The organism is Tsukamurella sp. NPDC003166 (assembly GCF_040611135.1).
Taxonomy (GTDB): Bacteria; Actinomycetota; Actinomycetes; order Mycobacteriales; family Mycobacteriaceae; genus Tsukamurella.
On the sequence record NZ_JBEXNL010000004.1, the window covers coordinates 228,307 to 336,522 of the forward strand.

Annotated in this window: 102 protein-coding genes and 6 pseudogenes (1 of these 108 only partly in view); 62 read left to right on the plus strand and 46 right to left on the minus strand. The window is 70.3% G+C overall.

Annotated features, from left to right (window positions below):
• The 5 genes and pseudogenes from ABZX10_RS07050 to ABZX10_RS07070 form a co-directional block, all read right to left on the minus strand.
• A protein-coding gene (locus ABZX10_RS07050; RefSeq protein ID WP_355536367.1) for a TauD/TfdA family dioxygenase crosses the window boundary here: on the minus strand, positions 1-89 show its 5' end (the start). 829 nt of this gene lie to the left of the window's left edge; the window shows 89 of its 918 coding nt (coding positions 1-89); the start codon lies at positions 87-89; its stop codon lies beyond the left edge, outside the window.
• A gap of 96 nt (positions 90-185) precedes the next feature.
• A pseudogene (locus tag ABZX10_RS07055) lies at positions 186-2,503 on the minus strand (arylsulfatase).
• Positions 2,500-3,276: an ABC transporter ATP-binding protein gene (locus ABZX10_RS07060; protein ID WP_355536370.1), complete on the minus strand. Its 777-nt coding sequence runs from the start codon at positions 3,274-3,276 to the stop codon at positions 2,500-2,502. The pseudogene ABZX10_RS07055 and the gene ABZX10_RS07060 overlap by 4 nt, the downstream one beginning before the upstream one ends.
• Positions 3,252-3,539, minus strand: coding sequence for an ABC transporter permease subunit (locus ABZX10_RS07065; RefSeq protein ID WP_355536373.1), 288 nt, complete (start codon positions 3,537-3,539; stop codon positions 3,252-3,254). The genes ABZX10_RS07060 and ABZX10_RS07065 overlap by 25 nt, the downstream gene beginning before the upstream one ends.
• Positions 3,540-3,836: 297 nt before the next feature.
• On the minus strand, positions 3,837-4,865 hold the full coding sequence (locus ABZX10_RS07070; protein WP_355536376.1) for an ABC transporter substrate-binding protein: 1,029 nt from the start codon (positions 4,863-4,865) through the stop codon (positions 3,837-3,839).
• An 88-nt stretch (positions 4,866-4,953) separates the two neighbouring features.
• Between ABZX10_RS07070 and ABZX10_RS07075 the strand changes: the two genes are divergently transcribed.
• The 4 genes from ABZX10_RS07075 (at position 4,954) to ABZX10_RS07090 (ending at position 9,371) form a co-directional block, all read left to right on the plus strand.
• Positions 4,954-5,790, plus strand: coding sequence for a rhodanese-related sulfurtransferase (locus tag ABZX10_RS07075; protein ID WP_355536379.1), 837 nt, complete (start codon positions 4,954-4,956; stop codon positions 5,788-5,790).
• Positions 5,787-6,860 carry a CobW family GTP-binding protein gene (locus tag ABZX10_RS07080; RefSeq protein ID WP_355536382.1) on the plus strand — a complete coding sequence of 358 codons (1,074 nt, stop codon included), beginning with the start codon at positions 5,787-5,789 and terminating at the stop codon, positions 6,858-6,860. The genes ABZX10_RS07075 and ABZX10_RS07080 overlap by 4 nt, the downstream gene beginning before the upstream one ends.
• A gap of 162 nt (positions 6,861-7,022) precedes the next feature.
• Complete coding sequence (locus ABZX10_RS07085) at positions 7,023-8,399, plus strand: N-acetylmuramoyl-L-alanine amidase (protein ID WP_355536385.1); 1,377 nt, start codon at positions 7,023-7,025, stop codon at positions 8,397-8,399.
• A gap of 78 nt (positions 8,400-8,477) precedes the next feature.
• Positions 8,478-9,371 carry an SDR family oxidoreductase gene (locus ABZX10_RS07090; RefSeq protein ID WP_355536388.1) on the plus strand — a complete coding sequence of 298 codons (894 nt, stop codon included), beginning with the start codon at positions 8,478-8,480 and terminating at the stop codon, positions 9,369-9,371.
• Here the strand turns inward: ABZX10_RS07090 and ABZX10_RS07095 are convergent.
• A complete protein-coding gene (locus ABZX10_RS07095) occupies positions 9,354-9,950 on the minus strand; it encodes a helix-turn-helix domain-containing protein (protein ID WP_355536391.1) in 597 nt (198 codons plus the stop codon). The genes ABZX10_RS07090 and ABZX10_RS07095 overlap by 18 nt on opposite strands.
• A gap of 130 nt (positions 9,951-10,080) precedes the next feature.
• Here ABZX10_RS07095 and ABZX10_RS07100 point away from each other — a divergent pair, with 130 nt between their 5' ends.
• The 9 genes and pseudogenes from ABZX10_RS07100 (at position 10,081) to ABZX10_RS07140 (ending at position 19,801) form a co-directional block, all read left to right on the plus strand.
• Complete coding sequence (locus tag ABZX10_RS07100; protein WP_355536394.1) at positions 10,081-10,614, plus strand: NAD(P)H-dependent oxidoreductase; 534 nt, start codon at positions 10,081-10,083, stop codon at positions 10,612-10,614.
• A 397-nt stretch (positions 10,615-11,011) separates the two neighbouring features.
• Positions 11,012-11,260 (plus strand): glutaredoxin-like protein NrdH, encoded by a 249-nt coding sequence (nrdH, locus tag ABZX10_RS07105; protein WP_068571997.1) that lies wholly within the window; start codon positions 11,012-11,014, stop codon positions 11,258-11,260.
• A 2-nt stretch (positions 11,261-11,262) separates the two neighbouring features.
• Positions 11,263-11,706: a class Ib ribonucleoside-diphosphate reductase assembly flavoprotein NrdI gene (gene nrdI / locus ABZX10_RS07110; RefSeq protein WP_355536398.1), complete on the plus strand. Its 444-nt coding sequence runs from the start codon at positions 11,263-11,265 to the stop codon at positions 11,704-11,706.
• Positions 11,703-12,275 (plus strand): annotated as a pseudogene (locus ABZX10_RS07115) (ribonucleotide reductase N-terminal alpha domain-containing protein); the annotation flags it as partial. The gene nrdI and the pseudogene ABZX10_RS07115, both read left to right, overlap by 4 nt.
• A gap of 6 nt (positions 12,276-12,281) precedes the next feature.
• Positions 12,282-13,232, plus strand: a pseudogene (locus ABZX10_RS07120) (LAGLIDADG family homing endonuclease); the annotation flags it as partial.
• Positions 13,233-13,490: 258 nt separating this feature from the next.
• A pseudogene (gene nrdE, locus ABZX10_RS07125) lies at positions 13,491-15,107 on the plus strand (class 1b ribonucleoside-diphosphate reductase subunit alpha); the annotation flags it as partial.
• A 211-nt stretch (positions 15,108-15,318) separates the two neighbouring features.
• Complete coding sequence (locus tag ABZX10_RS07130; RefSeq protein ID WP_355536401.1) at positions 15,319-17,739, plus strand: cytochrome P450/oxidoreductase; 2,421 nt, start codon at positions 15,319-15,321, stop codon at positions 17,737-17,739.
• Positions 17,736-18,785, plus strand: a complete 1,050-nt coding sequence (locus tag ABZX10_RS07135) for an aromatic ring-hydroxylating dioxygenase subunit alpha (protein WP_355536404.1) — start codon at positions 17,736-17,738, stop codon at positions 18,783-18,785. The genes ABZX10_RS07130 and ABZX10_RS07135 overlap by 4 nt, the downstream gene beginning before the upstream one ends.
• Before the next feature lie 59 nt (positions 18,786-18,844).
• Positions 18,845-19,801, plus strand: a complete 957-nt coding sequence (locus tag ABZX10_RS07140) for an iron-siderophore ABC transporter substrate-binding protein (protein WP_355536407.1) — start codon at positions 18,845-18,847, stop codon at positions 19,799-19,801.
• A 5-nt stretch (positions 19,802-19,806) separates the two neighbouring features.
• On the opposite strand, the gene ABZX10_RS07145 is transcribed toward ABZX10_RS07140, so the two are convergent.
• Complete coding sequence (locus tag ABZX10_RS07145; protein WP_355536676.1) at positions 19,807-20,409, minus strand: LON peptidase substrate-binding domain-containing protein; 603 nt, start codon at positions 20,407-20,409, stop codon at positions 19,807-19,809.
• A 52-nt stretch (positions 20,410-20,461) separates the two neighbouring features.
• Here ABZX10_RS07145 and ABZX10_RS07150 point away from each other — a divergent pair, with 52 nt between their 5' ends.
• From ABZX10_RS07150 to ABZX10_RS07170, 5 genes are all read left to right on the plus strand, one after another.
• On the plus strand, positions 20,462-21,211 hold the full coding sequence (locus tag ABZX10_RS07150) for a maleylpyruvate isomerase family mycothiol-dependent enzyme (protein WP_355536410.1): 750 nt from the start codon (positions 20,462-20,464) through the stop codon (positions 21,209-21,211).
• 4 nt (positions 21,212-21,215) lie between these two features.
• Entirely contained in the window at positions 21,216-21,596 is a 381-nt protein-coding gene (locus ABZX10_RS07155) for a TrmH family RNA methyltransferase (RefSeq protein WP_355536413.1), read from the plus strand.
• On the plus strand, positions 21,593-22,333 hold the full coding sequence (locus tag ABZX10_RS07160; RefSeq protein ID WP_355536416.1) for a maleylpyruvate isomerase family mycothiol-dependent enzyme: 741 nt from the start codon (positions 21,593-21,595) through the stop codon (positions 22,331-22,333). Before ABZX10_RS07155 ends, ABZX10_RS07160 begins: the two co-directional genes overlap by 4 nt.
• Before the next feature lie 112 nt (positions 22,334-22,445).
• Positions 22,446-23,450: a class 1b ribonucleoside-diphosphate reductase subunit beta gene (gene nrdF / locus ABZX10_RS07165; protein ID WP_355536419.1), complete on the plus strand. Its 1,005-nt coding sequence runs from the start codon at positions 22,446-22,448 to the stop codon at positions 23,448-23,450.
• A gap of 101 nt (positions 23,451-23,551) precedes the next feature.
• Positions 23,552-24,133, plus strand: coding sequence for a hypothetical protein (locus ABZX10_RS07170; protein WP_355536422.1), 582 nt, complete (start codon positions 23,552-23,554; stop codon positions 24,131-24,133).
• 83 nt (positions 24,134-24,216) lie between these two features.
• Here ABZX10_RS07170 and ligD read toward each other — a convergent pair whose 3' ends face one another.
• The 4 genes from ligD to ABZX10_RS07190 all read right to left on the minus strand — a co-directional run bounded on the left by ligD (position 24,217) and on the right by ABZX10_RS07190 (position 29,034).
• Positions 24,217-25,164 carry a non-homologous end-joining DNA ligase gene (gene ligD / locus ABZX10_RS07175; RefSeq protein ID WP_355536425.1) on the minus strand — a complete coding sequence of 316 codons (948 nt, stop codon included), beginning with the start codon at positions 25,162-25,164 and terminating at the stop codon, positions 24,217-24,219.
• A gap of 11 nt (positions 25,165-25,175) precedes the next feature.
• A complete protein-coding gene (locus tag ABZX10_RS07180) occupies positions 25,176-26,699 on the minus strand; it encodes an FAD-dependent oxidoreductase (protein ID WP_355536428.1) in 1,524 nt (507 codons plus the stop codon).
• Between the two features lie 97 nt (positions 26,700-26,796).
• A complete protein-coding gene (locus ABZX10_RS07185; protein ID WP_355536679.1) occupies positions 26,797-27,801 on the minus strand; it encodes a diiron oxygenase in 1,005 nt (334 codons plus the stop codon).
• Positions 27,802-28,125: 324 nt separating this feature from the next.
• Positions 28,126-29,034, minus strand: a complete 909-nt coding sequence (locus tag ABZX10_RS07190; RefSeq protein ID WP_355536431.1) for a hypothetical protein — start codon at positions 29,032-29,034, stop codon at positions 28,126-28,128.
• A 281-nt stretch (positions 29,035-29,315) separates the two neighbouring features.
• On the opposite strand from ABZX10_RS07190, the gene ctaD reads away from it, so the two are divergent.
• Positions 29,316-31,019, plus strand: coding sequence for a cytochrome c oxidase subunit I (gene ctaD, locus ABZX10_RS07195; RefSeq protein ID WP_355536434.1), 1,704 nt, complete (start codon positions 29,316-29,318; stop codon positions 31,017-31,019).
• An 81-nt stretch (positions 31,020-31,100) separates the two neighbouring features.
• A complete protein-coding gene (gene serB, locus ABZX10_RS07200) occupies positions 31,101-32,330 on the plus strand; it encodes a phosphoserine phosphatase SerB (RefSeq protein WP_355536437.1) in 1,230 nt (409 codons plus the stop codon).
• A gap of 34 nt (positions 32,331-32,364) precedes the next feature.
• On the opposite strand, the gene glgX is transcribed toward serB, so the two are convergent.
• Positions 32,365-34,524, minus strand: coding sequence for a glycogen debranching protein GlgX (gene glgX, locus ABZX10_RS07205; protein ID WP_355536440.1), 2,160 nt, complete (start codon positions 34,522-34,524; stop codon positions 32,365-32,367).
• Between the two features lie 40 nt (positions 34,525-34,564).
• On the opposite strand from glgX, the gene ABZX10_RS07210 reads away from it, so the two are divergent.
• From ABZX10_RS07210 to ABZX10_RS07230, 5 genes are all read left to right on the plus strand, one after another.
• Entirely contained in the window at positions 34,565-35,443 is an 879-nt protein-coding gene (locus ABZX10_RS07210; protein ID WP_355536443.1) for an ABC transporter ATP-binding protein, read from the plus strand.
• Complete coding sequence (locus ABZX10_RS07215) at positions 35,440-36,150, plus strand: NUDIX domain-containing protein (protein ID WP_355536446.1); 711 nt, start codon at positions 35,440-35,442, stop codon at positions 36,148-36,150. The genes ABZX10_RS07210 and ABZX10_RS07215 overlap by 4 nt, the downstream gene beginning before the upstream one ends.
• Positions 36,151-36,218: 68 nt before the next feature.
• Positions 36,219-37,007: an enoyl-CoA hydratase-related protein gene (locus tag ABZX10_RS07220; RefSeq protein WP_355536449.1), complete on the plus strand. Its 789-nt coding sequence runs from the start codon at positions 36,219-36,221 to the stop codon at positions 37,005-37,007.
• Between the two features lie 151 nt (positions 37,008-37,158).
• On the plus strand, positions 37,159-38,121 hold the full coding sequence (locus ABZX10_RS07225; RefSeq protein ID WP_355536452.1) for a class I SAM-dependent methyltransferase: 963 nt from the start codon (positions 37,159-37,161) through the stop codon (positions 38,119-38,121).
• 15 nt (positions 38,122-38,136) lie between these two features.
• Positions 38,137-39,297 (plus strand): class I SAM-dependent methyltransferase, encoded by a 1,161-nt coding sequence (locus tag ABZX10_RS07230; RefSeq protein ID WP_355536455.1) that lies wholly within the window; start codon positions 38,137-38,139, stop codon positions 39,295-39,297.
• Here the strand turns inward: ABZX10_RS07230 and ABZX10_RS07235 are convergent, their stop codons facing one another.
• Together ABZX10_RS07235 and ABZX10_RS07240 are read right to left on the minus strand one after the other, a co-directional pair.
• Entirely contained in the window at positions 39,298-39,477 is a 180-nt protein-coding gene (locus ABZX10_RS07235; protein WP_355536458.1) for a hypothetical protein, read from the minus strand.
• Positions 39,474-39,776: a hypothetical protein gene (locus tag ABZX10_RS07240; RefSeq protein WP_355536461.1), complete on the minus strand. Its 303-nt coding sequence runs from the start codon at positions 39,774-39,776 to the stop codon at positions 39,474-39,476. The genes ABZX10_RS07235 and ABZX10_RS07240 overlap by 4 nt, the downstream gene beginning before the upstream one ends.
• A 73-nt stretch (positions 39,777-39,849) precedes the next feature.
• Between ABZX10_RS07240 and ABZX10_RS07245 the strand changes: the two genes are divergently transcribed.
• Positions 39,850-41,010, plus strand: coding sequence for a pyridoxal phosphate-dependent aminotransferase (locus ABZX10_RS07245; protein WP_355536464.1), 1,161 nt, complete (start codon positions 39,850-39,852; stop codon positions 41,008-41,010).
• Between the two features lie 12 nt (positions 41,011-41,022).
• Here the strand turns inward: ABZX10_RS07245 and ABZX10_RS07250 are convergent, their stop codons facing one another.
• On the minus strand, positions 41,023-41,976 hold the full coding sequence (locus tag ABZX10_RS07250) for an alpha/beta hydrolase (RefSeq protein ID WP_355536467.1): 954 nt from the start codon (positions 41,974-41,976) through the stop codon (positions 41,023-41,025).
• Positions 41,977-42,073: 97 nt separating this feature from the next.
• Here ABZX10_RS07250 and ABZX10_RS07255 point away from each other — a divergent pair, with 97 nt between their 5' ends.
• Positions 42,074-42,628 (plus strand): TetR/AcrR family transcriptional regulator, encoded by a 555-nt coding sequence (locus ABZX10_RS07255; protein ID WP_355536470.1) that lies wholly within the window; start codon positions 42,074-42,076, stop codon positions 42,626-42,628.
• Between the two features lie 37 nt (positions 42,629-42,665).
• On the opposite strand, the gene ABZX10_RS07260 is transcribed toward ABZX10_RS07255, so the two are convergent.
• The 6 genes from ABZX10_RS07260 to ABZX10_RS07285 all read right to left on the minus strand — a co-directional run bounded on the left by ABZX10_RS07260 (position 42,666) and on the right by ABZX10_RS07285 (position 47,072).
• Positions 42,666-43,076 carry a hypothetical protein gene (locus ABZX10_RS07260; protein ID WP_355536473.1) on the minus strand — a complete coding sequence of 137 codons (411 nt, stop codon included), beginning with the start codon at positions 43,074-43,076 and terminating at the stop codon, positions 42,666-42,668.
• Between the two features lie 125 nt (positions 43,077-43,201).
• Complete coding sequence (locus tag ABZX10_RS07265; protein WP_355536476.1) at positions 43,202-43,861, minus strand: HXXEE domain-containing protein; 660 nt, start codon at positions 43,859-43,861, stop codon at positions 43,202-43,204.
• Positions 43,858-44,493 carry a TetR family transcriptional regulator gene (locus tag ABZX10_RS07270; protein ID WP_355536479.1) on the minus strand — a complete coding sequence of 212 codons (636 nt, stop codon included), beginning with the start codon at positions 44,491-44,493 and terminating at the stop codon, positions 43,858-43,860. Before ABZX10_RS07270 ends, ABZX10_RS07265 begins: the two co-directional genes overlap by 4 nt.
• 164 nt (positions 44,494-44,657) lie before the next feature.
• Positions 44,658-45,425 carry a type I methionyl aminopeptidase gene (gene map, locus ABZX10_RS07275; RefSeq protein ID WP_355536482.1) on the minus strand — a complete coding sequence of 256 codons (768 nt, stop codon included), beginning with the start codon at positions 45,423-45,425 and terminating at the stop codon, positions 44,658-44,660.
• A 19-nt stretch (positions 45,426-45,444) separates the two neighbouring features.
• Positions 45,445-45,711 (minus strand): helix-turn-helix transcriptional regulator, encoded by a 267-nt coding sequence (locus tag ABZX10_RS07280; RefSeq protein ID WP_355536485.1) that lies wholly within the window; start codon positions 45,709-45,711, stop codon positions 45,445-45,447.
• Positions 45,712-45,740: 29 nt separating this feature from the next.
• On the minus strand, positions 45,741-47,072 hold the full coding sequence (locus tag ABZX10_RS07285) for a PQQ-binding-like beta-propeller repeat protein (RefSeq protein ID WP_355536488.1): 1,332 nt from the start codon (positions 47,070-47,072) through the stop codon (positions 45,741-45,743).
• A 106-nt stretch (positions 47,073-47,178) separates the two neighbouring features.
• Between ABZX10_RS07285 and ABZX10_RS07290 the strand changes: the two genes are divergently transcribed.
• The gene (locus ABZX10_RS07290) at positions 47,179-47,931 is read left to right on the plus strand and encodes an acyltransferase (RefSeq protein WP_355536491.1); all 753 of its coding nucleotides are present in this window, start codon (positions 47,179-47,181) and stop codon (positions 47,929-47,931) included.
• Positions 47,932-48,015: 84 nt separating this feature from the next.
• Positions 48,016-48,309 (plus strand): hypothetical protein, encoded by a 294-nt coding sequence (locus tag ABZX10_RS07295; protein ID WP_355536494.1) that lies wholly within the window; start codon positions 48,016-48,018, stop codon positions 48,307-48,309.
• Positions 48,310-48,346: 37 nt separating this feature from the next.
• Here the strand turns inward: ABZX10_RS07295 and ABZX10_RS07300 are convergent, their stop codons facing one another.
• The 4 genes from ABZX10_RS07300 to ABZX10_RS07315 form a co-directional block, all read right to left on the minus strand.
• On the minus strand, positions 48,347-50,584 hold the full coding sequence (locus ABZX10_RS07300; protein ID WP_355536497.1) for a DUF222 domain-containing protein: 2,238 nt from the start codon (positions 50,582-50,584) through the stop codon (positions 48,347-48,349).
• Positions 50,585-50,879: 295 nt separating this feature from the next.
• Positions 50,880-52,196 (minus strand): glycosyltransferase family 4 protein, encoded by a 1,317-nt coding sequence (locus ABZX10_RS07305; protein WP_355536500.1) that lies wholly within the window; start codon positions 52,194-52,196, stop codon positions 50,880-50,882.
• 1 nt (position 52,197) lies between these two features.
• Positions 52,198-53,700, minus strand: a complete 1,503-nt coding sequence (locus ABZX10_RS07310; RefSeq protein ID WP_355536682.1) for a glycoside hydrolase family 57 protein — start codon at positions 53,698-53,700, stop codon at positions 52,198-52,200.
• 44 nt (positions 53,701-53,744) lie between these two features.
• Positions 53,745-54,491 (minus strand): class I SAM-dependent methyltransferase, encoded by a 747-nt coding sequence (locus tag ABZX10_RS07315; RefSeq protein ID WP_355536503.1) that lies wholly within the window; start codon positions 54,489-54,491, stop codon positions 53,745-53,747.
• Positions 54,492-54,697: 206 nt separating this feature from the next.
• On the opposite strand from ABZX10_RS07315, the gene ABZX10_RS07320 reads away from it, so the two are divergent.
• From ABZX10_RS07320 to ABZX10_RS07335, 4 genes are all read left to right on the plus strand, one after another.
• On the plus strand, positions 54,698-55,477 hold the full coding sequence (locus tag ABZX10_RS07320) for an electron transfer flavoprotein subunit beta/FixA family protein (RefSeq protein ID WP_355536506.1): 780 nt from the start codon (positions 54,698-54,700) through the stop codon (positions 55,475-55,477).
• Positions 55,478-55,513: 36 nt separating this feature from the next.
• On the plus strand, positions 55,514-56,470 hold the full coding sequence (locus ABZX10_RS07325; protein WP_355536509.1) for an electron transfer flavoprotein subunit alpha/FixB family protein: 957 nt from the start codon (positions 55,514-55,516) through the stop codon (positions 56,468-56,470).
• 159 nt (positions 56,471-56,629) lie between these two features.
• Complete coding sequence (locus ABZX10_RS07330) at positions 56,630-58,084, plus strand: catalase (protein ID WP_355536512.1); 1,455 nt, start codon at positions 56,630-56,632, stop codon at positions 58,082-58,084.
• Positions 58,085-58,122: 38 nt separating this feature from the next.
• Entirely contained in the window at positions 58,123-58,764 is a 642-nt protein-coding gene (locus ABZX10_RS07335) for a response regulator transcription factor (RefSeq protein ID WP_355536515.1), read from the plus strand.
• A 79-nt stretch (positions 58,765-58,843) separates the two neighbouring features.
• On the opposite strand, the gene ABZX10_RS07340 is transcribed toward ABZX10_RS07335, so the two are convergent.
• Together ABZX10_RS07340 and ABZX10_RS07345 are read right to left on the minus strand one after the other, a co-directional pair.
• Positions 58,844-59,830 (minus strand): Abi family protein, encoded by a 987-nt coding sequence (locus ABZX10_RS07340; protein ID WP_355536518.1) that lies wholly within the window; start codon positions 59,828-59,830, stop codon positions 58,844-58,846.
• A gap of 347 nt (positions 59,831-60,177) precedes the next feature.
• Positions 60,178-61,293, minus strand: a complete 1,116-nt coding sequence (locus ABZX10_RS07345) for a histidine kinase (RefSeq protein ID WP_355536522.1) — start codon at positions 61,291-61,293, stop codon at positions 60,178-60,180.
• Positions 61,294-61,454: 161 nt separating this feature from the next.
• Between ABZX10_RS07345 and ABZX10_RS07350 the strand changes: the two genes are divergently transcribed.
• Complete coding sequence (locus ABZX10_RS07350) at positions 61,455-63,074, plus strand: multicopper oxidase domain-containing protein (RefSeq protein WP_355536525.1); 1,620 nt, start codon at positions 61,455-61,457, stop codon at positions 63,072-63,074.
• Between the two features lie 114 nt (positions 63,075-63,188).
• On the opposite strand, the gene ABZX10_RS07355 is transcribed toward ABZX10_RS07350, so the two are convergent.
• Positions 63,189-64,502, minus strand: coding sequence for an oxygenase MpaB family protein (locus ABZX10_RS07355; protein ID WP_355536528.1), 1,314 nt, complete (start codon positions 64,500-64,502; stop codon positions 63,189-63,191).
• A gap of 67 nt (positions 64,503-64,569) precedes the next feature.
• Between ABZX10_RS07355 and ABZX10_RS07360 the strand changes: the two genes are divergently transcribed.
• Positions 64,570-65,154 (plus strand): TetR/AcrR family transcriptional regulator, encoded by a 585-nt coding sequence (locus tag ABZX10_RS07360; protein ID WP_355536531.1) that lies wholly within the window; start codon positions 64,570-64,572, stop codon positions 65,152-65,154.
• A 10-nt stretch (positions 65,155-65,164) separates the two neighbouring features.
• On the opposite strand, the gene ABZX10_RS07365 is transcribed toward ABZX10_RS07360, so the two are convergent.
• Positions 65,165-65,587: a MarR family transcriptional regulator gene (locus ABZX10_RS07365; RefSeq protein WP_355536534.1), complete on the minus strand. Its 423-nt coding sequence runs from the start codon at positions 65,585-65,587 to the stop codon at positions 65,165-65,167.
• 93 nt (positions 65,588-65,680) lie between these two features.
• On the opposite strand from ABZX10_RS07365, the gene ABZX10_RS07370 reads away from it, so the two are divergent.
• From ABZX10_RS07370 to ABZX10_RS07410, 9 genes are all read left to right on the plus strand, one after another.
• Positions 65,681-66,022: a hypothetical protein gene (locus ABZX10_RS07370; RefSeq protein WP_355536537.1), complete on the plus strand. Its 342-nt coding sequence runs from the start codon at positions 65,681-65,683 to the stop codon at positions 66,020-66,022.
• A 39-nt stretch (positions 66,023-66,061) separates the two neighbouring features.
• Positions 66,062-66,877 (plus strand): NUDIX hydrolase, encoded by an 816-nt coding sequence (locus tag ABZX10_RS07375; protein WP_355536540.1) that lies wholly within the window; start codon positions 66,062-66,064, stop codon positions 66,875-66,877.
• Between the two features lie 102 nt (positions 66,878-66,979).
• Positions 66,980-67,771 carry a GNAT family N-acyltransferase gene (locus tag ABZX10_RS07380; RefSeq protein WP_355536543.1) on the plus strand — a complete coding sequence of 264 codons (792 nt, stop codon included), beginning with the start codon at positions 66,980-66,982 and terminating at the stop codon, positions 67,769-67,771.
• Between the two features lie 3 nt (positions 67,772-67,774).
• Positions 67,775-68,656 carry a lysophospholipid acyltransferase family protein gene (locus ABZX10_RS07385; protein ID WP_355536546.1) on the plus strand — a complete coding sequence of 294 codons (882 nt, stop codon included), beginning with the start codon at positions 67,775-67,777 and terminating at the stop codon, positions 68,654-68,656.
• 66 nt (positions 68,657-68,722) lie between these two features.
• On the plus strand, positions 68,723-69,928 hold the full coding sequence (locus tag ABZX10_RS07390) for a cysteine desulfurase family protein (RefSeq protein ID WP_355536549.1): 1,206 nt from the start codon (positions 68,723-68,725) through the stop codon (positions 69,926-69,928).
• Complete coding sequence (gene mnmA, locus ABZX10_RS07395) at positions 69,928-71,025, plus strand: tRNA 2-thiouridine(34) synthase MnmA (protein ID WP_355536552.1); 1,098 nt, start codon at positions 69,928-69,930, stop codon at positions 71,023-71,025. The genes ABZX10_RS07390 and mnmA overlap by 1 nt, the downstream gene beginning before the upstream one ends.
• Entirely contained in the window at positions 71,018-72,025 is a 1,008-nt protein-coding gene (locus tag ABZX10_RS07400) for a hypothetical protein (protein ID WP_355536555.1), read from the plus strand. The genes mnmA and ABZX10_RS07400 overlap by 8 nt, the downstream gene beginning before the upstream one ends.
• Positions 72,026-72,042: 17 nt before the next feature.
• The gene (locus ABZX10_RS07405; RefSeq protein WP_355536558.1) at positions 72,043-73,371 is read left to right on the plus strand and encodes an ammonium transporter; all 1,329 of its coding nucleotides are present in this window, start codon (positions 72,043-72,045) and stop codon (positions 73,369-73,371) included.
• Between the two features lie 108 nt (positions 73,372-73,479).
• Entirely contained in the window at positions 73,480-74,001 is a 522-nt protein-coding gene (locus tag ABZX10_RS07410) for a hypothetical protein (RefSeq protein ID WP_355536561.1), read from the plus strand.
• Between the two features lie 6 nt (positions 74,002-74,007).
• Here ABZX10_RS07410 and ABZX10_RS07415 read toward each other — a convergent pair whose 3' ends face one another.
• Complete coding sequence (locus tag ABZX10_RS07415) at positions 74,008-74,418, minus strand: MmcQ/YjbR family DNA-binding protein (protein ID WP_355536564.1); 411 nt, start codon at positions 74,416-74,418, stop codon at positions 74,008-74,010.
• Between the two features lie 57 nt (positions 74,419-74,475).
• Between ABZX10_RS07415 and ABZX10_RS07420 the strand changes: the two genes are divergently transcribed.
• The gene (locus ABZX10_RS07420; protein ID WP_355536567.1) at positions 74,476-75,339 is read left to right on the plus strand and encodes a TIGR03619 family F420-dependent LLM class oxidoreductase; all 864 of its coding nucleotides are present in this window, start codon (positions 74,476-74,478) and stop codon (positions 75,337-75,339) included.
• Here ABZX10_RS07420 and ABZX10_RS07425 read toward each other — a convergent pair.
• A pseudogene (locus ABZX10_RS07425) lies at positions 75,311-76,680 on the minus strand (FAD-dependent oxidoreductase). The gene ABZX10_RS07420 and the pseudogene ABZX10_RS07425 overlap by 29 nt on opposite strands.
• Between ABZX10_RS07425 and ABZX10_RS07430 the strand changes: the two are divergent.
• Both ABZX10_RS07430 and ligA read left to right on the plus strand, forming a co-directional pair.
• Positions 76,679-77,062: a glyoxalase superfamily protein gene (locus tag ABZX10_RS07430; RefSeq protein WP_355536570.1), complete on the plus strand. Its 384-nt coding sequence runs from the start codon at positions 76,679-76,681 to the stop codon at positions 77,060-77,062. The pseudogene ABZX10_RS07425 and the gene ABZX10_RS07430 sit on opposite strands and share 2 nt — an antisense overlap.
• A 45-nt stretch (positions 77,063-77,107) precedes the next feature.
• Entirely contained in the window at positions 77,108-79,180 is a 2,073-nt protein-coding gene (ligA, locus tag ABZX10_RS07435; RefSeq protein ID WP_355536573.1) for an NAD-dependent DNA ligase LigA, read from the plus strand.
• A gap of 13 nt (positions 79,181-79,193) precedes the next feature.
• Here the strand turns inward: ligA and ABZX10_RS07440 are convergent, their stop codons facing one another.
• The 3 genes from ABZX10_RS07440 to ABZX10_RS07450 all read right to left on the minus strand — a co-directional run bounded on the left by ABZX10_RS07440 (position 79,194) and on the right by ABZX10_RS07450 (position 81,042).
• Positions 79,194-79,937, minus strand: a complete 744-nt coding sequence (locus ABZX10_RS07440) for a hypothetical protein (RefSeq protein WP_355536576.1) — start codon at positions 79,935-79,937, stop codon at positions 79,194-79,196.
• A 65-nt stretch (positions 79,938-80,002) separates the two neighbouring features.
• Positions 80,003-80,299 carry a hypothetical protein gene (locus ABZX10_RS07445; protein WP_355536579.1) on the minus strand — a complete coding sequence of 99 codons (297 nt, stop codon included), beginning with the start codon at positions 80,297-80,299 and terminating at the stop codon, positions 80,003-80,005.
• An 89-nt stretch (positions 80,300-80,388) separates the two neighbouring features.
• Positions 80,389-81,042, minus strand: coding sequence for an amino acid-binding protein (locus ABZX10_RS07450; protein ID WP_355536582.1), 654 nt, complete (start codon positions 81,040-81,042; stop codon positions 80,389-80,391).
• 110 nt (positions 81,043-81,152) lie between these two features.
• On the opposite strand from ABZX10_RS07450, the pseudogene ABZX10_RS07455 reads away from it, so the two are divergent.
• Positions 81,153-81,751 (plus strand): annotated as a pseudogene (locus ABZX10_RS07455) (antibiotic biosynthesis monooxygenase).
• On the opposite strand, the gene ABZX10_RS07460 reads toward ABZX10_RS07455, so the two are convergent.
• The 8 genes from ABZX10_RS07460 to ABZX10_RS07495 form a co-directional block, all read right to left on the minus strand.
• A complete protein-coding gene (locus ABZX10_RS07460) occupies positions 81,729-83,096 on the minus strand; it encodes an NAD(P)/FAD-dependent oxidoreductase (protein WP_355536585.1) in 1,368 nt (455 codons plus the stop codon). The pseudogene ABZX10_RS07455 and the gene ABZX10_RS07460 sit on opposite strands and share 23 nt — an antisense overlap.
• Positions 83,093-83,788 (minus strand): transporter, encoded by a 696-nt coding sequence (locus tag ABZX10_RS07465; RefSeq protein ID WP_355536588.1) that lies wholly within the window; start codon positions 83,786-83,788, stop codon positions 83,093-83,095. The genes ABZX10_RS07460 and ABZX10_RS07465 overlap by 4 nt, the downstream gene beginning before the upstream one ends.
• Before the next feature lie 16 nt (positions 83,789-83,804).
• Positions 83,805-85,103 (minus strand): FAD-binding oxidoreductase, encoded by a 1,299-nt coding sequence (locus ABZX10_RS07470; protein WP_355536591.1) that lies wholly within the window; start codon positions 85,101-85,103, stop codon positions 83,805-83,807.
• On the minus strand, positions 85,100-85,498 hold the full coding sequence (locus tag ABZX10_RS07475; protein ID WP_355536594.1) for an acyl-CoA hydrolase: 399 nt from the start codon (positions 85,496-85,498) through the stop codon (positions 85,100-85,102). Before ABZX10_RS07475 ends, ABZX10_RS07470 begins: the two co-directional genes overlap by 4 nt.
• Before the next feature lie 122 nt (positions 85,499-85,620).
• Positions 85,621-87,078, minus strand: a complete 1,458-nt coding sequence (locus ABZX10_RS07480; protein WP_355536597.1) for an aldehyde dehydrogenase — start codon at positions 87,076-87,078, stop codon at positions 85,621-85,623.
• A gap of 26 nt (positions 87,079-87,104) precedes the next feature.
• On the minus strand, positions 87,105-88,199 hold the full coding sequence (locus tag ABZX10_RS07485; RefSeq protein WP_355536600.1) for a Zn-dependent alcohol dehydrogenase: 1,095 nt from the start codon (positions 88,197-88,199) through the stop codon (positions 87,105-87,107).
• A gap of 27 nt (positions 88,200-88,226) precedes the next feature.
• On the minus strand, positions 88,227-88,994 hold the full coding sequence (locus tag ABZX10_RS07490; protein ID WP_355536603.1) for an enoyl-CoA hydratase/isomerase family protein: 768 nt from the start codon (positions 88,992-88,994) through the stop codon (positions 88,227-88,229).
• Between the two features lie 10 nt (positions 88,995-89,004).
• Positions 89,005-90,564 (minus strand): AMP-binding protein, encoded by a 1,560-nt coding sequence (locus ABZX10_RS07495; protein ID WP_355536606.1) that lies wholly within the window; start codon positions 90,562-90,564, stop codon positions 89,005-89,007.
• 164 nt (positions 90,565-90,728) lie between these two features.
• Between ABZX10_RS07495 and ABZX10_RS07500 the strand changes: the two genes are divergently transcribed.
• Positions 90,729-91,424 carry a TetR/AcrR family transcriptional regulator gene (locus tag ABZX10_RS07500; RefSeq protein ID WP_355536609.1) on the plus strand — a complete coding sequence of 232 codons (696 nt, stop codon included), beginning with the start codon at positions 90,729-90,731 and terminating at the stop codon, positions 91,422-91,424.
• Here the strand turns inward: ABZX10_RS07500 and ABZX10_RS07505 are convergent.
• Positions 91,377-92,186, minus strand: a complete 810-nt coding sequence (locus tag ABZX10_RS07505; protein WP_355536612.1) for a gamma-glutamyl-gamma-aminobutyrate hydrolase family protein — start codon at positions 92,184-92,186, stop codon at positions 91,377-91,379. The genes ABZX10_RS07500 and ABZX10_RS07505 overlap by 48 nt on opposite strands.
• A 233-nt stretch (positions 92,187-92,419) precedes the next feature.
• On the opposite strand from ABZX10_RS07505, the gene ABZX10_RS07510 reads away from it, so the two are divergent.
• From ABZX10_RS07510 to ABZX10_RS07530, 5 genes are read left to right on the plus strand one after another with little or no spacing between them, the layout of a single operon-like run.
• Positions 92,420-93,937 (plus strand): NAD(P)/FAD-dependent oxidoreductase, encoded by a 1,518-nt coding sequence (locus ABZX10_RS07510; RefSeq protein WP_355536615.1) that lies wholly within the window; start codon positions 92,420-92,422, stop codon positions 93,935-93,937.
• Positions 93,930-94,829, plus strand: a complete 900-nt coding sequence (locus tag ABZX10_RS07515; protein WP_355536618.1) for an alpha/beta hydrolase — start codon at positions 93,930-93,932, stop codon at positions 94,827-94,829. The genes ABZX10_RS07510 and ABZX10_RS07515 overlap by 8 nt, the downstream gene beginning before the upstream one ends.
• Positions 94,826-96,241, plus strand: coding sequence for an APC family permease (locus ABZX10_RS07520; RefSeq protein ID WP_355536621.1), 1,416 nt, complete (start codon positions 94,826-94,828; stop codon positions 96,239-96,241). Before ABZX10_RS07515 ends, ABZX10_RS07520 begins: the two co-directional genes overlap by 4 nt.
• A gap of 38 nt (positions 96,242-96,279) precedes the next feature.
• A complete protein-coding gene (locus ABZX10_RS07525; RefSeq protein WP_355536624.1) occupies positions 96,280-96,927 on the plus strand; it encodes a hypothetical protein in 648 nt (215 codons plus the stop codon).
• Entirely contained in the window at positions 96,920-98,284 is a 1,365-nt protein-coding gene (locus tag ABZX10_RS07530; protein WP_355536631.1) for a glutamine synthetase, read from the plus strand. The genes ABZX10_RS07525 and ABZX10_RS07530 overlap by 8 nt, the downstream gene beginning before the upstream one ends.
• Positions 98,285-98,324: 40 nt before the next feature.
• Here ABZX10_RS07530 and ABZX10_RS07535 read toward each other — a convergent pair whose 3' ends face one another.
• The gene (locus ABZX10_RS07535) at positions 98,325-99,545 is read right to left on the minus strand and encodes a helix-turn-helix domain-containing protein (protein WP_355536634.1); all 1,221 of its coding nucleotides are present in this window, start codon (positions 99,543-99,545) and stop codon (positions 98,325-98,327) included.
• 98 nt (positions 99,546-99,643) lie between these two features.
• Between ABZX10_RS07535 and ABZX10_RS07540 the strand changes: the two genes are divergently transcribed.
• The 5 genes from ABZX10_RS07540 (at position 99,644) to ABZX10_RS07560 (ending at position 104,038) form a co-directional block, all read left to right on the plus strand.
• Positions 99,644-100,579, plus strand: coding sequence for an AraC family transcriptional regulator (locus ABZX10_RS07540; protein WP_355536637.1), 936 nt, complete (start codon positions 99,644-99,646; stop codon positions 100,577-100,579).
• Entirely contained in the window at positions 100,576-101,133 is a 558-nt protein-coding gene (locus tag ABZX10_RS07545; RefSeq protein ID WP_355536640.1) for a dihydrofolate reductase family protein, read from the plus strand. The genes ABZX10_RS07540 and ABZX10_RS07545 overlap by 4 nt, the downstream gene beginning before the upstream one ends.
• A 21-nt stretch (positions 101,134-101,154) precedes the next feature.
• A complete protein-coding gene (gene gatC / locus ABZX10_RS07550) occupies positions 101,155-101,463 on the plus strand; it encodes an Asp-tRNA(Asn)/Glu-tRNA(Gln) amidotransferase subunit GatC (protein WP_068744598.1) in 309 nt (102 codons plus the stop codon).
• Positions 101,464-101,465: 2 nt separating this feature from the next.
• A complete protein-coding gene (gene gatA, locus ABZX10_RS07555) occupies positions 101,466-102,956 on the plus strand; it encodes an Asp-tRNA(Asn)/Glu-tRNA(Gln) amidotransferase subunit GatA (RefSeq protein ID WP_355536644.1) in 1,491 nt (496 codons plus the stop codon).
• A gap of 179 nt (positions 102,957-103,135) precedes the next feature.
• Positions 103,136-104,038, plus strand: a complete 903-nt coding sequence (locus ABZX10_RS07560; protein ID WP_355536685.1) for a DUF559 domain-containing protein — start codon at positions 103,136-103,138, stop codon at positions 104,036-104,038.
• A gap of 91 nt (positions 104,039-104,129) precedes the next feature.
• Here the strand turns inward: ABZX10_RS07560 and ABZX10_RS07565 are convergent, their stop codons facing one another.
• On the minus strand, positions 104,130-105,323 hold the full coding sequence (locus ABZX10_RS07565; RefSeq protein ID WP_355536647.1) for an alpha/beta-hydrolase family protein: 1,194 nt from the start codon (positions 105,321-105,323) through the stop codon (positions 104,130-104,132).
• Positions 105,320-105,883, minus strand: coding sequence for a hypothetical protein (locus ABZX10_RS07570; protein WP_355536650.1), 564 nt, complete (start codon positions 105,881-105,883; stop codon positions 105,320-105,322). Before ABZX10_RS07570 ends, ABZX10_RS07565 begins: the two co-directional genes overlap by 4 nt.
• 112 nt (positions 105,884-105,995) lie before the next feature.
• On the opposite strand from ABZX10_RS07570, the gene ABZX10_RS07575 reads away from it, so the two are divergent.
• From ABZX10_RS07575 to ABZX10_RS07585, 3 genes are all read left to right on the plus strand, one after another.
• Positions 105,996-107,264, plus strand: coding sequence for a histidine kinase (locus ABZX10_RS07575; RefSeq protein ID WP_355536653.1), 1,269 nt, complete (start codon positions 105,996-105,998; stop codon positions 107,262-107,264).
• Positions 107,265-107,274: 10 nt separating this feature from the next.
• Positions 107,275-107,931 (plus strand): response regulator transcription factor, encoded by a 657-nt coding sequence (locus tag ABZX10_RS07580; protein ID WP_355536656.1) that lies wholly within the window; start codon positions 107,275-107,277, stop codon positions 107,929-107,931.
• A 49-nt stretch (positions 107,932-107,980) separates the two neighbouring features.
• The coding region (locus tag ABZX10_RS07585) for a 6-phosphofructokinase (RefSeq protein ID WP_355536688.1) at positions 107,981-108,216 on the plus strand (236 nt) is incomplete at its 3' end.

Consider the following 108,216-nt stretch of genomic DNA (forward strand, 5'->3'; position numbering starts at 1 on the left):
ACCCCGTGCACGATCGCCCCGATGTGCTCACTCAGCTTGGTCACGGTGATGTCGGGTGCGGTGGTGGTGGGCTCGAGCGTTGCGGTCATGGCTGCCTCCGTCGGTGCGTTGCGTGCGTGGTGCACCCAGCTCACCCGATTCGGGCCGACGGGGCCAGGGTTGCGTTCAGCGCGGGCGCAATCCGCTCAGTCCGCCTCCTCCTCGGCCTCCTGCTGCAGGCGGTCGATGTCGTCCGACGGGACGCCCACGGGGCCCGGCGTGTACGTGACCGCGTGCAGCGCACCGGAGTACGGGAACGTGCCCCGCCGCTCGCGCAGCTCCCACGCGACCGGCCCGCGGGCGTCGAGGCCGACGGAGATCCCGGTCCACGGCGCCATGCCGATGAGCTGGACGCGGTCCGGGAGCACGGTGGACTCGGTGCCGTCGACCGCGAGCGCGAGGTCCCAGCGGAGGTTCGGGCGCACCGTCGCCGTGAGCGTGACGGTGCGCCGGCCCGGCTCGACGGGGCCCGAGCGGGCCTCCGCGTACCGGCCGTAGGCGTTGTAGCCGAGCACGACTGCGCCGTCTTCGACGTAGACGAGGTAGCCGCCCAGCGCGTCGCCGTGCGCGACGAGGACGCCCTCGGCGCCGCCACCGGTACCACTGCCGATCTCCACGTCGATGTCGACGCGGAAGTCCCGGTACTGCACGAGTTTCGCCGAGCGGTACCGCTCGAGCACGGGCGTGCCGGGCAGCAGTCGCACGGGATCGGCGAGGCGCCGCTCCGCGGGGTTGCGGGTGGACCCGTCGATCACGATGGGGAACACCGTGTTCCGCCAGGCCTCGTGCTCCCACTCGGCGGCCAACTCGGCGACGAGGTCGGGGTGCTGCGCGGCGAGGTCGGTGGTCTCGGCGGGGTCCGCGCGGTTGTCGAAGAGCTGCCAGCGCGGCGCGAGCGGATCGTCGCCCCGGCCGTGCAGGCTCAGCAACTTCCAGCCGTCGCGGTAGTAGCCGCGATGCCCGCGGAACTCCGAGTACTGGCGCGTGCGGGCCGACGGTGCGCCGGCGTCGGCCCAGGCGGCGCGCTGCGAGAGGCCGTCGCGTTCCTGCGCGGGGAGCCCGTGCCGCGCGGCGGGCGTCGGGACGTCCGCCAGGTCCAGCAGCGTGGGTGCCACGTCGGTGACGAAGGAGAACTGCTCGCGGACGCCGCGCGCCTCCGGCAGGCCCGCGGGCCAGGACAGGACGAGGGGCACGCGCACGCCGCCCGCGAAGGTCTGGCCCTTGTAGAACCGGAAGGGCGTGTTGGACACCTGCCCCCAGCCGCGCGGGTAGTGCACGCCGAGCCGAGCGGTGCCGATCAGCTCCTCCGGGTGATCGACGTCGCCCTCCCACCCGTCGGGTCCGATGCCGTCGGCGAACTTCACGAACTCGGCGAAGTAGCTGCGCGTGCCCTCCGGGCCGACCTCGGCGGTGCCACCGTTATCGGAGGTGAAGACCACGATCGTGTTCTCCCGCTCGCCCAATCGCTCGACCGTCTCCAGCAGCCGACCCAGGCTGTCGTCGACGGTGCGCACCATCGCCGCGTACACCTGCATGTACTTCGCGAACCGCCGCTGCCGTTCGGGATCGAGCTCATCCCACGGCGGCACGTCGTAGCCGGGCTCGCTGTTGCGCCGCGCCGGCCGCACGTCCGGGCCGAACAGGCCGAGCTCCTGCTGCCACGCGAACCGCTGCGCGCGCACCGCGTCCCAGCCGCGGGCGTAGTCGAGGTCGCCGCGCGGCAGATCCTCTTCCTTCACCTGCAGCGGACCGTGCATCGCGATGTGCGCGAAGTAGAGGAAGAAGGGCTTCTCCGCGTCGTGCGCCCGCAGGTCCTTGATCCACGAGACCGCGGTATCGGTGAGCGCGTCGGTGACGTAGAAGTCCTCCGGGTACTCGGCCACGGGGTCGACGGTGTTGTCCCGGACCAGCTGGTTCGGGTGGAAGAACGAGTTCAGCCCCTCCAGGGAGCCGTAGTAGTGGTCGAAGCCGCGCTGCAACGGCCACGACGAGCGGTCCGCGTCCGGCCCGAGCCGCGAGTCCTTCGCCAGGTGCCACTTGCCGACCGCGTAGGTGGCGTAGCCGGATTCGCGGAGGATCTCCGGCAGGGTGAGCACGTCGTCGGCGAGGCTCAGGCGCGGTTCGGGAAGCCCGGATCGGAGTTCGCGACCGAACCGTAGCCCGCCCGGTGGGGATTGAGCCCCGTGAGCAGCGCAGCGCGGGCGGGCGAGCACACCGGTGTGGTGTGGTGGTTGGTGGAGACGATGCCGCGGGCGGCGAGAGCGTCCAGGTGCGGGGTGGGGATCTCCGACCCGTACGGACCGATGTCCGAGAAGCCCATGTCGTCGACGAGGACCACGATGATGTTCGGCGCCCCGGGTCGCGCCCGTGTCTCCGCGGGCCAGGCCGGTTCCGATTCGGTCTCGGAGCGGCCGATCCGCCCGGTGAAACCGTCGTACCCGCGGGCGTGATCGGGGATCGTCATGCGGTGGTGGCCACCCTCCGTCCCCGCTCGACGCCCAGGGCGTCGAGCAGCGAACCGCGCAGCTCCGCGAACCCCGGCTCGCCGGGCCCACGCCCGGCACCGTCGGCGAGGGTGACGTCCACGGACAGGATGCCGTGGTCCAGCACGAGGATCCGGTCGGCGAGCGCAATGGCCTCGTCGACGTCGTGCGTGATGAGCAGGACGCCGGGCCGGTGCCGTGCCACGAGGCGCCGGAGCAGGTCGTGCATCTTGCGTTTGGTGAGTGCGTCGAGCGCGCCGAAGGGCTCGTCGGCGAGGAGGACGGCGGGTTCGCGGACCAGGCTGCGGGCCAACGCGACCCGCTGCTGCTGTCCGCCGGAGAGCTCCCTGGGCCAGGCCCTCTCGCGTCCGTCCAGTTCGACCTCCCGCAAGAGTTCGCGGCCCACGTCCTCGGCATCGGCGCCGCCCAGGCCGAGGATGACGTTGTCGAGCACGCGCGACCAGGGGAGCAGCCGGGAGTCCTGGAAGACCACGGCGCGCCGCGGATCGACCTCGAGCACACCGGATCCGGGGACCCCGTCGTCGAGGCCCGCGATGGCGCGGAGCAGCGTCGACTTGCCGGAGCCGGACCGGCCGAGCAGCGCCACGAACTCGCCGCGCCGGATGGTCAGGTCGATACCGCGGAGGACCGCGCGGCCGTCGAAGCCGCGCACCAGGTTCCGGGCCTCGATCACCGGACCGTCCTTGTCTCCGTTCGCGGTCGGCGTGGTCAGTGGGCCAGGGTGCTCTGCCATGACAGGGCCTTTCGTGCGGAGAAACGGACGAGGAGGTCGGTGCTGAAGCCGAGGATCGCGTAGACGGCGAGGCCCACGACGATGACGTCGGTCAGGCCGTAGAGCCGGGCCTTGTACATGAGGTAGCCGATGCCGTCGGAGGCGCCGACCTGCTCGACGACGACCAGGGCGAGCCACGCCACCGTCGCCCCGAGGCGCAGGCCCGTGAAGAAGCCGGGCAGGGCATGATCGCGCGCTGCGCGGAGGCCCAGATGTTGGACCACAGTGAGCCGTCGACCGCGAGGTTCCAGGCGGTGTTCGCCACGGTCCACGGCGCGGACAGGACGGTGTCCGGGATGATCCCGGTCGCGGAGCCCGCGGCCCACAGGGCGACGACGAGCGCGGGGCCGGCGAGGATCCACGCGCCGATGGGTCGGGAGTCGACGAGGGCGCGGCGCGTGGACGTGCGGGGCAGCAGCTCGTGGTCGGGATCGAGAGCACCCGGTCGCTGCTCGGGCGCCGAATCGTGGGCGAGGCCGCTGCCGAGGCGGCCGGTCGGGGGAGAGGTCACGGGAGGGCCCTTACGTTGCGGGATGGGTGTCGAACCGGAAGTCGACGGAGCCGTCGGCGGAGACGCGGCCGCCGGGGATCTCGCCGAAGTCGGCGAGGACGTCGATGGTGCTCTGCTGGCGCGCGACGAGGGCGCGGTCGAGCGGCACGGACCGCCAGCTGCCCTGGCCCTCGTAGGCGACGCGGCCGACGGCGGCGGGGATCTTCAGCGCCCCCGCGTAGTAGGTCTGGATCCAGCGGCCGGAGTCGGCGTCCACCCACGCGCGGGCGCGGTCGACCGCCGCCGAGAGTCGCTTCAGGGCCGCGGCCCGGGCGGGATCGGCCAGCGCGGCCTGCGGTGAGTAGAGGAACATCAGGCCGGACTGCGCGGCCTGGTTGAGCTGGTCCGGAAGCACCTGCGCGTCCGGGTGGGCGAGCCGGTACTTGGTGCTGATCGGCTCCATCAGCGGGGCGATGTCGATCTGGCCGGCGCCCAGGGCCTCGCCCACCTCGGTGAGCTGCAGCGGTACGAGCTGGACGTCGTGCTTGGACAGGCCCGCGGCGCGGAGCAGACGCAGCACCATCGCCTGGTGGGCGGTGCCCTCCGCGTAGCCGATCTTGCGGCCGCGCAGGTCGGCGGGAGTGCGCAGCGGGACGCCCGGTCGCGCGACGGTGGAGACGCCGCCGCGGTCGAGCTGCCAGGCCTTGATGATCGGGCTGGGGAACCGGGCGATCCGCGCGTGGATCGGGGGCACGTCGGCGACGATCGCGACCTGCGTCGCATCGGCGCGGAAGGACTCGAGGATCGCGGGGCCGCCCGCGAAGTCGGCGAACTTCACGCCGAACCCCAGCTTCGCGGCCTCCCCGGATGCGGCGAGCATCGTCTTGAGGATGGACTGCTGGTCGGCGACGGTGATGACGGTGCCGGCCGGGACCTGGTCGGCGATCGGCGCCGACGGATCGTACGCGGGCCCCGTCGACGACGCGCACGCGGAGACGCCGAGCACCGCGACGAGGGCGGTCGCGAGCGCCGCGGCGCGGCGGGGGAGGCGAAATGGCATGGGGGCCATTGAAGGGGAGTGGGGGCACCGTCGGAACCCTTGGACGCAGGCTGAGCCCAAGGCGTTCGGAGATAGAATGGTGCGCGTCATGGGCAAGATCGTGCTGTTCTACGTGTTCGCCCCGCTGGCCGATCCGGACGCGATCCGGTTGTGGCAGCGGGCGCTGTGTGAGGCGAACGGTCTCCGCGGCCGGATCATCGTCTCCCGGCACGGGATCAACGCCACCGTCGGCGGAGAGATCCGTGCGGTCAAGCGGTACGTGCGCGCCACCCGCGAGTACCCGGCCTTCAAGGGGGCCGACGTGAAGTGGTCCGACGGCTCCGCCGCGGACTTCCCGAAGCTCTCAGTGAAGGTGCGCGACGAGATCGTCACCTTCGGCGTCCCCGACGAGATCGAGGTCGACGGTGCCGGCGTCCACGGCGGGGGAGTGCACCTGACGCCCGATGAGGTGCACGCGTTGCTCGCCGAGAAGCCCGACGCCGTGTTCTTCGACGGCCGCAACGCCATCGAGGCCGAGATCGGCCGGTTCGCCGGCGCGGTGGTGACGCCCGCGAAGACGACCCGCGACTTCGTCGCGCTCCTGGACTCGGGGGACTACGACCACCTCAAGGACCGCCCGGTGATCACCTACTGCACCGGCGGCGTGCGGTGCGAGGTGCTCAGCGCGGTGATGCGCACGCGCGGCTTCGGCGAGGTCTACCAGCTCGACGGTGGGATCGCCCGCTACGGTGAGCGATTCGGCGACGGCGGGCTCTGGGAGGGCTCGATGTACGTCTTCGACCGGCGGATGAGCGTGGACTTCTCCGACGGCGCGAAGCGGATCGGGCGATGCGCGGAGTGCGGCGCACCCACCTCGAAGGTCGCGAACCTCGCGCCGCCGCAGGACCGGGAACTCGCCGTCCTGTGCGAGGACTGCGCACCGTGAGCCCCCGCGCCGTCCCGGTCGTCGTGGTCGCCGGCTACCTCGGGGCCGGCAAGTCGACGCTGCTCAACCACCTGCTCGCCGGCGCGGGTGAGGCGCGGATCGGCGTCGTCGTCAACGACTTCGGCGCGGTGAACATCGACGCGATGCTGGTCTCGAGCGCGGCCGGCGGCGGGTCGGTGCGGACGGTGTCGCTGAGCAACGGCTGCGTGTGCTGCACCGTCGACGACGACGAACTCGAGGACGTGCTCGGCACTCTCGCCGGCCGCGGCCTCGACCTCATCGTGGTCGAGGCGTCGGGCCTCGCCGAGCCCGCGGCCATGGTGCGGCGCGTGGTGCTCGCGCCCGATCCCCGGATCGACTACGGCGGCCTGGTCTACGTGGCCGACGCGGCGCATCTGCCGGACACGATGGAGCGGCACCCGTCGCTGCGTCACCATCTTGCGCTCGCCGACCTGGTGGTACTCAACAAGATCGACCTCGCCGACGACCCCGACGCGGCACGTGCGCTGGTCCGGGCACACGCACCGTCGGCGCCCGTGGTCCGCACCGTCGACGCGGTGGTTCCCGTCGAACTGCTCATCGATCCGGACGTGCTCGCGCGCCGCGCCGCCGAGCGCGTCGGCACCCCGCGTCAGCTCACGCTCGACGAAGCACTGCGGGAGCACGAACACGATCACGACCATGCCGGGGAGCACACGCACCTGCACGACGAATACTCCGCGGTCGACGTGTCCGCCGGGCGTCTCGATGCACGCGCGGTGGCCGAGTTTCTGGCCGATCCGCCGCGCGGGGTGTTCCGGACGAAGGGCTTCGTCACCGTCGCCGACGGGACGCGGCTCGAGGTGCACTCCGTGGGCCGGCACGTGCGCACGGCGCCGGAGCGCGGGCGCCGGGGTGGGCCGGAGTCGGTGCTCGTCTTCCTCGGGATCGGGCTCGACGGTGCGGCCGTCCGGGCGCGGGTGGAGGGTTGCGCCGCCGACCCGATGGCGGCGCCCGACGCCCAGGCCGTGCTGTCCCTGCTGCGCTACTCGGATGCGGCGCAGGCGGATTCGGCGTTCATCGAGGACTGACGCCGCCCGCTTCGGGTAACGGTTCGGTAACGATGCCCTTCGCAGATTTTCCTAAAGTCTCAATTGATGGTTGACTGTTTCTCGTGTGACTGATGTGACGAAAGTTGCACAAGAGACTTGGAAGGAGAGCGGCGCCACTTCCCCGGCGCCCAGCTGCCCATGATGAAGACCCGTGTTCTCGCCGGTTCCTTGGCGACCGCGGCCGTCGCGCTGTTCGGCGCGCCCGGCTTCGCGTCCGCCGACCCCGCGCCCGCCGCCCCCGCACAGCCGCTGAGCGGCAAGACCGTGTTCCTCGACGCCGGATCGTCCCTGTCCTCGGCGGCCGAACAGGCCCGACAGGTGGTGGACGGCCGCGGCGGCAAGGTGCCCTGCGTCAACCCCACGGCGATCGCCTCGAACGGCACCGCCGACCACACCGTCAACTACGCCGTGGCCAAGATGGTCGAGGCGGCGCTCAAGACCCAGGGCGCCAAGGTGATCATGTCCCGCGCGGACGACGCCGGCTTCGGCGGCTGCGTCGACCAGCGCGCCACCGCTGCCAACGCCTCCGGTGCGGACCTCGCCGTGAGCATCAACAGCGCGGTCCAGGACGCGGCCCAGCGTGGATTCCTGCTCGAGACGGCCGCTCCCGGCGCCTCCGATCCGAAGGTGACCGCTCAGCAGGCCGTGAGCGATCCCGCCACGACGGTCGTCCGTAACGCGACGGCCGCGGGCGGCTTCGTCCCCGCGCAGTACCTCGGCGGCAAGGACGGTATCGCCAAGACCACCAACGCCTTCGCGTCGCTGGTGAACATCCCGCTCGTCTACGCCAACCTGGGCAACCTCGCGAACGCGGACGACGCCGCGCTGCTCACCTCCGCTGCGGGCCAGACCCAGTACGCCTCCGTGCTGACCAACGGCGTGATCCAGCAGCTGACCGGCAAGGTGGTGCCCGCGGGTGCCGTCGCCGAGCCGATCGTGCAGCAGCCCGTCGCACCGCAGGTCGATCCCGCGGTCCCGGTCACCCCGGCCGCTCCGGCGACCCCGGCCGCTCCTGCCGCCACCGCGGTCACCCCCGTCGCGCCGACCGCGGCCGCAGTGCCGACCGCGCCCGCACAGACTCCCATCGTTCCGGCGGTGCCGGGCGCGGCCGCACCGGCCACGCCCACCACGGGCACCGGTGTCTCGCCGATCGTCTCGGGCGTCCCGATGCTGACCGGTGGGGCGACCCCGTCGGGCGGCACCCCCGCGGTCACGGCGCCGAGCGCCACCGCCCCGGCGGGCACGTCGGTCAACATCCCCGGTCTCGGACAGCTCGCGCTGCCCCAGCTGCCGCAGATCACGATCCCCGGCCAGAGCCAGGCCCTCGGCGTGAACACGCTGTTCGAGATGGGGCCCAAGGCCACCGAGTTCCTGACCAGCTCGCAGGGCCAGCAGCTCGTGACCACCCTGCTGTCCAGTCCGCAGGCCTTCAACTCGCTGCAGTCCGCGCAGGGTCCGGCCGCCGCCCAGGAGATCCTCAAGGCGATCCTGAGCGCCGGCGCGATCCTGCCGAAGTAGTACCGCACCGACTTCCGCCGGGGACGTCACGCCCCGGCGGGAAGCGGTAGCGCGGACCGATCTGGCAAGCTGGCTGATATGGCACTCCGCAATGTCGTCCGGCTCGTCCACATGGCCACGCCGATCAAGGACCTGAAGGGGAAGAAGGTCCTCGTCACCGGCGCGGCCAGCGGGATCGGCCGCGCTACCGCGAATCTTCTCGCGGCGCACGGTGCCGAGCTGGTGTTGACCGACATCAACGCCGAACAGCTCGACGCCGCCACCCGCCACGTCACGGCCCTGGGCGCGAAGGTCATCGCGTCCAGGGCCTTCGACGTGTCCGACTACGACGCCGTGCGGGCGTTCGCCGAGGAGGTGCACGCGTCCGTCGGCTCGCTGGACATCGTCATGAACGTGGCCGGAATCGCGGTGTGGGGCACCGTCGAGAACCTCACCCACGAGCAGTGGCGCAGGACCGTGGACATCAATCTCATGGGGCCGATCCACATCATCGAGGAGTTCGTCCCACCGATGATCGCGGCGGGGCGCGGCGGCCAGCTGGTCAACGTCTCGTCCACGGCGGGCTTGATCGCGCTGCCCTGGCACGCGGCCTACTCGGCCGCGAAGTTCGGCCTCGTCGGCGTCTCCGAGGTGCTGCGCTACGACCTGCGCCGGCACGGCATCGGGGTCTCGGTGGTGGTTCCTGGGGCCGTGGAGACCGGGCTGGTGAAGTCCGTCCAGATCAACGGCGTCGATCGCAGCAACCCGAAGGTGGACAAGGGGATCGACGCGTTCCCGAAGGTGACGGCGGAGAAGGCGGCGCAGGCGATCATCGACGGGGTGTTGAAGAACCGGTTCCTGGTCTACACGTCCTTCGACACCCGCTTCGGGTACTTCTGGAAGCGGAAGTTCGCGCTGCCCTACGAGATCGCCATGCGCGTGGCGAACGACCGCTTCGCCTACTTCGCGAAGATCTCAGCCCGCGGCCAGTAGCCGGACGTGCTGGGCCCAGACCACCTCGAGCTCGTCCTGTGAGACGCCCGACGCGAGTTGGTGCAGCACCCAGGCGGGGCTGAGCGTGGCCATCAGTGCCGCCGACCACACGTCGGCGTGCGTCGTACGCCCGGCCTCGGTGAGCATCGCGCGCACCGTCATCGCCGAGACGCGCCACGGCGGCTCGTCGTACGGGTCGCGGGCGGCCTGTTCGGCGCCGCGCAGGAGGTCGCCGTGGCGTGCGATGAGCTGCATCCGTGCCTTGCCGTACTCGGTGAGGCGGTGCACGGGATCGCCGCCCGGCCCCAGCGGGGGCGGGCCGAACATGAACCGCTGCTGCAGCTCGATCTCGTCGTGGTCGAGGAGCGCCTGCAGCAGCCCCGCCCGGGAACCGAACCGGCGGAAGACGGTGCCCTTGCCGACGCCCGCTGCCTGCGCCACGGCGTCCATGCTCACCGCGTCGACCCCGCGCTCGGCGAACAGGCGCTGCGCGGCCTCGATGAGCAGCTCGCGATTGCGCGCGGCATCGCGGCGCGGTTCGGTCTGCGGCTGCGCGAGGGGCAGGAGTGGTCCGGTCATCGGAGTGAGCCTACCGTGCGCGTTTTCGAGTCACCATGATCCTGGGGAAGAAATCCGGACCGAAGTCCGTTAACTTGTGCGGATGCGGCCCGGTGGGGCCGCGCACAGAACGTCAGGAGAACTGAGGATCATGTCGGACATCATCGTGCTCGCCGTCGTCGGATCGCTGCGCAGCAGCTCGCTCAACCGGGAACTGGCGGAGGTCGCCGTCGCCAACGCGCCCGAGGGGGTGCGCGTCGAGATCGCGGAGGGCATCGCGGAGGTGCCCTTCTACAACGAGGACATCGACGGTGAGGCCGCGCCCGCCGCCGCGGCCGCGCTGCGCGAGCGGATCGCGGCGGCGGACGCTCTGCTGCTGCTCGCGCCGCCGAACAACGGCACCGTCAGCGCCGTGCTGAAGAACGTCATCGACTGGGGCTCGCGGCCCTACGGTGCGAGCGCCCTGTCGGGTAAGCGCGTCGCTCTGGCGGGCGTCGGGCACCGGCTGGACACCACGCTGGCCGACGCCGAGCGTGCCGTCACCATCGCCGGCGGCGAGGTTCCCGAGGGGCTCGTCGAGGAGTTCCCGATCTCGGGTCTGGAGGGGCGATCGCCCCGCGAGCACGACGCCGTCGCGCAGCGCGCCGGCGACCTCCTCGAGCGGCTCGTCGCCCCCGTTCGCTAGGGGCCGTCGCTTCGGTCCGGAGGGGTGCGCCGGGCCGATTCCGACGGTGCCGGGCGTGTCGGACCGGCGTGTCGCGGAACCTCGGCGTGTCCTGGGGATTCACGATGAAAAACGGCCGAAAGAGCGTCTTGCGAGCTGGTAATTTCACGAATGTTGTTCGCAAGTGGTTGTGTCGCTTCCGGAGGGCCACCACTAGGTGTAGTGTTCTGTCCACTGCGCGATCGGAGATCCGAAACGGGGATCCGGGGGGCTTGAGGACGAGCTGGAGTGTCCGCTGGGCTGCCCGAGTTCACGCAGGCAAACGTGGCGAAGAACTTGTCAGTCGTCAGGTCCATACTGGGATTCCGAGGCAGCCGTGACGGCTGTCGGGCACTCAGTCGAACGAACGGGAGCCGCTATGAGCCAGGTCGAGATCACCGTCTACACCAAGCCCGCGTGCGTGCAGTGCAACGCCACCTACAAGGCCCTCGACAAGGCCGGCCTCGAGTACCGCGTGGTGGACATCACGGAGGATTCGGATGCCCGGGACTACGTGATGGCGCTCGGCTACCTGCAGGCCCCCGTCGTCGTCGCGGGCGATGCGCACTGGTCGGGCTTCCGACCGGACCGGGTGAAGGCACTCGCGAGCGTCGCCGCCACGGCGTAGTCATGGTCTCGCCGCTCGTCGTCTACTTCTCGTCGGTATCGGAGAACACACACCGATTCGTGACGAAGCTGGGCCTGCGCGCCGTGCGCATCCCGGTGACGCGGGCGGAGGATCCGATCACCGTCGACGAGCCCTTCGTTCTGATCACTCCCACCTACGGCGGGGGGAAGCAGGCCACGGCGGTCTCCGGCGGGGGATACGTCCCCAAGCAGGTGATCCGGTTCCTCAACGATCAGCACAACCGCTCCCTCCTCCGGGCCGTGATCGCGGCCGGCAACACGAATTTCGGCGAAGAGTTCTGCTATGCGGGCGATGTGATCGCCCGCAAATGCCGGGTTCCGTACCTGTACCGCTTCGAACTGATGGGCACCGTGGACGACGTGCAGCGCGTCCGCACGGGGCTCGTCGATTTCTTCTCCCGCACCAACAGCAAGGAAATCGCGTGACCGCAACTCAGGAAGACCTCGTACCGTCGGCGAGCCAGTCGGGTGTCCACACGGGCCCCGGCCACAGTGAGCTGGACTTCCATGCGCTCAACGCGATGCTCAACCTGTACGACAAGGACGGGCGCATCCAGTTCGAGAAGGACCGCGAGGCCGCGCGGCAGTACTTCCTGCAGCACGTGAACCAGAACACGGTGTTCTTCCACAACCTGGACGAGAAGCTCGACTACCTCGTCGAGGAGAACTACTACGAGCCCGAGGTGCTGGCGAAGTACAGCCGCGACTTCGTCAAGGGCCTGTTCGACGCCGCGTACGCCAAGAAGTTCCGGTTCCCCACGTTCCTCGGTGCGTTCAAGTACTACACGAGCTACACGCTCAAGACCTTCGACGGCAAGCGCTACCTCGAGCGCTTCGAGGACCGGGTCTGCATGGTCGCGCTGACGCTGGCCGACGGTGACGAGAAGCTCGCCGTTTCGCTCGTGGACGAGATCATCGCCGGCCGGTTCCAGCCGGCCACCCCCACCTTCCTCAACTCGGGTAAGAAGCAGCGCGGCGAGCCCGTCTCGTGCTTCCCGGCCGGGACGCCGATCGACACGGATCGGGGACCGCGGGCGATCGAGAGTCTCGCACCCGGTGACCGCGTGCTCTCCCACGACGGCAGCTACGCCCGGGTCGAGCGGTTGATCGAGAATCCGAACTCCGAGAAGCTCATCTCGCTATCGCATTTCGGGCACAAGGAGCCCATCCGATGCACACCGGAGCATCCGGTGCTGGTGTGGACGAGCCGGGACGTCGATAGCTTGATCGAGGGCGACGGTGCGGACTCCGCTCGCGGCTTCGTGTGGCTCGCGGCGCGCGACATCCATCCGTCGGACTTCATCGTGACGACGGCGCCCGCCGAGACGCATCCCGTCGCGCGTTTCGATCTGATGGATCACGTGGGCACCGGATCGTATGAGGATGTCGACGGCCAGATCCGGAAGGTCAACGCTGACGCTAAGCACCGGAACAAGTTCCGTCACTCCCAGCGGTTCGTCGGTGTCAACAGGTACGTCGACGAATCCTACGATCTGGGCCTCATCCTGGGCTGGTACGTCGCCGAAGGGCACGTCTCGAAGCGGTCGACTGATCGAACTGTCCCGAACGGAGTGCACTTCACGCTCGGTGCGCACGAGACGCGGCGTCATGAAGAACTCGCAGGAGCCTTCAAGCGCGTGTTCGGAGCCGATCTCACGCTGTACGTCAGCGGTGCGGACCAGTCTGTTCGGATGGTCTGCAACAGCAAGGTGGTCGCTTCCTTCTTGTTGTCGATGGCTGGTACGGGCTACAGCACGAAGCTGCTGGGCCCCGAGGTGCTGACTTTCGGCGACGAGTTCCAGCGCGGAATGCTCGCGGGGATTTTCCAGGGTGATGGGTGCACCACAACCGGTGGCATGGTCCTCGACCTCGTGAATCCCGCTCTGGTCGATCAGGTTCAACTCGTGCTGCGGCGGCAGGGGATCATGTCCACCGTGCGCCGGTACGTCAACCAGGCTGGGAACGTCACGGGGCAGGTCATGGTTCCCGGTCTGCCGGGGGCCAACGAAGAGTTCATCTTCGACGTCGACAAGAATCTGCAGAACTACGTCGGCCGTAAGGGGACTCGGCGCGCCACCTACCAGGTCGTGCACGGGCGCCACGTCTATGGGGTGCGCGAGATCACGGTGATCGAAGACGCTCCCGACACCGTGTACAACCTCCACGTCGAGGGCACGCACACCTACTCGATTCATGGCACTGTCGTCCACAACTGCTTCCTGCTCCGCATCGAGGACAACATGGAGTCGATCGGCCGGTCCATCAATTCGGCGCTGCAGCTGTCCAAGCGCGGCGGCGGAGTCGCACTGCTGCTCAGCAACATCCGGGAGCACGGCGCACCGATCAAGAAGATCGAGAACCAGAGCTCGGGCGTCATTCCGATCATGAAGCTGCTCGAGGACTCGTTCAGCTACGCCAACCAGCTGGGCGCCCGGCAGGGCGCGGGCGCCGTGTACCTGCACGCGCACCACCCGGACATCTACCGCTTCCTCGACACCAAGCGGGAGAACGCGGACGAGAAGATCCGGATCAAGACCCTGTCGCTGGGCGTCGTGATCCCGGACATCACCTTCGAGCTCGCCAAGAACAACGACGACATGTACCTGTTCTCGCCGTACGACGTGGAGCGCGTGTACGGCGTGCCCTTCGCGGACGTCAACGTCTCGGAGAAGTACCACGAGATGGTCGACGACTCGCGGATCCGCAAGACCAAGATCAACGCCCGGGAGTTCTTCCAGACCCTCGCCGAGCTGCAGTTCGAGTCTGGCTACCCGTACATCATGTACGAGGACACCGTGAACCGCGCGAACCCGATCGCCGGCAAGATCACCCACTCCAACCTGTGCAGCGAGATCCTGCAGGTGAGCACCCCGTCGACCTACAACGACGACCTGTCCTACGCCGAGGTGGGCAAGGACATCTCCTGCAACCTGGGCTCGCTGAACATCGCGAAGACCATGGACAGCCCCGATTTCGGCGCCACCATCGAGACCGCCATCCGCGGACTCACCGCCGTCTCGGACCAGACCGACATCAGCTCCGTGCCGTCGATCGAGAAGGGCAACAACCTCTCCCACGCGATCGGCCTCGGGCAGATGAACCTGCACGGCTACCTGGCGCGCGAGCGGGTCTTCTACGGCTCCGACGAGGGCGTCGACTTCACGAACATCTACTTCTACACGGTGCTCTTCCACGCGATCCGCGCGTCGAACCGCATCGCGCGCGAGCGCGGTCAGTCGTTCGGCGGCTTTGAGAACAGCAAGTACGCCTCGGGCGAGTTCTTCGACAAGTACACCGAGCAGGAGTGGAAGCCGGCCACCGAGAAGGTGTCGACGCTGTTCGCGGACGCCGAGATCCACATCCCGACGCAGGACGACTGGCGTGCGCTCAAGGCCGACGTGCAGCAGTACGGCCTGTACAACCAGAACCTGCAGGCGGTGCCGCCCACCGGCTCGATCAGCTACATCAACCACTCCACGAGCTCGATCCACCCCGTCGCGGCGAAGGTCGAGATCCGCAAGGAGGGCAAGATCGGCCGCGTGTACTACCCGGCGCCGTACATGGACAACGACAACCTGGAGTACTACCAGGACGCGTACGAGATCGGCTACGAGAAGATCATCGACACTTATGCCGCCGCCACGCAGCACGTGGACCAGGGGCTGTCGCTGACGCTGTTCTTCAAGGACACCGCCACCACGCGCGACGTCAACCGCGCGCAGATCTACGCGTGGCGCAAGGGAATCAAGACGCTCTACTACATCCGCCTGCGCCAGATGGCGCTCGAGGGTACAGAGGTGGAGGGCTGCGTCAGCTGTATGTTGTGAGCGTTGCTAATTAGATGCCCCGTTCTCCTCCCGAAGGAGAGCGGGGCATCTTGCGCTCGACGATCGTAGTGAGATCGGCTGTTTCCGTGGATGCCAGAATCCGACCCGTCCTCAGCCCGGTGGCCGATCGAAAACAAGAAACTCGGCCGCGCGATGCGGTGGACGGCATAGTTTGGTCACGTCCACGTATCTTCGTCCGCAAGGCGGTTGGATGAGCTTTCTCGAGCGGGTCATCAACAAGGCCCAGGCAACCATTCCGATGGAATTGCAAGTCCAGGGCCTGCACCTCTTCCAGAAGGCCAAGACGCTGGCTCTTGGCAATCGGCAGCCCGAGTTCGTCGAGGACGAGATCCCCGACGTCGACACGGTGACGCTGACCGAGATCGACATGAGCAACCCGTTCATGTGGCGGCAGGGCCAGTGGCTCCCGTACTTCGAGCGCCTGCGCAACGAGGCGCCGGTGCACTTCCGGGCGTCGAGCGAATTCGGGCCGTACTGGTCGGTCACGCGGTACGACGACATCGTCACGGTCGACCGTGACTTCGAGACCTACTCGGCCGAGCCGCAGATCGTCATCGGCGTACCGCCGGACGGCCTGGACATCGAGATGTTCATCGCGATGGACCCGCCACGGCATGACCAGCAGCGCGCAGCCGTTCAGGGAGTCGTAGCACCGCAGAACCTCGAGGAGATGCAGGGCCTGATCCGGTCGCGCGTCCAGGAGGTCCTCGACGACCTGCCCGTGAACGAACCGTTCGATTGGGTGGACAGGGTCAGCGTCGAGCTGACGTCCCGCATGCTCGCCACCCTGCTCGACTTCCCCTACGAGGATCGGCGCAAGCTCGTGCACTGGACCGAGTTGGCAGGTGCGAGCGCCGCGGCCACCGGCGGCGACGTCGACATGGACGAGATGTACCAGGGCGCCGCCGAGATGGCGAAGAGCTTCAGCGCCCTGTGGCACGACAAGGCCGCGCGCCTGCGGGCCGGCGAGAAGCCGGGATACGACCTGATCACCCTGATGCAGATGTCCGAGGACACCAAGGACCTGATCAACCGGCCGATGGAGTTCCTCGGCAACCTGATCCTGCTCGTCGTGGGCGGCAACGACACCACCCGCAACTCGATGTCGGGCGGCGTGTACGCACTCAACCTGTTCCCCGACCAGTTCGACCGCCTCAAAGCCGATCACAGCCTGATCCCGAAGTTCGTCCACGAGAACATCCGCTGGCAGACACCGCTGGCCTACATGCGGCGCATCGCCAAGAAGGACACCGTCCTGAACGGTCAGTTCATCCGCAAGGGGGACAAGGTCGTCATGTGGTACGCCTCGGCGAACCGGGACGAGCGCACCTTCGAGAATCCGGACGACTTCATCATCGACCGGCACAACGCCCGCCACCATCTCTCGTTCGGCATCGGCGTGCACCGCTGTATGGGCAGCCGCGTCGCGGAACTGCAGCTGCGGATCCTCTGGGAGGAACTGCTCGCGCGGTTCGAGGACATCGAAGTGGTGGAGGAGCCGGAATACCTCCAATCGAACTTCGTCCGGGGCTACACGAAGATGATGGTCACGCTGACGCCGATCGGGCAGCGGCCCCGCCCCCGCGACCAACGGACGCTGCAGCCCGCCGCGGTACAGGCCGCCGCTCGGCCGCGGATCCGGCGCTCCCGCGAAACGACCACCACCACCGAGACGGAGGTCGACGTTCGGGTGGCGGGCCGGCGCGAGGTGGCGGACGGGGTCGTCGAGCTGACCCTCAGTGACCCGGCGGGAGGACAGCTCCCGTCGTGGACCGCCGGGGCCCACATCGACCTGCTCCTGGAGCCGTCGCTGACGCGGCAGTACTCGCTGTGCGGGAGCGCCTCGGACGAGTCGTCGTGGAAGATCGGCGTCCTCCGCGACCCGGCCGGCCGCGGTGGCTCGGCGTACGTCCACGAGAAACTGACGGAGGGTGCGACCGTCCGCGTGCGCGGTCCGCGCAACCATTTCCCTTTGGTCGCCTCCGCGAACTACCGATTCGTCGCGGGCGGCATCGGGATCACCCCGATCCTCCCGATGATCGAGGCCGCCGAGGCACGCGGGGCGAACTGGAGCCTGCTCTACTGCGGCCGTTCCCGTGAGTCGATGGCGTTCCTGGACCGATTCGAGGACGCCGAGCAGGTCACGATCTGGCCGAGCCGCGAGAACGGCCGGATCGACCTGGCGGCCACGCTCGGCACGCCCGAGCCGGACACGCTGGTCTACTGTTGCGGCCCCGGCGCTTTCCTCGACGCCGTGGAGGAGGCGTGTGCGCCGTGGCCCGACGGCAGCCTGCACATCGAGCGTTTCGCGGCCAAGGAGGTCGCGGCGTCCGAGAACGCGCTCGACTCGTTCGAGGTCGTGTGCTCGCGCTCCGGAGTGAGCGTGACCGTTCCTGAGGGCACCACGATCTTCGAGGCGGTCGAGAGGGCCGGCGTCGACGTCCTCGGATCCTGCATGGAGGGCATCTGCGGCACCTGTGAGGCCGACGTGCTCGAGGGCACGCCCGAGCACCGCGACTCGATCCTGTCCAAGGCGGAGAAGGAGCGCGGCGAGACGATCATGCTCTGCGTTTCCCGCTCCCTGTCGAAGAAGCTGGTGCTGGACGTATGAACGACACCGCCCGGAATCATCCCGCCGTCGACTACCCGAGGGACTGCTGGTACGTCGTTGCCACCGTTGCCGAGATCGGATACGGATTCACCGCGCGGCGCGTCCTCGACACACCGGTCGTGCTGTTCCGCCTCTCCGACGGCGCGATCGCCGCGCTGGAGGACCGCTGCGCGCATCGGCCCTACCCCCTGTCGGCGGGACACCGAGAAGACGACCTCATCGTCTGCGGCTACCACGGCTGTACCTACGACGCGACGGGACGCTGGGTGAGCGTCCCGTCTCAGGAGCACCCGCCCTCGTCCGCGCGGGTGCGCGCCTTCCCGGTCGTCGAGCGCGGACCATTCGTCTGGATCTGGGCGGGGACGCCCGGAGGCGAACGATTGCGGCCACCGCCGGCGACACCGTGGTTGCACGGTGACGGCTGGGCGAGCGTCGGGGAACGGCGCGAGGTGGCCGCCAACCTGCAACTGCTACACGAGCACTACCTCGACCTCTCCAACGTCGTCGCGATGCACCCGGAGATGCTGCCGCCCGGCATCGAGGTGCTGCCGCCGCTGGAGGACGTCGAGGTCTCCGAGGTGTCCGTCGCCTACAGGCGAGAACTGCCCACGGCGCCGCTGGCTCCGTGGGAAGCCGCGGTCACCGGGCTGGGCGGTGCGTCCGCGTCGGCGTCCTTCGGCCGGACGGAGACGGGCACGTTCGTGTCGCCGGGCCTGCACAAGCAGACGTACACCATCGTCGGCGCGACCGGTCCGGAGTTGGAGCTCGTGCGGACGCACGGTTTCACCCCCCGATCCTCCGGCGTCACCCATGTCTTCCTGCAGATCTCGTGGCGGGGCGCCGCGGTGTCACCCGACGTCGGCGAGCAGTTGATCGGGGTCTTCCACGCGATGGCCGACCGGGACGTCGCCGTCCTCGAGACCATGCAGCGCTGCCTCGATGAGGATCCGGTCCCACGGCGGTACGTCAACGTCAAGGCGGACCGGGCTGCGGTGCGCGCACGTCGGATCCTGACGGCGATGGTCGAGGACGAACAGGGGATCTAGGTGTGTGGGAGGCGCGTGCATTCATTGAAATGTAGGTGAGGATCACCTAAGCTTCGCGTATGTTCACACCTGCGCCGAACAATGCGTCGTCCGGCTTCAGTCGTCAGCGGTTCCTGGGCGGCGCGCTGGCATTGGGCGGTGCGACGGTGCTCTCGGCCTGCGGAACGTCGACGGCACCGTCGACCTCCGGTAGCGCGAGCCGGAGTGCGAGCGCGAGCGGTGGCCCGCAGCGCGTGGTGGCGCTGTCCACCGGCCACCTCGACTACTGTCTGGCTCTCGGGATCGTGCCGGTGGGGTTGGCCGTCGCGGTCTCCGAGGCCACCGACAGCCGTGGCATCCCCGACTACATCAAGCAGCGGTTCGGCGACAGGCACGACCTCGACTCGATCCAGGTCGTGGGACAACGCATGAGTCCCGACCTGGAGAAGGTGGCGGGCCTCAAGCCCGACCTCATCCTCTCGAACAAGCGGGCCGACAAGGGGCTCACGGAGAAGCTCACCGGGATCGCCCGGACCGTTCAGACGAACGGAGGGTCGGAGCAGTTCAAGGCGGACCTGAAGATCGTCGCGGAGGCGTTCGGGAAGGCGGCGGACGGCGAGAGGCTGCTCGCCGACTACGAGGGCCGTGCCCACGCGTGGGGGCAGAAGAGGGGCACCTCGGACACCATCTCCTTGGTCCGGGGAAAGGGCGATCAGTATCTCTACTTCGGGACGCTCGCGCTCGCCAGTATCGTCGGCGCCGACGCCGGCCTGACCCGTCCGCCCGCACAGCAGTTCAGCGACACCGCGAGTCGGCCCCTGTCCCTGGAGCAGGTCGGTCTCCTCGAGGCGGACTGGCTCTTCTACTCGTTCCCGGGCGGCTCGGGCGATTTCGCCGAGGCGCCGCTGTGGAAGAAACTGCCCGCGGTCGTCGAGGGGCGTGCCTTCCCGGTCGACGTCGACCCCTGGTTCCTGAACGCCTCCACCGTCGCCGCCGACCGGGTGCTCGCCGACATGCAGCGATTCATGTCCGCCTAGTGCTGCTACTGCAGCCGAAAGCGGAGTGTCGCGATCACATCGTCCAGCGCTTCGGTGAGCGCGTGGACCCGGTCGGCCGGGCCGGGCGCGACGAGCGCGCGATGGCGGTCCGCGTCGGACAGCGGCAGCGCGCGGGCCAGGTAGTAGCTCCGCTCGACGGGGTTCTCGGGCAGCTTCAGCTTCGGCCAGCGCCGGGGGCGCACGCCCTCCGCGCGGGTGAGCCTCGCTGCGAGCCGCTCGATCTCGTCGCGCTTGGACAGGAGCGGGATCAGGTCGACCGCGGGCTGCACCTCGTCCGGCCAGAGCTCCGCCTCGGCGAGCGGGTAGGGATCGTCGGGCAGCCATCGCCCGACCCGGACGCGGTCCGTACCGCGGCAGATCAGGGTGAACTCCCCGCCCATCTTCCGGACGTAGCGGTCGATGACGGCGACGGTGCCCACATCCGTGCGGACATCGCCGCCGCCGACCTCGCTCCCGCGTTCGATGAGCACGACGCCGAACCGGCCGTCGGTGGCCAGGCAGTGCTCGATCATCCGGCGGTAGCGGGGCTCGAAGACGCGCAGCGGGAGTTCCTCGCCGGGCAGGAGCACGGCGCCGAGCGGGAACATGGGCAGTTCGGTCACCGCTACAGCATGCACCGCAGGCGGTATCGTCGCGGCTATGACGGCACCGAACGACTGGTTGGCGGCGCTCGAGCGCGACGGCGACGCGGTCGCCGCCATCGCGGCGGAGCGTCTCGACCTCGACGTCCCGAGCTGCCCCGGGTGGACCGTGCGGGACCTGATCGTTCACCTCGGAGCGGTGCACCGCTGGGCCGCGACCTTTCTCGAGCTCGGCCCCGACGCGCAGGCGATGTTCGCGCCCGTCGAGGACGACGCCCCGGCCGATGCCGCCGTGCTGGGCTGGTACCGGGACCGCCTCGACGGCCTCCTCACTGAGCTGCGCCGGCACGGAGCGGACGAACCCGCGCGCGCCTTCACCGGCCGCGCCACCGCGGGATTCTGGATGCGCCGCCAGGCCCACGAGACCGCCGTGCACCGCTGGGACGCCGAGAACTCCTGGAGCGCAGCGGAACCCGTAGAATCCCGCCTCGCCGGCGACGGCGTCGAGGAATGGGCCGAGGTCTTCGCCGGGCGCTTCCTCGCCCGCGGTCCCGGCCTGCCGGACGGGCTCGTCGGGCGGACCGTCCACCTGCACGGCACCGACCGCGACGATGCGGAATGGACCCTGAAGTTTGCGCGGGACTCCGTCGCCGTCGAGCGCGGACACGCCAAGGGCGACGCCGCGCTCCGGGGCACGACGTCGGACCTGTACCTCGCGCTCTGGCGCCGCGTGCCGCTCGCCGACCTCGAGACCTTCGGCGACGCCACCGTCGCGCCGGCATTGCTGGACGCGGTGCAGGTCACGTAGCCGCGTGCATGGCGGTCCCGTCCCACGACTGGGTGAAGGGTGCTCTCCGCAAAGGCAACACCCTGCCGGGGCCGAGCTGCATACACCGCGTGGGCAACCCGGAGAACTGGCTCGCCAGGCAGCGCGAACGCGGCTCGCACATCATCGGGGTGGAGTTCGCCCAGGGGGCCACCCGGCTGGGGACCTCCCGCCCGCCAAGGGGCGCACGGTCATCCTGCTGGGCCACGAGTTCTCCGGCATCCCCAGCGATGCCCTGCACCTGCTCGATGAGGCCGTGGAGATACCGATGATCGGGCGGGGCGCGAGCCTCAACGTCGCGGTCGCGGGGTCGCTCGTGCTGTATCGCCTCGCGGGCCCGGCCTGGGTTCGTAAGGTCGGGGTATGACGAAGCAGCTCTGGCTCGACTCCATCGCCGCCGACGGCGAACGCATCGCCGCGATCGCCCCCGCTCACCTCACGCTTCCCGTCCCCAGCTGTCCGGGATGGACGGTGCGCGACGGCATCGTCCACACCGCCGGGGCGCACCGCTGGGCGACCGCCTTCCTGCACGGCGGCCCGGACTCGAAGGAACGCTTCATCCCCGACGTCTCCGACGCGCCCCACGGCGACGCCGTGATCGCCTGGTACGCGGGGGTCAACGCCGCATTGCGCGACGAACTCGAGCGGCACGAGCCCGACGAGCCCGCCCGTGCCTTCATCGGCCGCACCGTCGCCGCGTTCTGGATGCGACGGATGACGCAGGAGGTGTCCATTCACCGCTGGGACCTGCAGAACGCGCTTCCCGACGGTGCCGAGCCTCTGCCGGCGTGGACCGCCGCCGACGGCATCACCGAGCTGACGCAGATGCAGATCCCGCTCATCGTCGGCAAGAAGGGACTGCCCGAGGCCCTGGTCGGGAAGGTCATCGACATCGAGGCGACCGACACCGGCGACCGGTGGACGCTGCGCCTGCGCGCCGACGGTGTCGACGTGCTCGATGAGCCCGCTCCCGGCGACGTAACGCTCCGCGGCACCGCGTCGGACCTGGATCTGGTGCTGTGGCGCCGGAGCGAGCCGGGCACCGTCGACCTGCAGGGCGATCGGGCCGTGCTGGACGGCCTGCTGGACGTGGTCATCATCTGATTCGACACGCCGAACTGGCCCGATGAACTAAATCTTGCGCCTCACGGACTTGTCGGCCCCAAGGGGTAGTGTCATGGACGTTGAAATCCAGCTCCGCGAAAACCGAGGTGTCATGTCTGAAACCGCCGCTCACAGCCCCGCCGACGGAGCCCCGCTCAAGCTGGTCAGCCGGGTCTCGGCGATCAACTGGAACCGGGTGCAGGACGAGAAGGACGCCGAGGTCTGGGACCGGCTGACGGGCAATTTCTGGCTGCCCGAGAAGGTGCCGGTCAGCAACGACATCCCGTCGTGGGGCACGCTCACCGAGCACGAGAAGCAGCTGACGATGCGGGTGTTCACCGGCCTGACGCTGCTCGACACGATCCAGGGCACCGTCGGCGCGGTGTCGCTGATCCCGGACGCGATCACCCCGCACGAGGAGGCGGTGTACACCAACATCGCGTTCATGGAGTCGGTGCACGCGAAGAGCTACAGCTCCATCTTCTCCACGCTCTGCAGCACGCGTGAGATCGACGACGCCTTCCGCTGGTCGGAGGAGAACGAGCATCTGCAGTCCAAGGCGCGGATCGTCATGGACTACTACCGTGGCGACGATCCGCTCAAGCGCAAGGTCGCCTCGACACTGCTCGAGTCGTTCCTGTTCTACAGCGGCTTCTACCTGCCGATGTACTGGTCCTCGCGGGCCAAGCTCACCAACACGGCCGACATGATCCGCCTGATCATCCGCGACGAGGCCGTGCACGGCTACTACATCGGCTACAAGTACCAGCGCGGCCTCGAGACCCAGACCCCGGAGCGTCGCGAGGAGCTCAAGGACTACACGTTCGACCTGCTCATGGAGCTGTACTCGAACGAGGAGGACTACACCGAGTCGCTGTACGACGAGGTCGGCCTCACCGAGGACGTCAAGAAGTTCCTGCGGTACAACGCCAACAAGGCCCTGATGAACCTGGGCTACGAGGCGCTGTTCCCCAAGGACGCCACCGACGTGAACCCGGCGATCCTCTCCGCGCTGTCGCCCAACGCCGACGAGAACCACGACTTCTTCTCCGGTTCCGGGTCGTCGTACGTGATCGGCAAGGCCGTCAACACCGAGGACGAGGACTGGGACTTCTGAGTCCGGACGACGCCGGCGAGACCCGCCCGCGTACCAGATTCTGGTGGTATTTCGGGGCGGGTCTTCTGGTCTTCGGCTTCCTCGTCGCGCCGCGGCAGATCGTGGGGGCGGGCTTCGACGCGCGGGCCGGGTCGGCGTTCCCGTCGTGGCTGGTGGCCGGGCGCGCTGAGTACACGCCGGTGTTGCGGTCGCTGGTCGACGACTGGCAGCGGTACCACCTGGTCAAGGCGATCTTCGCTGCGCTGCTCCTGGTGCTGGCCCTGTACCTGGGGCACCGCGCGCTCGCGCTGATCCCGGCGGTGCTGCTCATCGCCAACGTGCAGGGCAGCGTTGCGCCGCTGTCGTCGGCGTTCTCCCTGCTCGGCGATCGAGTGTCGGAATCGGACGGCCCGGTGGCGCAGGCACTGTCGCTGATACGGAGACAGCTGCACGACGGCCGATCGCCCGCCGTGCAGGAGCTCGTCGACGACTTCGCGCGCTACCACCTGGCCGTCGCGGTCATGGCAGGTGTGCTGACCGCGGTGCTGGTCGTCTTCGCGGTCCGCGACTGGCGGCAGGATCGTCGACGGTGGGCGATCGCGACCCTCGTGGCGGCCGTCATCGCCGGGGTGGTGACCGCCGCGAACGTGACGAACACGCTCGATCCCGTCCGCGGTCTGCTCGACTTCATCGGCGGTTCCTAGCGGTTTCGGCGGCGACACGCCGAGATTTCGCCGCCGAAACCGCAGGGAACCGCGTCCGGCCGGCGACGTCGTGGGTGCTGATCTCAGTCGGGGAGGGGGAGGTCGTCGCGGTCGGCCCACTCGACCAGTGTGTCCAACGAGAACGCCTCGTCGTCGATCTCTGCGTGCAGATCGCCGAGCTCGGCGAAGCGCGCCGGCAGGGTGCGGATGGTGAAGTCGTCGGGGTGCACGTCGGGGATCTCGTCCCACGTGATCGGGGCGGACGCGGTGGCGATCGGTGTGCCGCGCAGCGAGTACGCGCACGCGATGGTGTGATCGCGGGCGTTCTGGTTGTAGTCCAGGAACACCGCCGCGGGGTCCCGGTCCTTGCGCCACCACACCGTCGTCACGTCCGACGGTGCCCGGCGCTCGACCTCCCGGGCGAAGGCGAGGGCGCACCGTCGCACCTCCGAGAACGTCCAGCGGGGCTCGATCCGTACGTACACGTGCAGGCCGGACCCGCCGGAGGTCTTGGGGAAACCGCGAATCCCCAACTCGTCCAGCACCTCCCGGACGACACCCGCCACCGTTTGCACGCGGGACCAGGAGCAGTCGGGCATCGGATCGAGGTCGATGCGCCACTCGTCGGGGTGCTCGAGATCGCCGGCGCGGCAGTTCCACGGGTGGAACTCGACCGTGGACATCTGGGCGGCCCAGATCACCGAACCGAGCTCGGTCACGACCACCTCGTCAGCGGTCCGGCCGAACCGGGGGAAGTAGATCTCCACGGTCTCGAGCCAGTCGGGAGCGCCGGCGGGGATCCGCTTCTGGTGGACCTTGGGCCCGTCGACACCCTTCGGGTAGCGGTGCAGCATCGTCGGCCGATCACGCAGCGCGCGAACGATGCCCGGGCCCACGGCCTCGTAGTACCGGACCACGTCGAGCTTCGTCGCGCCGACGCCTGGGAAGTAGACCCGGTCCGGGCTGGACACGCGCACCACCCGGTCGCCGACCGTCAGTTCGATCGGCTCACCGTTCCTCGAGGACGCCACGACGTCAGACGTTACGCGCCCAGGAACCGTCCCAGCGGGCGCTTGCGCTTCCCCGACGGCCGGCCCTGCACGACGCCCGCCACCACGTCCTCGGCGAACTTCTCGACCGTCTCCTGCGAGTCGGTCTTGTTCGTGCCGATGAAACCGTTGGGGCCGCGCTTGATCCAGCCCGTGACGTACACGCCGGGGAGCGGCGCACCGTCGTCCCCGAGGACCCGGCCGGCCTCGTTCGGCAGCACCGCGCGCCGGTCGTCGAAGGGTAGGCCCGGCACCGGCACGCCCCGGTAGCCGACGGAGGTGAACACCATGCCGACGGGCAGGTCGATCGCCTCGCCGGTGACGGTGTGCTTCGCGTGCAGCACCAGGCCGTCGTCGGTGGCCTCGATGGACTCGGGCGTGGTGAGGAAGCGCAGGCGGATGCGGCGCGGCGCGTCGGACTGGGTCTCCATCGATTCGAGCAGCTCCAGCTTGTGCGCCACGAGCTCCGAGTCGCTGCCCGCGACGAGGGTCTCGGCCACGTCGGGGTCCGGGTGGACGATGACGGTGCGCTCGTCGGCGAGGCCCAGCGCCTCGGGCAGGGTGAACGCGGCGTGCTCGGGCCCGCGGCGGGCCACGATCACGACCTCTTCGACCTTCGACGCGCGCAGCGCCGCGAGGGCGGCGGGGGAGATGGTGGTGCCCTCGAGTTCCTCCGGGTCGGCCGTCAGGATCCGGGCCGCGTCCAGCGCGACATTGCCGTTGCCGATGACGACGATGCGGTCGTGCGTCAGGTCGACCGGGTCGCCCTTGTGCTCGGGATGGCCGTTGTACCAGGCCACGAAATCGGTAGCACTGCGGACGTTCGGCAGATCCTCGCCCGCGATGCCCAGCTTCTTGTCGGTGCTGGCGCCCACGGCCACGACGATCGCGTCGTGTCGTTTCCGCAGCTCCTCCAGAGAGATGTCGGCGCCGATCTCGGTATTGAGGTGGATCTGGAAATCCGAGTCGGCGGCGACCTTGTCGAACAGGCCCGAGACCTTGCGGGTGCGGATGTGGTCGGGCGCGACGCCGAACCGGGCCAGGCCGTAGGGCGTGGACAGCTTCTCGTAGACGTCGACGGTGACGCCCGGGTAGCGGAGCAGTTCGTCGGCGGCGTACATCGCCGCGGGGCCGCTGCCGATCACGCCCACGCTGATGACGGTGCCCGACGGGATCGGAAGGATCTTCGGCGGCACGGTGTGCGCCATCGGCGGGCGGCTGCGGTCCTGCGGGTTCGGGCCGCCGAGCCGGGAGTTCGCCGGATCGGCGGCCGCGAGCGAGCGGTTGAGCTCGATGTAGACCTTGTGCTCCTCCGGCAGCCGGTGCGCGGGACCGATGGCGTCGACGGGGCACGCCGTCACACAGGCACCGCAGTCGACGCAGGTCGTGGGGTCGACGTACAGCATCTCGGCGGTCGCGAAGCCCGGCTCGTCGGGAGTCGGGTGGATGCAGTTGACGGGGCACGCGAACGTACACGAGGCGTCGCTGCAGCAGGACTGGGTGATGACGTGAGGCACCTGGGAATCTCCTCGGAGAGGGGGTCCCGCATCCGGGCCGGGATACGGGTCCGGCTCGGCGGGTGACCGCCGAGCCGGATATCGGGGTGGTTGGAGACTACTGCGCGGTGTACGAGGGCTCGCTGCGGAACCGCGAGGTCCGGCCGTGGATGCCGAGCACGCGCCACAGGACGCGGGAGATCGGGTTCATCAGATCGGTGCGCTCGGCCAGCAGCCGGACGTCGCCGAAGATCTCCTGGCGCATGGCCTTGGACTCGGGCGACCGCCAGAAGATGTCCTTCTTGACCGACCGCGGGATGTCGAAGGTGTCCCAGAACTGCTTCGGCGGGACCATGATCGCGCCGAGCAGGATGCGCATCACGAGCGGCATGGCCAGCGACAGCAGGAACCGCGGGACCGGGCCACGGGTGGGGATCTTGTGCTCGAGCAGCTGGTGCGCGAAGGAGATGTGGCGGGCTTCCTCGGCCACGTGGATCTGCATGACCGAGGTCATCGCCGGGTGCTGCGTGTCGGCCGAGCGCAGGAACTGCTTCTGCAGGTGATCGATCGGCTCCTCGCCGGCGAGCACGCCCATGTAGAAGATGTTCGGGAAGGTGGTGGCCGCGAGCGGGATGATCGGCGAGAGCCGGCGGAACCACCACGCGCCGCCGGGGACGTCCATGCCCACGCGGTTGACGAACTCCTGGAACATCAGCGTGTGCTGGCACTCCTCCTTCGCCTCGTGCGTGGCGTAACGGAACTCGGGGGAGTTGTTCGGCTGCACGGCCGTGTACTGCATGATGCCGCGGATCAGGATCGACTCGAACTGCAGGCCCACCTTGGCCACGTTCGCCTGGCGCCACATGCCGATCTCGATCTGCTTCGCCAGCGGCTGCGCCTGGTACCAGGGGTGGCGGCCGATCGGATCGAAACGCGGGTTGCACACCCAGCGCGGATCGTCGGGCACGATGGCGAGCTCGGGGGAGTCCCAGTCGATGTCGACGTACGGATCGAAGTTCCGATTCACCGAGGCGACCGACAGGTCGTTGAGGGTCTGCTCGTACTCGGCCTGACCGGGGAACGAGCGACCGCGCATCCGCGCCATGTGCGTCACCCGGGGCATGTTCAGCAGGGCCATGATGGATCCTTTCCTGGCACCCTCGTTGCGGCTCGTACCTGGTTCTTCCTCAGCGTCCTGTGGGAAATCCCACAGGCATCTCTGCTGGTAGAAGCCGCGTATGAGATTGAATCGCCTTCAGGCTATCACTTAAAACAAGCATGAATGAAGGGTCTTCGGCCACGAATCCGTGAACACTTGTGCACCGAGCTTCGGGCCTGCGGTTTTGCGAGGCGAATGTGAGGCGCGTCACGGAGGGTCGACGCCTTCGCGGACGGGCGAACCGCTCGATCCGGGCGGGTGACGGGCGCGCCGACGGGGCGCGGAGGACTACGACGAGGCCCTGATCGTGTTGCTCACGTCGTGCAGGACGATCCCGGCGGCGACCGGACCGCCGGCGGAGAACCACGACGAGTCCTCGACCAGGAGCTGCCGCTTCGCGGTCACGACGCGCAGCTTCTTCCACGCGTCCGAGGTCATCACCGCCGTGCCGTGCTCGCGGCCCTTGTCGCCCTCGTAGCCGACGTAGACCAGGTCGCCCTCCGCGGCGGAGTAGTCGCCCGCGGACATCTCGACCGGCTCCGGTTTGCGCTGCGGTTCCGGCCGGACCACCTTGAGGTCGGCGAGGACCTGCGCCGCCAGCGGTGCGGTGCCCTCGGCCAGGGAGTTCCCGTCGGCGGTGAAGCGCACCAGGGAGACGGTGTTGTGCACCGCGTCGATCTTGGCCGACGCGTCGGCCGCGTCGCGCTGGTACCGGTCGATGATCGCGCGCGCCTCGGCCGGCATCCGCACGGCGTCGGCCAGTGCGAGGAAGCTGCGGCGCCAGTCCGCCGACGGTGCCGGCACGATCACCGTGCGGCCCGCGCGCCGGTTCGCGTCGGCGGACCGGTCGGTGCCGACCGCCAGGTCGGCCCGGGCACCGTCGGACAGCCTGGGCGCGCGGCCGAGGACCGGTCCCAGGTACGACGGTGCGGTGCCCCCGACCGCCTTGACCCGGTCCTGCAGGCCGAGCGCGCACAGTCCGTCCAAGAGGTCGGGGTCGGCGACGACGATGGTCGCCGGTGCCGCGGTGCTCGTTGCGGGTGCCGCGCACGCCTGGTCGGGCTTGCGGTCGAGGCCGATGATGTTGGCGGAAGCCAGACGGGTCGTCGTGGTGGCGATCGAGGCGAAGGGCCGCTCGATCGGCTCCTGCCCGCCGCAGGCGGACAGAACGGTGCCGGCGACGACGGCGAGTGCCATCGCGGCGCCCGCTCTGGTTGTACCGACCCTGTTCACGGCAACCGTCCTCACTGTCGTTCCGGCCGAGCGCAACGGTAGCAGTCGCGGCCCGCGCGGCCGGTTCGGCGACGCGAGTACGACGCGGAGTAGGACCCCCAGGACACGGGTGGGGGAGAGGGGCTACTCTTACCTCACGAGGGTGGCGTCCGCCGTGAGCGAACACCGCCCGATAGACCTGAATGAAGAGGCCAGTACCGGTTCCGACAGCCGCGGATCCGGTGGGCCACAGGGCAGGAGGATTTGTGACCGCGCAAGCGCATCGTCCGGCAGTCGAGGTGACCGCCGCACGTCCGTACCCGCAGCGGACCGGGCCCAAGGGGTCGTTCATCTACAAGCTGGTGACGACGACCGATCACAAGACGCTGGGCATCATGTACATCGTCACGTGTTTCGCGTTCTTCCTCATCGGCGGCCTGATGGCGCTGCTGATGCGAGCCGAGCTCGCGAACCCGGGCCTGCAGTTCCTGTCCACCGAGCAGTTCAACCAGCTGTTCACCATGCACGGCACCGTCATGCTGCTGCTGTACGCGACCCCGATCGTCATCGGCTTCGCCAACTTCGTGCTGCCGCTGCAGATCGGCGCGCCCGACGTCGCGTTCCCGCGCCTCAACGCGTTCGGGTACTGGCTGTTCGTGTTCGGCGCGATCATGGTGATCTCGGGCTTCATCACCCCCGGCGGCGCGGCGGACTTCGGCTGGACCGCGTACACCCCGCTGACCGACGCGCTGCACTCGCCCGGCGCCGGCGCCGACCTGTGGATCATGGGCCTCGGCGTGGGTGGTCTCGGCACCATCCTCGGCGCCGTCAACATGGTCACCACCGTGATCTGCATGCGCGCCCCCGGCATGACGATGTTCCGCATGCCGATCTTCACCTGGAACATCCTGGTGACCTCGCTGCTGATCCTGCTCGCCTTCCCGCTGCTGACCGCGGCTCTGATGGGCCTCGAGGTCGACCGACAGTTCGGTGCGCACATCTACGACCCGGCCAACGGCGGCGTCATCCTCTGGCAGCACCTGTTCTGGTTCTTCGGGCACCCCGAGGTGTACATCATCGCGCTGCCCTTCTTCGGCATCGTCTCGGAGATCTTCCCCGTCTTCAGCCGCAAGCCGATCTTCGGCTACAGCGGCCTGGTCCTGGCCACGCTGGCCATCGCGGCGCTGTCCGTCGCGGTGTGGGCGCACCACATGTACGCCACCGGCGCGGTGCTGCTGCCCTTCTTCAGCTTCATGACCTTCCTGATCGCGGTCCCCACGGGCGTGAAGTTCTTCAACTGGATCTTGACGATGTGGCGAGGTCACATAACCTTCGAGTCGCCGATGCTGTTCTCGATCGGCTTCATCGTGACCTTCCTCTTCGGCGGCCTGACCGGCGTGCTCCTCGCGTCGCCCCCGCTCGACTTCGCGGTGTCCGACACCTACTTCGTGGTCGCGCACTTCCACTACGTGCTCTTCGGCACCATCGTGTTCGCCACCTACGCGGGCATCTACTTCTGGTTCCCGAAGATGACGGGCCGCATGCTCGACGAGGGCCTCGGCCGCTGGCACTTCTGGCTCACCTTCATCGGCTTCCACATGACCTTCCTGGTGCAGCACTGGGTCGGCGCCGAGGGCATGCCGCGTCGGTACGCCGACTACCTCGACACCGACGGTTTCACCACGCTGAACCAGATCTCGACGCTCGGCGCGTTCATCCTGGGCGCCTCGACGCTGCCGTTCGTGTGGAACGTCTTCAAGAGCTACCGGTACGGCGAGGTCGTCACGGTCGACGACCCGTGGGGCTTCGGCAACAGCCTCGAGTGGGCCACCAGCTGCCCGCCGCCGCGGCACAACTTCACCGAGCTGCCCCGGATCCGTTCGGAGCGTCCGGCGTTCGAGCTGCACTACCCGCACATGGTCGAGCGCATCCGCGCCGAGGCCCACTCGGGTCCCGGCAACGGCCACTGATCCCGAAGCCCATCCGCGAACGGCGTCTCCCGCACGGGAGGCGCCGTTCGTCGTTGCACCTGGTGCCACTACGATCTCACCGTGCACGATGCGACCTCGGACCCCACGATCCTCATCACCGTGACCGGTGGCGACAAGCCCGGCGTCAGCTCCGTCCTGTTCGGCGTCCTGGCGCGCGGCGAGGTCAGCGTCCTCGACGTCGAGCAGACCGTCATCCGGGGGCGGCTCACGCTCGGTGTGCTCGCCGCGGTCCACGGCGACCCCGAGCACGTGCAGGAGCTCGTCGAGCAGGCCATGGCCACCGTCGGGATGGACGTGGCCGTCGAGATCACCGGTGAGCAGCCGCCCCGTCCGCCCGTCCCGACGCACGCGGTAGTCCTGATGGGTGCGCCGGTCAGCGCGCGGGCGCTCTCAGCGGTCGCCACCGCCCTCGCGGCCGGCGCGGTCAACATCGAGTCGATCGCCGGCGTCGCCGACTACCCCGTCACCGCCCTCGAGCTGATGGTGACCGTTCCCGACGGTGCAGACGAGACCGCCTTCCGCGCGTCGCTGGCCGTTGTCGCGAAGGAGCAGGGCGTCGACATCGCCACCTCGCGTGCGGGCATCGCCCGCAGGTCGAAGCGGCTGATCTGTTTCGACGTCGACTCCACTCTGGTCCAGGGGGAGGTCATCGAGATGCTGGCCGCGCGGGCCGGCAAGGAGGCCGAGGTCGCGGCCGTCACCGAGGCCGCCATGCGCGGCGAGCTCGACTTCGAGCAGTCGCTGCACGCCCGGGTCCGTAATCTCGCGGGCCTGCCCGCGTCGGTCATCGACGACGTGGCCGCGGGCCTGCAGCTCACGCCCGGCGCCCGCACCACGATCCGCACGCTCAAGCGCCTGGGGTACCGCTGCGGCGTGGTCTCCGGCGGCTTCACCGCCGTCATCGAGCCGCTGGCGCAGGACCTCGAGCTGGACTTCGTGCGCGCCAACACCCTCGAGGTCCGCGACGGTGTGCTGACCGGTCGCGTGGTCGGCGAGGTCGTCGACCGCCCCGGCAAGGCCCGCGCGCTGCGCGAGTTCGCCGACGCCTTCGGGGTGCCGGTGGAGGAGACGGTGGCGGTCGGCGACGGCGCCAACGACATCGACATGCTCTCCGCCGCCGGCCTGGGCGTCGCGTTCAACGCCAAGCCGGCGCTGCGCGAGGTCGCCGACGCGGCGCTGTCGCATCCGTACCTCGACGCGGTGCTGTTCGTGCTCGGCGTCACCCGCGACGAGATCGAGGCCGCCGACGCCGTCGACGGCGAGGTCCGCCGCGTGCCGATCGACGGCTGAGTCCGGCGCCCGGCCCGATCGCCGGGCCGCTCGGTCATACCTGCTGAAAGGCCAGCACCGTCGGCCCCGAGACGGTGACCTCCGCACGGGGGCCGAACACCGCCGGATCGCCGTCCGCGCGGTCGGCGGGCGCGCCCCCCGGCTGCGAGGTGTCGACGATGAGCTCCCAGCCGTGCGTGCACGTCTCCGGCCCGCCGAGGACCACGACGGCGTCGCCGCCGGAGTGCCAGATGATGAGCGCGTCCTTCTCGGGGACGGCCCGGTCGTGGCCCGGGGCGCGCACGTCGGCGCCGTCGACCCAGGCCTGCAGCGTCCGGACCTCGGGCGACTGCCAGGCGTCGCCGGGCATCTCGGCACCGTCGGCGGCGAACCAGGCGAGGTCGGGCTCGCCGTCCTGCGTCGCACGGCCGTCGAAGAACTCGTGCTGCCGCAGCACCGGGGTCGCCCGCCGCACCGTCGTGACCCGCGCGACGAAGGCGGTGAGGTCGGCGTCGGCGGCGTCCCAGTCCACGGCGAAGGCGTCGGCCGCAGGGGTGTCGAGGGGCACGCAGTAGGCGTTGTTGTTGCCGTACTGCGTGTGCCCCAGCTCGTCGCCGCCGAGGAGCATCGGCGTGCCCGTGGACAGCAGCAGCGTGGCGAGCAGGGCCCGGACGTGGGCCGCGCGGGCGGCGAGGATCGCGGGATCGGTGGTGCCGCCCTCGAATCCGTGGTTGACGGAGTGGTTGTTGTCCGTGCCGTCGCGGTTGCGCTCGCCGTTGGCCTCGTTGTGCTTGCGCTCGTAGCTCACCAGGTCGCGGACGGTGAAGCCGTCGTGGGCCGTGACGAAGTTGATCGACGAGAAGGGCGAGCGACCCTGTGCGCCGAACAGGTCCTGGCTGCCGGACACGCGCGAGGCGAGGTCGCCCACGGTGCTGCCGCCCGCGAAGAAGGACCGCACGGTGTCGCGGTAGCGGTCGTTCCACTCCGCCCACACCGCCGGGAAACCGCCCACCTGGTAGCCCTCGCCCGTGGCGTCCCAGGGCTCGGCGATGAGCTTGCGGGAGGCCAGCAGCGGGTCGGCGGCGATGGCCGACAGCAGGGGAGCGCGGCGGTCGAACGGGATGACCGGGCCCTGGGGGCCGGTGGCGGTGCGGCCGCGGCCGAGCACGCTCGCGAGGTCGAATCGGAATCCGTCGACGCCGTACTCGCCGGCGAACAGGCGCAGGCTGTCGAGCACCATCCGCAGCGCCGCGGGCGACGCGCAGTCGACGGTGTTGCCGCACCCGGTGTAGTCCAGGTCGTCGCCGTTCTCCAGCAGGTAGTAGCCGGGGGCGTCGAGACCGCGCCAGGCCAGCGACGGCCCGGCGACGGACTCCTCCGCCGTGTGGTTGTAGACCACGTCCATGAGGACCTCCAGCCCGGCCGCGTGCAGCGCGGAGACCATCGCGGTGAACTCCTCGACCTCCTGGCCCGGCCGCGCCGCGTACCGGGGATCCGGGGCGAAGTAGGCCCCCGTCGAGTAGCCCCAGTGGTTGCGCATGCCCCGCGAGCGCACGCCGGGTTCCGTGAGGCACGCCTGTACCGGTAGCAGTTCCACGGCCGTGACGCCGATCCGGCGCAGATGCTCGAGCACCGCGGGCTGTGCCAGGCCGAGATACGTGCCGCGCAGCTCCTCGGGCACGCCGGGATGCCGCGCCGTGTACGAGCCCACGTGCACCTCGCAGATCACCGTCCGGTCCCACGGCACGCCCGGGCCGGGCTCGGGCGCCGGCGGCGTCCCGGTGACCACGGACAGGGGGATGTCGGCGAGCGAATCGATGTCCGACGGTCCGCCGTCCTCCCCGTAGGGCAGTAATGAGGCCCCGTCGCCGAGCGCACCGTCGATCCTGCGGGCGTACGGGTCGACGAGGGCCTTGTGCTCGTTGAACCGCAGTCCGATCTCCGGCTCCCAGGGGCCCGCGGCGCGCAGGCAGTACCGCGCGCCCTCGCCGATCCCGGCGACGAAGCCGTGGTGCACGCCGGCGGTCTGGGTGGGGAGCCGTAGCCGTTGCTCGTGCCGGGCCCCCGCCTCGTCGACATCGACGAGGCACACCCACACGTCGGTGGCGCGGGGCGCGTGCACGGCGAAGTTCACGCCGCCGGGCAGTGGAAGGGCGCCGAGCGGGGTGGCGGCGCCGGGAGAAGGGGAGCGGTGGTCTGTGGACACGGGGACCATCCTGCCAACCGCGACCGACCCCGTGCGGCAGGATGGTGATGTGTCCGATCCCGCTGCTGTTTCCACCGCCCCCGCCGTCGCACCCGCCGAGGCCGACGAACCCGACCAGGACCTGCTCGTCGACTTCCGTGGGGTGAGTCTGCGGCGCGACGGGCGCACCCTCGTCGGCCCGATCGATTGGCGCGTGGAGCTCGACGAGCGGTGGGTCGTCATCGGCCCCAACGGCGCGGGCAAGACCTCTCTGATGCGCCTCGCGTCCGCGCAGGTCTTCCCGACGGCGGGCACCGCCCACATCCTCGGGGAGGTGTTGGGAAAGACCGTGGTGCAGGACCTGACGGCCCGGATCGGCGTCAGCACGGCGGCGCTCGCTGCGCGCGTGCCCGACGACGAGCTGGTGACCGACGTGGTGGTCTCGGCCGGCTACGCGGTGCTGGGCCGGTGGCGCGAGCGGTACGACGCCGTGGACATCAGCCGCGCGGTGGACGTGCTCGAGTCCATGGGCGCCGAGCACCTCGCGAACCGTCGCTTCGGCACGCTGTCGGAGGGCGAGCGCAAGCGCGTGCTCATCTCCCGGGCCCTCATGACCGATCCGGAGCTCATGCTGCTCGACGAGCCGGCCGCAGGCCTGGACCTCGGGGGACGCGAGGAACTGGTCGCCCGGCTCGATACGCTCGCGCAGGATCCGGATGCGCCCGCCACGGTACTCGTGACGCACCACGTCGAGGAGATCCCGCCGGGGTTCACCCACGCCCTGCTGCTCAAAGAGGGCGGCGTCGTCGCGCAGGGGCTCATCGGTGACGTGCTCACGGCCGAGGTGCTCTCGGAGACCTTCAGCCAGCGGATCCTGCTCGACGAGGTGGACGGCCGCTACTTCGCACGCAGAGCGTCGCGTCCCGGCCGGAGGAGGCTGCAGGCATGAGTGGCGACGAGGCGGCGGAGGCCCGCCGCACGGAGGGCGCGGTGTCTGCGCAGGGCCATGACGACGGTGCCGCATCGTCGACGGGCGGCCGTGGTGAAGGTGCCCACCACCCTCGCTCTCTCCCGGACGTCCCCATCCGCCCCGCGGCCACGGTCCTGCTGCTGCGGACGGCACCGTCGGGCCTGGAGGTCTTCGTGCAGACCCGGGCGAGCGGGATGGAGTTCGCGCCCGACGTGACGGTGTTCCCGGGCGGCGGCATCGAGCCGTCGGACGACGGGGATCTGACGGTGACCGCGGCGCGGGAGACGCAGGAGGAGTGCGGCGTCCGCGTCGACCCGGACGCGCTGGTGCCGCTGTCGCGGTGGGTGACCCCGCCCGGGCGGTCCCGCCGCTACGACACGATGTTCTACCTCGCGGCCCTGCCCGCCGGGCAGGAGGCGCGGTGCGTGACCACGGAGGCGGTGTCGGCGGGCTGGCACGCGCCGCAGGCCGTGATCGACGCGTGGCTCGCGGGACGCAACAAGCTCATGGCGCCCACCTACTCCCAGCTGTTCCAGTTGCTGCCGTTCGACACCGTGGAGGACGTGCTGGGCTGGGCCGCCGAGGCGGCGGACCTGACGCCCGTCGCCATCGTCGACGGGATGACGCGCGAGGAGCGACGATTCCCGGGCTGGGCGGAGTACGCCGCGGGCTCGACGATCGACTGACCGTCGCGCCCGCCGGATTTACGTGGACGTCCAACTAAATTTTCCGGCACCCGGTAACCTCTTGGGTCATGACTGAATTCGTGACCCTGGAGACCTCCGACGAGCACCCCGGCATCGGCACCATCCGCCTGAATCGGCCGCCGATGAACGCGATCAACTCGCAGGTCCAGACCGAGCTCCTGGCGCTCGCCGCCGAGGTGAACCGCCGCGACGACATCAAGGCCGTCGTCGTGTACGGCGGCCCGAAGGTGTTCGCCGCCGGCGCGGACATCAAGGAGATGCAGGCGATGGGCTACACGGACATGAGCGAGGCCATCGCGCTGCTGCAGAGCGGTCTGTCGGCGATCGCGTCGATCACCAAGCCGACCGTCGCCGCCATCACCGGGTACGCGCTGGGCGGCGGCCTCGAGGTGGCGCTGGGCGCCGACCGCCGGATCGTCGGCGACAACGCCAAGGTGGGCGTGCCGGAGATCCTGCTCGGCGTGATCCCCGGTGGCGGCGGCACGCAGCGGCTCGCCCGCCTGGTGGGTCCGGCGAAGGCCAAGGACATGGTCTTCACGGGCCGGTTCGTCGGCGCCGACGAGGCGCTGCAGATCGGTCTCGTCGACGAGGTCGTCGCGCCCGATGAGGTCTACAACGCCGCGCTGACCTGGGCGAAGCAGTTCTCGGGCGCCGCCTCGCAGGCGCTGCGGGCCGCGAAGCAGGCCATCGACCAGGGCCTCGACACCGACCTGAACACGGGCCTGGCGATCGAGCGGCACCTGTTCGCCGGCCTGTTCGCCACCGAGGACCGGACCATCGGCATGACCTCGTTCATCGAGAACGGTCCGGGCAAGGCGGAGTTCGTGGGTAGGTAGCCACGAGAGCGGCCCTGCCGGGCGCGAGCGGCGGCGTGGCCGCGGGAGCACGGCACGGAGGGCAGCGGGGAGAACCTGTTCTCATCACGCGGGTTGGCGGTGAACTGACCGGGCGGTAACCTGACGGGAACAATCTTCGCGAAAGGCCTCCATGACCGACCAGCAGCCGGCCCCCAACCCGCACGCCACCGCGGACGAGGTTGCGGCCGCGTTCTCCGATACGAAGCTCGCCCAGGTGCTCTACCACGACTGGGAAGCCGAGACGTACGACGAGAAGTGGCACATCAGCTTCGACGAGCGGTGCATCGACTACGCCCGCGACCGCTTCGAGGCCGCCACCGGCGGGAACAACGAGAAGCCCTACGGCCGGGCCCTGGAACTGGGCTGCGGCACCGGCTTCTTCCTGCTCAACCTCCTGTCGGCGGGCGTCGCGGAGACCGGCTCGGTCACCGACCTCTCGCCCGGGATGGTGAAGGTGGCCCTCCGCAACGGTGAGGCCCTCGGCCACACCGTCGACGGTCGCGTCGCCGACGCCGAGACCATCCCGTACGAGGACAACACCTTCGACCTGGTCGTCGGCCACGCGGTGCTGCACCACATCCCCGACGTGGAGCAGTCGCTGCGCGAGGTGCTGCGCGTGCTCAAGCCGGGCGGCCGGTTCGTCTTCGCGGGCGAGCCCACGACGATCGGTGACTTCTACGCGCGCTGGCTCGGCCGCATCACCTGGGGCATCACCACCAACGCGACGAAGCTGCCCTTCCTCGCGGACTGGCGCCGCCCGCAGGCCGAGCTCGACGAGTCCTCGCGCGCCGCGGCGCTCGAGGCCGTGGTCGACATCCACACCTTCGATCCCGACGACATGGAGGCCATGGCGGCCCGCGCCGGCGCCGTCGAGGTCAAGGCCACCACCGACGAGTTCACCGCAGCCTTCCTGGGGTGGCCGGTGCGTACCTTCGAGGCGGCGGTGCCCCCGGAGAAGCTCGGCTTCGGCTGGGCGGGGTTCGCGTTCGGCGGCTGGAAGAAGCTGTCCGCGCTCGACGAGAACGTGCTGCGCCGCGTGGTGCCGCGCAAGTTCTTCTACAACCTGGCCATCACCGGCACCAAGCCCGAGTAGCCCGGTCGCGTCGAGTTGGACGGGGCCGATCTCGCCTATCTCCGCACGGCCGACGGTGCCGCGGCCGTGGCCGCGGCGGACCGTCTCGCCCTGACGGACGCGTCCCTGCTGTCGGATGTGGCGACGGTGCGCGGCCTCGCGGGGCCGCACGCCCCGGCGGTCATCGAGCAGGTGCGAGCCCGCCGCCGTGCGGCTGGCAAATTCGGCGACGTCAGTGAGATCGGGACCTGGCTGCTCACCGACGAAGCGGTGCAGCAGGCCACCCCGTCGGCGGTCGCGGAGCACCGCGCCCGCCGCCTGGCGTGGCTGTCGGTGCACGACGTGACCTGCTCGATCGGCGCGGAACTGCGTGCGCTGGTGCAGGTGTGCCCGCGCGTGGTGGGCAGCGACCTGGACCCACTGCGTGCGCGGATGGCCGCGCACAACGTGCCGCGCGCCCTGGTGTTCGTCGCCGACGCGCTCACGCCGACCTCGACGGCCGATGTCGTCATCGCCGACCCCGCGCGCCGGGCCGGCGGGCGGCGCATCGTCGACCCGGAACAGATGTCGCCCGCGCTCTCGGCCCTGCGCGCCGCCTACGCCGGCCGGTCCCTGGCGGTGAAGACGGCGCCCGGCATCGACTACGACGCCCTGCGCCGGGACGGTTTCGACGGCGAGGTCGAGGTCGTCTCCCTCGACGGCGGAGTCCGCGAGGCCTGCCTCTGGTCCGGGCCCGTCGCCGTCCCCGGGCTGACCAGGGCGACGGTGCTCCGCGCCGGCGGGGGCGGCTACGAGGTGTTCTCGTCCGACGCGCACGACGTGCCCGCGGAGCCTGCGGGGAAGTATCTGATCGAGCCCGACGGTGCCGTCATCCGCGCCGGGCTGGTCCGGCATTACGCTGCGCGGCACGGGCTCTGGCAGCTGGACCCGCACATCGCCTATCTGACGGGCGATGCGGTGCCGGAGGGGGAGCGCGGCTTCGAGATCCTCGATGTCGCGAAGTTCACGGACAAGACACTGCGCGCGGAGCTGCGCCGCCGCGATGTGGGCTCGGTGGAGATCCTCACCCGCGGGGCCGGCGTGGATCCCGACGTGCTGCGCAAACGTCTCAAGCTGCAGGGCTCGCAGCCGATGACGGTGGTGATCACGCGGATCGGCCGCGAGGTGACTGCGTTCCTGACGCGGCCGACGCGCTGATCAGGCGGTCTTCGCGTTCTCGAGGGCCTCTTCGTCGAGAACGCGCTGCACAGCCGCGCTGATGGGGACGCCGGTCTCCTTGCTCAGGTCCTGGGCGAGGTGTGCTGCCGTTCGTCGCGCCACCGTCCGCCAGTAGGCGTCACGCGCGCGCTGCCGCGCCACCTCGGTCGGCTCGTTCACAGCGTCCCTCCGTCTACGGTCGTGCCCACATCATCGCCGACGATCCAGCGGTCGGCAAGGGACTGGAACATCACCTTGTCCTCCGGTGTCGCCAGTTTCGAGTCTCTGAGACGCACGAGAACCTCCCAGCCGAATGATTCGCGATTACTGTCGCCGCTGAGCACCTGCTCGAACGCCCAGCTGACCCGTCGCCACCACTCGGCCCGGCGATCGGCGTCGACCTTCTGCCGCCACGAGATCAGCACACCGATCGCGGCGAACATCCCGACCGCCAACGTGACCCACGCCTGCGCAGGCATCGCTCCACCTCCTCATCAATTGGACGCACGGGGGCGGCGATCGGTTCCGGCCGTGCTCGTCCGGGGTGACACCATGGACCGCATGCAGGAATCGCAGCGCTCCGATGTCGAGATGTTCCACGTCATGGACGTGCTCGCCGCTGCGGCGCGGCGCCGGGAGACGCACGGCAACGTGATCTCGCTGGCGGCGGGCCAGCCGAGCGCGGGGGCGCCGAAGCCGGTGCTCGCCGCGGCGCACGCGGCGCTCGATGCCGGGCCGCTCGGCTACACCGAGTCGCTGGGGATCGCGCCCCTGCGGGAGACCATCGCCGCGCACTACGGCCGCGCCTACGGGCTGGCCGTCCCGCCGGAGGCGGTGGCCGTCACCACCGGCTCGTCGGGCGCGTTCACGCTGATCTTCCTCGCCGCCTTCGACGCGGGGGACACCGTCGTCATGGCGCGACCCGGCTACCCCGCGTACCGGAACACGTTGAAGGCGTTGGGCTGTGAGATCGTCGAGCTGGACTGCGGGGCGGACACCCGCTACCAGCCGACGGTGGCGATGCTCGAAGCGCTCCCCGAGCCACCGAAGGGGCTCATCGTCGCGAGCCCGGCGAACCCGACCGGGACGATCCTGGCACCGTCGGAGCTCGCGGGCCTGGCGCGCTGGTGCGAGGCGCACGGCACGCTGCTCATCTCCGACGAGATCTATCACGGCGTCAGCTACGGGCGACCCACCTCGTGCGCGTGGGAGTTCTCCCGCGAACAGGTGGTGATGGGCTCGGTGTCGAAGTACTTCGCGATGACGGGTTGGCGCTTGGGCTGGATGTTGCTGCCCGAGTACCTGCGGCGGCCCGTCGAGCGGCTCACCGCGAACATGACGATCTGCCCGCCCGCGATCAGCCAGTACGCCGCCATCGCGGCGTTCTCCGACGAGGCACGCGAGGAGCTCGACGGGCACGTGGCCGGGTACGCGCGGAACCGTGAGATCGTGCTCGCCGGGCTGCGGGAGCTGGGGGTGACCGAGGTCGCGCCGCCCGACGGTGCCTTCTACGTGTACGCCGACATCGGTCACCTCACCGACGACTCGCTGGCCTGGTGTGCAAGGGTTCTGGACGAGACCGGGGTCGCGATCACCCCGGGCCTGGACTTCGACACGGCCCGGGGTGATCGGTTCATCCGCCTCAGCTTCGCCGGCGCGACCGCCGAGATCGAGGAGGCGCTGACTCGGCTGGAGCCGGTGTTCCGGCGGTGACTCAGGCGAGGCTCACGCGATGAGAGCGCGGCGCAGCGCGCTGATCGCGAGGTCGAATCCGGCCTGCGCACCGTGGGTCTCGCGCAGGGCGTTGAGCATCATGAAGTCGTGGATGACCCCGCCGATGCGCACGGCGGTCACCTGGTTGCCCGCCTCGCGCAGCTTGGTGACGTAGGCCTCGCCGCCGTCCCGCAGGACGTCCGCTTCGGCGGTGATGACGGTGGCGGGCGGCAGATCCTGCAGTTGCTCGACGGTCGCGTTCAGCGGCGAGGCGAAGATCTCGGCGCGCTGCGCCTCGTCGGTCGTGTACTGGTCCCAGAACCACTGCATCGCGTCGCGGCGCAGGAAGTAGCCCTCGGCGAACTCGTGGTACGAGCCGGTCTCGAAGTCCGCGTCCACGACCGGGTACAGCAGGACCTGCGCGGCCAGCTTCACATCCCCGCGGGCCTTGGCCTGCAGGGCGAGGACGGCCGCCATGTCGCCGCCGACGGAGTCGCCCGAGACGGCGATCCGGGTGCCGTCGAGCTTCTTCTCGGCGCCGGAGTTCACGACCCACTGCGCGACGGCGTAGTTCTGCTCGATGGCGATCGGGTACCGCGCCTCGGGGGAGAGGTCGTACTCGGGGAAGACGACGGCCGCGCCGGTGCCGACGGCCAGCTCGCGGACGAGGCGATCGTGGGTGTGCGCGTTGCCGAACACCCAGCCGGCGCCGTGGATGTAGAAGATGACGGGCAGCACGCCGGTGGCGCCCTTGGGGCGGACGATGCGGGTGCGCACCTCGCCGGTCGGGCCGCCGGCCACGGTGATCCACTCCTCGTCGACCTCGGGGAGCGCGACTCCCTCGTCGGACTGCACGTCGTCGACGGTCTTGCGCCCCTCGGCCGGGCCGAGGTCGAACAGGTAGGGCGGGTTGGCGGTGGCGTCGGCGAAGGCCTGGGCGGCGGGCTCGAGGACGGTCCTACTCATGATCTGCTCCTTCTCGACTCTTGCGGAGAACGTTCGTTCTCGCGCTGAGTGCTACCGTAGGGGAACGATCGTTCTCGTGTCAAGGGGTGGTGGAAAGATGGATGCGGACCAGCAGCGGGCGACGGTTCTGGAGGCTGCGGAGAAGCTCTTCTACGGTAAGGGGATCCAGGCCGTCGGGATGGACGAGATCCGCACCGCCGCGGGGGTGTCGCTCAAGGCGATCTACAAGCTCTTCCCCTCGAAGGATGCACTCGTCGCCGAGGTGCTGAGCATTCGCGACCGGCGCTGGACCGACGGACTGCACAAGTACGTCGACCGGGCGGTCGCCCCGGAGGAGCGGGTGCTCGCCGTCTTCGACTGGCTGGACGAGATGTTCGCGGAGAACGACTTCCGCGGCTGCTCCTTCATCAACAGCTACGGCGAGCTGGGCGCGACATCACCGACCGTCGCCGACGCCGCCGTGCACAACAAGGCCTGCTACCAGGACGAACTGTCGGCGCTGGTCGCCGAGGCCGGGCTGCCCGAGCGCGTCGCGATCCAGATCGGCCTGCTCACTGAGGGAGCGCTCACCACCGCCGCCATCCTCGGCCCGGACGGCGTGGTCGACGGTGCGCGGGAGGCCGCTCGGGTGCTCATCGGCGCTCAGCGCTGAGGCGCGACCGGTCCTCGCGGCCGGCGGGCGGTGGGGATCAGGTCTCGCAGACGTACCAGTCCGCGTCGAGCTTGGCGATGCGGATCTGGAGCTTCTCGCCGCCGACGCTGGTGATGCGTCGCCACTGTGAGGCGCCGGGGGCCGCGGTGGTCGCGGTGGTGGGTATGTAGCTCTCGGACACCGTCGTTGCGGGCTTGGGGATCCTCGCCGCGTCGCGGTACCAGTCGGAGGGCTTGATGTCCGGCCGTACCAGCGGGCAGACGAGTTGGAGGAACTTCGCGTCGTCCTTGTTCTGCAGCGCGTCGTAGAACTTCGCGTAGAGCGCGGAGATCTTCTCGTCATCCGTCTGTGGCGCGGTCGAGCCGCTGCTCGCGCCGCATCCCGCGACGGACGCTGCGAGCAGAGCGGTCGTCAGCGCGAAGGTCGTGGACGAGCGTCGAGCGGTCATGAGCGGATCGTACGAGCGGGGCTTTCCAGGTGGGGCGGGACGGCACCGGATTCATCCGATCGGATGACCCGACGATGCGCGGCCATCGTGTCGATACCGGCGCAGCCACGGTGCCCCGACACGCGCTACTTCCCGACGAACTGATCGTAGTAGCCGTGATTCGGGTACGGGTACGGCGAGTTCGGGTCCTTGAGCAGCGACTCGGCGCCGAAGATGAACACCGCGATGAACGCGGCGAACATCAGGAAGCCGGCGATCCACTGCTTCCACGTGGGGCGCGGCCTGGTCCTCACGAGGTACACGATCAGGGCGATCAGCAGTGGCAGGTAGCCGATCAGCGCGGTCACCAGACCCGGCGCGTACCAGAGGGTCTGGCCACGGTCGCCGAACTCGTCGAGCGAGCGGAACGCCAGCTGGATGTGCGCCCCGACCTCGAGAAGGCAGAAGAACATCGCCGCGATCGGCCCGACGGTGCGCGCGCCCCACCGCAGCAGCATGAGCATGGGGATCACGATGAGCCCGAAGTTGGTGACCATGTCGGTCAGCTCGCTCATCGGATACCGGTCGGGGTTCGCCGAGTCGCCGTTGTAGATGAAGTGGAAGCCGCCCGGCAGCACCCACTCCTCCCACACATGGGCCACGAGCCAGACGACGGTGATCGAGGTGAGGCGATCACCCCAGCCCCAGGTGTTCCACTTTCGCGCGATGTGCACCACGAACGCGATACCGATCGCGGTCGTGACCCACAGCCACACGGAGAGCCACCAGTGGATCAGCTCGGTCATTGGTCGTTCTCCTTCTCGGGCGGCAGTTCGCCGTACAGGTAGTGGGTGATCGCCGGGGCGACTGCCGCGGCCAGGTCGTCAGCGTCCCAGCTGGTCAGCGGTTCGATGCCGAGGAGTCGGCGTGTGGTGAGCAGGCCGAAGATCTGCGACAGCACCAGGCTCAGCCGCCGCTGGGCCTCGGCCTCCGAGGCTCCGGGTAGGAGGGCCCGCGCCGCCGCGGCGGTCGTCACGGCGGCGCTGCTCGAGAAGTCGCGCGACGCGGCCGAGGTCTCCGGTTCGGCGAGTGCCCGGCGGAAGAATCCGGTGAGCGCTGGGCCGGTCTCCGGCGAGTCCCACAGCGCCAGGAATCCGCGGACCAGGCGAACGGACGTCTCGTCCGGGCCGTGCGCGGCTATCTCGTGGAACATCGCCGTGGGGTCGAACGGGACGACGAGGCAGGCGTGGAAGAGCTGTTCCTTCGTGCCGAAGAAGCGGTGTACCAGGGCCGCGTCGACCCCCGCGGCCGCAGCGATCGCGCGGACCGATGTGTCCGGATAGCCGCGTTCGGCGAACAAGGTCCGCGCCTGCGCCAGGATCTCCGCGCGAGTGTCCGACTTGCCGGGGCGCCGCCCCGTCCGTCCCGTGTTCGCCACGCGCCCTCCCTGAAGTCACCAACTGATGACTTCAATGCAAGGGAGTCGGCGCGACGAAGTCAACACTGGATGACTTATGGGTGCAGAGGGCGCGCAGGCGCACCCCGCGGCATGCCGCGGGGTCGGGCGGAGTGGGGGTGTCGTCGGCGCTCGGCGGGGAGCGGCTACGCGGGGGCGGTGAGGACCAGCGGACCGTCCTCGGTGATCGCGACGGTGTGCTCGCTGTGCGCGGCGCGGGAACCGTCGGCGGAGCGCAGGGTCCAGCCGTCCGGATCGAAGACGATCTTGTCGGTGGTGGCGCAGAACCAGGGCTCCAGCGCCAGCGTCGTCCCCGTCTGCAGGAGCATGCCCTTGCGGGCTTTGCCGGTGTTCGGCACGTGCGGGTCCTCGTGCATCGTCCGGCCCAGGCCGTGGCCGCCGAACTGCGTGTTCACCGGGTAGCCGTACGCCTTCGCCACCTCGCCGATCGCCGCGGAGACCGTGCCCAGCTTGGTACCCGGGCGCATGTGGTCGATCGCGGCATCGAGCGCCTCGCGCGTGGCCCGGATGAGCCGCGTGTCCTCCTCGCGCGCCGTGCCCACGCTCACGCTGCGGGCGGCGTCCGCGACCCAGCCGTCGATCGACACCGCGATGTCCACGGTGAGCAGGTCGCCGTCCTCGAAGACGTACTCGTACGGAAGTCCGTGCAGGCAGGCGTCGTTGACCGACAGGCAGGTCACGTTGCGGAACGGGCCGCTGCCGAAGGACGGCGCGTAGTCCCAGTAGCAGGAGGCGGCGCCGCGGTCCTCGATCATCGTCCGCGCGCGGTACTCGAGCTCCATGAGGTTCATCCCGGGCTCGGCCATCGTGGTCAGCTCCTCGAGGAGCTCGGCGATGAAGATGCCGGTGGTGCGCATCTTCGCGATCTCGGCGGGGGTTTTGAGCTCCATCATGGTATTAAAATACCACGCGCTAACCGGTGGGGCTGAACCGCTCCGCGTCGAGGTATTCCGCCGCCAGCCCGTCCAGGGGTTCGCCGAGCACAGCCGCCAGCGCGACGACGGTGCCGAACGCGGGGGTCGCCATCCGGCCGGTCTCGATCTTGCGCAGCGTCTCCGGCGAGATCCCGGCCGCGCGCGCCACCTCGTCGGGCCTGCGGGCGCCGCGGGCCGTGCGCAGCCGAGCCCCGAGGCGCCGACCCGCGGCGATCTGTTCGGGGGTGAGGGGCTGCCGGACCATGGGCCCAGCGTAGCCCGTCGCGGGGCGCGTCAGTTCTTGGCGACGCTGTCGCCGGTCCGGCGACCGGAGGTGAAGGCGTAGACGGTGCCGTCGTTGCCGACGGTGACCAGCTCACCGTCGGGCCCGATCGAGACGCCCGAGGCGGACTTGACCGAGTCCGGCAGGTCGAAGGTGCGCAGCGTCGTGCCGGTGTCCGTGCGGAACTCGATGAGCTGCGACTGCACGCCCGCCCAGGACCGGACGACCGCGTAACCGATGCCGCCGCGGATCTGCGTCGCCGGGGAGATCATCGCCACGTCGGTGCGTTTGAACACCTCGCGGGCGCTGCTCCCCTCGTCCTGCAGTGCGATGAACGATGCGCGCTGCAGGCCGGGCGCGGCCGTGATGATGGTCCCGTCCGGCGAGACCGACGGGGGCAGCGTGTTCTGGTACCCGAGGTCGTGGGTCCACTTCGTGGCGCCGGTCTTCGCGTCGAGCGCGGCCAGCTTCTTGCCCCGCAGGTTCACGTACAGCGTGGACCGGTCCGCCGAGAGCGCGGGCGAGCCGACGGCACCGTCGGGCAGGTCCTTGCGCTCCCACGCGTAGCGCAGGTCGTGCCTGCTTCCGGTCTTGCCGTAGTCGACCGCCGTCACCTTCGACGGTGCGCCGTTCGTTCCGCCGACGACGACGTACGCGCGCTCGGCGCTCGTGTCGACGGCGGGCGGCCCGGAGACGGGGCAACCGGGCCCGTTGGTCGCACAGTCCGCGATCCCGCCGCCGTTGTCGTTGGCGGAGACCTCCGGGAGCAGGCCGATCGCGGCGCCGGCGGCGGTCCCGTCGTGCGAGTCGACGAGCACCATCTGCCCGAGGTGCGTGACCGCGAGGACGGTGTTGTCGCCCGCGAGCTTGATCCACAGGGGCGTGCCCGCCGTGGGGTAGCGCCAGCGGACCTGATTGTCGGGGTTGAAGCTGTAGAGCCAGCCGGGGACGCCGAGGTAGGTGTACTCGAATTGGTCCACGACGGGTGCCTGCAGGTCGGCGCCCGCGGCGTCGCGCCGGCAGTAGGTCTTGCGGCCCACGGTGAGCTCGAGGCTGAAGGTGGTGCACCCGGCGTCGGTGCGGGCGGTCACGGACAGGACACCGCGATTGGAGATGGCCGGCGCCGCCGTGTTGGGGCCGGCGAGGTCGCGGGTCCAGGCCGGGACGAGCGACGACGCGGCGTCCCGGTCGGCGTAGGAGTTGTTGCGGGAGTCGCCGTACATGCCGGGCCAGGCGGCGGAATCGTCCGCGTACACCCAGGTGGTGTCCGGCGTGCACGAGGCCAGGACCGCTGCGGCGGCCACCGTCGCGCCCAGCGTGCGCGCGCGCCTACCCAACCGCATGTGTCTCCTCTGCTCGACCTGTGCCTCGGACGTCCGGCCGCCCCACAGACTAGCGCGGGAGGCGTACCGGACCTGCGGGGCGCACCCGCCGGATAGGCTCGCGGGCATGACGAGCATGTGGAACGCCCCGTATCGATCGCGGTGGCGGCACGCCCGGCAGGCCGATCAGCAGGCGCGGTTCCTGACGCCCGCGTCGTTGCGCTGGGTACTCAAGAACAAGGCGTACACGCCGTGGTACCTGGTGCGGTACTTCCGTCTGCTGAAGTTCCGGCTGGCCAACCCGCACATCGTGCTCAAGGGCATGGTCTTCCTCGGCAAGAACGTCGAGATCCACGCGACGCCGGGCCTCGGCCGGATGGAGATCGGCCGGTGGGTGCACATCGGCGACTCGAACAAGATCCGCTGCCACGAGGGCTCGCTGCGCATCGGCGACAAATCGGTCTTCGGTCGCGACAACGTGGTCAACTGCTACCTCGACATCGAGTTCGGCCCGGCGTCGCTCGTCGCGGACTGGTGCTACATCTGCGACTTCGACCACAAGATGGACGACATCAACATCCCCATCAAGGACCAGGGCATCGTCAAGGGCCCCGTCCGGATCGGCGGCGACACCTGGGTCGGCACGAAGGTCACGGTCACGCGCAACACCCTCATCGGGCACGGCACGGTCCTCGGCGCGCATGCCGTGGTCCGCGGCGAGATCCCGCCCTACTCGATCGCCGTCGGATCGCCCGCGCGCGTGGTCAAGAACCGCAAGGACATGTGGGAGGCGTCGATCGCCGAGCGCGCCGAGCTCGAGCGCGCCCTCGCCGACATCGAGCGCAAGAAGGCCGAGGCCCGCGGACTGCCCGCAGAATGATCCACGCGGTGCGCCCACCGACGACCTGAACTCGTCAGTGGGCCGTGCAACCCTGCAGTGACGTCGCAAGGCGAGGGGGAGATCATGACGATGCCGGTGATGAGCGATCGTTTGTACACCTTCGACGAGCGGTGTGAGCTTCCCGAGGACGAGCGACTGAAGATCGAGGTCGTCGAGCGGGCGCACCCTGTCACCCAGGGGATACGCCTTTCATCAGCGCGCGCTGCACCGGTTGCCGGCCTGCTTGGAGGAGGATCTGCCGCGCCGATTGGCGCCGCTCGCCGAGGTCGAAGTCATGGGGAGTTCGCGGGCGTCCAGGTGCTGAATGTCGCAGGGCACCCGGTCAGACTGGATCTGACGGCGCTGACCAGGCGATAGGGCGTTCGTCGCGTAGGTCGTCGCGTCCCAGTGGGTGTCAGAAGGGCGGTGGGGCGTCATCCGAGGGCCGGGGCGGCGGCGCGGGTGGGGCGCCCAGGGCTGCGGTGATCCGCTGTTCGACGGTGCTTTCGGCGCGTTTCGCGGCGTCGGCGAGGGCGATGTCCTGGGCGGCGGCGTCGGCGTACTGCTCGCGGAGTTGTTGTCGGCGGGCGTGTTCGCGTTGCAGGCGAGTGAGTCCGCCGGGCTGCGGCGAGCCATCCCGGTCCTGACCCCGCCCCCGACCGGCACCCTGGTCCCCGCTCTCGGGGCGGGTCCAGTCGATGCGGGCCAGGTCGGGGAACAGAGCTAGGACGGTGCTCGTGGGGTCGACGATGTAGCGGCGTTGGTCGGGTGCGGTCCAGAGGATTCGGCCGTCGGGCAGTCGGGCGTCGACCCATTCGCCGCGGGTCTTGACGTGGTGGTGTTCGATGCACAGCGGTTGCATGCTGTCGGCGGTGGTCTGCCCTCCGGCGGTGGGGTCGTGGTGGTCGAACTCGGTGCCGTGATCGAGCTGGGCGCGTGCGGCGGGCCGGTTGCAGTACGCGAACACGCACCGCGGGTAGATCAGCCGTAGATAGCGGCGTAGGTCCGCGGTCGGTCGGTAACCCCGCGTGCCGTGCGCACGGGCCAGGTTCGGACGCACCCGGTCGATGGGCGGATCCACGCGACCGGGACCGCGGTCGGCGAGTGGGCCCGCGGGACCGGGATCGAGACCGTCGGGGCGACCGGGACCGCCTCCCGTGCCATCAACCGGGCCGCCTTCACTCGGGCCGCCGTCACCTGGCCCGGGACCATCGTGGCCACCCGACCGGGGACCACCCGACCGGGGACCACCGGAATCGGGACCATGAGGCCCAGGATCGTCGGGGTCGGAATCATCCGGTCCAGGATCGTCGGGGTCGGAATCATCCGGTCCAGGATCGTCGGGGTCGGAATGGTCGGGGGTTTGGAGGTGGCGAACGATCTGCTTCCACTCGCGGCCCCACTGGATGTCGATCACGCCGGGCGGGAACGGTCGTCCCCACCGCGCGGCCCCACCACCGAAGCCAGCGTTGGAGTTGGAGTCGGAGTCGGCGGCAGCGGCGAGGTCGTTCGACTCCTCGGCGGGGATGTCCTGGCCGTCGAAGTCGGCCGAATCGGAGACCCCCTCATCGGCGTCCTCGATGCCGGGGATCACCTCGCCGGAGATCTCTTCGTCCGGGATTCGTTGCCCGAACGGCCGGATTCTGGCATCGTCGCGGGCGACGAGTTCCCGTGCGTGGTCTGCGGTGATCGGCCCGTATCCGATCAGGTACCCCAGACCCCCGCCCTCAGCGGCCCGCCCGGCGGCGGTATCGCGGGCGGGCTCACCCTCGGGCTCCTCGGCCTGGTCCACGGCAGCAGCATCTGCGGTGGGCTCGGCAGCGTCAGCAGCAGCGGCGGTGGTGTCGACGGCAGGCACCGCGGGGGTGGGGAGGTCACGTTCGTTGAGGACCACGTTGATCATCGTGATGAACCGGGTGATGACACCGTCGGCGTCGGGTTCCCCCGCGTAGCAGGCACGCTGGTAACGGCACCCCTCGGATTCGCATTCACACCCCAGCGTGGAGTACCCGCGTAGCAGTTGCATGAACCCGTCGGACTGGCGTTGCGGCACCGACCTGGGGTCGTCATCACACACCGTCGTCGCGATGTGCTCCACCCGCGCGCGCAGCTCCTGCTGCTCGGCTGCGGGCAGCATGGCGAACACCGCGCCCATTCCGTCGGCTTCCGGTCGGAATGTGATCCGCCGGTCCTGCTCGGCCAACCGTCGACGTTTCTCTGCCGCGTCGGGGTCCAGTTGCTTCGTGATCAGGTCCGCCGCTTCCCGCAATGCGGGCAGCGATAGCACTTCCAGCTCCCTGGAGAGTCGTTCGGCGAGTGTTTCGTCGAACTGTCGCGCCTGCGGGTCGGTGAGAACCCGCGCGCGTCCCAGCGCGGTTTCCGCTGCTTTCGGGGACAGCGCGTTCTCCCCGACCAGTGCGAGCAGCCGTGGGGTGCGTTCGACCAGCCCGATCGCGGTTGCGATCGCGTGTTCGGCGGCGGCGGGCCCGACGCGCAGCAGCATCATTACCTGTGCTTTGAGCGCCGATTCCGCCGCGTTGAGCCGACGCCGCGCCGCCACCATATCGCTGTACGCCAACGCCCCTTCAGTTGCGAGATACTCCGCTTCGTCATCGGCGTACATCACGCGCTGCAGCGCGTACAGGCCCGTCATCGTGCGGCAGTACGCCACACCCTCGAACCGTCGATGCTCGAACAGAACCTCCGAAACGCCACGCTCGCCGGAAACATCAGCGAGCCCCTGGGGGAGTAATTCCCCAGGTAGACTGCGTAATGCCTCCGGTATGGCCATACCTTCATGGTACGCCCGTCTGGGCGATCATGCCACCGTGAATCGAACGAAGTTGCGGCGGGCGACCACTGGTAAAGGGGTCATGAATCGACGGTGCCACAAGGTTTTCGATCGTGCATCTTTTGCTGGTCAGTACGTCGATCCGCCGGAGACGCGCCTACACCGGGTTGGTGGGGTCCCGCTCGGGGAGCGGCCGCTCGTCGATCACGCGCCGCCCGAGCGGCGTGCGCGGCCGGCGCTTCGCGGCGAGGTAGACCTGCGCGGTCTCGCGCGCCACGGCGTCCCAGGTCAACTCCTCGACCTCGGCGCGCGCTGCGGCGGCCCGACGGTGCGCCGCGGCCGGATCGTCGAGAACCTCGCGGATCGCCGCGGTCAGGCCCGGCACATCGGCGGGTTCGACGGACACGCCCGTTTCGCCGGTGCGGACGAAGTCGGCGAGTCCGCCCGCGGTGGTGGCGATGACGGGGATGCCGGTCGCGGCACCCTCGAGGGCGACGATGCCGAAGGGCTCGTAGCGCGACGGGATCACGAGGGCGTCGGCCGAGTGCAGCTGCGCGACGAGTTCCTCGTGGTCGAGGGCGCCGGTGAACTCGACCGCGCGCAGCACGCGGTGCTCGCGCGCGACCTCACGCAGCCACGCCGCCTGCGTGCCGTCGCCGGCCACCGTCAGCGTGGTCCCGGGGTGTGTGCGGCGCACCCGGGCCAGGGCGGCGACGAGGTCCTGCACGCCCTTCTCGTACTCCAGCCGGCCGACGTACAGCAGGCGGGGGGCGCCCCGTCGGGCCCCGGACCGCGCGGCCGAGGACCGGTCCCGGAACGGCCACAGCGACGAGTCGATGCCGTTCGCGATGGTGTGCAGCTGGGCGAGCCCGGGCCCGAACAGCCGGCCGACCTCGTCGGACATCGATCGCGAGCAGGTGATCACCGCGTCGGCCTCGTTGGCGAGCCACCACTCGGTGGAGTGCACCTGCCGGTTCACCGGGCCGGACACCCAGCCGCTGTGCCGGCCGGCCTCGGTGGCGTGGATCGTGGCGACGAGCGGCGTGTCGAAGGCCTCGGCGAGCCCGACGGCCGCGTGGGCCGCGAGCCAGTCGTGGGCGTGCACGACGTCGGGCACCCAGGGCCGCCCGACGGTGCCCGCGCCGTGCAGGGCGTCCTCGCCCGCGGTCGGGTTGTACCCGGCCAGGCGTAGCCCCGCGCGCAGCATCGAGTGCCCCATGGACAGCACCCACGGCATCATGTCCGTGCCGAAGTCCAGGGCCAGGGGGTCCTCGGCGGCCATGATCACGCGGATGCCGTCGACCACGGTGTCCGAGGTGGGGTGGCTGCGCGGGTCGGTGCCGGTGGGCTGCCGGGAGACCACGACCACGTCGTGCCCCTGGTCGCGCAGCTGCAGCGCCAGGTGGTGGACGTGCCGGCCGAGGCCGCCGACGACGACCGGCGGGTACTCCCAGGAGACGAGCAGGACGCGCATGTCAGAACCCTCCCAGCGGCGCGGGCAGGCGCCGGGCGTCGAGCCCGGGGAAAGGGTCGTCGGCGCGGCGCCAGGCGCGCGCCAGCGCGACGGCGCGGGCCTCGTCTCCGCGTTCGGCGGCCTCGGCGATCTCCCGCAGGGCGTGGGCGTGCTTGTAGGCGCGGTCGCGGGCGTAGCCGGCGGCGGTGTCCTTGGAGACCATGAACGGCCAGTCCGACTGCAGGCACATCAGCGCCTCCTGCAGCACCTGGTCGCTCACGATGTCGCGGGTCCGCCCGGCCCGCTTGTCGAGGACGCGAAGCACCGTCGTGGTGATCTCCTCGTTGAGCTCGACGAACTCGCGCACCTGCGGGCCGTCCCACACGTGCCAGTCCTTGCCCGAGCCCCACGAGCTGGCCGGGATCTCGCGCGGCGCGCCCACGTATCCGGCCTCCGCGGCGGAGCGCAGCGTGCCCACCCGGACACCGGCTTCGGGGAGGGCGCGCAACACGCGCTCGAGCCAGATCGGGCCCTCGTACCACCAGTGCCCGAAGAGCTCCGTGTCGAATGCGGCCACCACCAGGGCGTCCCGGCCGATCCGCGCGCTCTCGGACCGCACGCGGGCCACGACGGTGTCGACGAAGTCGGCGACGTGCCGGTCGATCGCGGCGTCGGCCCGATCGGGATCGTAGGGCGCCTTGTCGGCCTCCGCGACGTTCTTGCCCGTCACCCGGCTCGGTTTGAGGCCCGTGGCGTGGTCGTGGGCGTAGAAGTCGCGGTAGGCGGCGTGCCCCGGGTAGCCGGACTTGGGTGACCACACGCGGTAGCTCACGGGCAGGTCGCGCCCGAAGGCGAGGACGGACGAGTCGCCGACGGGGCGCGCGAGTGCCGTGTCGCCGCCGAGCGTGGGGCCGTCCACCATGAAGTGCGTGACGCCCGCAGCCTCGTACCCGGTCTCCATGCCGGGCTTGTAGGCGCACTCCGGCGCCCAGATCCCGGTCAGCGCGGGGGAGCCGAGCCGGGCCCGGCCGTAGGCGAGGCCCTCCCGCAGCGACAGCTCCCGCAGCCGCGGGTGCAGCAGGGGCTGGAACGGGTGCGCCAGGGGCCCGCCCAGCAGTTCGACGGTGCCCGCGTCGGCCAGGCGCCGCAGGACCGGGGTGCCGCCGTGGCGCCAGCGGGTTTCGAAGAGCTCGAGGGCGTGCGCGGAGTTCCGGTGCTCGCGGGCGCCGAGTTCGGCCGAGGAGGGACGGCCCGAGAGCGCCGCCTCGTGCGCGCGGAGCTGCCAGTTGCCGAGGTAGTGGTGCATGGCCTCGAGGCAGTAGGGATCGTCGAGCTGCGCGGCGAGCACCGGGGTCACGCCGAGGGTGAGCTGGTCGGTACGCCCCTCGTCCGCGAGGCGGTCGAGCATCTCGGTCATCCGCAGGTACGACGCGGCCCAGGACTGGTACAGCCATTCCTCGCCGACGGGCCACGCGCCGTGGTGGGCGAGCCAGGGGAGGTGCGAGTGCAGGACGAACGCGATCATGCCGGGCTCGCGGCCGGCCACCGTCGGGCTGCCCGACGGTGCGCTCACGCTCCGGGCTTCCGGGCGTAGAAGAACAGGTCGAGACTGTCGGGCTCGTCGGAGCGCAGGTCGAAGTCCTGGGCCGCGACGGCCGCGACGTCGTTCGAGAGTTCCGCCGGCCAGGGCTCGCCGGCGAGCGACCGCTCGATCTGCGCGTCGATGAAGCTGCCGCCGTGGCGGCGGTCCAGCTCGGCCAGGCGGGCGCCGTGGTAGACGCCGAGCTTCTCGGTCACCTCGAACCCGGCCTCCTCGAGCAACTCGACGAGCTCGGCGGAGTTGAGCTCGCGGGTGTGGAACGGGTTGAGCGGGGTGTCGCGGCCGGGGGAGAAGGTGACCCGGTTGGGCGTGGAGATGGCCAGCTCGCCGCCGGGGCGCAGGATCCGCGCGACCTCGCGGAGGAACTGGGGCTGATCCCAGAGATGCTCGATCACCTGGAAGTTGACGACGGCGTCCACCGAGGCGTCGTCCAGCGGGAGCTCGGCGAGGTTGCCGTGCAGCATGGTCACCGTCGGATAGGCGGCGCGGACGTGCGCGACCGCCGACTCGTCGTAGTCCAGCGCGGTGACGCTCGCGCCGCCGTCGGCGAGCATGGCGGCGCCGTAGCCCTCGCCGCTGCCGGCCTCGAAGACCGACTTCCCGGCGTAACGGTCGACGATCGCGAGGTACGCGATCTCGTGCCGGCGGAACCAGTAGTTCTCCTCGGGGATCCCGGGGACGGTTCGCTCGCCGGTCAGGGGCAGCGGGTCACACATTCTTCCCAGCCTAGTCGTCGCAGTGCCGTGGGCCAGCCCACATGGACAGTTACTTCGCGGTAACTTACTCTGCAGTTAAACAGTGTTTCGAGGCGGTGCTACGTTCGAGTCGCTTCACTGTGGTGGGGCGGGATTTCCGTGTCCGCCCGGCAGTGTGAGAATGTGCCCTACGAGTATCCGATGATCCAGGAGGTCGACGAAGACCAATGACGAACGTAGTCGTACTGATCAAGCAGGTTCCCGACACGGGTTCCGAGCGCAAGCTCGCCGATGATTTCGCCCTCGACCGGTCGATCGACCCGTACTTGGACGAGATCAACGAGAAGGCCGTGGAGGAGGCGCTCCAGATCAAGGAGGCCAACGGCGGCGAGGTCACCGTGCTGACCGTCGGCCCCGCGAGCGCGACCGACGCGATCCGCAAGGCCCTGTCCATGGGCGCCGACAAGGCCGTCCACGTGCAGGACGACGCCATGCACGGCTCGGACGCCATTCAGACCTCGTGGGTCATCGCTCGCGCGCTGGGCACCATCGAGGGCGTCGAGCTCGTCATCGCCGGCAACGAGGCCACCGACGGTCGCGTCGGCGCCGTGCCGGCCATCCTCGCGGAGTACCTGGGCCTGCCCCAGCTCACGCACATGCGCAAGCTCACCGTCGAGGGCGACTCGATCAAGGGCGAGCGCGAGACCGACGAGGGCATCTTCGAGCTCGAGGCGTCGCTGCCGGCCATCGTGTCGGTCAACGAGAAGATCAACGAGCCGCGCTTCCCCTCCTTCAAGGGCATCATGGCCGCGAAGAAGAAGGAGATCAACGTGCTCTCCCTCGCGGAGATCGGCGTGGAGCTCGACGAGGTCGGCGCTGCGAACGCCGGCACCACGGTCTCGGGCGTGACGCCGAAGCCGGCCAAGCAGGCGGGCGAGAAGGTCGTCGACGAGGGTGACGGCGGCGGCAAGGTCGCGCAGTTCCTCATCGGCCAGAAGATCATCTAAGTCCCTCGTCCCCCACTCTTAAGGAGAGAAGCCGTTATGGCAGACGTACTCGTCCTCGTCGAGCAGGTCGACGGGAAGCTCAAGAAGGTCACGGCCGAGCTGCTGACCGCCGCCAAGGCCCTGGGTGAGCCGGCCGCCGTCGTCGTGGGTGCCCCCGGCACCACCGACGCGATCGCCGAGCAGCTCAAGGCCGCCGGTGCCGCCAAGATCTACCGCGCGGAGTCGGCCGAGGCCGACGCCTACCTGGTGACCCCGAAGGTCGGCGTGCTCGCCGAGCTCGCCGAGAGCCAGGGCGCGGCAGCGGTCCTCACCGCGGCCACGTTCGAGGGCAAGGAGGTGGCCGGTCGCGTCGCCGCGCGCCTCGGCTCCGGCCTGGTCGCCGACGTGATCGCCTTCGGTCCGGGTGGCGCCGCCACCCACTCGATCTTCGGTGGCGCGTTCACCGTCGACGCCACCGCCGGTGGCGACACCCCGGTCGCCTCGCTGCGCCCGGGTGCCATCGAGGCCGACGGTGTCGCCGGTGCCGGTGAGATCGTCGACGTCGCGGTCCCGGCCGAGGCGGAGAACGCGGTGAAGATCACCGCGAAGCAGCCGATCCAGGGCGGCAACCGTCCGGAGCTCACCGAGGCGACGATCGTCGTCTCGGGTGGCCGTGGCGTGGGTTCGGCCGAGAAGTTCTCGGTCGTCGAGGAGCTCGCCGACTCGCTGGGTGCCGCTGTCGGCGCCTCGCGCGCCGCCGTCGACTCGGGCTTCTACCCGGGTCAGTTCCAGGTCGGCCAGACCGGCAAGACCGTGTCGCCGCAGCTGTACATCGCCCTGGGCATCTCGGGTGCCATCCAGCACCGCGCCGGCATGCAGACCAGCAAGACCATCGTGGCCGTCAACAAGGACGAAGAGGCCCCGATCTTCGAGATCGCCGACTACGGCATCGTGGGCGACCTGTTCGACGTCGCCCCGCAGCTCACCGAGGCCGTCAAGGCGCACAAGGGCTGAGTCTCGCTCCACCCTTTCGACGAGCCCCGTCCGGAACCTTCCGGGCGGGGCTCGCTCGTGTTCGCCACCGTGGGGAGAGGACAGCGATTCCGCCCGTCGTACAGCCCGATGGGCGTGAAGAGTCCTGAACGACAACCACATACGCGGAGGAGAACAGTCATGTCCGAGAACGCGAACTTCACGACATCCGATTCGGGTGCCCCGGCCGGCAGCGACGAGTACTCGTTGACGGTGGGCGGTGCCGGGACGATCGCCCTGCACGACCACTACCTGATCGAGCAGATGGCGCAGTTCAACCGGGAGCGCATCCCCGAACGGCAGCCGCACGCGAAGGGCAGCGGCGCCTTCGGCACCTTCGAGACCACGGCCGATGTCTCCGAGTTCACCTGCGCCGCGGTGTTCGCGCCGGGCGCGAAGACGGAGATGATGGCCAGGTTCTCGACGGTGGCCGGAGAGCGCGGCAGCCCCGACACCTGGCGCGACCCGCGCGGCTTCGCGCTGAAGTTCTACACCTCCGAGGGGGTGTACGACATGGTCGGGAACAACACTCCCGTGTTCTTCATCAAGGACCCGATGAAGTTCCAGCACTTCATCCGGTCCCAGAAGCGCCGCGCGGACAGCAACCTCCGTGACCACGACATGCAGTGGGATTTCTGGACACTGTCCCCGGAATCCGCGCACCAGGTCACGTGGCTCATGGGTGATCGCGGGATCCCCGCGTCGTGGCGACACATGAACGGCTACAGCTCGCACACCTACCTGTGGGTCAATGCGGACGGCGTCAAGCACTGGGTGAAGTACCATTTCGTCTCCGACCAGGGCGTCGAGACGTTGACGCAGGACGAGGCGGATCGCCTGGCGGGTGCGGACGGCGACTTCCACGTACGGGATCTGTTCGACGCCATCGCCCGCGGGGACGGTCCCAGGTGGACGCTCAAGGTTCAGCTGATGCCCTTCGCGGACGCGGAGGGCTACCGGTTCAACCCGTTCGACCTGACGAAGGTGTGGCCGCACGCCGACTACCCGTTGCGCGAGGTGGGCCGGATGACCCTGCACACCAACCCGACCGACAATCACAGCCAGATCGAGCAAGCCGCGTTCGAGCCCAGCAATGTGGTCCCGGGCATCGGATTCAGCCCGGACAGAATGCTGCTCGGGCGCGTCTTCGCGTACGCGGACGCGCACCGGGCCCGGTTGGGTGTGAACTACAAGCAGATTCCGGTGAACAAGCCGCGCAACGAGGTCCGCAGTTACTCCAAGGACGGCGCGATGCGGATCGATCCCGTCCACGACCCGGTGTACGCGCCGAACTCGAAGGGCGGTCCGGTCGCCGACTACCCGGGGCCGCCCGAGCCGCAGTGGGCAGCCGACGGGGAGCTGATCCGGTCCGCGTACGTGGCGCACCTCGAGGACGACGACTGGTCCCAGGCCGGTGCGCTGGTGCGGGACGTGATGGACGACGGGCAGCGGGAGCGGCTGGTGTCCAACGTCTCCGGTCATCTTTTCGATGGAGTCACCGAGCCCGTCCTGGAGCGGGCCTTCGAGTACTGGCGCAACATCGACGAGGGGATCGGGGAGCGGATCGAGCGGGCGGTCCGCGAGGAGCGCGGCTGAATCCGTCGGCGTGGCACATGCCGGTCTAGGATCGGTCCGTGACCAGCAGCGTGTTGATCGTCGACGACCAGCGTCTGATCCGCGACGGCCTCACGATGCTGCTCACCGCGGCGCCCGACTTCAGCGTCGCGGGCGAGGCCACCAACGGCGACGAGGCCGCCCGCGCCTATCGCGAGCTCGCGCCGGACGTCGTGCTCATGGACCTGCGGATGCCCGGCGTCGACGGGGTCCGGGGCATCGAGCAGATCATCGCCGCCGACCCGGCCGCACGGATCGTGGTGCTGACGACCTTCGACGACGACGAGCACATGTACCCGGCTCTCGCCGCCGGCGCGGTCGGGTTCCTGGTCAAGGACATCGCCCCGGAGGCGCTTCTCGACGGCCTGCGGCGCGCGCTGGGCGGGGAGGTACCCATGTCGCCCGGCCCCGCGCGCCGGGTGCTCGACGATGCCCTCCGCGCCCGGTCGGCGTCCGCGGCGCCGGCGGCGCAACCCGCCGTGCCGTTCACCGATCGCGAGACCGAGGTGCTGGCGCTCGTCGCCGAGGGACTGGGCAACGCGGCCATCGCGCGCCGGTTGCACGTGGCCGAGTCGACCGTGAAGGCCCATATCGCGAATCTCCGGCAGAAGACCGGTGCCGGCTCGCGGGTCGAGCTGTCGCGCTTCGCCGCCCGGGGCTGAGGTCGACAGCGCGACCTCGCCGTGGGTCATGGGAGTCTCGTTGGGGGCAAGTCGCTAAGGACACCTCGAGGGGTATCTATCAGCCCGGCGCGCCCGTGCCGTCCTGCAGCCCGCCCGAAAGTGCGTTTGGGACGCCCATTTCGGACGGGCGACGGTGCGTGATCTTTGCGAACGAGGAGGTGACGAGGGTGTCAATCTCGTCGCGCCACGAGTTGCCGGGCGCGACAGCGTCGAGTAGGTACGCGGTGATGCAGATGGTGCCGTAGATGCGCTCGACCTGAGTCTGGTCCTCGGGCAGTCCGTCGAAGACGGGGAGGTGTCGGATTCGTTGTGAAGCGCCGATTGGTGGCAGTTGACGGTTCCATAGCCGTCCGTGGTGAGCGCAGATGTTCCGGACGACCGTCAGGTGTTCGAGCCAGTTGGCCAGCGGGGGATGCTTGGCCCACTTCTGCCGCGCGGTCTTCGAGGCGTCCGGACCGATGGTGACCCGGAACCAGTCGGCGATGGTTTTCTGGTCCGCGGAGCGCATTCCGGCGTACAGCTTGGACAGATCAGAGAAGTCGAGGAGATCGGTGAGAACCCAGATCGGAATCTGTCCGCCGTAGGTGCTGTAGTGGTGATCGACGAACTCGTCACTGCCACGTGCCCGCCCGATTCGGCTCGTGACGGTTCTCCACCAGGCTGTGTGGTCGAATGCCGGTCGGAAGTTGTTGGCATCGGTGTGGGCCATGGGGCCGATCTCACCGAGCAGGTGGCCGATACGGCTGCGGGCAGCTACCTCGATTTGCTCGATACCGCTGAGAACGTCCGACTTGAGGTGGCGGTCGAAAGTGTACAGGTCTGTGATCTCGGCGAAGCTCGTGCCGGCGTTGAACTCGCTCAGTCGCCGAGTCTCACCAGTCGGGTCGGGCCGACGGTATGGGTACCAGTATCCGCTGAGCCGGTAGTATCCGACAGCCGCGAGCTGCTGTTTCGCAGTATCGGGGTCGGCGACTTCCATGCCACGGCTGCGGAGTAGCGCGATCTGCGCTTCGAGTGACAGCCACGGCTTAGGAGGGCGGGGCATGGCTCCGGACCTTACCGAAAGAGATCCGGCCCGCTCCCAGGAATCCTGGTGCGGGCCGAACGATTGTGTCTAGTTTAGCGCGTCCGGGATCGGTTCGGCAATCGGCACGGTACCTGGGACCACCGCCGAGGCAAGAACGCGCGTTCACGCGGGAGCAGTCGCGACGATATGGAGGTGCGAGCAGTACCGATCGTTACACACATCGTAAACACACCTACTGACCGTGGCGCCCGCTTGACCTGCATGTACACGCCCAAGCGGAGACCTGCATGGTGCGAGCAGTCCGACCTTGCCGTGACTGTTGACACCCGTTGCATGGGGCGAAGGCAGTGCGGGCCGACCCAGCGTCAGGCCGTGCGCGTCGGCAGGGTGAGCGCGACGACCCACTGATCGCCCTCGGGGCCCGCGGTGATGCTTCCGCCGGCGAGTTCCGCACGCTCGGCCATCCCGGTCAGGCCGTAGCCGTGCCCGAGCTGCGCCTGCGCGGGAAGGGGACTCGCCACCCGGGCCCGCCAGGCACCGTCGGACCTGCCCACGTCGACGGTGACCTCCGCGCCGCGGGGCGCGTGTTTCATGACGTTCGTGAGCGACTCCTGGACCACCCGCACCAGTGTGAGCGCGTCGATCGCCGCGGGCTCGTCGTCGCCCAGGCCGATCACGGCCCGCACGTCGAATCCGGCGTCGCCGGTGCGTTCGGCGGCCCGGCGGATCTCGGTGGCGGTGTCGTCGATCGTCCGGTCCGCCAATGGATCCCGTTCACGCATCGCGGCCAGGAGCCGCCGGATGTCGGCGAGGGAGTCGGTGGCGGTGCCGTGGATGTCCGCCAGGACCTCGTCGAGGCCCGGATCGATCCCGGCGTAGACGGTGCGCGCCACGCCCACCCGCAGCGAGATGGCCGACATGTGGTGGGCCATGAGGTCGTGCAGCTCCCGCGCGAGGGCGGCCCGCTCGTCCCGGCGGGCGTGCAGCGCTTCGAGTTCGAGTTCCCGTCGTTCACGTTCGGCCTGGGTGAACCGCTCTCGCATGTACAGTCCGCCCACGACGGGTAGGCCGACGAAGCTCAGCGTCTCGGCGAGCACGCGGATCAGGGTGTGCTGCTGGTCGTCGAGAATCGAGCCGATGACATAGGACGCGGCCCAGACCGCGGTCGCCGCGGCGACCTGCCACCGGGGCCGTTGCGACGCCGCGAGTTCGGCGAGGGCCAGCGCGGCGAGGTACGGGACCAGTCCGGCCGGCCCCCACGCCTCGACGGACAGCAGCCATCCGCAGAGCACGGACAGGGCGAGCGAGACGGCGAACGGAGCGCGGCCCCCGAGGGCGAACAGCCCGGCGGCCAGCATCGATCCGGCGATGTACGCGGGGGAGGCGTGGAAGCGTCCGGGGTACACGCTGACTGCGAGCAGTACGGGCACCACCACCAGGGGAGCGACCCGTACGCCGACGGTCCAACTGGTGCGCGACATGGCAGCACCGTACGGCACCGTCGGGCCTACCGGAAAGCTGCGACCTGCGTCTGTACCTCCGGCGTCGACCGATGTCAACCCCCTCCCGGCCAGTCCGGTTCCCGGAAAGCCCGTCCGAAGGGCGGAGTCGCACGGCGCGGCCGCCGACGACGCTGGAAGGCATGATCAACGACATCGCCGAGCGGCCACGAGCCGTCGTCGGCAGTACCCGCCGGACCTTCCTCTCCGCCCTGATCGCCGCGCCCCTCGCCGGTGCCGCGCTCACCGCGTGTCGCACTCCTGCCGCGCCGGCGGCGCCGTCGCTGCCGGGCGGGCGTCGTGCCCTGCCCGTCCCGCCGCTGGCGCGGTCCGTGGTGGGCGCCGACGGCGTGCGCCGCTTCGAACTCACCGCGCAGGCGGGTGGTTCGGAGATCGTGGCCGGGAAGCGGAGCGCCACCTGGGGTTTCAACGGCGACATCCTCGGCCCCACGCTGCGCGCCCGGGACGGCGAGAAGGTCGCGGTCACGGTGCGCAACCGCCTCACGGAGGCGACGAGCGTGCACTGGCACGGCATGCACGTCCCGGCCCGCGCCGATGGCGGCCCGCACCAGATGGTCGAACCGGGCGGCACGTGGAACGCGGAATGGACGGTGCGCCAGCGGGCCGCGACGCTCTGGTACCACCCCCACCCCCACGGCGTCACCGAGAAGCACTTGTACCGCGGGCTCTCCGGCTTCTTCCTCGTCGACGACGACCAGCAGGACCGTATGGACCTGCCGTCCGAATACGGCGTCGACGACGTCCCCGTCGTCGTACAGGACCGGAAGTTCACGCCCGACGGCGAATTGGACGAGACGGAGCCGGGCGGGACCGGCCTCCTCGGGCCCACGGTGATCACCAACGGCGTCGCGGACGCGAGCCTGCTCGCGCGGCGCGGGCGGATGCGGCTGCGCCTGCTCAACGGGGCGTCGGCGCGCTGCTTCGAGTTCGGCTTCGCCGACGGGCGGCGATTCGAGATGATCGCCTCCGACGGTGGGCTGCTCGCGGCTCCGGTGTCGACGGACCGGCTCATGCTCAGCCCGGGCGAGCGGGCGGAGATCGTCGTCACCGTGACCGCGGGGGAGCGCACGATGCTGCGCTCGTACCCGATCTCCCAGCGCGGCAGGATGTCGGGCGGGATCGCCCGCCAGTACGGCCAGGACGACACCCTGGACGTCCTGGAACTCGTGGGTGCCGACATCCTCGAGGCGGGCGCCGGTCCGGTCCCGCGCACCCTGAGCACGGTCGCCCTACTCGCGGCGGGTGCGACGGCGCCGGCTCCCGCATCGCGGTCCTTCGATCTGCAGTGGTACATGATCAACGGCGAGCGGATGGACATGAGCCGCATCGACCTGGCGCCGGTCATCGACACCACCGAGGTGTGGACGGTGCGCAACAAGGACAACTGGCCGCACAACTTCCACGTCCACGACGTGCAGTTCCAGATCACCGCGTTCAATGGGAAGAACCCGCCGGCACACCTGCGCGGGTGGAAGGACACCGTCTACCTCGCGCCGGGCGACGCGTGTTCGCTCGCCATGCGGTTCACCGACTACACCGACCTGACGATGCCCTACATGTACCACTGCCACCTGCTCTTCCACGAGGACAAGGGGATGATGGGCCAGTTCGTCGTCGCCGGGACGGGGCAGACCGCGCCCACCCGGCTGGAGATGCCCGGCATGCCCGGGATGTCGATGCCGTCGTCATCCGCGCCCGCTGTGCCCGCCGGTTCGTCCGCAGCGCCCCACGGCGGCCACTGATCGCCACCCGAGAATCCCACACCACCACCCGCAACGATCCCGGCCTGGGCGCATCCGTGCGTCCATTGCACGATATGCTCGAATGATCGAGTGCGTCATACGAATTCGAACGGATCAGGCTCGTGCGTAGGTCGCACCGTCGGACACGAACTCGGGGTGTCCGTAGGTGGCGAGGCGGCGCCGGATCAGCCGTGTGAGGTACCGGTCCACGGCCTGACGAAGGCGCGGACTCCGTACTCCGATCTCGGCACCGATGGTCCGGCCGATGATGAACGGGGCGGTCACGGCGACCAGTGCCATGTCGCCGGGCGTGAAATCGACGCCCATCCGGGCCGCGTTGGTGGGCCTACCTCCGCAGAAGGCGATCGCGAACGATGTCTTGCTCCAGGCCTTCTCGACGCGACTCGCGGCGAGATCGAACGGGGTGCGGTGCGGCCGGAGGTACGCGTCCATCGACGATCGGACGAGCGCCCCACAGGTCGCGTCGTCGAAGTCGTCCCGAAGCAGGGCCGCGCGACCGTGGAAGATCCCGATGATTCCCTTGGCGGTGGTGGGCAACAGTTCCTCGGGCAGCCCCAGGAGGAAGCAGCGATAGCGGTTGAACTCGATGATCGCGCGCTCGGACGCGTCGAAGTCGCGACCCCGCCGCCGGGCCTTGAGCGCGAGGAGGTAGCTGCCGACGGTACCGGCCGGCATCTGGTCGATCTGCGGAATCGGGATCCCGTACACCTCGCGGTTCCATGCGCCGGGCCGGGTGAGCGCGTGGTAGCGGACCATCGAGTGCATCAGACGCACCATCGCCGCTGCTTCGAAGCCCTCGCCGCGACGGTCGAGTGCGCCCGGCAGTGTGGTGATGGCGAAGAAGTTCGCCGTCTCGTTGATCCGCCGCGCCGCTCGTTTGCCGGACAACGCTCCGGTGAGCGACATCGGCAGTGCGGCATAGGTGTTGAGGAAGGTTGCGAGGAACACGCCGCGGGTGATGAACGGCGAGGTCAGTGCGGCGCCGACGCGGGCGAGTCGTGCTCCCTCCTCGACGAGCTCCATGTCGAGCCACGCGGGTGGGGCCTCCATCGCGGCGAGGAACGCCCGGAGCTCGTCGGGGGCCTCGGGCACCGCATCCACTCCCTCCGCGCAGGCGCGCCGCACCATGGCGACGAGTGCCCTCGTGCCGTACCGAGGCTCGAGTGCGGCGTACGGGTCGGCGACGACATCGCCGAGGAGAGTGGTGATCCCGATCAACTCGACGAGGCGTTCGTCGTCGAGCGTCACGGCCCGTCGTCCCATGCGCGGGTGCAGCGTCGACCGCGTTCCGGGGTCGGCGGTGTGCCGATACGGGGTGGCGCGGAAGTCGACGTCTCCGTAGAGCGCGGGTTGCAGCACGGCTTGGGTGCGGACCCGTTCGGCGAGTGCGGGGTAGTGCGGGGCCATCGACTCCTCCTGAACTTTCACTCTGTAAGTTCGACGATGACAGGTTGTCGGTTAGCCTGTCAAGAGCATGACCCGCACTCGTATGAGCGCCGATGAGCGGCGCGAACAGATCCTCGACGTCGCGCATGACATCGTCGACGCGGAGGGTTTCCATGCGGCCACCCCACGCCGGATCGCCGACGGTGCAGGGGTCACCAGGCCCGTGCTGTATCAGCACTTCGGTGACCTCGCCGGGCTCTTCGTCGCGCTGATCGACCGTGAATCAGCGCGGATCGGCGAGCAGTACGCGCGGGCCGTGGCGGACGTGGCTCCCGAGTCGGGCAACGATCCGTTCGTCTCGGCGTTCGAGGGTGCGCTCCGAGCCGTCGACGAGCATCCCGCGGCGTGGCGGCTGTTCCTGATCCCGCCGGAGGGCGCTCCGCCGGCGCTGCACGAGCGGCTCGCCGAGTCTCAGGAGCAGGTTCGCGCGTTCATGGAGGCGAGCCTGCGCGAGGTGTTCCCCGGCGTGCCCGACCCCGACTACCTGGCCCGGGTCGTCCAGGCCACGGCGCGGGAACTGTTGTGCCTGCGATTGATCGACCCCGAGCGCGCCACCGTCGAGCGGCTCACCGGGCTCATCCGCTTCCTCCGGACCCTCACGCCGGCGCCCTGACGGCGGGCCGTCAGCCCGCCAGTTCGGCGAGCATGCGGCGAAGGTCGCCGGCCTCGGCGGGGGAGAGGGATGCCGCGACGAGCTCGTCCTCGGCGGCGCGGATCGCCCGCTTCGCCCGCGCCTGCACGGCCCGTCCCTCGTCGGTCAGCCCGACGGTCCGCTGCCGCCCGTCCGCGGCGCGGTCGCGGGAGACGAGCCCGCGCGCCTCGAGGGCGGCGACGTGCTTCCCGAGCCTGGTCGTGTCGCGCCCGGTGCGCCGGGACAGCTCGACCTGGGAGATCGCGGTCTCCGAGACCAGTTCGCTGAGGATCGCGTACTCCCACATCGTGACCCGTGCCGCGGCGAGGATCGGCTCTTCGAGCGCCATCAGGCGGGGGAACAGGCGGGCGAGCAGCGCGGCCAGGTCGGGTCCGCTCGGCGGTGCGTCCGGCACGTGAACCTCCTATTGATCTACCGCGGTAGATCAATATCGTCTACCGTGGTGCATGAACTGCTTCACGCTCTCGACACGAACCTACGGGGGATCATGGACACCTCAGCACTGCGCCACGCGGCCCGGGACCTCGCCGCCTCCCTCTCCGAGATCACCGCGGGCGACCTCGCGCTACCCGTTGCGAACGGCGGCGATGTCGGCGACCTGTACTTGAGGATCCTCGAGGGCCTCATGGCTCCCGTCGCGGCTCCGGTCCCGTCCCGCGACCATCTCGCCGCCGCCGCGAACGACTACGGCGCGGGATACGAGTGCGCCTACCTCCGCGCGGTCGACGCCGCGATCCACGCCGTGACCGGCCAGGACGCCGTCGACGCGCTGCTCCGGGACACCCGCTCGTGCAACACGGACCTCGACCGCGCGCTCGAACTCGGTTGAGTCGGCCGGTGCCGCCGCGGCGTCCGCTACGGTGACCGAATGACCTCCCACGCCGAGAATCCCGCCCTGCCGGTCCCGAGGGACGCGGCCACGGTCGTCCTGGTCCGCGACGGTGCGGACGGGATCGAGGTGTTCCTGCAGCGCCGCGTGCAGCAGATGGCCTTCGCGGGCGGGATGACGGTGTTCCCGGGCGGCGGCGTCGATCCCCGCGACGGCGACGCCGACTTGGCCTGGGAGGGGCCCGCGGCGTCGTGGTGGGCCGAACGTTTCGACGCCTCCGAGCGCGATGGCCGGCAGCTGGTGTGCGCCGCTGTGCGCGAGACCTTCGAGGAGTGCGGTGTCCTGCTGGTCACCGGGGCCGACGGTGCCGTTCCCGACGCTGCGGCACTCGCTCCGGCCCGGGAACGGCTCGAGGCCAAGGAGATCTCGCTCGCGCAATTCCTCCGCGACGAGGGGCTTGTGCTCCGCGCCGATCTGCTGCGGCCGCTCGCGCACTGGATCACGCCGAAGAACGAGAAGCGTCGCTACGACACCCGGTTCTTCCTCGCCGCCCTCCCGGCGGGGCAGCGCGCCGACGACCGCACGAGCGAGGTCGAGGAGGCCGGCTGGCGGACCGCCGCGCAGGCGCTCGCGGACTTCTCCGCGGGCCGCTGCTTCCTGCTCCCGCCCACCTGGTCCCAACTGCGCGCGGTGGCCGAGCACCGCACCGTCGCCGACCTGCTGGCGGCCGAGCGCGTGATCGAGCCGGTCGAGCCCGAGCTGCCGCTGGGCGGCGCGATCGACTCGCTGCAGTTCGCCGAGGCCGCCGACTACCTGGCGGCGATGCCCTCGAACACCCCTCCGCCGGTGCTGTAGCACCGGGGCGTAGCCCGGAATTCACCCTCGTTCGGCAAGGGTTCACCGACCCGCTCGGTCGCGGTTCACCGCCCCGTCGTCTCGCGCGCCCACTGTGAGCGCATGGCAACACTGGTCATCGGCCGGAGCCCGGCCTCAGAGACATTGATCGACGGTGCCGAGTACGAGGTCGTACTCACCACTCGCGACGACGACATCGAGACCGTGCAGCGACTGCGCTTCGAGGTCTTCGGCTCGGAGCCCGGCTTCGAGGCCTCGATGGCCGGCGTCACCGACGGCCGCGACGCCGACCGCTTCGACGAGTTCTGCGACCACCTGATCATCCGCCACAAGCCGAGCGAGAAGATCGTCGGCTGCTACCGCATCCTCCCGCCCCCGGGCGCGATCGCCGCCGGCGGTCTGTACCTGGCGACGGAGTTCGACCTCGGCGCCCTCGACCACATCCGCCCGGAGACCCTGGAGATGGGACGCGCCTGCGTGCACGCCGATCACCGCACCGGCGGCGTCCTGTGCCTCATGTGGGCGGGCCTGCTCGCCTACAGCGACCTGCGCGGCATCCGCTACGCGATGGGCGCCGTCAGCGTCCCGATGCAGTACGAGGGGTACGAGCGCGGCGCGACGGTCCGCGCGGTGCGCGAGCTGGTAGATGCCAAGCACCGCTCCCCGTGGGTCGTCACGCCGCACAACACCGTCGAGGAGATCACCGCCGAGCCCGCCTCGCGCCGGACCTTCCCGCCGCTCGTCACCGGCTACCTGCGGATGAACGCCGAGATCCTCGGTGCGCCGAGCTTCGATCCGGTCTTCGACGTCGCCGACTTCCCGATGATCATCGACCGCACCCGGTTCAACGTGCGCTACCTGGAACGGCTGCAGCAGGCGGCGGGGAGTCTCTAGAACATGATTCCCCCGGTTCCGCTGCGGGAGCTGCCCAGAAACCCCTGGCAGCAGGTCTCACCGTGCGACGGTGCCTGCTCCGCCGACGAGCCCCGGGAGGCCGCGTTCTGGCTCCGCGCGGTCCGCTGGACGGTGTTCGTCTCGGTCCTGATCGCGGGGTCGGTCGCGCTCGCGATCGCCTACCCCTGCGGTGCCACCGCGCGCCGCGTCGTGATCCGCGGCGGCGCGCGCGCGATGCTGTGGTCGCTGGGGATGCGGGTGGAACCGGTGGGAAACGTACCGCTGCGATCGCTGGTCGTGGCGAACCACCAGTCGCTGCTCGACATCGTGGCCATCGCCTCGATCGCGCCGGCGGCGTTCGTCGCGAAGGCGGACATCTTCGACGTGCGGGCGGTGGCCGTCCTGATGCGCGCCTTCGGCGCGATCCCCCTGCGCCGCGAGCGCCTGAGCGATCTGCCACGGACCGTCGACCAGGTTTCGGACCTGCTCCGGAGCGGCCGGACCGTCGCGTTGTTCCCCGAGGGGACGACTTACTGCGGATTCCACCGGGGAGACTTCCGGCCGGCGTTCTTCCAGGCCGCGATCGATGCCCGGGCCGACGTGGTGCCGGTCTCGCTGCGGTACTCGATGCGGCTGCCCGGGCCCGCGCGGGGCGCGCGCCAGAGCGCCGTCGCCGCGTACGTCGGATCCGACACCGAGGTCGCGACGCTCTCCCGGGTGATCGCGGCGCGTGGCGTCGCGGTGCGCGTCCACGCCACCGAGGTGATCGCCGCGGCCGACTGGGCGACGGCCGGCCGCGGGGCCCTGGCCGCGCGGGCCGAGGCATCGGTGTTCGCCGACGCCGAGTTCTGCGAGTCCGAGGCGTACCTGCCGCTCGCCGCTTAGGCCCCGGAAAAGGGGTGTGGCTGCGAATAACGCTACCGCGCGTCATCCGCGTATTCTTGGGACGCGATGACTCCCGACCGCGAGAACCCCGTGTACCTCGACCACGCCGCGGACACCCCCATGGTGCCCGAGGCGCTGGCGGCGATGGCGCAGGCCGCCGCGCGTCCGGGCAACGCCTCCTCGCAGCACGGCTCCGGCCGGCGCGCGCGGCGCATCCTCGAGGAGTCCCGCGAGTCGATCGCCCGCGACCTGGGCGCACGACCGTCCGAGGTGGTCTTCACCGGTGGTGGCACCGAGGCCGTGAATCTGGCGGTCAAGGGCCTGTACTGGGCCCGTCGCGCCGAGGATCCCGCCGCCGTCACGGTGATCGCCTCCGCGATCGAGCACCACGCGGTGTTGGACGCGGTCGAGTGGCTGGGCGAGCACGAGGGCGCGCACGTCGTGCTGCTGCCCGTCGACCACCGCGGCCTGGTGGACCCCGCGGACCTGCGGGCCGCGCTCGACGAGGCCGCCGGCACCGTCGCCCTGGTCAGCGTGATGTGGGCGAACAACGAGGTGGGCACGCTGCAGCCGATCGCCGAGCTGGCCGCCGAGTGCGCCCGCGACGGCGTGCCGATGCATTCCGACGCCACCCAGGCGGCGGGCCACGTGCCGATCGACTTCGACGCCAGCGGTGTGGCGGCGCTGACCAATGCGGCGCACAAGTTCGGCGGACCGCAGGGCGTCGGCGCGATGCTCATCGGCCGCAACGTCTCCCTCGTGCCGTTGGCGCACGGCGGCGGCCACGAGCGCGACCTGCGCTCCGGCACCCCGAACGTCGCCGGGGTGGCCGGCATGGCCGCGGCGCTGCGGGTGGCCGTGGCCCGGATGGACGACGAGTCGCCGCGTCGCGCCGCGCTCCGCGACCGCCTCCTGGACGGTGCCCGCCGATTCGAGGGTGCGATCGCGAACGGCGGTGCCGCGCACGGGATCCCCGCCCTGCCGGGGATCGCGCACGTCTCCTTCGCCGGCTGCGAGGGCGACTCGCTGCTCATGCTGCTCGACGCTCGCGGGATCGAATGCGCCACGGGTTCGGCCTGCAGCGCCGGCGTCGCCCGGGTCAGCCACGTCCTCGAGGCGATGGGCTCCGACCCGGCGACCGCCCGCGGATCGCTGCGCTTCTCCTTCGGCCCCGAGACCACCGAGGCCGACGTCGACGCGGTGCTCGAGGCTCTGGGCCAGGTCGTGGACCGCGCCCGTGCCGCGGGCCTGTCCTCCGCCGGGACGCGCTGATGCGCGTCCTGGCCGCGATGAGCGGCGGCGTGGACTCGGCCGTCGCGGCGGCGCGGGCCGTCGAGGCGGGGCACGACGTGGTCGGCGTGCACCTCGCGCTGTCCGAGGCCCCCGGAACGCTGCGTACCGGTTCCCGCGGCTGCTGCTCCAAGGAGGACGCGGGCGACGCCCGCCGCGCCGCCGACGTGCTCGGCATCCCGTTCTACGTGTGGGACTTCGCCGATCGTTTCCGCGAGGACGTGATCGACGACTTCGTCGCCGCCTACGCCGCGGGGGAGACCCCGAACCCGTGTCTGCGCTGCAACGAGAAGATCAAGTTCTCGGCCCTCGCCGAGCGCGCCTACGCCCTCGGCTTCGACGCCGTCGCGACGGGCCACTACGCGCGGCTGGACGGCGGCGAGCTGCGCCGCGCCGTCGACGCCGACAAGGACCAGTCCTACGTGCTCGCCGTGCTGACCGCGGAGCAGCTCGCCCGCGCGATGTTCCCCGTCGGCGACACCCTCAAGCCGGCCATCCGCGAGGAGGCGGCCCGCCGGGGCCTGGCCGTCGCCGACAAGCCGGACAGCCACGACATCTGCTTCATCCCGTCCGGCGACACGCAGGCCTTCCTCGGCGCCCGGATCGGGGTCCGGCCCGGCGCCGTCGTCGATGCCGCGACCGGGGAGCGCCTCGGCGTGCACGCGGGCGTGCACGAATTCACCATCGGCCAGCGCAAGGGCCTGGGGCTCCCCGGCCCCGGACCCGACGGCGCGCCCCGGTACGTCACCGCGATCGACGCCGAATCCGGCGAGGTCCGGGTCGGTAGCGGCGCGCAGCTCGACGTCACGCGCATCGTCGCCGACGGTGCCGTCTGGACCTCCGGAACGGCGCCCGAGGGCCCCGTCGACGCGATGGTGCAGGTCCGGGCGCACGGCGGGCTCGCCCCGGTCACCGCGCGCGCCGACGGCGATCGCCTGATCCTCGACCTGCGCGAGCCGCTGCGCGGCGTGGCCCCCGGCCAGGCCGCGGTGCTGTACGCCGTCGACGCCGAGAAGGGCGACCTGGTGCTCGGCTCCGGCACGATCCGCTCGACCGCGCACGACGCGGCCCATGTCTGATCCCCTCGCACCGCTGGTCGGCGGCGTCACGGGGATCGGCTCGGTGCCGGGCACGGACCCGCGGGAGGCGACGGCCACCGTCGTCGGCGAGCTGGAGGTGCCCTTCCTGCCCGAGCTCCCGAACCGGGGGATCGGCGCCGACATGATCGGCCGCAGCGCCGGTCTGCTCGTCGACATCGGGTTCGACGTCTCCACCACGGGCTATCGGATCGGCGTGCCCGACGGTCGCGTCGCGCGGCTCGCCGACGACTACCTGGAGCGGGACCTCGACGCCTTCGAGGAGGCCTACGAGGTCGCTCGTCGGCGCGGCTCGGGAACGGTGAAGGCGCAGGTGGCGGGCCCGCTGACGCTGGCCGCCGGCCTCGAGCTGCCGAACGGGCACCGGGTGGCCCGCGACCGTGGGGCGATGCGCGACATCGCGGCCTCGCTCGCGGAGGGCCTGGTGCGGCACGTCGCGGATCTGCGCCGACGATGCGGTGCGGACGTCGTGCTGCAGCTGGACGAGCCGTCGATGTGGTCGGTCGTGCACGGCACCGTCCCGGCGCTGACCAAGCTCGATCCCGTGCGGGCGATCCCCGCGATCGAGGCGGCGGAGCTGCTCGCCGCGGTGGTCGACGAGGTTCACGACGCTGGTGCGCCGGTCCTCGTTCATCTGTGCGGCCCGATCGTCTGGGACGTCGTGCGCCGGGTGCCGGTCGACGGTGCGCTCGTCGACGTCACCCGCCTCGCCGCCGCCGACTACGAGGGATTCGGCGAGCTCGTCGAGTCGCGCCCGGTGATCGGCCTCGGACTGGCCCCGACGGTGCCCGGCCGGCGCTCGGCCGCCGACCTGGCGGCGCCCGCTCTGCGCGTGTACGACGAGATCGGCCTGCCGCGCCGCGATCTGACCCGGGCGACGGTGACTCCCGTGTGCGGTTCGCCCGGTTCGCCCGGGATTCGCCCGATTCTGGACGCGTGCAAGGATATTCGGACTGTCCTCGCGGAGTCCTCGGTCGAGTAGGTCGCTACACTTCGGCGATGTTCCCGCACACCGGACCAGTCGATGGTGCAGATACCGCCTGGCTGCTCGCCGCGTTCGCGCTCGTCCTCCTCATGACGCCGGGGCTCGCCCTGTTCTACGGCGGCATGGTGCGGAGCAAGAGCGTCCTCAACATGATGATGATGTGCCTGACCGCGATCCCGGTGGTCTGGCTGCTGTGGGTGGTCTTCGGCTACTCGATGACCTTCGGGCCGGACCGCGGCGGCGTGATCGGCGATCCGACCACCTTCGCGGGGCTGCGCGGGCTGCTGGGGGCGTTCGCTGCGGACGGCTCCGACTCCGGCGCCGTGCCGCTGGTCGGCCACGTCCCCGCGCTGCTGTTCGTCGCCTTCCAGGCCGGCTTCGCGATGGTCACCGTCGCGCTGATCGCGGGCGCCGTCGCCGACCGCATGCGCTTCGTGTCGTGGCTCGTGTTCGCGGGGCTGTGGGCGACGCTCGTCTACTTCCCCGTCGCCCACTGGGTCTTCTCGATCCCGGGCCTGACGGCCGCGCACGGCGGCTGGATCGCCGAGCACCTGAAGGCGATCGACTTCGCCGGCGGCACCGCCGTGGAGATCAACTCGGGCGCCTCGGCGCTGGTCATGGCGCTGCTGCTGGGCCGGCGCGCCGGCTGGCCCCGCGACCCGATGCGCCCGCACAACCTGCCCTTCGTCATGCTCGGCGCGGGTCTGCTGTGGTTCGGCTGGTTCGGCTTCAACGCGGGATCCACGCTCGCCGCCAACGGGTCGGCGGCGTTGATCGTCGCGAACACGCTCGGCGCCGGCGCGGTGTCGATGGTGGCCTGGTTGATCGTGGAGAAGGTCCGGCACGGCAAGCCGACCTCGTTCGGCGCGGCCTCGGGAGTCGTCGCCGGGCTGGTGGCGATCACCCCGTCGTGCTCGGCGGTGACCCCGATCGGTGCGCTCGCGGTGGGCGCCGCCGCGGGTGCGATCAGCTCGTACGCGATCGAGCTCAAGTACCGGTGGCGGTACGACGATTCGCTCGACGTGGTCGGCGTGCACCTCGTGAGCGGTGTCGTCGGCATGCTGATGATCGGCCTGGTCGGCAGCGCCGCCGCCCCGGCGGGGCGCGACGGCCTGCTCTACGGCGGCGGTCTGGACCAGCTGTGGCGCCAAGCCGTGGCGGTCATCGTCGTGCTCGGTTACGCGATGGCGGTCACGCTGGTGATCGGGCTCGCGCTCAAGGTGACCATCGGGCTGCGCGCCGACCCGCAGCACGAGGCGGACGGCCTCGACGACGGCCTGCACGCCGAGTCGGCGTACGACTTCCACGTGGTCCGCGGCGGGCGCCTCGAACCCGGACGCTGACCCCCGCGAACCCGCCCCCGTTCGCCCTCGGCGATCTCCCCTCGACAGCCGCATGCATTCGGAGTAATCATGTAATCATGTAATCAGGACCGATCGAGGAGGTCGCACATGATGGCAGGACGAGGTCCGCGCACCGAGGTGCCGGACGCGAAGGATGCGGGGGACTGGTTCGCCGGCCGGCTCCCCGAGGACTGGTTCGACGGTGCGCCGCGGGTCACCGTCGACCGCGACGAGATCGTGGTGGTCGGAACGCTGCCCACGGACGGGGAGCAGTCCGCCGCGCAGCGCGAGGGCCGCGCCGCCCGGTTCCGCGAGGACACGCGGGATCAGCGCATGCGGATCGCCGACGAGGCGCAGGAGCGCTACCGCCGGCGGGTCTCGTGGGGCGTGACGGCGGGCGACGAGACGATCCTGTTCACGCACCAGGCGGTGCCGGTGATGTCGCGGCTGCGGCAGCCCGAGCGGCTCGTGCTCGACACGCTGGTCGACGCCGGCGTCGCCCGGTCCCGGGCCGACGCGCTGGCATGGTGCGTACGCCTCGTCGGCGAGCACACGGAGGATTGGCTCGCGCAGCTGCGGCAGGCGATGAGGGACGTCGACGATCTGCGGGAGCGGGGCCCGGGGATCTGAGGCCGGTCAGGCGTCCGCGCCCGCGTCGAGTGCCGCGATCGCCCGCTTCGGGGCGATCAGGCGGTAGCTCGCGTCGACCAACTCGCGCACCTCGTCCCAGTCGACGGTGCCGATCGTCAGGTCGAGGCCCAGCCAGCCCGCCGAGGCCATGTAGGCGGGCAGGTAGAACCGCTCGTCCTGTTCCAGAGCCGTGCGCTCGGCGGGGTCCGCGATGAACAGCACGCTCGTGTTCCGCTGCTCGTGCGGGCGGTGCTCGGTCTTCTTCGTGCCGCCGCCGTACATCGCGAACATCTTGCCGCAGCGGAAGGTCGGGCGGCCGTGCGCGACCTTCTCGGTCGCCTCCGGGAAGGCGAGGGCGATCGCGCGGACGCGGGCGAGGACGGGGTCGTCGTCGGCGAACATGATCGGGTGCGGCATGCGTCCAACGTAGGCGGAATACCCACGCCCGTCGATGGAACGTGTTCTACTTTCAGGGTGATCACACAGGGAGTCCGGGTCGGCATCGTCCAGTTCACGTCGGACCGTGGGGTGCCGCCGCACCTGATCGCGCCGCTCATCGAGGCGGCGGGCTTCGCGTCGTACTTCGTACCCGAGCACGGCCACATCCCCACCCGGCGCGACGCCGCGCACCCGGGTACCGGCACGGCGGAGCTGCCCGACGACCGCTACCTGCGCACGCTCGACCCGTGGACCTCGCTGGCCGCCGCGGCCGCGGTCACCGAGCGGATCGAGCTGTCGACCGCGGTGGCCCTGCCCGTGCAGTCCGACCCGATCACGCTCGCCAAGACGATCGCCACCGTCGACCACCTGGCCGGCGGACGGGTCGCCCTGGGCGTCGGATTCGGCTGGAACCTCGACGAACTCGCCGACCACGGCGTCCCCGCCGGGCGTCGCCGCACCATGCTCCGCGAGTACCTCGAGGCGATGCGCGCCCTGTGGCGCGACGAGGAGGCCGCCTACGACGGCGACTTCGTCTCCTTCGGCCCCAGCTGGACCTGGCCCAAGCCGCCCGGTGCGCTGCCGGTCCTCGTCGGCGCCGGCGCGACCGACAAGAACTTCACCTGGATCGCCAAGAACGCCGACGGCTGGATCACCACCCCGCGCGACCGCGGGATCACCAGTGCGGCCGCACGCCTGCAGGAGATCTGGCGCGAACACGGGCGCGCGGGCTCGCCCCGCATCGTCGCCCTCGATTCCGTGCCCGACGGTGACCGCCTCGCCCGGTGGGGGGCGGCGGGCGTCACCGATGTGCTCTTCCCCGTGGATGATTCGAGTGTCGAGGCGGCCACCGGGTACCTCGAGCGGCTGGCTACCGCAGTGGGTCCAGTCCCGCGGTGAGCGCGGGTGCGCGTCCCGTGGTGATCTGTTCGGCCAGAAGCTCGCCGGTGAGCGGTCCGAGCGTCAGCCCCCACATTCCGTGCCCGCCGCCGACGTAGACGCCCGGTGTGGCGGTGCCGCCGATGAGCGGCAGGCCGTCGGCCGAGAGCGGGCGTGAGCCCACCCACTGCTCGTCGATGCCCGACCAGTCGATCCCGCGCAGCAGCGGCCGCACGGCGTCGTTGGTCACCCGGATCCGTTTGGGGTTCAGCGGCTTATCGGGGTCGGCGAACTCCATGATCCCGGCCACCCGGATGCGCGGGCGGCCGTCGGCACCGTCGGGCCGGGGCGTGATCGCCGCACGCGCGGCGGGGAAGTAGGTCGCGCCCTGCAGCGGGGAGTCGATGGGGACCGAGCAGCTGTAGCCGCGTCCCGCGAACAGGGGGATCCGCACGCCGTGCGCCGATGCGAGGCGGGGTAGCCAGGCGCCGGAGCACAGGACCGCCGCGTCGTGAGTTCGTCGATCCCCGTGCCGATCACGCGGGCGCGGGCACCGTCGCGCCGGACCTCCGTGACGTCGACGCCGGTGCGGAGCTCTCCGCCGCCCGCGATCACCGCGTCGGCGAGCGCCTGCACGTACGCGCCGGGGTTCAGGTACCGCTGTCCGCGCAGTCGCAGCGCGAGAGCGACGTTCGCGGTGAGGTGCGGCTCGTACTCGCGCGCTGATCGGGGGTCGAGGAGGGTGATGTCGATCTGCTGGCCGGCCGCGGAGACGCGCGCCAGCTCGTCCAGGATCCCCGTGGCGTCCTGGAGGCTCGCGAAGCCCACCGTCATGTCGTGCGCGTGCAGCTCTCCGCGGACGCCGGCGGCGATCTGCCGCTCGAAGGAGTCGTAGATGTGGGCGTTGAGTGTGGCATAGGTCCGCATCGAATCGGCCCACTTGTGCGGCGTGCAGTTCAGGGCGAACGCGGCCATGAACCGCGCCACCGCCGGGTCGGTGGAGGGTGCCAGTGCCACCGGCGACGACGGTGAGAGCAGCGCCCGCGGTCCCTGCTTGAGGAGCGCCGGCTCCGGGAGGGGGATGGTGAACGCCGGGCTCAGCCAGCCGGCGTTGCCCCAGGAGGCCCCCGCGGCGGGACCGATCCGGTCCACGACGGTCACCTCCACACCCCGCTGTTGCAGGCTGAAGGCGGTGGACAGGCCGACGACCCCGGCCCCGACGACGATGGCCTTGTGGGCCGTGCTCGAGTCACTCATGGCACGACTATGGGGCACGCGTCGCGCGCGCGGAGGCGAATCGGCACGAACGGGACATCGCGCCCGCGGGGTCGACGGCCCGCGGCGTGCGTAGTCTGATCCCATGACCGAGTTCGGCGGGCCCGCGGTGCCGGTGCTGCGTATGTTCGACCGGGACGCGGCGGTCGAGTTCTACACGGCCTACCTGGGTTTCACGCTGGAGTGGGAGCACCGGTTCGAGCCGGACCTCCCCGCGTACGTCGCGGTTCGCCGCGGCGGCGTGGTACTGCACCTGTCGGAGCACTTCGGCGACGGCAGCCCGAACTCGGTCGTGTGGATCCCGGTCGCCGACGCCGCCGCGTTGCAGGCCGAGCTGGCGGCGCACCGTCATCCCCGGTCCCGGCCCGGCCTCGACCCCGGCGGCCCCGGCGGCCCGACGGTGACCGTCATCGACCCGTCCGGCAACGAGCTGCGCTTCGCGCAGCCTCCGCGTGAGAAGGAGCGGTGAATCGGCGGCGCGGAGCTGTCGGTGCCCTCGACTAATCTGACTCCCATGTCGAAGGAGCTGACCGAGGACGACCGCCGCGCGTGGGAGGAGCTCGCGGAGGAGGTGCGCGGGCACCAGTTCCGGTACTACGTGCAGGACGCGCCGGTGCTCTCCGACGGCGAGTTCGACGCACTGCTGCGCCGCCTCCAGGAGATGGAAACGGCGTTCCCCGAGCTCGCCGTCGCCGATTCGCCCACCAAACTGGTGGGCGGCGGTTTCTCCACCGAGTTCACGGCGGTGGACCACCTCGAGCGGATGATGTCGCTCGACAACGTCTTCGACGAGGGGGAGCTGCGCGACTGGGTCGCCCGCGTCCAGAAGGACGTCGGGGGCGAGGTCGTCTTCCTCACCGAGCTCAAGATCGACGGCGTCGCCCTCAACCTCGTCTACGAGAACGGCTCCCTGGTGCGCGGCGCCACCCGTGGCGACGGTCGTACCGGCGAGGACGTCACGCTCAACGCGCGCACCCTGCGGGACGTGCCGCACGTCCTCACCCGGTCGGACGAGTTCCCGATACCCGAGGTCCTCGAGGTGCGCGGCGAGGTCTTCTTCCGGCTGGCCGATTTCGAGGAGCTCAACGCCGGGCTCGTCGCCGAGGGCAAGCCGCCCTTCGCCAACCCCCGTAACTCCGCCGCGGGATCGCTCCGGCAGAAGAACCCGCAGATCACCTCCCGTCGTAGGCTCGGCATGATCTGCCACGGCCTCGGCCGGATCGAGGGGCAGTGGTCACCGTCGAGCCTGCACGACGCGTACCGGGCGCTCGGCGCGTGGGGCCTGCCGGTCTCGCAGTACACGAAGCAGGTGTCGGGGGCCGACGCGGTGGTCGAGCGCGTCTTCTACTGGGGCGAGCACCGGCACGACCCCGAGCACGAGATCGACGGCCTGGTGGTGAAGGTCGACGAGATCTCCCTGCAGCGCCGCCTGGGCGCCACGTCCCGGGCGCCGCGCTGGGCCATCGCCTACAAGTACCCGCCCGAGGAGGTGACGACCAAGCTCCTCGATATCCGCGTCAACGTGGGTCGCACCGGGCGGGTCACGCCGTACGCCTACATGGCGCCGGTCACCGTGGCCGGCTCCACGGTCGAGTTCGCGACGCTGCACAACGCCTCCGAGGTGGAGCGCAAGGGCGTCCTGATCGGCGACACGGTCACCATCCGCAAAGCCGGCGATGTGATCCCGGAGGTGCTCGGCCCCGTAGTCGACCTGCGCGACGGCACCGAGCGTCCCTTCGTCATGCCCGTCACCTGTCCCGAGTGCGGCGCGACCCTCGCCCCCTCCAAGGAGGGGGACGCCGACATCCGCTGCCCCAACACGGAGACCTGCCCCGCCCAGCTCCGCGAGCGGCTGTTCTACCTGGCCGGGCGGAACTGCTTCGACATCGAGGGCCTCGGCTACGAGGCGGCGTCGGCGCTCACCGCTTCGCCGGTGCTGCACAACGAGGGGGATGTCTTCTCGCTCACGGCCGAGGAGCTGCTGCAGGTCCCGCTGTTCACCAACGACGGCGGCGCGCTGTCGGCGAACGCCCAGCGCCTGCTGGCCAATCTCGCGGTGGCGAAGAACAAGCCGCTGTGGCGCGTGCTCGTCGCCCTGTCCATCCGGCACGTCGGCCCGTCGGCCGCGCGGGCGCTCGCGCAGGAGTTCGGCAGCCTCGACGCCATCGCCGAGGCCGACGTGGACCGCCTGGCGGAGGTCGACGGTGTCGGTCGCACGATCGCCGAGGCGGTCATCGACTGGTTCACCGTCGCCTGGCACCGCGAGATCGTGGAGAAGTGGCGCGCCGCGGGCGTGCGCCTCGAGGACGAACGCGACGAGTCCGTGCAGCGCACGCTCGAGGGCCTGTCGATCGTGGTCACCGGTTCGCTCCAGAACTTCTCGCGCGACGAGGCCAAGGAGGCCATCCTGGTGCGCGGCGGCAAGGCCGCCGGCAGCGTCTCGAAGAAGACGGCGTTCGTCGTGATCGGTGACGCGCCGGGGTCCAAGGCCGAGAAGGCCGAGCAGCTCGGGGTGCAGATCCTCGACGAGGCGGGCTTCACGAAGCTGCTGGCCGAGGGGCCGGAGGCGTTCGCCGAGGCTGAATGAGCGAGCTTCGCAGTCAGCTCATCGTCGCGGGATCCACGGAGAGATCGTCAACGGTCTCCGCGATCTCGAGTCTGTGGAGCGCGACGTACCTCTGCTTCTGTACGAACGCCGAGCCACGTCCGGATCGGGTGTTCGGCAACGCCGCCGGAAGCGTCCTGTGGCGGCTATCGCCGGGTGTCGTCAAGAGGAATACCTGGTATCTTCCTTCGGACCAGCCTGCGTTCCTGCTCGTGCGAATCACTTTCGCGATCTTTCGGTCGTACCGGTCGTCCGATCCTTCAAGTCGATTCGCCTCTTGTTCGCTCCACACGACCTCATCGCGCCTCAACAGAATCGTCGGCACTTCGGGTTGAATGGCGCGGTTCGTGTAGAAGGCAATCCTCTCGACCGGCCTGAACGCCCTTCCCGACTGGCACACGTACGCCCCAGTTGCAATATACAAGTCCCAGGCGTTCTTGGCGGGCACGATAACAGTGTCGACCGTGGTATGGGGCTTTTCCCGGTAGATTTCTCCGGTTCGGTCGACGGCCTCGATCCATCGCGCGGCGTCCTCGCCGAGAAAACCTGCCGCTCTGTGAATCCGCCGCATCTCGAATGGAACGTCCACGTTGATCATGGAGTCGTGGTGGGCTAGGCGATTCCGGAGCTTCCGGATAGCCTCCAACTCGCTGCTCACTTGCTTGCGGGCTCCGCTGGATCCGGGGAACGCGTGATGGAGCCCCTGCTTCCACAGCTCGTCGTGCTTCGTACCGACCATTCCTGACCAGAATCCGAAGGACAATCCCGCGATGATTTGGTGCCGGTTATCCTTGCCCCGGGGCCTCAGTCGGTTGGCACGGTTGCGATCGCCTCGTCCATGAGGGGCGTCGTCGGAGGCGTTCGCAGGAACCACGGGATACCGGCCCCTGCCTCATCGAAGTGGTCGGCAAGGGCGGTGTCGATCGCATTGCGCAGCACTACTTCGAGGTGTGCGACCAACTCGAAGAGTGAGACCGACATGCGTGAACTCCATCTGTAGAGTTCCAGTGCTTTCTCGATGTCATCGTCGCTCTGGCGCAGGTACGGTGCCAGGCGCATATCGGAAAGAAGTCGGACCAACCCATCGGTTGAGCGTGGCATTCGTCGATGTTAGCCTGGTACCGAACGCCCCGGTGTCGCCTCTGTTGTGCTTCGGCACGGCATGCGCCCGGGGCTTTGTCGTGCCTGCGCTACCTGACCAGCACCGTCGCCACGATCCCGGCGAGGTAGCCGAGCCGGGCGACCTCCGAGGGGCGGAAGTCGGGTCCGCCCGGGCGGCCGACGAGCACCACCTTGCCGATGGCGCCGAGCGGCGCGGCGGCCAGCTTGGTGTCCATCTGCTGCCAGGCCTGCGGCACCCAGTCGGCCTCGCCGTCGAAGGCGACGGGGCCGCTCAGCGGGAGGAAGCCGAAGTCCGTCGGCGGCGTCTCGGGCAGGCCGGACGAGCCGTGGGCGGGCCACGGGGTGTCGGGGCTGTTGGTGAGAACGGCGCACCAGCCGACGCGCAGGACGCGGGGGACCTGGTCCACCAGCATCTGCAGCTGGTCGTGCCTCGCGGCCGCCACGTGGTCGATCAGCTCCAGCTCGCGGTGCGTGTCCAAGACGTCCGCGTACGGGCGGATCGAGTCGACGGTGATGCCGTCGAGCGCCTCCGCTGCGGTGATCAGCGTGTCCGGCAGCGACTGCGGCCCCAGGTCGACGACGATGTCGTCGACGGCGAAGCCCTCACCGCGCTCCACGACGTCGAGCGAGAGGATGTCGGCGCCGACGGAGCCGAGTGCCACGGCGAGGGAGCCGAGGCTGCCGGGACGGTCGGTGAGGCGAACGCGCAGGAGGTAGGACACCCCACGATTCTGTCACCAGTATCGCGACGGTGCAGGTCCGCGCGCGGCGTCATGAAGATCACACCGCTCCCGTTGGCCGTGGGATGCCCGCGTCCTCGACACTTATGCGCATGCCCACCGATACCCGTTCGGAGGCGCCCGAGGCCCACAAGGCCGCGCTCACCTCCGTCGCCCGACGCATCTCTCCCGGTCGCGAACACGACTTCCTGGCTTGGACCGATGCGGGAATCGCCCTGGCTCGAACCTATCCCGGGTTCCTGGGCGGCGGATGGGTGCGCTCCGCGCACCAGTCCGACGAGTACTTCGTGATCTACCGTTTCGCCTCGGACCCCGAGCTCGCCCAATGGCAGCGCTCGCGGGTGCGCAAGCACTGGCTCCAGCGGGCGAGGGCGTGGCGGTGGAGACCGCCACACACCGCCTGTCCGGGATCGAGGGCTGGTTCTCCCCGCAGGCCGACGGTGCCGGGCCCGTCGCAGCACCCGTGGTGAGGGTCCCTCCACGGTGGAAGCAGGCCGTGGCGATCTGGCTGGGATTCTTCCCGCTGTCGCTCCTGATCAACTTCCTGGTGCTGCCCCACCTACCGCTCGGCTCCCACGGCTGGGACCTGGGGGCGCGAACCCTGATCGCGACACTGATCAACACGCCGCTCATGGTGTTCCTGGTCCTGCCGTGGATCACCGCCCGCATCAAGCCCTGGCTGGAGCGCTAGCGCCGAGCTCGGCGAGCACCGCGAGCGCGGAGCGCTCGCCCGAGGCCGCCGCGTCGGCGAGCGAGGGCAGGTCCAGCTGGTAGTCGCCGGCGAAGTGGATGGGTCCGAGCGGGTCCCGCAACACGGGCAGCGACGTGCGCCGGCCCGGTGCCCAGAACGGCACGACGCGGCGGTGCTTGCGTACGACCGGATCTGCGCCGAGCTTGCCGCGCAGTTCCGGGAAGATCGAGATCAGGTCGGCGGAGAACCGCGCGACGATCTCCTCGTCCGGGAGGTCGAACAGCGCGTCCGCGCGGGCACCGCCGGCGAAGCACGCGAGCGCGCCGCCCGGCGTGCGGGGGCCGCTGCGGCGCAGCGCCGCCGCGTGGTTGAACATCGCCTGGAAGGACAGCTGCGGCGCCGAGACGCCGAAGAAATCGTCCCACCGCTGCGGGCCGTCCTCCTCGGTGAAGAAGCCCACGATCACGTACCGGCCGTAGGTGATGTCGTTCAGGGCGCTGCGCTGCTGCTGCGGCAGGCCGTCGACGATCCGCTCCGTGATGTCGGCGGGGGTGCTCACGATGGCCCGGCGGGCGCGCAGCCGGACGGGCTGGTCACCGTCGAGGTAGTCGACGATCACCCCGTCCCCGTCGGGGCGCACCTGCTGCACCGCCGCGTTCAGGCGGATGCGGCCGCCGAGGTCCTCGGCCAGTACGTCGGTGAGGGACTGGTTTCCGCCGCGCGGCAGGGTGAAGTTGGGAATCTTCTCCGGATCGGCGAGCGCGAGCCCCACCGAGGTGACGAACTGCGTCGCCGCAGTCTCCTCGGGCTCGCAGCCCATCCACTGCGCCGACCACGAGCGGACGATCTGATCCGCCAATGTCGAACTCACGCCCTTGAGCAGGTAGGACGCCACGCGCGTCTCCATCGTCGCCCGGACCTTCTGCGCGACCTTGCTCTGCGACTCGAGGAAGGGCATCGCCGCGATGATCCGGCTGCCGATCAGGGCCATGCCGAGCCGGTCCTTCATCGTCATCTTCGTCTTGAACATGAGCGCCAACGGGTTCGAGGTGTCGACCATCCCACCGCCCAGATACAGCGCGAGGCTGGTGCCCGCGAGGGACCCCATCTCGATGCCGTGTCGGTGCAGCGCGTCGATGAGCGTGCCGTTGCCCTCGGTGAACTGCGTCCCGACGTTCACCCAGTAGTCGCCGCGGCGCACCGTCTCGACCCGCCCGCCGGTGCGGCCGGAGGACTCGAGGACGACGACGTCGGCGCTCGGAGCGAGCGTGGTGGCCGCCATCAGGCCGGACATGCCGGCGCCGATGACCACGACGTCGTGGACGGCGTTCTCGGTGGCGTTCATGCGTGGACTCCGTTCGTGAGTCGGCCGGTCGCCGCGTCGGCGCGCTTGTTGTGGGCGTCGAACGCGGTGTAGGCGCGGTAGTAGGTGAACATCTGCAGGCCCCAGGTGGCCAGCGCCAGCGTGTAGAACACCGGCCGATCGACCATGTCGGCCTCGGGGATCGGGAAGAAGTCGTAGGTGATCGCGATGAAGAATCCGAACAGCGTCGCGATCCCGGCCCACGCCGCGTGCTTGCGTTCGCCCATGTCCCAGAGTCGCTTGCAGAAGTAGACGACGAAGCAGCTGGCGAGCACGTTGGCGGTGATCAGGAAGATCTCGGCGGCGAGCTTGTACGACGACTCGTGGTAGCCGAGAAAGACGAATCCGCCGACCGCGGCCAGGGCGAAGGCACCGATCTCCACGGCGAGAGACGGCGTGTACCGGTGCGTCACCTGCAGGAGCCCCAGCACGAGGATCAGAGTGATGCCGAAGGAACGCGAGAACGCGTCAAGGAAGGACGCGAAGGTGTACATCGGGCTGTCGTGGCCGGCCTTGATCGCTGCGAACACCATGAAGTTGGTGCACGAGGTCGCGACGATCATCCACTCGAGTCCGAGCAGATAGTTGTGGTGCTTGCGGATGAACGTGATGCCGAAGGTGTAGCCGACGGCGATCGCCCAGACGACGGCGACCATGAACAGGATCTCGATCATGATGACTCTCCTTGCACTAGCCGGTGATGGTGGATAGACGATCCGCCGCGCGGTCGGCGAGCCAGCCGGCGTACAGGGCGGGATTGCTGACGACGCTGGGCCAGAAACGCTTGTCTCCGTGCCAGATCGCCTCGAGGTCCTCATGGCGCGGCGCGCCGCCGACGTGGTCGGCCAGCAGGTGTCCCACGTACTGCGCCTGGGCGAAGCCGTGGCCGTTGCAGGCCTGCGAGTACAGCACGTTGCGAGAGGCTTCGCCGGCCGCGGGCAGCCAGGTGGAGCTCATGGAGATCCACCCGCCCCAGACGCTCCGGAACCGCACGTCGCCGAGGCCGGGGAAGCGCTCGCCGAAGCCGCGGACCAGGTCGTCGATGACGGCGCGCGAGGGAGCGCGCTCCGGCAGGGGGTTTCGACCCGCCTCCACACGGCGCGTGCCGAAGACGACGGTGCCCCTCGGGGTGACCCGATGGTTCTCGATGATCATGTGCAGCGAAACCATCGGCGCGCGGCTGGTCCAGCCGATCCGATCCAGCCGGTCCTGTGCGATCGGCTCGGTCTCCAGCAACGAGGTGTACGTCGGGGTCGCGAGGTTCTTCGGGGCGATCGACAGGGATCCGGTGTCCGCATTGGTCATCAGGAGCGCGCGGTCGGCGCGGATGGTGCCGCCGGGGGTTTCGACGGTGACCCCGTCCCCGGTGTCGACGACATCGCGGGCCGGGGTGTACTCGTACACCCGGACGCCGGCGGCGATGGTCGCCTCCCGCAGTCCGAGGACGAACTCGCCGGGGTTCAGCGTGCCGCCGATGCCCTCGCGGACGCCGCCGAGGAAGCCCTCGGGCAGGCCGGCCTCGCGCCCGTCGACGAACTCGGCGTGTGCACCGGATTCCTGCAGGACGCCGGCGATGCGACGGGCCCGACGTAGCTGGCCCTTCGTGACGGCGGCCATGACGATCCCGGTCTTCACGTGCCCGCACTCGATGCCGTGCCGCTCGATCGCGTTCTCCGCGAACAGGACCGCGTTGTGGGCGTATCGATACAGTGACCGCAGCCGGTCCGGCTTGAGGAGATGGCCCAGCATCTCCGGGTCGGCGGCGATGGAGTTGGTGATGTAGCCGGCGTTGCGTCCGCTCGCTCCCCAGCCCAGGGATTTGGCCTCGAGCAACACCACGTCGGCGCCGCTCTCGGCGAGGCGGATCGCGGCGGACATACCACCCCCGCCGCCGCCGATCACCACCACGTCGCAGTCGGTGTCGCCGATCAGCCGGGGTTCGACGATGGGCGGAGGCGCCGCCCATCCGGTTTCGTACAGGAGTTTCACTGCTCCGCCTCCTTCGGCAGGACGCCGGTGCCCCGGGCGCGGACGGCGACGAGTGGGGTGTCGAGTACTCGAGAGCTACCGCTGTCGTCGGTCGCGCGGCACAGGATCCGGAGTTCGAAGTCGATCGTGCGACTGCGAGTGCCTTTCGTTGCGAGCACGGCCTGCGCCTCCACGACATCGCCGCCGCGGACTGGTGCGAGGAATTCGACGGAGGAGTAGCCGGCGAACAGCCCCTCGTGGCCGTCCACTTCGATGCCGAGGTTGGTGCCGACATCGCCGAAGAGCCTGAGTGCGAAGGCTCCGTCGACCAGATTGCCCGCGTAGTGCGCGTCCGAGAAGGCGACATAGCGTCGATGGATGACGGTGGGGGTGTCGGTGGTGGGTGAGGTGTTCATGGTGTCTTCCGTTGTGGCGGCGATAGCAGATCAAATGTCTTGATCTAATGACTGACTATGACGATATGCGTGACCGCTGTCACAGTCAAGGTGGTGCGGGGTTCGTCCCGATTCGGACGGAACTACAGGGGCAAATCGGGCGAATCGACGCCGACCACGCGGTCGCCGCAGAAGACGCGCACGGATTCGGCGGGCCCGTGGCCGCCGATACCCGCTGTGCCCCAGAAGCTCTGCGCGGAACCGTCGGCGAGGTCGGCGACCTTCGCGCCGTTGATCCGCACCTCGCCGGACATCACTCGGGAGCCGATGTCGACGGCGCGGGTCAGATCGGTGCCGAAGACGTACGCGTCGAGGCCCGACGGTGCCGCGTTCGCGGCCCGCAGGGCCTCCTCGTCGGAGTCGACGGCGTGCAGGCTGATGACGGGACCGAAGAGCTCCGCGTTCGCGTCGGCAGCGTCCAAGCCGGAGGCGATGGTGGGGGAGAGGAAGAATCCGCCCAGGTCGGGCAGGATTCCGGGCTGGTGGATCGTGGCGCCCTTGCTGCGTAGCTCGTCGATTCGCGCCGTCAGGGTGGCGAAGTGCGGCGCGTTGGAGATCGGACCCACCGCGGCGGCCTCGTCGAGCGAATTGCCGATCGGCAGAGCACCGATCCGGCCCACCAGCGCGTCCAGCAGTGGTGCCACCAGGCTGCGGTGCACGAGCACCTTGCCCGGGCCCTCGCACCACTGGCCGTTGAGCTTCGTCATGCCCTCGAGCAGGCCGTCCGCGGCGACGTCGACGTCGGCGTCTTCGAGAACCAGGGCAGGGTTGTTCCCGCCGAGCTCCAACTGAAGGGTCTTGAAGTCCTCGGCACCGGCCCGGGCGATGGCTCGACCGGCGTTCGGGCCACCGGTGAAGGAGACCGCCTTGATGCGGCGGTCGCCGGTGAGCGCAGCGCCGACCTCACCGAAGCCGTGCACGAGCTGGAGGGCACCGGCGGGCAGGCCCGCCTCGACGAAGGACTCCACGACGATCTGCGCACTGGCCGGCGCGTGCTCGGAGGGCTTGAGGATCACGGGGCAGCCCGCGGCCAGCGCGCTCACCGTCTTGGCGGCGGGGATGAAGCTCGGACCGTTCCAGGGCGTGAGGATCGCCGTCGGGCCCAGCGGAACCTTGTACAGGCGCACGTCGCGCCCGCCGGCCTCGAGCGCCGTGCGCCGCGGGATGCTGCGGAGTTCCGCTGCGGCACCGCGGATTCGGTACGGGAGGAACGCGGCGACCTTCCGCGTGTTGGTGATGGTGGTGCCGCTGGTCAGCGCATCGGCGTGGGCGAGGTCCTCGAGACGGGTCTGAAGGATGTCCGCGGCGCGCTCGATCACGTGCGCCCGCTCCTCGGTCGCGGCGTCCTCCCACCGATCGAAACCGTACGAGTCGTGCGCGTGCTGAAGGGCACGCTCGACGTCCGCCGCGCTCGTCGTGACGGCACGGTGGATCGGCTCGCGAGTATTGGGGTCGAGGTTCCAGACGTCGGGCACGATCTCGGCCGCGACCCACTCGTCGGCGATGTAGTTGATCGGTTGGGGCAGTGTCGGGTTCGACATGGCAGGTTCTCCTGGTGAGGTGGGGGTCAGACGGTGAGGTCGGCGACGATGCGGGTCACGTCGCCCGACTTCATCGCTTCGAAGCCCTCATTGATCTCGGTGAACGGGATGACCTTCGTGACCATCTCGTCGAGCAGAAGGCGACCCTGCAGGTAGAGGCGGGCGAACTCCGCGATGTCCTCCTGCGCCTGGCCGGATCCCATGTAGGAGCCGATCAGCTTCTTCTCTCCGAAGAAGAAGTCCGACGCGGGGATCTGCAGGTCGGTGCCGTCGGGCGTGATGCCGACGAGAACCGCGGTGCCAGTGGGGCGGAGCGCGGCGAAGGCGGTCTGCGCAGTGCGGGCCGAGCCGACGGCCTCGAAGGCGTAGTCCACTCCGTCGCCGAGGAGCTCGCGGATCGCGGCGGGCACGTCGGTGGCGCCGCCCACCACGTGGGTCGCGCCGTACGCGCGCGAGGCCTCGAGGCGGGCGTCGTCGAGGTCGATCGCGACGATAGCCGACGCGCCGGCCATGCGCGCGCCCTGGATGATCGCGGATCCGACGCCGCCGCAGCCGATCACGGCCACCGTCGAGCCGGGACGGATCTGCGCGCCCCGGAAGACCGCGCCCACGCCGGTGATGATGCAGCAGGAGAGCAGGCAGCCCACGTGCAGGCCGACCTCGTCGGGCATCTTCACCAGGGTGTTCTCGCGCATGAGGATGTGCCTGGAGAAGGCGCCCACGCTGCCGAGGCGGTCCACGACCGTCCCGTCGGGCAGCGTGAAGGCGGGCCGTTGCCGCACCCGGACCTCCGCCTGCCGCTGACACTGCGTGGAGTGCCCGGCGGCGCAGTTCCGGCATTTCCCGCAGGACGGGGTCAGCGCGCCGACCACGCGGTCGCCGGGCGCGAAATCGGTCACCGCGGAGCCGACGGATTCGACGATGCCGGCGACCTCGTGGCCCACGACCACGGGGAGATCCGCGCCGACGGTGCCGGTCATGTAGTGCAGGTCGCTGTGGCACAGGCCCACATGGGTCACGGCGACGCGGACCTCGTGCGCCTCGGGGTCGTCGACCAGGATGTCGGTGAGGACGAGCGGGGTGTTGATCGCCGAGAGGACGGCGGCTTGCGTGGTGATCATGGTGGTGTCCTTCGTCGGTGGGTGCCGTCAGCGCGTGCTGGTGGCCGTGTTCTTGTTCGCCCAGAAGCCCTCGACGCCGTCGGTGAAAGCGCCGGAGTCCCAGGCCTCCTGGGCGGCCTCGTCCTCGCGGGCGAACGCGGCTTCGATGTCCTCGGAGCGCGCACGCAGAAGGCGCAGGTGCAGGCCCGTGATTCGCGGGTCGGAGTTCCACGACCGGGCGAGCGCGGCGGCGTGATCGGTGAGCGAATCGGCGGGGACGATCTCGTCGAGCAGGCCGATGCGCAGCGCATCCTCGGCGTCGATCCGCTGGGAGCCCAGCACGATCCGCATCGCGTGGTTGCGCACGAGCCGGGTCATCAGGAAGCTCGACGCGTTCGAGATGATGATGCCGCGGTGGTTCTCGGGCTGGTAGTACTGGGTGTTCGGGGTCCCGACCCGGCCGTCGCAGCAGAGCGTGATCTCCGACGCGCCGCCCACCGCGATGCCGTTGACCGCGGCGATCACGGGGACCCTGGTTTCGAGGATCGCGCGGGTGATGTCGTGGAAGGTGGCGAAGGCCTCGCGGATCTCGGCGTAGGTGGTGGGCACGGCGGCGAGGTCCTCGCCGGCGGAGAAGGCGCGACCCGTGCCCGTGAGCACGATGCCGCGGACCAGGTCACCGGTGCCGAAGCGCCGGATCTCCTGGGCCAGGAGCACCCGCGTGGGTACGTCCATCACGTTCAGCTTCTCAGGACGGTTCAGCGTGAGGACGGCGACGTCCTCGTCGACGCTGGCGTCGAGGTGGGTCTCGGTCATGGCTTCTCGCTCACCTTCCGGTCGCGGCGACACGCGCCGGCTGCAGGTCGTAGGTGGTGCCGGGGTGTTCTACGGCGCGGGCCTTGAGGGCGGGCTTGGCGATCCGCTCCGACGGGGTGCGCGGGAAGTCCGCGACGAACTCGACGTAGCGAGGCACCTTGAACTTCGCCAGCTGGATACGGGCACCGTCGACGATGCGCTGCGCGGTGGCGCGGTCCGGGGCGATCCCGGGCGCGAGCTGGACGAAGGCCTTGACCTCCTCGCCGAACAGTTCGTCGGGCTCGGCGACGACGGCGGCGGCGACGACGGTCTCGTCGCGCTCGAGCGTCCGCTCGACCTCGCTGCTGGCGATGTTCTCGCCGCCGCGGCGGACCATGTCCTTCATGCGCCCGACGATGCGATACGAACCGTCCTCCCGGACGGCGACGTCGCCGGTGTGCAGCCAGCCGTCCCGGATCGTCTCCGCCGTGGCGTCGGGGCGGTTCCAGTAGCCCAGCATCATCGGGCGGCCGGAGGTGATCAGCTCGCCGGGCTCGCCGTCGGCCACGTCGGTGCCGTCGGGGGCGACCACGCGGACCGTCTTCCCGGGTACCGGGCGGCCCAGGCGGCCGCTGCCCACATCGGCGGTGTCCGCGGGGAGGCTCGCCAGGTCGGCGCCGGACTCGGTCATGCCGAAGATCTCGCGCCACGGTGCGCCCCAGCGCTCCTCAAGCTGCGCGTGCAGGCCGGCGGGGATGGCGGAGCACAGGATCAGGCGGAGCCGGTTGTCGCGGTCCTCGTCCGTCGGGGCCTGCTTGAACAGGAGCGTGGGCATGGAGCCGAGGACATAGCAGAAGGTGACGCCGTGGCGCCGCACGTCGGCCATGAATCCCGACGCCGAAAACTTCGGCAGAACCACGAGCGGGGCGCCGATGGTCAACGCCAGCGCGGTGTTCCACTGCGGGTCCATGTACGAGTACGGCTGCGAGGTGAGGATGACGTCATCGGCACCGAGGCCCGCCGTCTCCGCGCAGATGGCGCCCAGCCGGGTCCAGTAGTCGTGGGTCAGCATGCAGGCCTTGGGGAATCCGGTGGTCCCGGAGGTGTACTGCAGGTTGGCGAGGGTGTCGGGCTCGACGGTGACCTCGGGTGCGGTCCCGGGGAACCCGTCCAGGCCGGCGGGGGTGCCGGCATCGATCACGCGGACGTCGAGCGGATCCGTCCCGGCGGCGGCGACCTCGGCGACGACGGGGGCGTGCGCGTCGTCGGTCACGATCAGGCGCGCACCGGAATCGCGCAGTACGAAGTCGAGGTCGGCGTGCCGGTACGCGGAGTTGACGGGGACGACGACGCCGCCGGCCTTGAGGACCGCGAGCCAGCAGATCGGCCATTCCACCGTGTTCGGCAGCATGAGCGCCACCCGGTCGCCGGCCCGGACCCCGTCCACCTCCACCAGACGGTGTGCGAGGCGCGAGGTCCAGTCGTCGACCTGCGCGAACGTCCAGGAGCCGGCGTCGAATCGGAGGAACTCTCGATCCCCGGCGACGGCCGCGCGGAGCGCGAGCAGGTCGAGGAGGGTCGTTCGGGACATGGGCTTTCCTCTCGGGTTTGTGATGCTGGTCATAGACGCTAGCGGAACTAGATCAATTGAACAAGACGTATGACCAAGAGTGTGGCGAAATACCCCACCTGCGGCCGCGCCAGGTATTCTGGGATTGACTTGATCGGGCGTCACGATCGACATGAGGAGCGGCTGTGGCACGGATACCGGCGGCGGAGCGTCGCGTGGAGTTGATCGACGCGGCGGTGCTCGTCATCGCCGAGAACGGCGTCGACGGCGCGACCACCCGCAGGATCGCGGACCGCGCCGGCGCGCCGCTCGCGACCTTGCACTACTGCTTCGCGTCCAAGGAACTGCTGTTCGGGGCGGTGTACGAGCGCATCGCCGCGGGGTATCGCGAGGTGCTCACCGAGAGCGACGTGCATGGCGACGTGGCGACCACGGCACGCGGGCTGATGCGCGGCATCCTTGAGTGGTATGTCGCCCATCCCGAGATCTCCTCCGCGATCTTCGAACTCATCAGCTGGGCGCAGCGGCAGGACGCCGCGAAGGCGACGGGGATCTACGATCAGGCCGGCGACACCGTCCGTTCGATCCTCTCCGCGGATGCCGCGGCGGCGGGAGAGCGGGTCGACGCGGCGACGATCGACCGGCTCGCGACGGCGATCGCGGCCCTGTCCGACGGCTTCGCGATCAACTGGATGGTGGACCGTTCGACCGGGAAAGCGATGGACATCGACCTCGCGATCTCGATGCTGGACGCGTGGATGGCGGCGAACCTCGCTGATGAGAGCGGCGCCGGGGTCGATGACCGGGAACACCAGCCGGCCGAGGTCTCGGAGTCAGGCGGTTCGCTCGCAAGCCTGGTCTCGTGGGTGGACGTGGGCTGAGGCCGCCCCTACGAGCCACTCGAGCGCACCGTCGGGCGTCTCCATCCATTCGGGGTGCCACTGCACTCCGAGCACCTCGGAACCCGGCAGTTCGACGGATTCGACGACACCGTCGGGCGTGCGGCCCGTGACGACGAGTCCCCGCCCGCATGCGTCCACGGCCTGGTGGTGCCAGGAGTTGGTGCGGCGGCTCGCGCCGAAGACGCTGTGCGCCAGCGAACCCGGCTCGAAGTCGACCACATGCTCCGGGGCGCCGTCCGAGAGCGGCCCTGTCTCCATGAGATGCCGGACGGGGCCCGGCGGCAGGTCCGGGACGAGCGTCCCACCGAGGGTCACGTTGAGGACCTGCAGGCCTCGGCACACCCCGAGGAGGGGGATCCGTGCGTCGAGCGCAGCGCGCACCGTCGCCGACTCGAAATCGTCGCGATGGTGGTCGTGCGCATTCGGATCCGACTCGGGGGCGATGTCTTTCACGACGGACTCGTCGCCGCCCCAATAGCGCGGGTGCACATCCTGGCCGCCGGTGATCACGACGCCCGAGAGCCACTCGCAGAGCTCCTCCGGGTCGGCGTCGTAGGGCAACATCACCGGGACTCCGCCCGCGCGGGCGATCCGGACGGCGAAATCGGTGAAGAAGGCGTCCGTGAGGCGATCGCCGTAGCCGGGGTGCGCGCCCTCGATGAGTCCCATCCGGAATCGCCGGCCGGTCAGGCCGATCAGCGGCTTGCGGCACCGGCGTTCCGATGCGTCGGGGTCTGTCATGGTGAATCCTCTCTGTGGACGCTCCGACCAGACTCATAGACGAACGATAGGGTCGAATGACCAGAATCGTGCGCGACGCATTCTTCCTTGTCAAGACGGTGGGCGAGCGCACGGTGTGATGTGGTGCACAGTGCACACCCGCCCGCGTGGATGTGGAGCATCGTGATGTGGATCATATGACCAACTATCCGGCAGTCTTGGGACACATCGATCACGACACCGGAAGGCCCACGATGAGCGCACCCAAGCCCCAGCCCGAAGAGTTCGACATCGTCATCATCGGAGCCGGCATCGCCGGCATCGGCGCCGCGAAATACATCACCGAGGCGTTCCCCGGCAAGCGGGTGGTAATGCTCGAGGGGCGCGCGAAGATCGGCGGCACCTGGGACCTGTTCAAATACCCCGGCATCCGCTCCGACAACGGCCTGCATACCTACGGCTACGAGTTCAAGCCGTGGACCGACCCCGACGCCATCGCCGAGGCCCCGAAGATCCTGAACTACCTGCAGGAGACGATCGACGAGTACGGCCTGGGCCGGCTCATCCGGTTCGAGCACGCCGTGCAGCACGCCTCGTGGTCGTCCGCCGACGCGCGCTGGACCCTCCACCTGCAGACCCCCGACGGCGAGAAGACGATCACCACGAGCTGGATCTTCGCCGGCACCGGCTACTACCGCTACGACGAGGGCTACACCCCGCACTTCGATGGCCGAGAGGACTTCCAGGGCGACATCCTGCACCCGCAGCACTGGCCCGAGGACTACGACTACGCCGGCAAGAAGGTCGTGGTGATCGGCAGCGGAGCGACCGCCGTGACCATGATCCCGTCGATGCTGAACCATGCGGGCGCCGCCGCGCACGTCACCATGCTCCAGCGCACGCCGACCTACGTGGTCGCCTGGCCGAAGGTCGATTCCATGGCGCTGCTCTTCACCAAGTGGTTCGGCGAGAAGCGGGGCTACGCCATCACCCGGTTCACGAGCATCTGGGCCGAACGCGGCCAGGTGAAGTTCATGCGTGCCTTCCCGAAGATCGCACGGGCTCTGGTCCGGAAGCAGAACACGTCGCGGTTGCCCGAGGGCTACGCGGTGGACACCCACTTCAACCCGCCGTACGACCCGTGGGACCAGCGCCTGTGCCTGTCACCCGACGGCGACTTCTTCGAGGCACTGAGCAGCGGTAACGCCTCCATCACGACCGACAGGATCGAGCGATTCACCAAGGCGGGGATCGCGCTCGAGTCCGGCGAGCACCTCGACGCGGACCTCATCGTCACCGCGACGGGGCTGAACATGCGGCTCCTCGGCGGGATCGAGTTCGACGTCGACGGCGAGCCGGTCAACATCCCGGACACCACCGCGTACCGTGGCACCCTGCTCACTGGTCTGCCCAATGTCTCCATCGCGATCGGTTACACCACGTCCGCGTGGACCCTGAAGATCGGCATCGTCGCCCGCTACCTCTGCAACCTCATGGGGCACATGGATGCCTTCGGCTACGACAGCGTCCGGGTCGACGCCGACCCCACGATGGAGCGCCGGCCGATCCTGGACCTCAGTTCGGGCTACGCCCAGCGGGCCAAGGACGTCATCCCGAAGCAGGGCACAGGCATGTTCCAGATGTCGATGTCGTACCAGCAGGACGCGAAGATCCTGCGCGGGCCGCTGCTCGACGACGCGCTGCAGTTCGGTTCCACCCGCGACGACGTCCGCGGTGTCGCGGCTCAGGCGAAGGAGCGGATCGATGCCTGAGGATCTGGACCGGTTCGCCGTGCTCCCCGGCGGCACGCGCGTCTGCTACCGGGTGGACGGCCCCGTCGGCGGTGTTCCCGTCCTGCTCGTCGCCGGCCTCGCAGAGGACCTGACGACGTGGTCCGAACGGTTCGTCTCGGCCCTCACGGCCACCGGCTACCGGGTGATCCGGATGGACAACCGCGACTGCGGCCGATCGACGTATGCCACGACCCCGCCGCCGAGCACGCTGCGCCAGGTGCTCGCCCGGCCCCGCAAGGACGCCTACACGCTCGCCGACCTGGCGTGCGATATCGCGCAGCTGATCGAGCACCTGGGCATCGGGCCCGTGCACCTGGTCGGCCGGTCCATGGGCGGCATGATCGCCCAGACCGTGGCCGCCCGGTACCCGCACCTGGTCCGGACCCTCACCTCGCTGTACTCGACCACGGGCGACACGAGGGTGGGGCAGCCGGCCCCGTCGACCTGGGTCCTGCTCGCCGCGTCGCCGCCGAAGGACCGGGAGGGCGCGATCCGCGCGCACCTGCGGATGACCGCGCACCTCAGCGGGAAGGCGTACCCGATCGACGAGGCCGAGGAGACCGCGCACGCCGGCACCACCTGGGACCGTACCGCGGGCGACGGTGCCGAGGGCACCTCCCGGCAGCTGCAGGCCATCCAGGCCTCGGGTGACCGCACGGCGGAGATAGCCCGGATCACGGCGCCCACGCTCGTGATCAACGGCGACCGCGACCTCATCGTCGCGCCGTCCGGCGGCGACGCCACCGCGGCCGCGATCCCCGGCGCGCGCCACGTCGTCATCCCCGGCATGGGACACCATCTCCCGGATGCTCTCGCGCTCCGCGTCGCCGACCTCGTCGTCGGTCATCTCGACCGGGCGGTCGCGCGATGACCACCGAGGCGCCGTCGACCGACACCGGGCTGGAGCGGACCCTCGGGGTCCCGCAGATCGTCTTCATGGTCGTGGCCGTGGCGGCGCCGCTGACGGTCTTCGCCGGGCTGATCCCCCTGATGCTCGGGACCGGCAACGGCATCGGAACGCCCGTCGACTTCCTCATCGTGGGCGCGGTGCTCCTGCTGTTCACGGTCGGCTACTCGGCGATGACGCCCGAGGTCAGCAGCGCGGGCGCGTTCTACTCCTACGTTCAGCGCGGCCTCGGCACGACCGCCGGGCTGGGCGCCGCGGCGCTCGCGCTGGTGACGTACTCGGTCCTGATGATCGCGGTGAGCGCGTACCTCGGCGCCGCTGCGGCCACCGTCGTCGAGAACGTCTCCGGCGTCGCTATCCCGTGGTGGGTGCCCACCGCGGCCGGGCTGACGCTGATCGGCGTCCTCGGCTACCGCAACGTCGAGGTCAGCGCCCGCGTGCTGGGTGTGCTACTCGTCGCCGAGATCGGCATCGTCGTCGTGGTCGACGCCGCGATCGTGCTGCGCGGCGGCGCCGCGGGCCTGTCGGCGCAGCCGCTCTCCTGGAGCGCCTTCACGAGCGGCGCCGTCGGGACCGGGATCATGTTCGCCGTCTTCGGTTTCGTCGGCTTCGAGGCGACGGCGGTGTTCCGGTCGGAGGCCGAGGATCCCGATCGCACGATCCCACGGGCCACGTACATCGCGGTGCTCGTGATCGCGGTCGTCTACGCCGTCTCCTCGTGGGCCATGATCATCGGCCTGGGCGTCGATCGCGCCTCGGGCCTCGCCGCCGCGGACCCCGAGGGGCTCGCTCCCGGGCTCGCGACGCGCTACGTCTCGCACGTCGCCCACGACGTGGTGCAGGTGCTACTCGTCACGAGCTTCTTCGCGTGCATCCTCACCGCCCACAACGTGGTCTCTCGCTACCTGTTCGCCCTCGGGCGGCAGGAGGCGGTGCCGCGCCGACTCGGCTCCGCGCATCCGGTGCATCGATCGCCGCACGCCGCGTCGGTGCTGACCTCCCTGGTGATCGGGGCGCTCGTCGCGCTCACCGTCGTCGCCGGGCTGCACCCCGTCACCGAGGTGTACGCCTGGTTCGGCGGCGCGGGGACACTCGGTCTGGTCGCGCTGCTCACCCTGACCTCCGCCGCCGTCGTCGTGCACTTCCGCCGGCAGCGCACCGCGAGCGCGTGGCGGGGCACCGTCGCGCCGGCTCTCTCCTTGGTGGCGCTCGCGGCGATCCTCGTGCTCGTCGTGCGCAACTTCGAGCTCCTCGTCGGCTCGCGGGCGCTGGCGAACGTCTTCCTCGGCGTGCTCGCCGCCGCGTTCGTCACGGGCCTTCTCCGGGCCGTGGCGCTGCGCCGTCGACGGCCCGACGCGTACGCCGCGTTCGAATGACATCGGTCCCGTGAAAATCCGTTGAACAAGGAATCCCCATGAACAGCACCACACTTCCCGCGACCGACGCCGCGCCGCGGGCTCGGATCGCGATCGACGACGACGCCACGCCCATCGTCCGGCTGATCGGACGAACGCTCCGCGACGCGGACCGCCTCGGCCACGCCGCCGACGTCCTCGCGCGCTCCTGCGGCACCGTCGCCGTGCGCTCGCACACCACCCCGCAGGCCGCCACCGTCACCTTCGCCGACGGTGCCGTGACCGTCACGGGCGGCGTGTTCGCCCCGACCGACGCGACGGTCGTCGTCGACCTGGACGACCGGCTCGCGCGGAGGGGATCCGACGGTGACCCCGAGCTCGCGGACGCGATGCACCGGGCCCTGCAGGTTCCCCTGCCCGAGTGGCGCGAGGCCGCGGCCCGGTTCTGGGACATCACCCGCGGCGTCCCCGGCGTACCGGACGTGCTCGTCGCCGTCGCGGCGGGGCCGGACGGCCGCGAGGAGGCCCGGTTCGGATCGGGCCCGTCGGCCTACCGCATCGTCGGCACCCCCGACGCGCTCGCCGGCCTGTTCACCGGCACCGATTTCCTCCTCTCCGCCCTGGAGCGCGGCTTGCGCGTTCAGGGGAGCATGGCCCAGCTCTCGACCATGACCGCCGCTTCCTGGAAGGCCCGCTTCGATGTCTGATCCCACCCGCGCTGTCACCCCCACCGGCCCGCCGGTCAAGGCCTACCGCGTCGAGGCCACCAACCACGACGGCAGCTTCATGGGCAAGAACGTCACCCCCGCGAAGTTCGAGTCCGGGCGCACCTCCGGCTTCGCCTTCGCCGACGTCCTCTTCGCCATCGACATGGGCACCGACATCGTCTTCGGCGACCCGTATCCCGAGTGGCGGGGCAACCTCTACGACATCTCGCTGCAGCCCGACATGAACACGCTGGTGGAGTGGAAGCCCGGCGTGCAGTCGGTGATCGGCGACTTCTGGCTCCGGGACGGCAGCCCCAACCCGATCTGCCCCCGCAACCTCATGCGTCGGCAGATCGACCGCCTTGCGGAGCTGGGGTACGCCGCCACCGTCGCGGTGGAGATCGAGACCACCCTGTTCGAGGAGTCCATCCAGGAGGCCCGGGCCCGCGGCTACCGCGACCTCACGCCGCTGGGCGGCGAGACCGGCGCCACCTACAACCTCGCCCGGTCGTCGGACTGGACCGACTACATGGAGGCCGTGACGGACCGGCTCGACGAGCTCGGCATCGTCTGGGAGGCGTGGACGGACGAGGCCGCGCCGGGCCAGACCGAGCTGAACATCGCGCCCACCGACCCGCTCACCGTCGCCGACTCGTGGGTGCGCACCAAGCAGGTCATGCGTGAGATCGCCTGCGAGAAGGGGCGATCGGTCACCTTCATGGCCAAGCCGACCGCCGGCTTCGGGCAGGGCGCGCACCTGAACGTCTCGCTGCAGCGCGACGGCGAGAACCGGTTCTACGCTCCCGACGGCCCATCCGAGCTCATGCTCAACGCCGTCGGCGGGCTCATGGCGACGATGGCGGGCAACACACTCCTCGCGCTGCCCCAGATCACCTCGTACCGCCGCCTCGTCGACGTCTCCGGGCCGCCGACCACCATCACCTGGGGCGTGAACAACAAGACCGCGGCGCTGCGGGCCATCGCGGGCCACCCGAGGTACTCCCGGCTCGAGTACCGGGTGCCGGGCTCCGACGTCAATCCCTACTACGCGATCGCCGGCCTGCTCGCCGGGATCGTCGCGGGGATCGAGAAGAAGCTGCAGGCACCGCCGCAGGTCGACGACATGGCGTGGTGCCTACCCGACGACTGCGGCGTCGAGCGGATCCCGGATTCGATGACGAAGGCCATCGCGGCGCTGGACGGCGACCCGCTGCTGCGCGAGTACCTCGGCGACGAGTTCGTCGACTTCTGGACCGCGTCGCGCCGGTGGGAGTGGATGCAGTTCCACACCACCGGCGGGGACCCGTACGTGGATCTCTCCGAGTGGGAGTCCCGCCGGTACTTCGAGTTCTCCTGAATCGTCGCGCCTTTCCGGGCCGCCGGCCACGCCGACGTCGTCAGTCGCGCAACTGCACCAGCATGAGCGCGGCGACGATGGAGGTGGCGTTCTCGGCCAGCGGCGCGGGGAGCAGCTGGCCGGCCCGGGCGAGCCGCCGCTCGACCGTGTTGCGGTGCGTGTACAGCCGCTCCGCCGCGGCGGAGGCGTTGAACCGCTCCTGGACGTAGGTGAGGACCGTCTCCCGCAGTACCGCGTCGGCGGTCGCGAAGTCGCCGAGGGTGTCGGTCACGAACTTGTCCGCCTGCGACATGTCCGCGGTGAGCACGGAGACCAGCGCCACGTCCTCGTAGCGCACCACCGCCCGCGCGGAGCCGACCCGCGCGAGTACGCGTTGCGCGGCGGCGGCGTCGAGGTGGGTCCGGCGGAATCCCTCGATGTCGTCGCCCGGCCTGCCGAGGGCCACCCGGATACCGGGCCGGTCGGCGAGTGCGGTCCGCACCGACTCCGCCTCGGGCACCGACTCGGCCGGCATCCAGACCCACAGGGCGGATGAACTCGCGTTCAAGGTCAGGCGTCGCCCCGCGCCGCAGGTGCGCATCACCGTCTCCGCAGCGGCGTCGAGCTCAGCAGCCGCTTCGGCGGACTCGCTCCAGATGATCACCGCCACATGACTGCCGGTCAACGAGTATCCCAGCTGCGCCTCGGCCCGGGCGCGACCGATCGGCGCTCCTTCGAGGAGCAGCTGGGCGGTCGCGTGGCGTTCGGCACTGGCGCCCCGCGCGAGTTCCGCCCGCTCCTGTTCGACGTACGCGTCGAGGGCGGCGATCGAGTCGTCGATGAAGGTCGACATCGACCGTTCGGACACCTTCATGAGCTCGCGCAGCTCATCGAGGTCGTCGGTGACCGCGAAGCACTCGTCCACCCAGGCCTCCCAGGCGCCGTGTTGCGCACCCCGCCACGAGCCGAGGTCGTGCATGTCCATGCCGCGGCGCACCACGTCACGGGCGAACTGGAGGATCTCCGGGGCCAGGTTCGGCGGTACTCGACCGCCGGGGAACTGGACGTTGGACATCAGCCAATGCAGCATGTTGGCGCGGTTCATCTGCCGGTCGGCGGCGGCCAACTGCGGGTCCTCGATCAGGGCACGGTAGTCCGCCGATTGCTGCGCGACCGCCGTCAGCTCGTCGGCCGCCGCATCGGTGGAGAGTAGAAGGTGTTCCGCGACCTCTCGTATCAGGGCAGCGGTGCGCCCGTGCACGCGCGGCCACGACGATTCCACCGTCGGACTATAGCCCCGGCGGAGTTGCGGACCCGCACGAACCGATCGAGCAAGAACGGTCAAGCGGCGGCGGGCCCCGGCGGCAGATACTGGTGCACATGTCCGAACCCGTTGACCCGCTGCGGCGGCTCCTCGACGCCGTGCTCGCCGAGCCGCACGACGATCTCGACGCCATGGCGGCCGGCGCGTACAGCTCACCGTCCCACTTCGCTCGGCGGGTCTCCGCGGGCGTCGGCGAGCCGCCCGTCGCGCTCCGCCGACGCATCCTCCTCGAACGAGCCGCCTGGCAGCTGCAGCGCGGTTCGACGGTGACCGACGCAGCCTTCGCGGCCGGCTACGGGTCCGTCGAGGGATTCATCCGCGCCTTCGCGCGCGCCTACGGGCACTCGCCGACCGGGTTGCCGCGCACCGTCGGGCATTGGCTCCCGGCGCCCAACGGCCTGCACTTCCACTCCCCGACGGTGCTCTACGTCGATGCCGGGGAGGGGCATGCGGATTCGTCGGGGAACGTGCTGGCGCTGCAGGTGCAGCACGACGCGGCCGACATCGGGGCGCTGCTCGATGCGGTCGCCGCGCTGGCACCCGACGAGTACCGGAAGGTGCGGCTGCCGGGGTCGCGGCCGCGGCACTGGGAGGGCCCCGACGAGTCACTGGCGCAGGTGATGTGGCACCTCGTGTTCAGCACCGCGCCCTGGCACGCGTCCATCGCCGGCGAACCCGCTCCCGAGCTGCCGCCCGACGAGGATCCCGCCGCCCTCGCCCGGGCGCACGCGGAGAACTCGCCGCGGTGGCTCGGCCTGATCCGCGACGTCGACCGGCGCGGGGCGTGGGGCGACCGCGTGATCGACGCGCTGTGCGACCCGCCCGAGTCGTTCCTGCTGTCCCAGATCGTCGCGCACGAGCTGACCTTCTCCGCGCACCGTCGGCTGCTGGCGCGCTGGATGCTCGCGGACGCGGGCGTCGCCGTCGATACCCCCGAAATGGACCCCGACCCCATCATCTGGCACCGGAGAATGACGGGAGGACCACAATGACATCTCCGAAGACCGCCTACAGCTACTACACCGCTTCCACGCTCGACGGCTTCCTCGCCGACTCGAACGACAGCCTGGACTGGCTGCTCAGCCAGCCGATCGACGAGGCCGGGCCGATGAACATCGAGGAGTACATGGCCGGGGTGGGCGCGATCGTCATGTGCTACACCACCTACCAGTGGGTGGTCGACCGGGTCGAGGCCGGCGACGAGCCCTGGTACTACGCGGACTACCCGGTGTTCGTGTTCACCCACCGGGAGCTGTCGCCCATCCACCCCGGCGTCCGCTTCATCGCGGGTGAGCCGGCCGCACACCGGGAGCAACTGGAGGGGGCCGCAGGGGATAAGGGCGTGTGGGTCGTGGGCGGCGGCGACCTCGCCGCCCAGTTCGCCGAGGCCGGAATGCTCGACGAGGTGGTGATCAGCTACGCGCCCGCCACCGTCGGTGCGGGGCGGCCCCTGTTCCCGCGGGCCTTCGACTTCGAGCTGGTGGAGTGGGCGCGGAACAAGGCCTTCCTCTGCGGCCGCTACCGGGTGGTGGGGGCGCGCGGCTGAGCGCCGCCTAGGATCAGAGGCATGTCTGCCATCTCCCGGGACGAGGTCGCGCACCTCGCGCGACTGTCGCGCCTCGCCGTCACCGACGAAGAGCTCGACGTGTTCGCCACGCAGCTCGATTCGATCCTCGAGCACGTCAAGGTGGTGACCGAGATCGGCTCCGACGGTGCCGATACCGACGTCGCGCCGCTGACGCTGCCGGTCGGCAATGTGAACGTCGATCGGGCCGACGTGCCGGTGCCCGGCCTCACGCCGGAGCAGGCACTCTCCGGCGCGCCCGCCCGCGAGGGCGACCGCTTCGCCGTGCCGCGCATCCTGGGGGAGGAGTGACCATGACCGAACTTCGAGCATCGAACGAGATCACGGGTTCCACCGCCGCCGACCTGGCCGCGAAGATCGCCGCCGGCGAGCTGAGCTCCGTCGAGGTCACGAGCGCGCACCTGGACCGGATCGCCGAGGTCGACGGCGAGCTGGGCGCCTTCCTGCACGTCGGCGCCGATGCGGCCCTGGCGGCGGCGCGCACCGTCGACGAGGCCCGGGCCCGCGGCGAGCAGCCCGCGTCGGCGCTCGCCGGCGTGCCGCTGGCGCTCAAGGACGTGTTCACCACGACCGACGCGCCGACCACGTGCGGCTCCAAGATCCTCGAGGGGTGGACCGCGCCGTACGACGCGACGGTCACCGCGAAGCTGCGCGCCGCCGGCATCCCGATCCTCGGCAAGACGAACATGGACGAGTTCGCCATGGGCTCGTCGACGGAGAACTCGGCGTACGGCGTGACCCGCAACCCGTGGGCCGCCGACCGCACTCCCGGCGGCTCCGGCGGTGGCAGCGCCGCGGCGCTCGCCTCGTACGAGGCGCCGCTCGCCATCGGCACCGACACCGGCGGTTCGATCCGCCAGCCCGCGTCGCTGACGGCCACCGTCGGCGTGCGCCCGACCTACGGCGCCGTCAGCCGCTACGGGTTGGTCGCGTGCGCGTCGTCGCTGGACCAGGGCGGGCCCTGCGCACGCACCGTCCTCGACACCGCGCTGCTGCACGAGGTGATCGCCGGGCACGACCCGCGCGACTCGACCTCGCTGGACGCCCCGGTTCCCGGGGTGGTCGCTGCCGCGCGGGCCGGGGCCTCGGGCGACCTGAAAGGCGTGCGCGTCGGCCTGGTGAAGGAGTTCGGCGCCGACGGCACCGAGCCGGGGGTGCAGGCGTCGTATCTGAAGGCCGTGCAGCAGCTGCGGGACCTGGGCGCCGAGACGGTCGAGGTGTCGCTGCCCACGCTGCGGTACTCGCTGGCCGCGTACTACCTGATCCTCCCGTCGGAGGTCTCCTCGAACCTCGCCCGGTTCGACGCCATGCGTTACGGCTTGCGCACCGGCGACGACGGTACGCATTCCGCGGACGAGGTCATGGCGCTCACCCGCGAGGCCGGTTTCGGTCCGGAGGTCAAGCGCCGCATCATCATCGGCACCTATGCGCTGAGCTCGGGCTACTACGACGCCTACTACGGCAGTGCCCAGAAGGTCCGCACCCTGCTCGCGGACGACTTCGCCCGCGCCTACGAGAGCGTCGACGTCATCGTCTCGCCCACCACGCCCACCACGGCGTTCAAGCTGGGGGAGAAGGTCGGCGACCCGCTGGCGATGTACCTGTTCGACCTGTTCACGCTGCCGACGAACCTCGCCGGTCACTGCGGCATGTCGGTGCCCTCGGGACTGTCGACGGACGACGGCCTGCCCGTCGGCCTGCAGATCCTGGCGCCCGCGCAGGCGGACGACCGGCTCTACCGCGTCGGCGCGGCCTACGAGGCCGCCCGCGGCCCCGTCGCCTGACGGTCCGCATAGCCCGACGGTGCGCAGTAGCCCGACGGTGCGCGGCGGCACCGTCGGGCACCGCCCCGGAACTTAACAGCGTTAGCCCAGGGAGCTTCCTGCGGAAACGTGTGCATCCGCCGCTTGTTACTCACGGGTAATCAACCCGCGGGAACCGGATCGTGGGTCCGGTGCGTCCAATGGGCATGGGGGCGTTCGAGCGCGAGGTACATCGCTCGGCGGAGTTGATCGCCGACGTGGGCCGGTATGCGGCGGAGAAGGACTACCGCTGCATCACGCCCGGGTTCCGCGTTCCGCGAGGGGTGACGGGAGGGACCGTCGGCGACCTCGCCACGGCGATGATCCGGGAGTATCCCGGCTCGGCACTGTGCGGCTGGACCGCCGCACGACTGCATCTGCACACCATGGCGAAGTCGCGGGAGCTCGTGGAAGTGCTGGGCCCCAAGCAGATCCGTCGTCGCGGCGTGATCAGCCGGACGGCGGAGTTCACCGCCGACGACGTGGTGATCCGCTACGGACTGCCCTGCACCGCACCGATCCGTACGGCCATGGACCTCATGCGCTACACCCGCGGCGATGAGGGCATCGCCGCCGCAGATCAGTGCCTGCGCGTGTTCGGGAGGCCGGCCACGGCGCACCGTCCGGCCTGGGTGGCCCGACCGGCGATGGCGACGGTGGAACAGATCGAGGCCGAGCTCGACCGACGGGAGTGGTGGCGGGGCAGCCGGATCCGCGAGGTGCTGCGAGAGGCCGACGGCCGTTCGCAGTCCCCATGGGAGACCTTCTCGCGGTTGACGCTCCACCGCGCCGGCCTGACGAACATGATCCCGCAGGTCCCGGTTCTCGACGGCGAGTACTTCCTCGACCTCGCCGATGAGGAGTACAAGGTGGCCGTCGAGTACGACGGGGCCCATCACCGCGACGGGAAGCAGCACGCCGCCGACGTCGAGCGGTGGAACGTGCTCGAGAAGGACCTGGGCTGGAACCTCATCATCGTGACGGCCGGGCCGCTGGCGAACCGTCCGGAGGTCCTGCTCCGCAGGGTGCGCAGGGGACTGAGCGAGCACGACTTCACCGCCTAGCCGAGTTACCCGCGGGTAGCAAGCAACGGATGCACACGTTTCCGCAGGAAGCCATCTGGGCTAACGCTGTTACGTACGAACGGGGCGAGGGTCAGGCGGCTGCGGCGGGGAGGGCGGACGACGCGGTGAGACCGCTCACCAGGGCGGAGCCCTGCCGCTCGTCGTAACGGTGGCCCAGCCCGGGCGGCGGGGCGGTGGCGCCCAGCAGGTCGACGGTGGCCTGGAGGAATCCGAGCAGCGGAACCCACGGCGGGCGCGGTGTCGCGCTGCCGGGTGCCGTCGCGGCGCGGTCGGGCGGTGTGACGAGCAGCCGCGGCGACCAGATCCCGACCGGGTCGGAGGCGTTGAGTTGCGCGGGGCCGGCGAGCGCGACCCCCGCCGGTGTGCCCACCTGCAGGGTCGCCGCGATCGGGGCCCGCAGCTCCTCGGCCCGCCGCTGCGCGGCGATCACACCCACCGTCCCCAGGCTCTGGCCGTACAGGCGCAGCGCGGTCGACGGTGCCCGCCTGTGCAGTTCGTCGATGAGGGCCACCGTCGTCGCCGCGGCGGCGTCGCGGTGCAGCACGAACGACTGCCAGCTCGGCATCTGCGTGTACTGCACGGCCACGATCGCGCTGTCGCCGCACATCGCCTCCTCGACGCCGCGGACGAAATGAGGGTCGACCCAGCCGGATCCCGTGGGGACCGCGACCACGACGGCCCGCCGCGCGAGCCCGCCGGCCGCGACGAGCCGGTCGACCGCGACGGCGGCGCGCCGGGCGGGGGAGGCACCGTCGGACAGGGAGGCGTACACCCGCACGCCGGGCGTGCGCGAGCCGATGTCGGCGAAACGTTGTGCATACGAGGCGGACTCCTCGGGCGGTCGGGCCGTCGCGGGCCAGGCGACCCCCGCCGCAGCCACGATCGCCACCACCGCGGCGACCGCGGCCCGCAGCCGGACGGACCACAGGACGGCGACCGCGAACGGCGCAGCTCCGACCACGCCCACCAGCACGGCGAACCCCAGCGGCCCCACCGGACCCACCCCCGCGGCCGCTCGCAGATGGTTCTGCCACAGCAGCCATCCCACGAGCGCGGCGGCGGCGAGGCACCCGGCGGCGCGGTAGTGCACGGATCGCCGGCGCGCGATCACCACCCCGATGCCGGCGCCCACGGCGCCGAACACCAGGCACACCACCACCTGTACGACGACCGCACGCGGCAACTGGTTCGGGAACGCCGCGCAGGCGACCCCGACGGCGTACCCGGTCGGTACGCCCGCGCGCAGCCGCGGCGCCGCGATCACAGCCGGCCCCCGACGGTGAGCCAGCTCGTCGCGAGCTCGGCGACGGACTCGGCGCGGGGCGGACCGTCGTGCTGGCGCCAGGTGTTGGCGCGGACGGCGAGCACGGCGATCCCCGCGACCTCGGCGCACTGCCGACGCTGCTGGACGGGCCGGGCGCCGCACGCGGCGGACAGCCGCTCCGCGAGGGTGTCGTCGATGAGCCGGCGCGCCCACCCCCCGAGTGGGTGCCCGGCGGCGTCGGCGTGCCGCAGCAGGTCGTAGCCGAGGTCGTGCGCCTTGCACGGCGCGTCGAAATCGGCGGGCAGGGGTACGACGGACGAGCATTCGCCGTGCGGGTCGACCGCGTAGCCGGGTCCGGCGGCGGCGACGTAGCCGAAGCCGGCGGGGATCGAACGGATCTGGTCGGCGACGGCCACCGTCGGGGCGGAGACGGCGCGGACCGCCGCGGCCGAGGGCGCGTCTTCTGCGGGCACGACGTTCTCCGCGGCGGCGGGTAGGGAGATGCCGAAGGACAAGGGAACGGCGAGTACGGCTGCGGCGGCGAGCATGCGGCGGGTCATGGCGACGACGCTAGGAACGCCCGGCGCAGCGGCGGATCGGCTGTGCGAGTGGTCCGATCTCACCCGAAAGTATGAGGACGGCGTGCGCGCGCCGCCCCTAGCGTCGTCTTCCATGAGGACGACCACGAAGAGGATCGAGCGGATCGGGCGAGCGACGGTGCGCGCCGGCCGCTACCTGGACCGGCAGAGCGCCCTGCACATCAAGGCCCCCGACGGTGCGCTGCACGCGACGCCGCTCGGGATCTTCCTGTCCCGGAAGGTCAACTGGTTGTTCCTCCTGGTCGCGCTCATCATGTGGGCGGTAGCCTGGCCCACCCTGAACGAGCAGTTCACCGTTCCCGCGGCGCTGCTGCCGATCATCAGCGGGCTGTCCGTGCTGCCCATCGCGATCGCCTGGGCGCACCCGCGCGCCGCATGGGGGATCGTCGCCGCGACGGCGGCGGTCTTCCCGCTCCTGTGGTTCGACGCGAAGCAGGACTGGCAGTGGAACTGGCAGGTCTCGCTGATCATGGCGATGCTGATCACCAGCTGGATCGCCTTCCTCAAGTGTCCGCCGCTCGACGCCGTGGCCATCGCGGCGGCCTCGTCGGTGCTGTTCTGGATCAACGCGCAGGACGGCACCGGCGGCGGATGGGTCGCGGGGATCATGGTCTCGCTGGTGATCATCCTGCTGCTGCGGCTGGCGCTGCAGTCCCGCACCCGCCTCGAGGAGCAGACCGAGGTCAGCGAGCTCGAGCGTGGCCGCCGCGCCATCCTCGAGGAGCGCACGCGCATCGCCCGCGACCTGCACGACATCGTCGCTCACCGGATGTCGCTCGTCGTGGTCCAGGCACAGACCGCGCAGTACCGGGTGCCCGACGTCTCCGAGCGGGCCCGCGCCGAGTTCGACGGCATCGCCGTCTCCGCCCGCGAGGCCCTCAACGAGGTTCGGGCGCTGCTCGGCGTGCTGCGGCTCGACGACGCCTCCGCGGAGCTCGCGCCCGCCCCCGGGCTCGGCGGCGTCGACGAGCTCATCGACGGCGCCCGCGCGGCCGGCGTCGTCGTCGAATACCTTCCCCTGCCCGACCCGTCCGCGATCGGCGAGACCACCGCGCTCGTCGCCTACCGCATCGTCCAGGAGTCCATCGCGAACGCGACCCGGCACGCCCAGGGCGCCGCGATCACCGTCGCCCTGACCCTCGACGGGGGCACGCTGAACCTGCGTGTCGAGAACGGGCCCCGCACCTCCGACGCCGACCTCGGCGGCCCCGGACTCGGGCAGGGTATCCCCGGGATGGCGGAACGGGCGCGCACCGTCGGCGGCTCGCTGTCCGCCGTCCCGACGGTGGGCGGGGGTTTCGCCGTGCGCGCCACGCTCCCCGCCCGGCCCGACGGGGCCTAGGCTCACGAGGGTGTCCATCACCGTCTTCATCGCCGACGATCAGGCCATGGTCCGCCAGGGCTTCGGTGCCCTGCTGGGTGCGCAGCCCGACATCTCCGTGATCGGGGACGCCCCCGACGGCAAGGCCGCCGTGGCCGAGGTCGCGCGGCTGCGGCCCGACGTCGTGCTCATGGACGTCCGCATGCCGGAGATGAACGGGCTCGAGGCCGCCGCCGAGATCCTGCGCCGGCACGACGGGGTCCGCGTGCTCATGCTCACCACCTTCGACATCGACGACTACGTCTACGAGGCGCTGCGGGTCGGTGCGTCCGGGTTCATGCTCAAGGACGCGCCCGCGGAGGAACTGATCCGCGCCGTCCGGGTGGTGCACGAGGGCCAGTCGCTGCTGGCGCCGTCGGTCACCCGCCGGATGATCGCCGAGGTGACCGCCGCGCGGGCGCACCGTCGGACCGCGCCGCCCGAGCTGAAGACCCTCACGCCCCGGGAGCGGGAGGTCCTGGAAGCGATCGCGGCCGGACGGTCCAACGCCGAGATCGCCGAGGCGCTGTTCGTCTCGGACCAGACCGTGAAGACACACGTCAGCAAGGTCCTGCAGAAGCTCGGGCTGCGCGATCGGGCGCAGGCGGTGGTCTACGCGTACGAGACGGGCGTCGTCACGCCGGGATGATTGTCCTGACAGGTCACGGGTCGGCGCGGCAAGATCTACGTCCATGAGTCTGCGCATCGGTGTGTTGACAGGTGGTGGTGACTGTCCTGGGTTGAATGCGGTGATCCGGGCGGTGGTCCGGACGTGTGATTCGCGGTACGGGTCGGCGGTGGTCGGGTTTCAGGACGGGTGGCGGGGCCTGTTGGAGGATCGGCGGGTGCAGTTGTCCGACGATGAGCGCAACGATCGGCTGCTGACCAAGGGCGGCACGATGCTGGGCACGGCCCGTACCCATCCGGATGTGCT

Excerpts from the sequence above, each read along its gene's own strand:
- ABZX10_RS07060 (WP_355536370.1), bottom strand. The coding sequence starts at position 3,276 with ATGGCAGAGCACCCTGGCCCACTGACCACGCCGACCGCGAACGGAGAC.
- ABZX10_RS07070 (WP_355536376.1), bottom strand. The coding sequence starts at position 4,865 with ATGCCATTTCGCCTCCCCCGCCGCGCCGCGGCGCTCGCGACCGCCCTC.
- ABZX10_RS07075 (WP_355536379.1), top strand. The coding sequence starts at position 4,954 with ATGGGCAAGATCGTGCTGTTCTACGTGTTCGCCCCGCTGGCCGATCCG.
- ABZX10_RS07085 (WP_355536385.1), top strand. The coding sequence starts at position 7,023 with ATGAAGACCCGTGTTCTCGCCGGTTCCTTGGCGACCGCGGCCGTCGCG.
- ABZX10_RS07090 (WP_355536388.1), top strand. The coding sequence starts at position 8,478 with ATGGCACTCCGCAATGTCGTCCGGCTCGTCCACATGGCCACGCCGATC.
- ABZX10_RS07095 (WP_355536391.1), bottom strand. The coding sequence starts at position 9,950 with ATGACCGGACCACTCCTGCCCCTCGCGCAGCCGCAGACCGAACCGCGC.
- ABZX10_RS07100 (WP_355536394.1), top strand. The coding sequence starts at position 10,081 with ATGTCGGACATCATCGTGCTCGCCGTCGTCGGATCGCTGCGCAGCAGC.
- nrdH (WP_068571997.1), top strand. The coding sequence starts at position 11,012 with ATGAGCCAGGTCGAGATCACCGTCTACACCAAGCCCGCGTGCGTGCAG.
- nrdI (WP_355536398.1), top strand. The coding sequence starts at position 11,263 with ATGGTCTCGCCGCTCGTCGTCTACTTCTCGTCGGTATCGGAGAACACA.
- ABZX10_RS07130 (WP_355536401.1), top strand. The coding sequence starts at position 15,319 with ATGAGCTTTCTCGAGCGGGTCATCAACAAGGCCCAGGCAACCATTCCG.
- ABZX10_RS07135 (WP_355536404.1), top strand. The coding sequence starts at position 17,736 with ATGAACGACACCGCCCGGAATCATCCCGCCGTCGACTACCCGAGGGAC.
- ABZX10_RS07140 (WP_355536407.1), top strand. The coding sequence starts at position 18,845 with ATGTTCACACCTGCGCCGAACAATGCGTCGTCCGGCTTCAGTCGTCAG.
- ABZX10_RS07145 (WP_355536676.1), bottom strand. The coding sequence starts at position 20,409 with ATGTTCCCGCTCGGCGCCGTGCTCCTGCCCGGCGAGGAACTCCCGCTG.
- ABZX10_RS07150 (WP_355536410.1), top strand. The coding sequence starts at position 20,462 with ATGACGGCACCGAACGACTGGTTGGCGGCGCTCGAGCGCGACGGCGAC.
- ABZX10_RS07160 (WP_355536416.1), top strand. The coding sequence starts at position 21,593 with ATGACGAAGCAGCTCTGGCTCGACTCCATCGCCGCCGACGGCGAACGC.
- nrdF (WP_355536419.1), top strand. The coding sequence starts at position 22,446 with ATGTCTGAAACCGCCGCTCACAGCCCCGCCGACGGAGCCCCGCTCAAG.
- ABZX10_RS07185 (WP_355536679.1), bottom strand. The coding sequence starts at position 27,801 with ATGCCCCGGGTGACGCACATGGCGCGGATGCGCGGTCGCTCGTTCCCC.
- ABZX10_RS07190 (WP_355536431.1), bottom strand. The coding sequence starts at position 29,034 with ATGGCACTCGCCGTCGTCGCCGGCACCGTTCTGTCCGCCTGCGGCGGG.
- glgX (WP_355536440.1), bottom strand. The coding sequence starts at position 34,524 with ATGGTCCCCGTGTCCACAGACCACCGCTCCCCTTCTCCCGGCGCCGCC.
- ABZX10_RS07215 (WP_355536446.1), top strand. The coding sequence starts at position 35,440 with ATGAGTGGCGACGAGGCGGCGGAGGCCCGCCGCACGGAGGGCGCGGTG.
- ABZX10_RS07220 (WP_355536449.1), top strand. The coding sequence starts at position 36,219 with ATGACTGAATTCGTGACCCTGGAGACCTCCGACGAGCACCCCGGCATC.
- ABZX10_RS07225 (WP_355536452.1), top strand. The coding sequence starts at position 37,159 with ATGACCGACCAGCAGCCGGCCCCCAACCCGCACGCCACCGCGGACGAG.
- ABZX10_RS07240 (WP_355536461.1), bottom strand. The coding sequence starts at position 39,776 with ATGCCTGCGCAGGCGTGGGTCACGTTGGCGGTCGGGATGTTCGCCGCG.
- ABZX10_RS07245 (WP_355536464.1), top strand. The coding sequence starts at position 39,850 with ATGGACCGCATGCAGGAATCGCAGCGCTCCGATGTCGAGATGTTCCAC.
- ABZX10_RS07250 (WP_355536467.1), bottom strand. The coding sequence starts at position 41,976 with ATGAGTAGGACCGTCCTCGAGCCCGCCGCCCAGGCCTTCGCCGACGCC.
- ABZX10_RS07255 (WP_355536470.1), top strand. The coding sequence starts at position 42,074 with ATGGATGCGGACCAGCAGCGGGCGACGGTTCTGGAGGCTGCGGAGAAG.
- ABZX10_RS07260 (WP_355536473.1), bottom strand. The coding sequence starts at position 43,076 with ATGACCGCTCGACGCTCGTCCACGACCTTCGCGCTGACGACCGCTCTG.
- ABZX10_RS07265 (WP_355536476.1), bottom strand. The coding sequence starts at position 43,861 with ATGACCGAGCTGATCCACTGGTGGCTCTCCGTGTGGCTGTGGGTCACG.
- map (WP_355536482.1), bottom strand. The coding sequence starts at position 45,425 with ATGATGGAGCTCAAAACCCCCGCCGAGATCGCGAAGATGCGCACCACC.
- ABZX10_RS07280 (WP_355536485.1), bottom strand. The coding sequence starts at position 45,711 with ATGGTCCGGCAGCCCCTCACCCCCGAACAGATCGCCGCGGGTCGGCGC.
- ABZX10_RS07285 (WP_355536488.1), bottom strand. The coding sequence starts at position 47,072 with ATGCGGTTGGGTAGGCGCGCGCGCACGCTGGGCGCGACGGTGGCCGCC.
- ABZX10_RS07290 (WP_355536491.1), top strand. The coding sequence starts at position 47,179 with ATGACGAGCATGTGGAACGCCCCGTATCGATCGCGGTGGCGGCACGCC.
- ABZX10_RS07295 (WP_355536494.1), top strand. The coding sequence starts at position 48,016 with ATGACGATGCCGGTGATGAGCGATCGTTTGTACACCTTCGACGAGCGG.
- ABZX10_RS07300 (WP_355536497.1), bottom strand. The coding sequence starts at position 50,584 with ATGACGGGCCTGTACGCGCTGCAGCGCGTGATGTACGCCGATGACGAA.
- ABZX10_RS07305 (WP_355536500.1), bottom strand. The coding sequence starts at position 52,196 with ATGCGCGTCCTGCTCGTCTCCTGGGAGTACCCGCCGGTCGTCGTCGGC.
- ABZX10_RS07310 (WP_355536682.1), bottom strand. The coding sequence starts at position 53,700 with ATGATCGCGTTCGTCCTGCACTCGCACCTCCCCTGGCTCGCCCACCAC.
- ABZX10_RS07315 (WP_355536503.1), bottom strand. The coding sequence starts at position 54,491 with ATGTGTGACCCGCTGCCCCTGACCGGCGAGCGAACCGTCCCCGGGATC.
- ABZX10_RS07320 (WP_355536506.1), top strand. The coding sequence starts at position 54,698 with ATGACGAACGTAGTCGTACTGATCAAGCAGGTTCCCGACACGGGTTCC.
- ABZX10_RS07325 (WP_355536509.1), top strand. The coding sequence starts at position 55,514 with ATGGCAGACGTACTCGTCCTCGTCGAGCAGGTCGACGGGAAGCTCAAG.
- ABZX10_RS07330 (WP_355536512.1), top strand. The coding sequence starts at position 56,630 with ATGTCCGAGAACGCGAACTTCACGACATCCGATTCGGGTGCCCCGGCC.
- ABZX10_RS07340 (WP_355536518.1), bottom strand. The coding sequence starts at position 59,830 with ATGCCCCGCCCTCCTAAGCCGTGGCTGTCACTCGAAGCGCAGATCGCG.
- ABZX10_RS07345 (WP_355536522.1), bottom strand. The coding sequence starts at position 61,293 with ATGTCGCGCACCAGTTGGACCGTCGGCGTACGGGTCGCTCCCCTGGTG.
- ABZX10_RS07350 (WP_355536525.1), top strand. The coding sequence starts at position 61,455 with ATGATCAACGACATCGCCGAGCGGCCACGAGCCGTCGTCGGCAGTACC.
- ABZX10_RS07355 (WP_355536528.1), bottom strand. The coding sequence starts at position 64,502 with ATGGCCCCGCACTACCCCGCACTCGCCGAACGGGTCCGCACCCAAGCC.
- ABZX10_RS07360 (WP_355536531.1), top strand. The coding sequence starts at position 64,570 with ATGACCCGCACTCGTATGAGCGCCGATGAGCGGCGCGAACAGATCCTC.
- ABZX10_RS07370 (WP_355536537.1), top strand. The coding sequence starts at position 65,681 with ATGGACACCTCAGCACTGCGCCACGCGGCCCGGGACCTCGCCGCCTCC.
- ABZX10_RS07375 (WP_355536540.1), top strand. The coding sequence starts at position 66,062 with ATGACCTCCCACGCCGAGAATCCCGCCCTGCCGGTCCCGAGGGACGCG.
- ABZX10_RS07380 (WP_355536543.1), top strand. The coding sequence starts at position 66,980 with ATGGCAACACTGGTCATCGGCCGGAGCCCGGCCTCAGAGACATTGATC.
- ABZX10_RS07385 (WP_355536546.1), top strand. The coding sequence starts at position 67,775 with ATGATTCCCCCGGTTCCGCTGCGGGAGCTGCCCAGAAACCCCTGGCAG.
- ABZX10_RS07390 (WP_355536549.1), top strand. The coding sequence starts at position 68,723 with ATGACTCCCGACCGCGAGAACCCCGTGTACCTCGACCACGCCGCGGAC.
- mnmA (WP_355536552.1), top strand. The coding sequence starts at position 69,928 with ATGCGCGTCCTGGCCGCGATGAGCGGCGGCGTGGACTCGGCCGTCGCG.
- ABZX10_RS07400 (WP_355536555.1), top strand. The coding sequence starts at position 71,018 with ATGTCTGATCCCCTCGCACCGCTGGTCGGCGGCGTCACGGGGATCGGC.
- ABZX10_RS07405 (WP_355536558.1), top strand. The coding sequence starts at position 72,043 with ATGTTCCCGCACACCGGACCAGTCGATGGTGCAGATACCGCCTGGCTG.
- ABZX10_RS07410 (WP_355536561.1), top strand. The coding sequence starts at position 73,480 with ATGATGGCAGGACGAGGTCCGCGCACCGAGGTGCCGGACGCGAAGGAT.
- ABZX10_RS07415 (WP_355536564.1), bottom strand. The coding sequence starts at position 74,418 with ATGCCGCACCCGATCATGTTCGCCGACGACGACCCCGTCCTCGCCCGC.
- ABZX10_RS07430 (WP_355536570.1), top strand. The coding sequence starts at position 76,679 with ATGACCGAGTTCGGCGGGCCCGCGGTGCCGGTGCTGCGTATGTTCGAC.
- ligA (WP_355536573.1), top strand. The coding sequence starts at position 77,108 with ATGTCGAAGGAGCTGACCGAGGACGACCGCCGCGCGTGGGAGGAGCTC.
- ABZX10_RS07440 (WP_355536576.1), bottom strand. The coding sequence starts at position 79,937 with ATGGTCGGTACGAAGCACGACGAGCTGTGGAAGCAGGGGCTCCATCAC.
- ABZX10_RS07445 (WP_355536579.1), bottom strand. The coding sequence starts at position 80,299 with ATGCCACGCTCAACCGATGGGTTGGTCCGACTTCTTTCCGATATGCGC.
- ABZX10_RS07460 (WP_355536585.1), bottom strand. The coding sequence starts at position 83,096 with ATGAACGCCACCGAGAACGCCGTCCACGACGTCGTGGTCATCGGCGCC.
- ABZX10_RS07465 (WP_355536588.1), bottom strand. The coding sequence starts at position 83,788 with ATGATCGAGATCCTGTTCATGGTCGCCGTCGTCTGGGCGATCGCCGTC.
- ABZX10_RS07475 (WP_355536594.1), bottom strand. The coding sequence starts at position 85,498 with ATGAACACCTCACCCACCACCGACACCCCCACCGTCATCCATCGACGC.
- ABZX10_RS07480 (WP_355536597.1), bottom strand. The coding sequence starts at position 87,078 with ATGTCGAACCCGACACTGCCCCAACCGATCAACTACATCGCCGACGAG.
- ABZX10_RS07485 (WP_355536600.1), bottom strand. The coding sequence starts at position 88,199 with ATGATCACCACGCAAGCCGCCGTCCTCTCGGCGATCAACACCCCGCTC.
- ABZX10_RS07490 (WP_355536603.1), bottom strand. The coding sequence starts at position 88,994 with ATGACCGAGACCCACCTCGACGCCAGCGTCGACGAGGACGTCGCCGTC.
- ABZX10_RS07495 (WP_355536606.1), bottom strand. The coding sequence starts at position 90,564 with ATGTCCCGAACGACCCTCCTCGACCTGCTCGCGCTCCGCGCGGCCGTC.
- ABZX10_RS07505 (WP_355536612.1), bottom strand. The coding sequence starts at position 92,186 with ATGACAGACCCCGACGCATCGGAACGCCGGTGCCGCAAGCCGCTGATC.
- ABZX10_RS07510 (WP_355536615.1), top strand. The coding sequence starts at position 92,420 with ATGAGCGCACCCAAGCCCCAGCCCGAAGAGTTCGACATCGTCATCATC.
- ABZX10_RS07515 (WP_355536618.1), top strand. The coding sequence starts at position 93,930 with ATGCCTGAGGATCTGGACCGGTTCGCCGTGCTCCCCGGCGGCACGCGC.
- ABZX10_RS07520 (WP_355536621.1), top strand. The coding sequence starts at position 94,826 with ATGACCACCGAGGCGCCGTCGACCGACACCGGGCTGGAGCGGACCCTC.
- ABZX10_RS07525 (WP_355536624.1), top strand. The coding sequence starts at position 96,280 with ATGAACAGCACCACACTTCCCGCGACCGACGCCGCGCCGCGGGCTCGG.
- ABZX10_RS07530 (WP_355536631.1), top strand. The coding sequence starts at position 96,920 with ATGTCTGATCCCACCCGCGCTGTCACCCCCACCGGCCCGCCGGTCAAG.
- ABZX10_RS07540 (WP_355536637.1), top strand. The coding sequence starts at position 99,644 with ATGTCCGAACCCGTTGACCCGCTGCGGCGGCTCCTCGACGCCGTGCTC.
- ABZX10_RS07545 (WP_355536640.1), top strand. The coding sequence starts at position 100,576 with ATGACATCTCCGAAGACCGCCTACAGCTACTACACCGCTTCCACGCTC.
- gatC (WP_068744598.1), top strand. The coding sequence starts at position 101,155 with ATGTCTGCCATCTCCCGGGACGAGGTCGCGCACCTCGCGCGACTGTCG.
- gatA (WP_355536644.1), top strand. The coding sequence starts at position 101,466 with ATGACCGAACTTCGAGCATCGAACGAGATCACGGGTTCCACCGCCGCC.
- ABZX10_RS07560 (WP_355536685.1), top strand. The coding sequence starts at position 103,136 with ATGGGCATGGGGGCGTTCGAGCGCGAGGTACATCGCTCGGCGGAGTTG.
- ABZX10_RS07570 (WP_355536650.1), bottom strand. The coding sequence starts at position 105,883 with ATGACCCGCCGCATGCTCGCCGCCGCAGCCGTACTCGCCGTTCCCTTG.
- ABZX10_RS07575 (WP_355536653.1), top strand. The coding sequence starts at position 105,996 with ATGAGGACGACCACGAAGAGGATCGAGCGGATCGGGCGAGCGACGGTG.